At 36.7% G+C, this 115343-nt stretch carries 83 protein-coding genes and 1 tRNA gene (2 of these 84 only partly in view); 34 read left to right on the plus strand and 50 right to left on the minus strand.

Features of this window, described 5'->3' with window-relative positions:
• From V6R96_RS15245 to V6R96_RS15300, 12 genes are all read right to left on the minus strand, one after another.
• Positions 1 to 1405 carry the 5' portion of a histidine kinase dimerization/phosphoacceptor domain -containing protein gene (locus V6R96_RS15245; RefSeq protein ID WP_336379273.1) on the minus strand. The gene continues 866 nt to the left of window position 1, outside the view, so 1405 of the gene's 2271 nt are visible here — the first part of the coding sequence; its start codon is at positions 1403 to 1405; the stop codon falls past the left edge of the window.
• Positions 1406 to 1451: 46 nt separating this feature from the next.
• Entirely contained in the window at positions 1452 to 2117 is a 666-nt protein-coding gene (locus V6R96_RS15250) for a YoaK family protein (protein WP_111960327.1), read from the minus strand.
• Between the two features lie 6 nt (positions 2118 to 2123).
• Positions 2124 to 2597 (minus strand): Dps family protein, encoded by a 474-nt coding sequence (locus V6R96_RS15255; RefSeq protein ID WP_111960325.1) that lies wholly within the window; start codon positions 2595 to 2597, stop codon positions 2124 to 2126.
• A gap of 1 nt (position 2598) precedes the next feature.
• Positions 2599 to 3024, minus strand: a complete 426-nt coding sequence (locus tag V6R96_RS15260; RefSeq protein ID WP_336379272.1) for a DoxX family protein — start codon at positions 3022 to 3024, stop codon at positions 2599 to 2601.
• A 12-nt stretch (positions 3025 to 3036) separates the two neighbouring features.
• Complete coding sequence (locus tag V6R96_RS15265) at positions 3037 to 4926, minus strand: amidohydrolase (protein WP_336379271.1); 1890 nt, start codon at positions 4924 to 4926, stop codon at positions 3037 to 3039.
• A 5-nt stretch (positions 4927 to 4931) separates the two neighbouring features.
• Positions 4932 to 5678: a M17 family peptidase N-terminal domain-containing protein gene (locus V6R96_RS15270; protein WP_336379270.1), complete on the minus strand. Its 747-nt coding sequence runs from the start codon at positions 5676 to 5678 to the stop codon at positions 4932 to 4934.
• 21 nt (positions 5679 to 5699) lie between these two features.
• A complete protein-coding gene (locus V6R96_RS15275; protein ID WP_336379269.1) occupies positions 5700 to 7088 on the minus strand; it encodes an alginate export family protein in 1389 nt (462 codons plus the stop codon).
• Positions 7089 to 7108: 20 nt separating this feature from the next.
• Entirely contained in the window at positions 7109 to 7741 is a 633-nt protein-coding gene (locus tag V6R96_RS15280; protein ID WP_223559779.1) for a hydrolase, read from the minus strand.
• A gap of 62 nt (positions 7742 to 7803) precedes the next feature.
• Complete coding sequence (locus tag V6R96_RS15285) at positions 7804 to 8727, minus strand: alpha/beta hydrolase (protein ID WP_336379268.1); 924 nt, start codon at positions 8725 to 8727, stop codon at positions 7804 to 7806.
• A 178-nt stretch (positions 8728 to 8905) separates the two neighbouring features.
• Positions 8906 to 9394 (minus strand): MaoC family dehydratase, encoded by a 489-nt coding sequence (locus V6R96_RS15290; protein WP_223559781.1) that lies wholly within the window; start codon positions 9392 to 9394, stop codon positions 8906 to 8908.
• A 50-nt stretch (positions 9395 to 9444) separates the two neighbouring features.
• Positions 9445 to 10266, minus strand: a complete 822-nt coding sequence (locus V6R96_RS15295; protein ID WP_336379267.1) for an alpha/beta hydrolase — start codon at positions 10264 to 10266, stop codon at positions 9445 to 9447.
• A 318-nt stretch (positions 10267 to 10584) separates the two neighbouring features.
• Positions 10585 to 11337, minus strand: coding sequence for an SDR family oxidoreductase (locus V6R96_RS15300; RefSeq protein WP_336379266.1), 753 nt, complete (start codon positions 11335 to 11337; stop codon positions 10585 to 10587).
• Positions 11338 to 11730: 393 nt separating this feature from the next.
• On the opposite strand from V6R96_RS15300, the gene V6R96_RS15305 reads away from it, so the two are divergent.
• The 11 genes from V6R96_RS15305 (at position 11731) to V6R96_RS15355 (ending at position 26663) form a co-directional block, all read left to right on the plus strand.
• Positions 11731 to 12087: a helix-turn-helix domain-containing protein gene (locus V6R96_RS15305; protein ID WP_336379265.1), complete on the plus strand. Its 357-nt coding sequence runs from the start codon at positions 11731 to 11733 to the stop codon at positions 12085 to 12087.
• A 198-nt stretch (positions 12088 to 12285) separates the two neighbouring features.
• Positions 12286 to 13041: an alpha/beta hydrolase gene (locus tag V6R96_RS15310; protein WP_336379264.1), complete on the plus strand. Its 756-nt coding sequence runs from the start codon at positions 12286 to 12288 to the stop codon at positions 13039 to 13041.
• 3 nt (positions 13042 to 13044) lie between these two features.
• Positions 13045 to 13956, plus strand: coding sequence for a helix-turn-helix transcriptional regulator (locus tag V6R96_RS15315; protein ID WP_336379263.1), 912 nt, complete (start codon positions 13045 to 13047; stop codon positions 13954 to 13956).
• 209 nt (positions 13957 to 14165) lie between these two features.
• Positions 14166 to 15059, plus strand: a complete 894-nt coding sequence (locus V6R96_RS15320) for an AraC family transcriptional regulator (protein WP_223559787.1) — start codon at positions 14166 to 14168, stop codon at positions 15057 to 15059.
• Between the two features lie 157 nt (positions 15060 to 15216).
• Entirely contained in the window at positions 15217 to 15963 is a 747-nt protein-coding gene (locus V6R96_RS15325; RefSeq protein WP_111960299.1) for a glucose 1-dehydrogenase, read from the plus strand.
• A gap of 417 nt (positions 15964 to 16380) precedes the next feature.
• Positions 16381 to 17784: a glycoside hydrolase family 28 protein gene (locus V6R96_RS15330; RefSeq protein WP_336379262.1), complete on the plus strand. Its 1404-nt coding sequence runs from the start codon at positions 16381 to 16383 to the stop codon at positions 17782 to 17784.
• 1 nt (position 17785) lies between these two features.
• Entirely contained in the window at positions 17786 to 21349 is a 3564-nt protein-coding gene (locus V6R96_RS15335) for a DUF4450 domain-containing protein (RefSeq protein ID WP_336379261.1), read from the plus strand.
• 6 nt (positions 21350 to 21355) lie between these two features.
• Positions 21356 to 23494, plus strand: a complete 2139-nt coding sequence (locus V6R96_RS15340) for a hypothetical protein (protein WP_336379260.1) — start codon at positions 21356 to 21358, stop codon at positions 23492 to 23494.
• Between the two features lie 184 nt (positions 23495 to 23678).
• On the plus strand, positions 23679 to 24770 hold the full coding sequence (locus tag V6R96_RS15345; protein ID WP_111960289.1) for a glycoside hydrolase family protein: 1092 nt from the start codon (positions 23679 to 23681) through the stop codon (positions 24768 to 24770).
• A 291-nt stretch (positions 24771 to 25061) separates the two neighbouring features.
• Positions 25062 to 26108, plus strand: a complete 1047-nt coding sequence (locus tag V6R96_RS15350) for a GntR family transcriptional regulator (RefSeq protein ID WP_111960287.1) — start codon at positions 25062 to 25064, stop codon at positions 26106 to 26108.
• A 111-nt stretch (positions 26109 to 26219) separates the two neighbouring features.
• Positions 26220 to 26663: a nuclear transport factor 2 family protein gene (locus V6R96_RS15355; protein WP_336379259.1), complete on the plus strand. Its 444-nt coding sequence runs from the start codon at positions 26220 to 26222 to the stop codon at positions 26661 to 26663.
• Positions 26664 to 26816: 153 nt separating this feature from the next.
• On the opposite strand, the gene V6R96_RS15360 is transcribed toward V6R96_RS15355, so the two are convergent.
• The 13 genes from V6R96_RS15360 to V6R96_RS15420 form a co-directional block, all read right to left on the minus strand.
• Entirely contained in the window at positions 26817 to 27965 is a 1149-nt protein-coding gene (locus V6R96_RS15360) for an alpha-hydroxy acid oxidase (protein ID WP_336379258.1), read from the minus strand.
• 3 nt (positions 27966 to 27968) lie between these two features.
• Positions 27969 to 29354 (minus strand): FGGY family carbohydrate kinase, encoded by a 1386-nt coding sequence (locus tag V6R96_RS15365; protein WP_336379257.1) that lies wholly within the window; start codon positions 29352 to 29354, stop codon positions 27969 to 27971.
• A 340-nt stretch (positions 29355 to 29694) separates the two neighbouring features.
• Positions 29695 to 30975, minus strand: coding sequence for a TIM barrel protein (locus V6R96_RS15370; protein WP_336379256.1), 1281 nt, complete (start codon positions 30973 to 30975; stop codon positions 29695 to 29697).
• Between the two features lie 224 nt (positions 30976 to 31199).
• A complete protein-coding gene (locus V6R96_RS15375) occupies positions 31200 to 33302 on the minus strand; it encodes a bifunctional aldolase/short-chain dehydrogenase (protein WP_336379255.1) in 2103 nt (700 codons plus the stop codon).
• A 310-nt stretch (positions 33303 to 33612) separates the two neighbouring features.
• Entirely contained in the window at positions 33613 to 35691 is a 2079-nt protein-coding gene (locus tag V6R96_RS15380; protein ID WP_336379254.1) for a RagB/SusD family nutrient uptake outer membrane protein, read from the minus strand.
• A gap of 17 nt (positions 35692 to 35708) precedes the next feature.
• A complete protein-coding gene (locus V6R96_RS15385; RefSeq protein ID WP_336379253.1) occupies positions 35709 to 38750 on the minus strand; it encodes a TonB-dependent receptor in 3042 nt (1013 codons plus the stop codon).
• 329 nt (positions 38751 to 39079) lie between these two features.
• The gene (rhaT, locus tag V6R96_RS15390) at positions 39080 to 40168 is read right to left on the minus strand and encodes an L-rhamnose/proton symporter RhaT (RefSeq protein WP_111960271.1); all 1089 of its coding nucleotides are present in this window, start codon (positions 40166 to 40168) and stop codon (positions 39080 to 39082) included.
• Between the two features lie 127 nt (positions 40169 to 40295).
• The gene (locus tag V6R96_RS15395) at positions 40296 to 41459 is read right to left on the minus strand and encodes a glycoside hydrolase family 88 protein (RefSeq protein WP_336379252.1); all 1164 of its coding nucleotides are present in this window, start codon (positions 41457 to 41459) and stop codon (positions 40296 to 40298) included.
• Positions 41460 to 41528: 69 nt separating this feature from the next.
• Positions 41529 to 43334: a rhamnogalacturonan lyase gene (locus tag V6R96_RS15400; protein WP_336379251.1), complete on the minus strand. Its 1806-nt coding sequence runs from the start codon at positions 43332 to 43334 to the stop codon at positions 41529 to 41531.
• Between the two features lie 146 nt (positions 43335 to 43480).
• Positions 43481 to 46258 carry a glycosyl hydrolase gene (locus tag V6R96_RS15405; RefSeq protein WP_336379250.1) on the minus strand — a complete coding sequence of 926 codons (2778 nt, stop codon included), beginning with the start codon at positions 46256 to 46258 and terminating at the stop codon, positions 43481 to 43483.
• An 11-nt stretch (positions 46259 to 46269) separates the two neighbouring features.
• A complete protein-coding gene (locus tag V6R96_RS15410) occupies positions 46270 to 47592 on the minus strand; it encodes a rhamnogalacturonan acetylesterase (RefSeq protein WP_336379249.1) in 1323 nt (440 codons plus the stop codon).
• A 2-nt stretch (positions 47593 to 47594) separates the two neighbouring features.
• A complete protein-coding gene (locus V6R96_RS15415; RefSeq protein WP_336379248.1) occupies positions 47595 to 50399 on the minus strand; it encodes a glycoside hydrolase family 2 TIM barrel-domain containing protein in 2805 nt (934 codons plus the stop codon).
• Between the two features lie 47 nt (positions 50400 to 50446).
• A complete protein-coding gene (locus V6R96_RS15420; RefSeq protein WP_336379247.1) occupies positions 50447 to 51826 on the minus strand; it encodes a glycosyl hydrolase family 28 protein in 1380 nt (459 codons plus the stop codon).
• Between the two features lie 484 nt (positions 51827 to 52310).
• Between V6R96_RS15420 and V6R96_RS15425 the strand changes: the two genes are divergently transcribed.
• Positions 52311 to 53339, plus strand: a complete 1029-nt coding sequence (locus tag V6R96_RS15425) for a LacI family DNA-binding transcriptional regulator (protein ID WP_336379246.1) — start codon at positions 52311 to 52313, stop codon at positions 53337 to 53339.
• A gap of 240 nt (positions 53340 to 53579) precedes the next feature.
• On the opposite strand, the gene V6R96_RS15430 is transcribed toward V6R96_RS15425, so the two are convergent.
• The 8 genes from V6R96_RS15430 to kduI all read right to left on the minus strand — a co-directional run bounded on the left by V6R96_RS15430 (position 53580) and on the right by kduI (position 63333).
• Positions 53580 to 55193, minus strand: coding sequence for a UxaA family hydrolase (locus V6R96_RS15430; RefSeq protein ID WP_111960261.1), 1614 nt, complete (start codon positions 55191 to 55193; stop codon positions 53580 to 53582).
• A gap of 6 nt (positions 55194 to 55199) precedes the next feature.
• Positions 55200 to 56663, minus strand: a complete 1464-nt coding sequence (locus V6R96_RS15435; RefSeq protein WP_336379535.1) for a tagaturonate reductase — start codon at positions 56661 to 56663, stop codon at positions 55200 to 55202.
• Between the two features lie 2 nt (positions 56664 to 56665).
• Positions 56666 to 58195: an MFS transporter gene (locus V6R96_RS15440; RefSeq protein ID WP_111960259.1), complete on the minus strand. Its 1530-nt coding sequence runs from the start codon at positions 58193 to 58195 to the stop codon at positions 56666 to 56668.
• Between the two features lie 15 nt (positions 58196 to 58210).
• Positions 58211 to 58876, minus strand: a complete 666-nt coding sequence (locus V6R96_RS15445; protein WP_336379245.1) for a bifunctional 4-hydroxy-2-oxoglutarate aldolase/2-dehydro-3-deoxy-phosphogluconate aldolase — start codon at positions 58874 to 58876, stop codon at positions 58211 to 58213.
• Between the two features lie 79 nt (positions 58877 to 58955).
• Entirely contained in the window at positions 58956 to 59963 is a 1008-nt protein-coding gene (locus V6R96_RS15450) for a sugar kinase (RefSeq protein ID WP_336379244.1), read from the minus strand.
• Positions 59964 to 60289: 326 nt separating this feature from the next.
• A complete protein-coding gene (gene uxaC, locus V6R96_RS15455) occupies positions 60290 to 61687 on the minus strand; it encodes a glucuronate isomerase (RefSeq protein WP_111960253.1) in 1398 nt (465 codons plus the stop codon).
• Positions 61688 to 61705: 18 nt separating this feature from the next.
• Positions 61706 to 62488 (minus strand): gluconate 5-dehydrogenase, encoded by a 783-nt coding sequence (locus V6R96_RS15460; RefSeq protein WP_336379243.1) that lies wholly within the window; start codon positions 62486 to 62488, stop codon positions 61706 to 61708.
• A gap of 8 nt (positions 62489 to 62496) precedes the next feature.
• Positions 62497 to 63333: a 5-dehydro-4-deoxy-D-glucuronate isomerase gene (kduI, locus tag V6R96_RS15465; protein ID WP_336379242.1), complete on the minus strand. Its 837-nt coding sequence runs from the start codon at positions 63331 to 63333 to the stop codon at positions 62497 to 62499.
• A gap of 881 nt (positions 63334 to 64214) precedes the next feature.
• Here kduI and V6R96_RS15470 point away from each other — a divergent pair.
• From V6R96_RS15470 to V6R96_RS15540, 15 genes are all read left to right on the plus strand, one after another.
• Positions 64215 to 67238: a TonB-dependent receptor gene (locus V6R96_RS15470; RefSeq protein ID WP_336380198.1), complete on the plus strand. Its 3024-nt coding sequence runs from the start codon at positions 64215 to 64217 to the stop codon at positions 67236 to 67238.
• Between the two features lie 12 nt (positions 67239 to 67250).
• Complete coding sequence (locus V6R96_RS15475) at positions 67251 to 69065, plus strand: RagB/SusD family nutrient uptake outer membrane protein (RefSeq protein ID WP_111960245.1); 1815 nt, start codon at positions 67251 to 67253, stop codon at positions 69063 to 69065.
• Positions 69066 to 69146: 81 nt separating this feature from the next.
• Positions 69147 to 70169 carry a pectinesterase family protein gene (locus V6R96_RS15480; RefSeq protein WP_336379240.1) on the plus strand — a complete coding sequence of 341 codons (1023 nt, stop codon included), beginning with the start codon at positions 69147 to 69149 and terminating at the stop codon, positions 70167 to 70169.
• Positions 70170 to 70209: 40 nt separating this feature from the next.
• Entirely contained in the window at positions 70210 to 71622 is a 1413-nt protein-coding gene (locus tag V6R96_RS15485; protein ID WP_336379239.1) for a pectate lyase, read from the plus strand.
• A gap of 50 nt (positions 71623 to 71672) precedes the next feature.
• The gene (locus tag V6R96_RS15490; protein WP_336379238.1) at positions 71673 to 72671 is read left to right on the plus strand and encodes a DUF4861 family protein; all 999 of its coding nucleotides are present in this window, start codon (positions 71673 to 71675) and stop codon (positions 72669 to 72671) included.
• A gap of 11 nt (positions 72672 to 72682) precedes the next feature.
• Entirely contained in the window at positions 72683 to 73942 is a 1260-nt protein-coding gene (locus V6R96_RS15495) for a glycoside hydrolase family 88 protein (RefSeq protein ID WP_336379237.1), read from the plus strand.
• Positions 73943 to 73993: 51 nt separating this feature from the next.
• Entirely contained in the window at positions 73994 to 75637 is a 1644-nt protein-coding gene (locus V6R96_RS15500; RefSeq protein ID WP_336379236.1) for a glycoside hydrolase 43 family protein, read from the plus strand.
• Positions 75638 to 75801: 164 nt separating this feature from the next.
• A complete protein-coding gene (locus tag V6R96_RS15505) occupies positions 75802 to 77469 on the plus strand; it encodes a glycoside hydrolase family 28 protein (protein WP_336379235.1) in 1668 nt (555 codons plus the stop codon).
• A 157-nt stretch (positions 77470 to 77626) separates the two neighbouring features.
• Entirely contained in the window at positions 77627 to 78538 is a 912-nt protein-coding gene (locus V6R96_RS15510; protein WP_336379234.1) for an alpha/beta hydrolase, read from the plus strand.
• A gap of 51 nt (positions 78539 to 78589) precedes the next feature.
• Positions 78590 to 79558 carry a pectinesterase family protein gene (locus V6R96_RS15515; RefSeq protein ID WP_336379233.1) on the plus strand — a complete coding sequence of 323 codons (969 nt, stop codon included), beginning with the start codon at positions 78590 to 78592 and terminating at the stop codon, positions 79556 to 79558.
• Between the two features lie 137 nt (positions 79559 to 79695).
• Positions 79696 to 80433, plus strand: coding sequence for a rhamnogalacturonan acetylesterase (locus tag V6R96_RS15520; RefSeq protein WP_336379232.1), 738 nt, complete (start codon positions 79696 to 79698; stop codon positions 80431 to 80433).
• A 15-nt stretch (positions 80434 to 80448) separates the two neighbouring features.
• Positions 80449 to 80790, plus strand: a complete 342-nt coding sequence (locus tag V6R96_RS15525; protein WP_336379231.1) for a cupin domain-containing protein — start codon at positions 80449 to 80451, stop codon at positions 80788 to 80790.
• Between the two features lie 120 nt (positions 80791 to 80910).
• Positions 80911 to 81813, plus strand: a complete 903-nt coding sequence (locus tag V6R96_RS15530; RefSeq protein WP_336379230.1) for an alpha/beta hydrolase — start codon at positions 80911 to 80913, stop codon at positions 81811 to 81813.
• Positions 81814 to 81861: 48 nt separating this feature from the next.
• Complete coding sequence (locus V6R96_RS15535; RefSeq protein WP_336379229.1) at positions 81862 to 84354, plus strand: glycoside hydrolase family 95 protein; 2493 nt, start codon at positions 81862 to 81864, stop codon at positions 84352 to 84354.
• A 144-nt stretch (positions 84355 to 84498) separates the two neighbouring features.
• Positions 84499 to 85617 (plus strand): pectate lyase-like adhesive domain-containing protein, encoded by a 1119-nt coding sequence (locus V6R96_RS15540; protein WP_336379228.1) that lies wholly within the window; start codon positions 84499 to 84501, stop codon positions 85615 to 85617.
• 199 nt (positions 85618 to 85816) lie between these two features.
• Here the strand turns inward: V6R96_RS15540 and pelA are convergent, their stop codons facing one another.
• From pelA to V6R96_RS15585, 9 genes are all read right to left on the minus strand, one after another.
• A complete protein-coding gene (gene pelA, locus V6R96_RS15545; protein ID WP_336379227.1) occupies positions 85817 to 86839 on the minus strand; it encodes a pectate lyase in 1023 nt (340 codons plus the stop codon).
• A complete protein-coding gene (locus tag V6R96_RS15550; protein ID WP_336379226.1) occupies positions 86839 to 88020 on the minus strand; it encodes a DUF4861 domain-containing protein in 1182 nt (393 codons plus the stop codon). Before V6R96_RS15550 ends, pelA begins: the two co-directional genes overlap by 1 nt.
• A 221-nt stretch (positions 88021 to 88241) precedes the next feature.
• Positions 88242 to 91247 (minus strand): LamG-like jellyroll fold domain-containing protein, encoded by a 3006-nt coding sequence (locus tag V6R96_RS15555; protein ID WP_336379225.1) that lies wholly within the window; start codon positions 91245 to 91247, stop codon positions 88242 to 88244.
• 949 nt (positions 91248 to 92196) lie between these two features.
• Positions 92197 to 93435 (minus strand): 5-methylcytosine restriction system specificity protein McrC, encoded by a 1239-nt coding sequence (locus tag V6R96_RS15560; RefSeq protein ID WP_336379224.1) that lies wholly within the window; start codon positions 93433 to 93435, stop codon positions 92197 to 92199.
• A gap of 2 nt (positions 93436 to 93437) precedes the next feature.
• Positions 93438 to 95459: an AAA family ATPase gene (locus V6R96_RS15565; RefSeq protein WP_336379223.1), complete on the minus strand. Its 2022-nt coding sequence runs from the start codon at positions 95457 to 95459 to the stop codon at positions 93438 to 93440.
• Between the two features lie 18 nt (positions 95460 to 95477).
• Positions 95478 to 97151, minus strand: coding sequence for a DUF262 domain-containing HNH endonuclease family protein (locus V6R96_RS15570; RefSeq protein WP_336379222.1), 1674 nt, complete (start codon positions 97149 to 97151; stop codon positions 95478 to 95480).
• Between the two features lie 145 nt (positions 97152 to 97296).
• The gene (locus V6R96_RS15575; RefSeq protein WP_336379221.1) at positions 97297 to 98352 is read right to left on the minus strand and encodes a hypothetical protein; all 1056 of its coding nucleotides are present in this window, start codon (positions 98350 to 98352) and stop codon (positions 97297 to 97299) included.
• A 90-nt stretch (positions 98353 to 98442) separates the two neighbouring features.
• A complete protein-coding gene (locus V6R96_RS15580) occupies positions 98443 to 101307 on the minus strand; it encodes a type I restriction endonuclease subunit R (protein ID WP_336379220.1) in 2865 nt (954 codons plus the stop codon).
• Positions 101308 to 101407: 100 nt separating this feature from the next.
• Positions 101408 to 102334, minus strand: a complete 927-nt coding sequence (locus tag V6R96_RS15585; protein WP_336379219.1) for a tyrosine-type recombinase/integrase — start codon at positions 102332 to 102334, stop codon at positions 101408 to 101410.
• A gap of 99 nt (positions 102335 to 102433) precedes the next feature.
• On the opposite strand from V6R96_RS15585, the gene V6R96_RS15590 reads away from it, so the two are divergent.
• Positions 102434 to 103588 carry a restriction endonuclease subunit S gene (locus tag V6R96_RS15590; RefSeq protein ID WP_336379534.1) on the plus strand — a complete coding sequence of 385 codons (1155 nt, stop codon included), beginning with the start codon at positions 102434 to 102436 and terminating at the stop codon, positions 103586 to 103588.
• 60 nt (positions 103589 to 103648) lie between these two features.
• Here V6R96_RS15590 and V6R96_RS15595 read toward each other — a convergent pair whose 3' ends face one another.
• The 6 genes from V6R96_RS15595 to V6R96_RS15620 form a co-directional block, all read right to left on the minus strand.
• Complete coding sequence (locus tag V6R96_RS15595) at positions 103649 to 104851, minus strand: restriction endonuclease subunit S (protein ID WP_336379218.1); 1203 nt, start codon at positions 104849 to 104851, stop codon at positions 103649 to 103651.
• 57 nt (positions 104852 to 104908) lie between these two features.
• Complete coding sequence (locus V6R96_RS15600; protein WP_336379217.1) at positions 104909 to 106477, minus strand: type I restriction-modification system subunit M; 1569 nt, start codon at positions 106475 to 106477, stop codon at positions 104909 to 104911.
• Between the two features lie 219 nt (positions 106478 to 106696).
• Positions 106697 to 106867: a hypothetical protein gene (locus tag V6R96_RS15605; protein ID WP_336379216.1), complete on the minus strand. Its 171-nt coding sequence runs from the start codon at positions 106865 to 106867 to the stop codon at positions 106697 to 106699.
• A 153-nt stretch (positions 106868 to 107020) separates the two neighbouring features.
• Positions 107021 to 107164, minus strand: coding sequence for a hypothetical protein (locus tag V6R96_RS15610; protein WP_336379215.1), 144 nt, complete (start codon positions 107162 to 107164; stop codon positions 107021 to 107023).
• A gap of 39 nt (positions 107165 to 107203) precedes the next feature.
• Positions 107204 to 107291: transfer RNA gene (locus V6R96_RS15615), tRNA-Ser, on the minus strand.
• A 117-nt stretch (positions 107292 to 107408) separates the two neighbouring features.
• Positions 107409 to 107978 carry a DUF6624 domain-containing protein gene (locus V6R96_RS15620; RefSeq protein ID WP_336379214.1) on the minus strand — a complete coding sequence of 190 codons (570 nt, stop codon included), beginning with the start codon at positions 107976 to 107978 and terminating at the stop codon, positions 107409 to 107411.
• A gap of 73 nt (positions 107979 to 108051) precedes the next feature.
• On the opposite strand from V6R96_RS15620, the gene V6R96_RS15625 reads away from it, so the two are divergent.
• From V6R96_RS15625 to V6R96_RS15650, 6 genes are all read left to right on the plus strand, one after another.
• Positions 108052 to 108978 carry a sigma-70 family RNA polymerase sigma factor gene (locus tag V6R96_RS15625; protein WP_336379213.1) on the plus strand — a complete coding sequence of 309 codons (927 nt, stop codon included), beginning with the start codon at positions 108052 to 108054 and terminating at the stop codon, positions 108976 to 108978.
• Between the two features lie 77 nt (positions 108979 to 109055).
• Positions 109056 to 109640 carry an NAD(P)H-dependent oxidoreductase gene (locus V6R96_RS15630; RefSeq protein ID WP_336379212.1) on the plus strand — a complete coding sequence of 195 codons (585 nt, stop codon included), beginning with the start codon at positions 109056 to 109058 and terminating at the stop codon, positions 109638 to 109640.
• 2 nt (positions 109641 to 109642) lie between these two features.
• Entirely contained in the window at positions 109643 to 109999 is a 357-nt protein-coding gene (locus tag V6R96_RS15635; protein ID WP_336379211.1) for a nuclear transport factor 2 family protein, read from the plus strand.
• Positions 110000 to 110212: 213 nt separating this feature from the next.
• On the plus strand, positions 110213 to 113023 hold the full coding sequence (locus V6R96_RS15640) for a TonB-dependent receptor (RefSeq protein WP_336379210.1): 2811 nt from the start codon (positions 110213 to 110215) through the stop codon (positions 113021 to 113023).
• Between the two features lie 4 nt (positions 113024 to 113027).
• Positions 113028 to 114050: a phytase gene (locus V6R96_RS15645; protein ID WP_336379209.1), complete on the plus strand. Its 1023-nt coding sequence runs from the start codon at positions 113028 to 113030 to the stop codon at positions 114048 to 114050.
• 278 nt (positions 114051 to 114328) lie between these two features.
• Positions 114329 to 114529 carry a bacteriocin-like protein gene (locus V6R96_RS15650; RefSeq protein ID WP_111959728.1) on the plus strand — a complete coding sequence of 67 codons (201 nt, stop codon included), beginning with the start codon at positions 114329 to 114331 and terminating at the stop codon, positions 114527 to 114529.
• Between the two features lie 149 nt (positions 114530 to 114678).
• Here the strand turns inward: V6R96_RS15650 and V6R96_RS15655 are convergent, their stop codons facing one another.
• Together V6R96_RS15655 and V6R96_RS15660 are read right to left on the minus strand one after the other, a co-directional pair.
• Positions 114679 to 114951 (minus strand): hypothetical protein, encoded by a 273-nt coding sequence (locus tag V6R96_RS15655; RefSeq protein WP_111959726.1) that lies wholly within the window; start codon positions 114949 to 114951, stop codon positions 114679 to 114681.
• Between the two features lie 37 nt (positions 114952 to 114988).
• A protein-coding gene (locus tag V6R96_RS15660; RefSeq protein ID WP_336379208.1) for a S41 family peptidase crosses the window boundary here: on the minus strand, positions 114989 to 115343 show its 3' end. Its footprint extends 995 nt past the window's final position; the window shows 355 of its 1350 coding nt (coding positions 996-1350); its start codon lies beyond the right edge, outside the window; it ends in the stop codon at positions 114989 to 114991.

Below are 115343 nucleotides of genomic sequence, written 5' to 3' on the forward strand. Positions count from 1 at the left end.
ACTGGATTTTCAGGCTGTTGATCTGTTTGCTTTTTTCGCCGTTAAAAACAGAATCTGAGAGCTTCTTATACAGCTGGTAATGTTCAATTGCGTCAAGATATTTTCCCCTGGCAGAATCTGCTTTAAACCAAATCAAATGATTTTCAGAACGCAGCATATCATTCCCGTTTTTTTTGGCTATTGAATCAAAAAGCTTTGCCTCACGATACATTGCATTATAATTCCTGGTCTGGTAATGATAAAAAACAAAGCTTCTCAACAGTGAAATCTGCTTGTTATTCTTCTCTCCGTTTTCACCATAATAATCCACCAGTATCTTGTAGTACATTTCAGCATTACTGAATTTTTTAAGAATGGTATACGTACTGAAGAGAATATAATTTTCAGTCATTTCAAATTCCTGGTCTGTAATCGGGTACCGGGCTTTATATTCTTTTATCATGGCAATTGCTTCCTCAAATTTCTTTTGTCTAATCAACATGGTAGAAATATTGTTAGCCACTGTGCGTACGTATGAATTATCATTGTTTTTTTTGGCAATGGTTAATGCTTTTCTCCAATATTTTAGGGCATCGTCATTTTGGCGCAGATAATAGTAAACCATTCCTACATGGTTACATATGGAACTCATCTGCAAAGAATTATCATCAAGGCTCTCGGCTGTTTTTTCAGCTAAAAGTCCGTAACGTAAAGCCTCCTCGTAATCTGCTTTCTGAACTTCAGCCTGAGAAAGGAAATTATAAACACCCTGCAATTCTTTAAATTTAACCGATTGATAAACGGATAAAGCTTCTTTAAGCAATGGTATCGACTTATACGGATTTTCCATTATGTTATACAGCTCACCCAGATCTTTTAAAACAGATCCCTGCTTCAGCTTTGCTCCTGAATTTTTATAAAGCAGAAGAGCTTTCTCTTTAAGCTTTATTTTGATATCGATATTTTTAGGATCATTATCATACATAAAAGAAAGCTCCTCATATCCTTCTCCTGCCTGTTCGGTCATTTTATGGGTTTCAAAATAATTGACAGCCTGTTTCATTTTTGAAAAGGCAACTGTTTTATTCCCTCTTTCTTTATCGATCTTTGCCTCCAGAAACATTGATTTTCCTTTGTTCAGCTTATCTCCGGTTTTTACACTCAGCAGGTTTGCTTCCTTGTTAAGGATGGCCGCACTGTCAAGATCTTTTTTAACTTCTCCCTGTTTGGTTATATAAAAATCGCTCAATCTCAGCAATAAAGCTGTTTTCTGCGTATCATTTTTTGAAGAAGAGATCTGCTTTCTCAGCAGCACAGGATTTTCCCTGGTTTGAGCTCTTAATGAGATACTTAAAAACAATAAAACCAATGAAAAATAAAATATCTTTAGTGGATTTCTATTAATAAAATAAAGGATAAAATTCATTTTTTAAAGATAATTCATTCTTCAATTATTTACCAGTCTTTACAGACTAAATTTTACGGTGATAAAGATAGCAGATGATCATTGCCAACCCCGGTAAAGCCAGTGTTACTAGCCCGAACTGTTTCCCAGCAAAAGCCCCTAAAAAACATCCGGTCAAAAAACCTAAAATAGTAACCAGTTGTTTTTTTAAACTGGCCAGGGCATCCACATCATTAAAACCGTTTTTCATTAAATTTCCAACGTCTAAAGATGCCTGGGTGACATTTCCGGTCATCATCGTAGTGGGCCCGTGCGTTTCTTTAGCATATAATTTTCCGAAAGCATTCTGCAGTCCCATCGCAAAAACAGCGACCATAGCAACGGCATACATCATCCATTCTGTAAAAATACCGGCATAGCTCAGTATGGCTACGGTAATTCCACTTAATAATAGCAAAAGTCCTTCGCAAAACAGAATGGTATAGTGATTCGTCACCCTGTACGCAATCCGCCCTCCTGTGATGACCGCCAGGATAAATACGGGAAAAGTAAGCAGCTTTACCCATGCGTGAACATCGGAACCTTTCACCAACTGATAGGCAAATACAATAAAGTTTCCCGTAACGTGCGCTGAAAAAACAGCATCCGCCGATACAAAAGTTACGGTATCACAATATCCCGCGATCATGGTTAAAAGTAAGGTGACAAAGCCTATATTATTTTTTACTTCCATCCTTTTTTATTTTAAATGTGAACGCAGCATCCAAGCCATTTTTTCGTGGGTTTCCAATAATCCGGTGATATAATCGCTGGTTCCTGCATCATGAAATTCAACAGCAAAGTTTTCTATATGTTCACGAAGATGAATCAAAATACTTTCATGATCAGAAAGGAGTTCTTTCATATAGGTGAGGCTGTCATTCGATTCCAAGTGATGCTCAGACAAATGAGTCAGGGCAAGATATTCTCTTAACGTAGCCGGTGCATAATGTCCCAATGTTCTGATTCTTTCGGCAAGATTATCGATAATCTCATCCAGCTGCCCGTATTGAGCCTCAAAAAACAGATGTTTGTTGTAGAAATCTGCTCCTTCCACATTCCAGTGGGCTTTTTTTGTTTTGGTATAGAGTACAAATTCATCTGCTAATGTCTGAACCAATACCTCAGCGACTTTCGCTAAGTTTTCATTTTTTATTCCTATTGAAGTTTTCATTTTAAAGTAGATTTAATAAATAATAATCGAGTGAATATTTTCCTGCACCCAGAGCAAGAATTAACAGTAAAGACAAGGTGTACATATAAGGTATATCGCGCACTTCGGGAGAATCTTTTCTGTGAACGATGAAATAGCCGATCGCCGTTACGCCAATTGTGGGTAATATGACGAGTCTGGTTCCCAGACCTAAAATGATTAAAAAAGGAACAACCAAATCGGCATACGAAGCCACCAAAGCATTCATTTTTTCCGGCAGTCCGAGAGGATTCGGAATGATTTCCTTCTGCCCGTTTTCCAGCCTGAACTTTTTCAGTCCGTGAACCCTGAATAACTGGATGGCAAAGAGTACCCGGAAGATCATAAAAGCAAAATCATTATAGGATGATCCTAAATCGGACACAAGGATCTGTTTCAAAATTTCCATAATTTTCAATGTTTAAAAGGCAAAACAGGAGCATCCCAACGCACCCCAGAATGAATGGTAATTATTAACAGGGACAGAACTCATTCTTGCTGCATCGTGGCTGTGATGATGTATATCGCAACTTCCGGCACAGCTGTGCACCTGTGAAGTCAGAGGGGCTTTTAAGTCTGCTTTTGCATTTTTTTCAATATCTTTCTGTACATGTCCGCCCACAGGATAATAACCATTGTACAAATTGACCGGTGACCAGTCCGGAAGAACAGGGATGGACGGTGGTGCGAATGAAGAAAAGTCTCCTTTTGCATAGACAATTTTACCGTTCACAATAGTCATCTCCGATTCTATATTTTTGATTTCTTCATCTTCTATCGTGAAGTAATCCTTATCAAGCACTGCCAGATCAGCAAACATTCCTACCCGGATATCTCCTTTTTTCTGCTGTTCCTGAGAAAACCATGCACTTCCCCTGGTATACAATTCCAGGGCAACTGCTCTGTCCAGCCTTGTTTCGTGATACAGCTGAAGTCCGCCAACCGTTTTTCCCACAGTAAGCCAATACATAGACATCCAGGGATTGTAACTACTGACTCTTGTTGCGTCTGAACCACCACCAACAGGCACTTCCATTTCAAGCATTTTCTTTATGGGAGGAGTATTTTCTGCTGCCGCTGAACCGTAACGGTCTGTAAAGTATTCTCCCTGGTAAGCCATTCTGCTTTGGATGGCAATTCCGCCGCCGAGCATTTTTACCCTTTCAATATTTCTTTCATCAATGGTTTCAGCGTGATCAAAAATCCACGGAAGTCCGTTGAATGGCATATCTTGGTTTACCTTTTCGAAAACATTTAAGAATCTTGTGATGCTTTCATTATAAGTGGCATGAAGTCTGAAAGGCCACCGGTTTTCCACTAATAATCGGACTACTTTTTCGAGGTCAGCTTCCATATTTTCGGGAAGGTCCGGTCTTGGCTGTAAAAAATCCTCGAAATCTGCGGCAGAGAAAACCAGCATTTCCCCAGCTCCGTTATGACGGTACATATCATCACCCTGATAAAGCTTTACGGTGTCAATCCACTCGCTGAAATCTTCAAACTCATTCTTTGGCTTTTGAGTAAATAAATTATAGGCAATCCTTACCGTTAACTGCTTATTTTCATTCAGTTCATTGACCACCTGATAATCATCCGGGAAATTTTGAAAACCACCACCTGCATCTATGACACTTGTGATCCCAAACCGGTTCAGCTCTTTCATAAAATGTCTGGTAGAATTTAGCTGATGTTCGTAGGATAATTTTGGACCTTTTGCCAATGTTGAATATAAAATCATTGCATTGGGTGTTGCAATAATAAGCCCTGTCGGTTCGCCATTTGAATCTCTTTCAATATGACCGCCCGGAGGTGCCGGAGTATTTTTGGTATACCCAACTGCTTTTAGTGCTGCTCTGTTCATTAATGCCCTGTCATATAAATGCAGGATAAAAACAGGGGTTTCCGGGGCAATCGCATTGATTTCTTCTAACGTAGGCATTCTTCTTTCCGCAAACTGAAATTCTGACCATCCGCCCACAACACGTACCCATTGGGGTGAAGGCGTGCGGTCAACCTGCTCCTTAAGCATGCGGAGAGCGTCGGCTAACGAAGGAACACCATCCCATCTTAATTCAAGATTATAATTCAATCCTCCCCGGATCAGGTGAATATGGGAATCATTAATTCCAGGAACAACTCTTTTCTTTTTAAGATCGATAATCTCTGTGGCTGCATCTGCAAACTGGTCTACCAACCCGTCATTTCCCAGAGCAATAATTTCACCTTCCTTCATGGCAACAGCCGAAATATCTGTTATTTCTTTACTGAAGCTGTGAATCTTTCCGTTATATAAAATAAGGTCTGCTTTCATAGGAATTATTGGGCATTCAGTTTTGAAACAGCTTCTTTAATTCCTTCTCCTGCAATATTGAAAAACGACGGACCTGCAAGCAATATCAGTTTCTGTAACTCCATTTTTTCAGATAAATGCCGGGTATTTAAATATGACTGTGTACGGTAGGCATCAAATGCTCCTAAAACCACATTTCCTGCAACCAAAGCTGTGGGAGAATCTATTCCGGCATCTTTAATATCACTAGCAAAAGAAACCGTTTTTACATTCAGCCTCAAAGCTTCTCTCATTGCAACGCTTCCTACTTTTTTCATTAATCCGGCATCGAAAGAATTTCTGTCGCCCAATCCTATCAGTAACAATTTCTTAGAGGCTAAACTTCCTTTCGGTGGCGTTATGAGTAATGTTTCCAAAGCATAGCCTTTGAACTGACCTTTTTTTCTGACTTCTGTAATGATTCCTTTTAATGCTTCATCCAGGTGAACCATTCCGTTCAGTTCGGCAGGAAGTGCGGGGGGATTGAAAATATCACCTTCCGTATACTCGAAAACGCAGGCAATCTGAAGGTCTGCCACAGCTGCAGATGGTCCCTGTACAAGACCAACAACAGAAACCCCGTCTACTTTCCCCCACGTGGTGGTGGTTCCTACCGCTGCTTTTGTTTCAGTTAATGTCTGCGCTGAAACAAACTGGATTCCTGAACTTGTAAGAATCAATGCGGCAAAAACCGCTTTGGACCAATTAAAATATTTTGATATTGAATTTTGCATAATAAATGATTTTAGTAATGATTAAAATTTGAATCCTAACCGGATATTGTAGAAAACGCCACTTTTAGCATTAGGAATAATATCTTCAATAAAAGCTCCTTTTCTGAAGTACTGAATTCCGCTCACTAAAGAGAAATAACGATTAAAACTGTAGGTAAAATTGGCTAAATAGGCTGTTCCGATATATCTTTTATCAGAACTGCTGCCTGGCCGATTGAGCACCCCACTTGGTCTGTACACCCCATCCTGAAGAGCATACCGCCAGTTGAAAACAACATCCATCTGCATTTTGAGTTTAGAAGTTAAGTCCAGTGTTACATAAGGATGAATATCTATAAGATTCACCGGTCCGATCTGTGGGCTAAAGCCAAAATACCCGCCTTTTGGATAGAGAGGATTAAATGTCTGAAGCTTTCCATCGTCTTTCGAGTGATCTCCGGAAATGTAATCGTTCCTCAGGTTGATGCTGGGTCTGAATCTTACATTTTCAAACAGATAGCCAATATCCACGGAACCTGTCCAGGCACTGATATTCTGATCTCCAAAACTTCCAAACTGATACGCCGCTTCAAGATTATAGATCAATCCGCCGCCATATTTCCAAAATCTTCCTCCGATCGTGTGGCGATTTTCTTTTGCCGCCCCAGCTTCAAAAACGGATTCGTCTCTTCGTATCCCGACATAATACAGATCAAGGTTTCCGGCTTGCGGAAAAATTATTTTAGAATAAGCGCCCCACAGATTGAGCTGTTTTGAAATCTTATTATCAAAAATTCCTGCATTGATACTATCTGCCATCATGGCAAAAGCATCTACAAAAACATTCTTATGGGAATACATTATTTTAGCTCCGGTAAAAGAAAGTCTTGCATTGGGACCTTCTCTTACAGAGATTAATCTTCCTGAACCATAGTCAAGTTCCTGACGGCCCAGCCTGAAAGTCAGTTTCTGAGCTGTTTTATTGATCAGGTTAGCATCAATAAAAAGGTTTTGAATGCTTAACTGATCTTCATCAATACCTCTTGATCCGTTTTTTCTTCCGTTCTGTAAAGCACTTCTGATCTGTGAAAACACCCTGATATTTTCCCCTAAATGCACATCGGCGTGAAGATCATACCGCTGCAGAAAAAAGTTGTTGTGTCCTATATCCAGTCTTCCCCAATCTTCATTGTTGAAATCTACATATTCATAGCGTGCCTCGCCTCCAAGAGACAGATAGCTATCTTTCTTTTCATTAAGAGGAAGAAATTTTACCCTGTTATAAAAAGTATCTGAAGAATCTTTTAAATATTCATAATTCTCATCGTAACGCAGGAGCTTGAAACTCTGGGCAGATAAGTTTTCAGAAAATAAAAAGAGCAGAAAGATGACCGTTTTTAAAGACCATATGTAATGTGCAGATCTCAACATTGAAAATTTTTATATAAATATTAATGGTTCAGCATATGATGAGCATAATGAATCCCCAATCCATAAGAACCCCCATATTTTTTCATTAAATCAGTCACAGGAATATAGGTTTCCTGACGTGCCCAATCTCTCTGAAGCTCTAAAATATACTGGATGGAGGTCATTGGTTTTACTCCTGCATGAATCATTCTCTGAATCGCTCTTTCGTGGGCTTCATCACTTACATCACCACAGGCATCAGTAATAACATACACATCATAGTTTTCTTCAAGAGCGGACAAGGCAGGCCCTACGATGCATACACCGGTCCATAATCCTGCGAAAACCAACTTCTGTTTCTGAGTAGCCACAATTGCTTTATAAGCTGCTTCATCTTCCCATGTATTCATTGTTGTTCTGTCAATGTATCCTGAAGTTGCCATAGGATATGCTTCTTCGATTTCAGGAAATACCGGACCTGAAAAGCTTTCTTCGGCTACCGTTGTTACAATTGTCGGCACATTAAATATTTTGGACGCCCCGCAGACTACAGCGACATTATTACGCAGTTCATTCATTGAGATGCTTTTCGTAGCGAATGCCATTTGACCTTCAAAATCGATCAATACAAGCGCATGATTATCCGGAGAAAGTAGTTTGGTTGATGGTTTCATAAAATTTATTTGTTTGTTATTATGTATTTATTCGGGTTAAGCGGAATAAGTTTTGACCGTACTTATTGTTTCAAAAACTTGATGAATTCTGCATTAAACTTATCTTTTTCTTCCAGGAATGAAGCATGTCCGCTTTTGTCAAAAGGAACCAATTGAGATCCTGAAATAGCTTTATGCATTTGTTCCGCCAATGCAAAAGACACGATTTTGTCTTCTTTCGCGTGGAGAATTAAAGTGGGGATTTTAATTTTTGGAAGATCACCGCGCAGATCTTCATCTCTTAAAGCAATTAGTGCCTGTTCCATTGCATATGGGGACGACTGCATTTCGATACTGCCCAGCCAGGCTCCAATTCCGGGAGAAACAGAAGTCGGGGAATACACAAATTTTTCACCGATGGCTGCCAATAATGCAGGTCTGTCCGTATTATTTAATTCAACCCACTTCGAGATGTCTTCTTTGGTAAAAAACGGATAAGGATAATCAGCTTTTTTAGTATGGCAGGGAGCTGCCGCTGAAAACAAGGCCAATTTGCTTACATGGGCACTGTTATATTTTGCTACATAATGCAGGGCAATCGCACCTCCCATGGAATGTCCGCCCAAGGTAGCATCCTTAATGTCTAATTGATCAAGAACAGCTTTGATATCGGCCGCAAATTGATCATAATTGTATTTTCCATAAGGTTTATCGGACTGCCCGAAACCTCTCAGGGTAATTCCGATTACCCGATAACCTTCTTTTACCAGAGCATGATATTGATACTCCCATGAAGCGTCACTCAAAGGATAGCCGTGGATCAGAATAACCGGTTTTCCTTCGCCCAGATCGGTAACATGCAGTTTTACATTGGGCTCAACTTCGATATATTCAGCTCTTGCTGTAGCTGTTTTTTCAGTGCTTTTTTCCGATTTATCTTTCGTGTTGCACGAAACGAATAATGTGGTTAATACAATAACCGCACTGATCATTGGTTTAATTTTCATGATATAAAGTATTTAGAGATGTATTAAAAAAATCACATCTGACGAATAAGTATTGTGATGATTGATAGAGATTTCTTCAAATCCGCTACTCCACGTTCAAAAGATGATACCCTTGTGAAAAATGAGGCAGAGGATTTGAAAAAAACATCAGCTATTAACTGTTGTAATAGGTTGTAATTTATCGCTTCAATAAGTATTTATGCTGACCTTCCAGTACAAGTTCTGATTTCTGGTTGTATACCGTTACTTTGGTCGTCACAATCCCTTTATCTCCCTGCGGACTCAAATCCGTAATCGTGAGCGAAGAATATAAGGTATCTCCGGAATGAACCTCCTTCAGGAAATTACATGAAAGTTCCAAAAAGCTGATGAAAACCTTCCCGAAATAATGCGGCAGCAAGGTTGCCCCCGGCGCAGTAAAGGCCAAAACCTGTAAACCATGAACTACTGGTGCCTCATGCCCCTGTCTTTTGGCATATTCTGCATCATAATGTATGGGATGGTTATCACATGATACGGTTTGAAAAGCTGAAGCATGAGCATCTGTCAATGTTCTGCTTGGAGCTCTGAATACCTCGCCTACTGCCAGTTCATCGAAACTGCGAGCCGGTACAATTGAAAAATCTTCAGGATTAAATGCTGGTTGTTTTGTATTTGAATTTTCCATAAAAACTTTCTGAATTAGAATAAATTACTATTTCACACCCAATAAAAAGCTTACTTTTTTATAAATGCCAGTATATCATTATTAATGGTTTCTGCTTCCGTAGTTGGCATTCCGTGGGGAAATCCCGGATAAGTAATCAATGTGCCGTTTTTCAGTAATTTGGCAGATTTTACACCCGCATTCTGATAAGGTACAATCTGGTCATCTTCTCCGTGTAACACTAAAACAGGAATTTCAACAGACTTTAAATCTTCCGTAAAATCGGTTTCTGAAAATGCTTTTACACATTCATAATGGGCAAGGATACTTCCCATCATCCCCTGTCTCCACCAATTTCTCTGCACCCCTTCTTTTATCACAGCACCTTCTCTGTTGTATCCGTAAAAAGGAATCGTCAAATCGATATAAAACTGCTGTCTGTTGGTAAGAGTTTGGTTTCTGATGTCGTCGAAAACTTCCATAGGAACCCCATCAGGATTATTTTCACTTTTTACCATCACAGGCGGAACAGCACTGATTAAAACTGCTTTGGCAACTCTGTCTTTGCCAAATTTATTGACGTAACGGATCACCTCACCTCCTCCGGTTGAGTGTCCTACGTGGATCGCATCTTTTAAATCCAGATATTCTGTCAGTTCAGCAACATCGGCAGCATAAGTTTCCATCTCGTGTCCGGTAGTAGTCTGACCTGAACGTCCGTGCCCTCTTCTGTCGAAGGCGATTACCCGATATCCTTTTTGCAGGAAAAACATGATCTGGGCATCCCAGTCATCAGATGATAAAGGCCATCCATGGTGAAACACAACAGGCTGTCCTGTTCCAAAATCTTTGTAAAAAATTTCTGTTCCGTCTTTTAATTTTAGTGTACTCATTGTTTGTAGATTATTTTTGATTGATAATTAAATTCATAAAAATTAATTACAAGAAGCGCACTAGAAATATAAAACTCTGTAATTCAAATATTTAATCACATGCCAAATAAAATAAAACTACGATATATCGTAGTTTTATGAGACTGTTATTTAAATATCAGAAAAAATCAGGATCAGTAAATACGTAATTGAATACCCATAAAGCCAATGTGCATAGATATTTTTCACTGGAAATAAAAATCATTACGGAACTAAATTTAAAAATTTAGTTCCGTAATGATTTCCTTGGCTATCGCGCTTAAAGCTATCTTTTTTGAATTATTTAGCCAGATAGGTCATCCCTCCATCAACAAGAAGTTCAGCCCCAAGCATGAATGAAGAATCATCAGAGGCCAGGAATACTGCGGTTTTACCAATGTCAGATGGCTGGCCTATTCTGCCTGTTGGCATTACACTTGCAAAGTGCGCTTTTACACCTTCGATTTGTTCTGCAGGAACAAACTTTTCAAATGCAGGTGTATCTGTTGTACCCGGTGTTATTACATTTGCCCTGATCTTTCTTTCTAAAAGATCGTTTGAAAATCCTTTTGCAAAAAAGATTACGGCTGCTTTTGCAGCACCATAAAGCGTAAAATTCGCATATGCCCGATGTGCAGCATTTGACCCGATCAAAATAATAGAACTACCATCATTCATATAAGGCAATGCTTTTTGAACAGTGAAGTAAACACTTTTCAGGTTCAGATCAATTGTTTTGTCAAAGTCGGTTTCACTTAAATTTGCCACAGTTCCTACAGTTCCAGCACCCGCATTGACTACAACCACATCTATTTTTCCAAATTTTTCTGCAGTTGCTGCAAACACTCTTTCCAGGTCGGCAATATTAGTTACGTCGGCATTGATACCTATAAAATTATCGCCAAGCTTAGCCACAGCATTATTTAAAGTGTCATGATTTCTGCCTACAATAGCACCAACAGCTCCTTCATTTTTAAATGCTTCTGCAATACCAAACCCGATACCGCTATTGCCACCTGTAATCACGGCAACCTTATTTTTTAATTTATCCATTATTTCTTTTATTTAATGTTTGAGCAACAAAGGTAGATCAACCAAGTTATTTTTAGTAACTTTGTACTGATAAATAACAGTAACATAGAGGTAACACAGTAACATTGTAATGTATCAGATTAAAGATTTTCAACAGGAAAACAAGAAAAAAGGTTCGGTCAAAGTTTAATGGGATACGAAGGAAGGTATAGTTTTCTCCGCACCTGAAAAAACTGAGAACAGAATATTGAAAAAGACATCCGGACAGTATTAATACCTCAATGAAAGGGGATAAAAAAATCTGTATTGCATTAAACAATAGTGATTTCGACTTTTCATTTAAACAAAAGTAAATTTCAGCTTTGTACAGATAAATAATAAATAACATTAACATACAGTATAACTAATTAATAAATGAAGTGTGCAATAACAGAATTCCAGCAGGAACAAAAGAAAAGAATGAGATCCGTTCAGGATGCCATGGATGCGTTGAGCGGAAAATGGAAGATCGCTATTATCTCGTCGATCTGCTGTTACGGTAAAAGAAGATTTTCAGACATTCTGAATGATGTTGAAGGTGTTTCCAACAGAATGCTGAGCAAAGAATTGAAAGAACTGGAACTCAACCAGCTGGTCAAAAGAACAGTTTTACCTACACAACCTATAACAGTTGAATATGAATTGACAGAACACGGCAATACGCTGCAAAGGATTATCAGCGAACTTTCAGATTGGGGAATTGTACATCGGAATAAAATTATCGGAAAATAATGTTCGTTACTTGTTATTTTCCAAGTAGCGTATCAAAATATAGATAAAGGAGCCATAATGTGAACACAAAATTTGTACTCAGCCAAATCTGTTGACACTTATGATCAACAGGCATTTTGACTAAAACAAAGTGCAATCAGGCTAAATTGCTTCCTACATTACTGCATAAATTTGCTTTAAGAATTAAACAATAAAAAGATGAGAACAGCAATTTTTATACTGACAAGCATGATGTTTTCCATGATGGTATTTGGCCAGCAACATCAGCCCCGGACTTTTTTATTTGTTCCGGGTGCCTGGGATGGCGGTTGGGATTATGCTAAGGTAGATTCTATCTTAGGCGAAAAAGGAGATATTGTCTATCGTCCCACTTTAACAGGTCTGGGAGAGAGAGTTCATCTATCGAATGCAAACATAAATCTTACAACTTACGTTACAGATATCGTAAATGTGATCAGGTTCGAGAACCTGCATAATGTTATCCTTGTTGGCCACAGTTATGGAGGAATGGTTATCTCCGGGGTAGCAGAACAGGTCCCCGACCGTATCAGCAACCTGATTTATCTGGATGCTATGGTTCCTAACGATGGCGAAAGCGCCAAAGACGTCTGTGGGGATCTATGGGATAAAGTGATGGTTCCGTTTATAAAGGATTCTGTTATGCTTTATCCATTCGGTCCAACAAAAAATATTTATCCCACCGATGTCCCCCAGCCATTAAAAACTTTTACTGAACCTTTGAAGATAAGGAATCCATTGGTGAAAAATATCCCGGCTGTTTATATCTCAATGACAAAAAATGGCAAACCTGCGAATGAAAAAATGGGGTACAGCAGAGCAAAAGCAAGGAACTGGAAAATTTATAACCTGGAAGGTGGTCATTACGCTATGCGTGAACAGCCCGAAAACCTCGTGAAAAAACTTGAAGAGGTTCTACAGGATCAAAATCGTTAAATTATGGAAAACAATCTGCCCCTCAGGATCGAAACGGTCAGTAAATATCATAAGGTGATGGGACTTCCCAATCCTGAGCATCCTCTGATCAGTGTTATAGATTATAGTACCATTATAATGCCTTGTATGGCGAATGTCAGTCTGATCTTTGATTTTTATACTGTGTTACTTGACCGGGATTTCAGAGGCAGGATGAAATACGGACAGCAGCAAAGTGATTTTGAGCAGGGTGTCCTGTTTATGATGTCTCCAAACCAAGTGTTTGAAATTGATGTAGAAGAAATAACAAACCGTTCAGGGCTATTATTGCTTATCCATCCTGATCTATTGTGGAACACATCTTTATCAAAAAGGATAAGGGAATATGAATTTTTTGATTATTCTATTAATGAAGCATTATTTCTTTCAGACAAAGAAGAGGAGTCTATTGTTAGGATATTTCAGGATATTGCAATCGAATATCAGCACAAAATCGATAAGTTCAGCCAGACAGTCATTATTGCTCAATTAGAGTTGCTTCTAACCTATACGGATAGGTTTTATCAGCGTCAGTTTATCACACGTCAGAAGAGCAATCATCAAATTTTAAGCCGTCTGGAAGATCTGCTTTCGAGCTATTTTAACAGTGATAACTTAGTGATAGAGGGTATTCCAACTGTACAGTACGTTGCTGGGGAACTTAATATTTCGCCGAAATATTTAAGCAGTTTGCTGCGCGTGCTGACAGGACGAAATACTCAGCAGCATATCCATGACAAATTGATTGAAAAAGCTAAAGAAAAACTATCAACTACAAATTTGACGGTAAGTGAAATTGCATATGAACTGGGTTTTGAACATTTACAGTCATTCAGTAAATTATTTAAGGCCAAGACAAAAGTTTCGCCCCTGAATTTCAGGCAGTCATTTAGCTAAATACCTGGCCTCTTTCAGGTTATTTGGATCGCATTCCACCGTTAGAGGATCGGGCCATCTTATAATTTTGCTTTTAAGACTCTTAAAAACATATCTTTCTTCAATAAATAATTTGACAAAAGTTTAAAGATATGTGCAAAAATTGCATTCAAAATGATCATCTTCATTGACCAATTAATTTAATAACTATTTATACAATTATTTTTCCAATGGACTCATACTCGATTAAAAATATCATCACATTTCGTGAACTAAAATGGAATTATACCGAGGACTTTTTATTTCTGACCGATATACCTGAGTCTTTTGAACCATTTATCCTGACACCTGATTATTTCTCATATGGAATCATTAATAAAGGGCAACTTGTTGTGGAACTTGATGGAGAATTACTTCATATAGATAATAAGAAGCGTTCTTTTTTCATATATCGCCCTCATCAGAATCTCAAGATCGTTGAAATTTCTCCTGGTACACAAGGTGCTTTTGTCCTGTTTAATAAAAAATTTATCCAAACCCTTGATAATCATTTTTTATCCATAACAGAAAAAACTTTTCTTGAACGCCGTTTCGGGACATATTATAGTTTAAAGTCTAAAGATTTCAATCGCTTACAAGATCTCTTTTCAAAGATCTTTGATCTCCTTTCCTTTATAAATTCGGAACTGTGGGAGCAAACGGCTAAGAACTTGATGTTAGTTCTTATCAGTGAGACCGATCTGGTCATAAGTAAATATAGACCTTCATCCAAACAATTCACTTTTAATAGAAGTCATCATCTTGTAGAAAGCTTTATGCGTTTGGTCAGTGAAAACTATCTGCATGAACAAAATCTTGACTATTATGCATTTCAGCTTAATATCACTGTAAATTATCTGCATAAGATCGTGCAAAACTCTCTGAACATTACTCCCAGCAAAATAATACAAAATGCAATATTAGACCAGTCTATCCTATTACTTAAGAATTCTGATAATAACATTGGCGAAATTGCAGAAAAATTATCATTCAAAGATATTTACTCATTCAGTAAGTTCTTTAAAAAAAATATGAATGTTTCTCCAAAAAAGTATCGAAATCAACTGGCAGCAGAATTACAATAGTAGAGAATTAGGTAAATAATGTAAAGATTTGGACATTTCAAATCCTGTTGATTTTTGGTAATATTGATTTTTATGTTGATATGAAAGCATGATCGAATTTTAGAACGGACCATGGTGTTATGCATATCAATATTTTTATTAATCAAATGAAATCAATATGAAAAGATTAAATGGCAAAGTGGCCATCATTACAGGTGGCTCACAGGGCATGGGAGAATCCCATGTAAGAACCTTCGTAGCTGAAGGTGCAAAAGTGATCTTTACTGACCTTAATGAAGAGAAAGGCCAAAAGATCGCAAATGAATTAGGAGAGAATGCTGTTTTTGTAAAACAAGATGTTACCAGTGTAGAGGACTGGAAAAAAGTAATATCAGAGGCGGAAAGTAGATTTGGACCGGTCAATGTCCTGGTAAACAATGCAGGAATACTTGGACCCATAAAAACGATAACCGAAATTTCTGAGGAAGAATATCAGAAAGTTGTTGACATCAATCAAAATGGTGTCTTTTACGGAATGAAATATACAATCCCATCAATGCAGAAAGCTGGTATAGGTTCCATTATCAACATTTCATCAATAGCAGGGATCATTGCAATTCCAGGCTATCCCAGCTTAGCATATATGGGAAGTAAGTTTGCTGTACGTGGAATGACCAAAGCTGCTGCAGTTGAGTATGGGAAGGAAAATATCCGCGCCAACTCAGTACATCCTGGCTACATAAAGACACCAATGATGGTAGAAGCTACAGACGAAGATGGCAGTGGCGCTGCCGATGCTATTCCATTGGGAAGGATGGCGGATGCAAAAGAGGTAAGCGACCTTGTTATATTCCTCGCTTCCGACGAATCTTCTTTTCTTACTGGTACAGAACAGATTATTGATGGCGGAATGAGTATCCAATAGAATAAATATTTATAATCATTAAAAAAGGATTAATTATTTTAATCCTTTTTTTTTCAATTTAAGACTTCGATATTCCAATGGCGTTTGTCCTGTTCTGCTTTAAAGTATCTCCCGAAAAAAGAGGCATTGGAAAAATGAAACTCATCAGCAACTTATGCAACAGTTAGGTTTGAGCTTTTCAACATTCCTTTAACTGCCAATAACACGATTTCATCAATCCATTCTCCTGCAGTTTTTCCACTTGTGTCCTTCAACCCATGAAAAGTCTTCTTCCCATCACAAAATATCCCCGGAAACAATTAATGAATTGTATACCGACAGTGCAGGATAATTTTTAATCATAATTATTTTAGATTGCGATAAAGAAAGAGATTTTAATATTAATGCTCCTTCTTCAACTAATATTTCTCTAACATTATGAAAAAATATGCTTTAATACTTTTCGCATTAATCATGTCAATTCCCGTTTCGGCGCAATACAAACCCTGGACTTCCTCAGAACAACCTTTAAAGGAAATCAAGACATTAAAAAAACAAATTGTAAAGCCCAGCTTCAGAAAACAAGACTATATAATTACCGATTTTGGGGCCATTGGCGATGGAAAGACAAAAAATACGGAAGCCTTTAAAAAAGCCATCGAAAAATGCAATGCAGAAGGCGGAGGAAGAGTTGTGGTTCCAAAAGGAATCTTTTTGACAGGGGCTATTTATTTAAAAAGCAATGTGGATTTACATGTTAGTGAACATGCAACGATCTTATTCAGTCAGGACAGTAATGATTATCCTATTGTTTTCACAAGATGGGAAGGAATGGAATGCATGAATTATTCATCGTTGATCTATGCTTACGAAGAAGAAAATATTGCTATAACCGGAAAAGGAACACTGGACGGAAACTCTGACAACGACCATTGGTGGTTTTGGTGTGGTGCAAAAAAATATGGCTGGAACGAATCCCGTCCGGGAAGACAAAATCCTGCCCGTGCAAAACTACATGAATACATGGCTCAAAAGAAAAATCCGAGAGAAAGAATATTCGGTGACGGATATTATCTGAGACCTAATTTCGTTCAGCCTTATAAGAGTAAAAATTTCTATATGGCGGATGTTTTGGTGAAAAATTCTCCAATGTGGAACCTTAATCCCGTATTGTGTGAAAATGTTTTGATAGAAAGAGTAAAAGTAATCAGTCATGGTCCTAATAACGATGGTTTCGATCCTGAAGCGTGTAAAAATGTGTGGATCAAAGATTCATATTTTGATACGGGAGATGATTGTATTGCCATAAAATCCGGAAGAGATGAAGACGGAAGAGGCATCGGGAAACCAGCGGAAAACCATATCATCGAAAACTGTGAAATGAAAGATGGACACGGCGGTGTAGTGATCGGAAGCGAAATTGCAGGCGGAGCAAAAAATATTTATGCCATAGGAAATGTCATGGACAGTAAAAATCTTGACAGGGCACTTCGCATTAAAACCAGTTCAAGCCGTGGCGGAATTATTGAAAATGTATTCTTCTACAATACAAAAGTAGGCGCTTATAAAGAAGCTGCAGTGCGTTTCAATATGCATTATGAAAAACCGGGCGACTTCATCCCTACTATCAGAAACATCTGGGTAGAAAACCTGACCGTAAAAAAAGGCGGAAAATATGCCATTCTTTCTGATGCCTACGAATCTTCTCCGATAACAGATTTTACCATGGTTAATGCTAAAATTAACGGTGTTGAAATTCCTTATAATGTTGATTTTTTAAAGAATGTCACCCTGAAAAATGTCACTGTTAACGGAAAGCCATTAACTGATTTAAAAAAATAAAATGCAAAAAACATCCATTTTAGCAGGCTTTATCATTTTGTCTGCATTCTCACATTCTTTCGCCCAATCCAGACATTGGCAGAAAAATGAGAGGGAGCTGCATTACAAAGAAGACAAAGGGGATTTTTTGTTGGTTAACGGGAAATACCGTTTTAACCGTGCTTTGTATGGCAACAATCGTGCTTCAAGAGTGGAGGCCGGAGATTTGCCGGAGTTTGCATTGTATCTTCCCGGAATGGGCGGTAATCTTCAGTTTGTCATTCAGAAAGGAAATTCATTTAAAAAATTAATTCTGGCCGATAGCATTGAAACCCGTTATCGTCCTGGCCTGATGCTTTATACCATTAAAGATCAGATTCTTGGAAATGGAAATTTAAAACTGGTGGTTTTAGCACAATCTAAAGAAGAAGGCTTGATTTTAAAAATGGAAATGGAGAATGTTGATCCTGCATCAAAGATCTACGCTGTTTATGGTGGAGCAAGCGGAAAAACATTCAGCAGAAATGGCGACATCGGCGCAGACCCGGAATCAGGTTTTTATTTGCTTCCGGAATATTGTGAAGGCAATCAGTTTCAAATCAATAAAAACCAATTTGAGCTTACTTATTTAAACAAGAAAAAAGAAAATCAGTATATTAATGGAAGTTTTTCAAGCACCAATTCATTACAATTGGCCGATGCAAAAACATTGGAAAAACTATCTGATTTTACACAATATAAAGCAGAAAAATCTCCAATAATTTACGCAACGTATTCAACACAAAAAAATCCTATTTATATTCAAATAAAAAAAGGAAAAGCAGAGAAAAATCTTTCAGATGAACAGCTAACAAGTATTTTTGACGAAGCCGAAAAATCCCGGTTATCATTAATCAACCGTGTTCAGTTAAAAACGCCGGATCCGGATTTAAATAATTTCGGAGCAACTCTTGCCATCGCCGCAGACGGCGTTTGGGAAAGCCCTACGTTTCTTCATGGCGCCGTTGCCTGGAGGATGAGGCTAAATGCCTGGCGAGGAGCTTATGCAGCCGATGTTCTCAGTTGGCACGACCGTGCAAAAGAACACTTTGAAAGCTATTCCAATTCTCAGGTTTTAAAACCCGATTCCGCACCCGTTGAGATGGATACGCTTTTGCATCTGGCAAGGCACAAAGAAAAAATGGGAACTTCGGTGTTCTCAAGCGGATATATTTCCAGAAATCCCAATGACAATTCAAAACCGCATCATTATGATATGAATCTGGTTTTCTTTGATCAGATGTTTTCTCATTTCAACTACACAGGAGATGTGGATTTTTTGAAAAAAATGTGGCCAACAATGGTCCGTCATATGGATTGGGAAAAACGGAATTTCAAACGGGACGGCCTTTATGATGCATATGCTGCAATTTGGGCAAGTGATGCTTTGCAGTATTCAGGTGGAAAAGTGACCCACACTTCTGCCTATAATTACAGAGCCAACCGTGAAATGGCAAAACTGGCAAAAATCATTGGCGAAGATTCCACCCCTTACGAAAAAGAAGCTGAAACCATTTTTAAAGCCATGAAAAACCAGCTTTGGATTAAAAGTAAAGGTTATTTTGCTGAATATGAAGATGCCCTGGGTAATAAAATTCTTCACGACAAGCCTGGAATATGGTCAATTTATCATGTTTCGGATGCTTATATTTTAAATGAATTTGAAGATTATCAAAACACGCAATACATCAACAATCACATTCCGAAGATTCCCGTAACAGTAAAAGGTGAAATTAATAAAAATTATTACACACTTTCCACCACCAACTGGCAGCCTTATGATTGGTCGATCAACAATGTGGCGTTGGCCGAGAATTTACAAACCGCTTTAGCGTATTGGCAGGCAGGGAGAAATGATGATGCCTATCGACTTTGGAAAGGCAACCTGGTCGAAAGTATGTATTACGGCATCAGTCCTGGGAATTTTGAGCAATTATCCCACTATGATGCCTTTCGTGGAGAATTGTACCGTGATTTTGCCGATCCGATTGGTGTAGCTGCGAGAACTTTAACAGAAGGACTTTTCGGAATTTATCCAAAATTACTAGAAAATAAGATCAACATAAAACCAGGATTTCCCAAAGGCTGGAATTTTGCAGAACTGAAACTTCCGGATTGGGAATTTAAGTTTAACAGAAACTCTAAAAAAACAAATTATTGGCTTAAGTCAAATTATGTAAACCCGGTTTCGCTTGATGTACTGATTCCTGTGAATCATACCAAAATAAAATCGGTGACAGTAAATGGTAAAAAAGCAGATTGGAGAATACAACCCAATTCTATTTTACAGCCTTTTGTAAAGTTGGAAACAGAAAAAGGAAAAGAATTCAACATTGAAATTACATATTCGGGAGAAGAATTAAAAACCGAAAAGACAGATTACATCAATTATATCTCTGAAAATCTCCAGCTCCATTTAGATTCAAAAAAGAAGATTCAGCAAATCTACGATCCGCAGGAATTAATTAAAAAACGAAACGGCAATCAATTTAATTTGGTGAAAGAAGAAAGAAAAGGAACTTTTTTCGTTCAATTGGAACAAAATGGAACGCAATGGTGGCAACCTGTGAATGTCGATATTCAATATCCTTTAGAAATAAAATGGGTGAATAAAAAACTGCAAATTCAGTCTAAATCATCCAATACAATCAATGGAAAATTGAGTATTGATAATTTAAATAAAACTTTTTCAATTCAAAAAAATCAAAATACATCAATTGAAATTCCAACAAATAATCTCAGCAAGGGAACCAACTTCATTCAGCTTGAGTACGATGGAATTAAACAAAATGTAGAAATAACAGATTGGGAAATCGAAAATAAAGGAGAGTTCAGTCCTGTTTCATTAGCCTTAAAATATAATGAAAGAGTAACTGGAATTTTTAATCAAAAATATCTTTCACCACGGCCCAATGTCCCTACCCTGCAGCTTCCATGGCAAGGAATCGGAAACTGGTGCTATCCGCTGACCACCACTCAAATTGATGACAGCGGACTGATGAAAAAACGAAAAGACGGAAAGCTTGAGTTCTTAGGAATTCCTTTTTTAATTAATAACGAAGAGAAAAATATTGTCTTTACAAGTCAATGGGATAATTTTCCGGAATCGGTTGAAATCCCTGTTACAGGAAAAGGACGAAAAGTCTATTTTCTGATGGCTGGTTCAACCAACCCTATGCAGTCACAAATTACCAACGGAACGGTTACGGTTCAATATTCAGATGGTTCGAGTACAGAATTAGAACTAAAAAACCCCGTGAACTGGTGGCCTATCGAACAGGATTTGTTTGACGATAATTTTGCTTTTGAAATTCCGGATGATAAAATTCCGTACCGGGTTCAGCTGAAAACCGGGGAATTGTACAAAGGAGGAAGTTTAACGAAATATTCGGAAATTAAAGGAGTGAGCAGTCGGTCTGTTGAAGGAGGTGCCGCAACCATTCTGGATCTGCCGATTGACCCAAACAGAGAATTAAAATCAATAAAATTAACAGCAGTGAGCAACGATGTCGTTATCGGATTGATGAGTGCCACTATTCTTAAATAAAAAAATATGAGTAAAAAATTAGCAGTATATCTTGGCATTTTTCTGATAGGCTTTTCTTCATTAACTGCCCAGAAAATAGACCGAAAAAAGGTAGTCCAGCGTCACAATGTGGTTAATACAAAAGCGGATACCTTATCTACTTTAACTGTCGGAAACGGAAAATTTGCTTACACGGTCGACATCACCGGAATGCAGTCGTTCCCCGAATATTACAAAAACGGTGTTTCTTTGGGAACGCAGTCTGAGTGGGGCTGGAACAGCTTCCCAAATACTAAAGATTATAAATTTGAAGAAACATTAAAGGCATACGATTTCAACAATGAAGGACGTAAAGCACTGTACAGTGTGCAACTGAAAGAGCCTGAGCGAAATAAAGGAGCCGTTGAGTATTTCAGAGTTAACAAACATCGTCTGCAATTAGGAAATATCGGTATTGAACTGCTTAAAAAAGATGGTCAGAAAGCAAAAATTTCAGATCTGACAAACATTAATCAAAAAATTGATCTTTGGACAGGAATTATAACAAGTGAATTCTCTCTGGACGGAATACCTGTAAAAGTATGGACGGCTTCTTTTCAGAATTCTGATAAAATCGGAATTAAAATTGAGTCTGATTTAATTGCTCAAAACAGGTTGAAAGTTTTCGCACGCTACCCTTCTCCTACCGGACAGTTTTTAGATGATGCCGCTTTTTATGGCAATGAAAATGATCATACAACAAAAATTGTCTCTTCACAATCAACGCAAGGCTTAATTCATCACCAGTTGCAGAGTGCAGATTATTATACTCAGTTTTATTTTACAGAAGGAAAATTACGTGAAGCGGGAAAACATTATTTTGTATTCGAACCGTCTTCAAAAAACAAAAAAATAGAATTAAGCGTTGAGTTTTCAGCTAAAAATCCGAAAAGCAGTAAAACATTATTTGCTGATGCAGAAAAAGAAAGCACTTCAGGATGGGAATCTTTCTGGAAAAGCGGTGCAGCAGTTGATTTTGAAGGAAGTACAGACCCAAGAGCGAACGAATTGGAACGCCGGGTTGTTCTATCAGAGTATTTAACCAAAGTACAATGCGGAGGAAGCAATCCGCCACAGGAAACAGGGTTAACTTTCAACAGCTGGTACGGAAAACCACACACAGAAATGCATTGGTGGCATGGTGTTCACTACGCTTTATGGGGAAGACCTGAGATCTTGGAAAAACAATTGGATTATTATTTCAGGACTTTTGAAAAAGCAAAAAAATTAGCAGAAAGACAAGGCTACAAAGGCGTAAGATGGATTAAAATGTCTGATAATGAAGGAAATGAAAGTCCGTCTTCTGTAGCAGCATTCCTGATCTGGGAACAGCCGCATATCATCTATATGACCGAACTTCTGTACCGCGACAAACAGGACAAGAAAGTTTTGGAAAAATATAAGGACCTGATTTTTGCAACCGCTGAATTTATGGCAGATTATGCTCATTATGATAAAGAGAAGAACCGCTATAATCTCGGAAAAGGCGTCATTCCGGCACAGGAAGTTTTCCCTGCAAAAGATACGTACAACCCGACTTATGAAGTGGCTTATTGGGATTGGGCGCTGAAGATTGCTCAGCAATGGAAAGAAAGATTGGGACAGCCGAGAGATAAAAAATGGGATGAGGTTATTACAAAATTGGCCCCGCTTCCTGTTCAGGATGGTGTTTATTTGTCAACCGAATCCGCAAAAGATTCTTTCACTTTTCCCAAATGGATGACTGATCACCCTGCTGTTTTGGGAGCATTAGGAATGGTTCCCGAATCTCCGAAATTGGATAAAAAAATCATGAAAAACACACTGGACATCGTTTGGGAAAGATGGAACTGGGAACATACGTGGGGTTGGGATTTCCCAATGACAGCCATGAATGCCGCAAGACTGGGGCTTCCAAATAAAGCTCTGGATGCGCTTTTCATGAACATTCAGACTAATACCTATCTTAAAAACGGTCATAATTTCCAGGATAAACGTCTCCGTATTTATCTTCCCGGAAACGGAGGGGTATTAACGGCTGTTGCCATGATGCTTGAAGGTTGGGACAGCTCCAAAGGAGAATTTCCGGGTTTTCCAAAAGACGGTTCATGGAAAATAAAAGCGGAAGGTTTTAAAAAGATGCCTTAAATTTCAGATTCATATAGTAGTAGTTAGAGTCTGCCTTTAGGCAGGCTTTTTTATGCCCTGATTTTAATTTTTCAAAACCAAAACCAAATAACTAAAGACAGATAAGCTCAGATTAAACAGTTCACCGAAAGTACAGGACAGTCTACTTATATGTTTATACTAAATTAGCAGTAAATCAGATGAGATGGACAAGCCCGGACACTTTACACGCAGAGATTTTTTACAGACTTCAGCCCTTGGGATCACAGCTGTGGTTCTGGGGCTGTCATTTACAGATTCATCATCCACAGACACACCTTATTTCAATTTAAAACCAATCGGGCGGACCTTTTCATTGGAAAACTATTACATTTGGTGTAATTCTCCGATTTGGGGCGAGGACGGTAAGGTTCATCTTTTTTATTCCAGATGGAAAAAAGAAAAAGGAATGGGCGGCTGGCTCAACGGTTCTGAAATTTGCCGTGCAGAAGCCGAGTCTCCCTATGGAGAATTCAAGCATAAACAAGTTATTCTTTCCCCCAGAGGTGGCGAATTCTGGGATGCCACAACTTGTCATAATCCTTTAATTACCAAAGTGAAAGATGAGTATTATCTTTTCTATATGGGCAACCACAACGGAAAAACAAATACCAAAAGAATAGGGCTTGCCACTTCAAAAAGTCTTGATGGAAATTGGATAAGGCCAGAAACACCTCTGCTGCTTCCCGGAGAAAAAGGCTCATGGGACGACCATTGCACTACAAACCCAGCTTTTGTAAAAGGAAATGATGGCAAATTCTGGCTTTTTTATAAATCCTGGAACACTGAAGAATATGAAAATCAGAAAGGCCAGGTAAGAGGAAACAGAAAATATGGACTGGCAAAGGCGAACCACCCTTCAGGTCCTTATGAGAAAGTAAAGGAAAATCCTGTCATTGATTTTTCATTGTTGCCTGGAAATGCCCAGCTGGAAGATGCTTTTATCTGGAAACAAAACAGAAAATTCCATATAGTAGCCCGGGATATGGGATTTTTTAACCATGAATACGGCCTACATTTAACTTCCAGAGACGGACTTAGCTGGTCCAAACCGAAAATCGCTTATCTTAATATGAAGAGTTATATTAAGGAGCCTGCAGCACCCAATCATTTAAAACGGTTCGGGAGATTAGAACGTCCCATGATTTTAATGGACAAAGACGGTAAGACCCCTCAATTCCTGTTCGGGGCAACACAGGGAGGAAAGTTCGAAACTTCTACATCTTTTGTGTTTGAAATTATAAACACCAAAATTTAATTCTCAAATCCATTTTTCTTTTTTTGCTTTACCAGACATCAACTTCAGATTACACAAAATCAAACAGCTTTATTAAGTTTTTATACATTGTGCTTAACTTTGTATACTAAAATCGTATTTTTCCGTTATAGTTTATATCGGAACAATCACAATTATAATTAATATTTAAACATTTACTATCATTAAAAGCATATCAAAAAAGTTATCATAAATTTTTGTAACTTGCTTTGCACCGTTCGTTAACCTTGAGTTATTTTATAAACTGAAATAAATATCTCCTATCTCAACATCATGGCCGAAACATTTGAAATAATAATCAATGAGCATTCCAGAGTTCCTAAATACAAACAGATTGTAGATTCTATTCTTAACGGAATTGATAGTGGAGAAATTAAGATTGGAGAAAAAATTCCTTCCATAAACGAACTCAGCGAGTCCTGCTTTCTTTCAAGAGATACTGTAGAAAAAGCTTATAAAGAGCTTCGGAAAAGGCAAATCATCGAATCTGTAAAGGGAAAAGGCTATTACATCTCACGTGTTAATAAAAACGATGTGATCAACATTTTCTTCCTGATCAACAAACCGAGTACTTATAAAATGATGATCTACAATTATTTTGTCAATGCAATCGGTACCAAAGGCAATGTTGAGATGTATATTTATCACTGTGACGAAACTCTTTTCATTAATTCCTTAAAAAAGAATCTGGGTGGATTTGATTATTATGTGATCATGCCTCATTTTCGGGATGAACAGTCTAAACATACCAGTTCAACACAGCAGGTTTTAGATATGATTGAACAAATTCCGAAAAACAAATTGTTGCTGTTAGACAATACCAAGCCCAATATTTCCGGAGAATACGGTTCTATTTTTCAGGATTTTGAACATGATATTTATAATGCTTTAAAAGAAGGTTTAGACAAAATAAAAAAATACGAAAAGATCATTTTAGTTTATCCCGATAAATCCATTCACCCCTATCCTTTCCGCATTGTCCGCGGTTTTGAAAAGTTCTGTAAGGATTTTAAACTCGATTATGAAATTCTTGACGAGATTTATCCCGACATGGAATTGCAGGATAAAGATATTTTCATCACGATTCGGGAACGGGATCTGGTGAATCTGGTTAAGCAAATCCGACAGAAAAATCTTGAGCTGGGCAAAGACATCGGAATTATTTCCTATAACGAAACGCCTCTTAAAGAACTACTTGGAATTACCGTAATTACTACAGATTTTAAAGCTATGGGAGAATCTGCTGCTTATATGATTCTGAAAAATAAAAAAGAATCTGTGAATAACGTCTTTAAATTTATTCAGAGAGATTCTTTATAATGATTATTATTTTAGTTTTTAGATCTATAATGCAATCGATTACACATATAGTGCTTTTCAAATTTAGAACAAAACACTTTTAAATAATATCAAGAAATATATTATTCAATTATGATTAAAAAATTAATTTTTGCCATTGGTTTTATGATGGCAGTAAGTATTTCAGCGCAGAAAATAAGTGATAAGGAGGCTGTAAATGCTGTTGCAGAAAAATTCAGATTAGCAATGATAAGCGGAGAAAAAACAAGTCTAGAAGCTTTGATTTTACCTGAACTAACTTATGGACATTCAGGAGGCCATATTGATGACGCGAATGAGTTTGTAGAAAAATTGACCAGCAAAAAGTCTGATTTTGTAACGATTGATATTACGAACCAAAACATCAATATCATTGGAAACACAGCGATTGTCCGCCACCATTTTTATGCAACGACTGCTGATCTTGGAAAAACTCCGGGCGATGTAACTTTGGATATATTATTGGTTTGGGCAAAAGTGAAAAACGACTGGAAATTACTAGCCAGACAAGCCGTAAAATCTGAAAAGAAAAAATAAATTATCAAGATTGTGATAAACAAAAATTCGCAAGCTAGCTTTGCGAATTTTTTTATTTTAGTGTAGGTTTTTGACTAAAGCCAAATGTAGAATTTCCTATTGAAAACGGACTAAAGCCTATTTCTATTGAATAGTAACAAAACCTGAAAAATTTTATTTCACTCTAAAGTTTTGCAAATCTTCCGGTTTTTCACAGCAAACCTGCTCCAGAACCTGTCTGAACTGCATTTTAAGCATTTCAATGATATGATCACCGCCTTTTTCACCTAAAGCTCCCACTGCATACATAAAAGTCCTTCCCATAAAGGTAAATTCTGCACCACAACTTAAAGCACGGGCAACATCAGGACCGGTTCTTACGCCGCTATCCATCATTATTTTGATCCGACCTTTATATTTTTCGCTGATTTCTTTCACTACGGCAATCGTAGATTCTCCGGCATCGAGCTGTCTTCCGCCGTGATTGGAGATGATCATTCCATCAAATCCTAATCGTACAGCTTCTGCAGCATCTTCGTCTGAAGCGACCCCTTTGATGACCAGCTTTCCTTTCCATTTATCGCGGATAGCCTTGATTCTGTCCGGATTCAATCTTCCGGAAAACGTAGAATTCATGAACTGTCCCAGCTGTTTCACATTCATGTTTTTATCCATATACTTTTCCATTGTTTTAAAGCTCGGAACGCCATGTTTCAACATCTCTAAACACCATTGTGGCTTTACCAAAGCCTGGGAAACGTTTCGGAAATTCAATTGAGGAGGCATGGCCAACCCATTCCGGATTTCTTTTGCCCTGTATCCGAAAGTGGGAACATCTGCCAAAACGACAAGTACATCATAACCTGAAGCTTCACAGCGGTCAAGAATATCGTCGCGCAACCACTCTTCTCTTGGATGATATAATTGATACCAGGCTTTTCCTTCTGTTAATTCGGAAATTCTTTCAAGGCTGCTTGTCGTTACAGTACTTAATATGAAAGGAATATTATGTTTAAAAGCTGCTTTGGCTAAAATTTCCGGTGCATTTGGCCACATTAATCCTTGTAAACCTACAGGAGAAATCCCGAATGGCGCAGAATATTTTACTCCAAATAATTCAGTTTCCATGCTAGTTTCGCTGTAATTATTCAGATAACGTGGACGAAGCAAAACTTCTCTTAATTCACTCGTATTTCTGTCTCGGTTGATGTTTTCATTACAACCTCCGTCCAGATATTCGAAAGCGAAGCGAGGCATTCTTTTTTTTGCCTTTTCAATTAAAAGTTCAAGTGAAGCGTAACGGGTATCAAATGGAAATGACATGATTTATAAATTAAGAATTAACGGTTGAAGCACTTTCATCTGATAATGCTGCTGTAAAAAAGTTTCGTCTATTTTCTTGTTGGAAATCACCATGGAGGCTCCCAAAGCAGAACCCAACGGAGAATGTGTAGACATCACATTATAATGTTGAAAATGATGAGACATTAGTTTCATAAATACATCATTACCGGTGAATCCGCCATCGATGTAAATGTTTTCAATATCTGAATTTCCGATTGCATTTGTAATCGTATGAATCTGTAAATCCATCAGTTCGATCATCAATTGGTGATACGCTTCTTCGAAAGTTGCAAATGATTTTAAATCTGTCTCACTGATCATTTTCCGTTTTAAAATAATTCCTTCAAAGCGAAAATAAATATTTTTATTTTTCATTAAACGCAAATACAAATCCTGATCAAACTGTACTTCTCTGTGGAAACCATATTCTTTTCCGTAATAAGCACATAATTTTTCAACCTGAATTTTGTATTCGTTTCCCATGAAAAAACGGGATGCTTTTACACGTTTCCCATCTATCCGCATATAATTCAGGCAATTATTTTCTATATCTTCATCAGTAAGGCTTTCATCATTAAACGGATTCAGAGAAATACTCCAGGTTCCTGTAGAAAGCAATAAAAAAGGATCTTTTTTGCTTAAAATATAAGGCAGCAACGCGGAAGAACTGTCGTGGATTCCAACACCAATTTTAATTTTTTTATTTCTGTAAGATGTATTGATGCTTGCCGAAGTCGGTACAATGGGTGGCAATAAAGCATCTATTTCTTCTTCATACACCCATTCGTGGTAATCAGATTTGTCATAATCCCATAGGTTGGTGTGACAGCCTATTGACGTAAATTCTGATACACCAATTCCGGTAAACAAATATGATAGGTACTGGGGTAAATGTAGACTGTAACGGATTTTTTTGAATATTTCAGGATGCTTATATTTCAACCAAAACAATTGCAGACCTGAGTTCAACATTCCTGCCTGAGGTGATGCTGTTTCGCGGGCAATTTTCAGTTTGTCTCCATGTTTTTCATAAAATAAATCAAGAATTTCCTGATCCATCGGTTTGGTGTAATTGTACAATGGAGTCAGAACATTTCCTTTCTGATCCAGGTGCACGAAACTTGCTCCATATGTGGAAAAATTGATTGCTTTTACTTCATATTTTTCATTATCAAGAATGGCATTAAAATTATCTTTTATCCAGTTTTGCAGGGCCGCAAGATCTTCCGTGGGATAACCATCTTCATCAGTGGTGAGCGGTAATTCTGTATATTCCCGAACAACTTCTTTATAATTTTTATCGAATAAAAAGAACTTTTTATTGGTTTTTCCAATATCAAATACTATGGTTACCTTTTTTTTAGACATTCTTGGGATGAATTTTTATTTTTTGTCATTGCTAGGAGCGAAGCGACAAAGCAATCTATTTTTTAAACGCAGAGTCCACAAAGTTTCATTTGACTACTGTACGTTTTTAAGTTCGCAAGGGCGTTTCACTCAGCAAAGCATACTAATTTTGTTTTAAACACCATTAAGGAGTGTTCAGATGGTAAGATGTATTAAGAAAAAATCCACTTATTTCTTAAGCAGCAAAGCTAAATCCTACATCCAAACACTTTCAACCTTAATGATAAAAAAATAAGGATACATATAATAAAAACTTTCGATTGCACTCAAAAGTTGAAATTATCAATTTTAAAACAGGATTTTATAATCCCGTTGCTTTGGTTTCTAAGCCTCTTTCGGTAATTAAATTTTCTCTTACCTTTAAATTTCTGTAAGCTGCGATCGGATCTAAAGCCGCCCCTGTCTGCAACCTTGCAGCTCTTAATAACGGACGAACATCTGTTCTGTAGGCATTCTGCAGAATATCCTGAGCACCAACGACATCATTGTTTAATTGGGCTGTTTTTAATGCTTTCTGATCAACCAAAAGTGCCTGTGCATAAGCAATTAAAATAGCCTCCAAAGACTGTAACAAATCTTCCAACGGGTCTTTGATGTTGTGACTTGCATCGATCATCCAAGCCGGATAAGGATTTTGAGGATTATTTTCTATTCCATATACCAGTTCATTGAAAATTAAGAATAAAGCGTAAGGTTTAATAGAACCTACCGTCAAATCATCATCTCCATACTTGCTGTCGTTGAAGTGAAAACCTCCTAATTTCCCTTTGTACATTAAGGTTGCAACGATCTGCTCAATATTGGTATTCGGTAAATGATGTCCTAAATCTACCAACGTGTAAGCTCTTTCTCCACAAGCATTGGCCAGCATAAACGAAGTTCCCCAATCCTGAATGGTTGTTGAATAAAAATTCGGCTCGTAAGGTTTATATTCTATGAAAAGCTTCCAGTCTTCAGGCATTCCTGCATAGATTTCTTTTAAGCTTTTTTCAGTATTCGACAAAGCCGTCTGGAAATTCAATTGTCCAGGAAAACTTGCTCCGTCCGCCAACCAAACGGTTAAGCTTTTGGAACCTAATTCTTTTCCGATTCTGATCACTTCTTTGTTGTGCTCTACGGCATAAGCCCGAGAATCTTCATTCACAGAGTTCAGAGAACCAAATTTATAAGATTGTTTAGCTCCTGCCTGATCTTGAAAAGTGTTGGAATTCATGGCATCAAAAACAAGTCCGTGAGATGCAGCTTTTTCTTTAATGGCTTTCACATCACTCGGGATATCCCAAGGAATATGCAACGAAACAGCTCCTGCAGAATGCGTTAAAGCATGAATCAATCCTACATCATCTAATTTCTGTTCTAAAGAGGAAGGTTCGCCACCGTAAGAAAATCTCCCAAACCTTGTTCCTCCGGCTCCTAAAGCCCAACTCGGAATGGCTACTTGAAAATCAGCAATTTTATTGACAATCTCAGCAACATCTGCTCCTGATTTTGTTAATTTATTGTGTAGAAAATCGAAATCTGCAGTAAAGTTTTCAATTTCTGTTGTATTGTATTGTTCAATGATATCTTTTCCTATAATCATAATTTGATTTTTTGAATTGATTTATAGACACAAAAGCTTCTTATTTTTAAACACTTTGGAACACTTAAGCTTTAAAAAAGTTTAAATCAATAAAAATAAAAAGTCCACATAAGAAGAAAATCAAAGATTTTCAAAAAAAACTTAGGTGCTCTTTTTTACATTTTACAGTTAACTTAATCAACTTAAGTGTCAAAAAAGGCTTTTGTATTAATTTTTTTAATCTATTATCTTGGAAATGCATTTGCCATTCCTCCATCTACATTGATGATGTTTCCTGTCGTTTTATCTAATATTGCGATACAGGCGAAAACTCCGTTGGCAATGTCTTCAGGAAGAATAATTTCATTTAATAAATTTCTTTTTGCGTAAAATGCAGGCAGTTCTTCAATAGTAACTCCGTTTGCTTTTGCGCGGCCTTCTGCCCAGGCTCCTTCCCAGATTTTGCTGCCTACGATTACACCGTCAGGATTTACCACATTGACGCGAATTTTATCCGTTGCCAATTCTGCTGCCAATAATCTTGTCATGTGTTGTTGGGCTGCTTTTGCAGTTCCGTAAGCTACATTATTCGGTCCGGCAACCAATCCGTTTTTACTTGCAATATTAACGATATCTCCTCCTAAACCTTGCTTTTTCATAATTTCCACACCATTTTTCACTATCAAAAACTGACCTTTTACCAAAACATTTTCTAATAAATCCCAATCTTTTGTTGTAGTATCTTCCAAAGATTTAGAAATCGCTAAACCAGCAGAATGAACGATGATATCTACTCCACCAAATGCTAAAATTGTATCTTTAAAAGCATTGACAATCGCTTCTTCATTGGTCACGTCACAAGTTACGGCTACAGCTTGATCTTTGCTGTATTTTTCTGTAACAGAATCTAAAGCTTCCTGATTCAGGTCTGTGAAAACAACTACTGCGCCCTCCTGAACCATTTTGTCTGCAATAGCCTGTCCGATTCCACCTCCGGCTCCGGTTACGATCGCAATTTTTCTTGACAATGGCTTTTCTTTGGGCATTCTCTGAAGTTTCGCTTCTTCAAGCAACCAGTATTCAATGTCAAATGCTTCCTGTCTCGGTAAAGAAGTGTATTCAGAAATGGCCTCTGCACCACGCATTACGTTGATTGCATTTACGTAAAATTCGTTTGCAACACGCGTTGTCTGCTTATCTTTTGAAAAACTGAACATCCCCACTCCCGGGTAAATGATGATCACAGGGTTCGGATCACGCATTGCAGGGCTGTTTGAGTGCTTGCAGGTTTCGTAATATTCTTTGTATTCTTGTCTGTATTGTTCGAAAAGAGGATTTAATTTTTCTAAAACAGCTTTAGAATCAGTTAAATCTTCATTTTTGTCTAAAGTTAAAACTAAAGGCTGAATTTTCGTACGTAAAAAATGATCCGGACAAGAAGTTCCCAGTGGTGCTAAACGCTCCAAATCATTACTGTTAATGTACTCTAACACAACATCGCTGTCTGTAAAATGGCCAACCATTCTGCTTTCAGATGAAGCTAAACCGCGTAACAACGGCATCAATTGAGCTGCTTTATTCTTACGCTCTTTAGCTGGAAGAGATTCCACTTTTTGTCCGCCAAAAACCTGTCCTTTTTCTTCTATTTTTTTAGCAATATATTCAGAAGCCATTTCGATAACTTCCAAACTGTTGATGTAACATTCGTAAGAAGTATCCCCCCAGGTAAATAATCCGTGGCTGCCCAAAACAATTCCTCGGATTCCAGGATTATCGTTTAAACATTTTTCCAATTGCAATCCTAAGTCGAAACCCGGACGCTGCCATGGAACCCAGCCCATTGTATCGCCCCAGATTTCTTTTGTAATTCTTTCGCTGTCTTTTGCAGCAGCTACTGCAATTAAAGCATCCGGATGAAGGTGATCGATATGTCTGAATGGAAGTAAACCATGTAAAGGCGTATCAATAGAGGGCGCTTTGCTGTCCAGATCAAAAATACAGTGATTGAATAAGCCTACCATTCTGTCTTCATCTGCCAAGCCCTGGTACACATTTTTCAGATTTCTCAGTCTTTCTGTGTATAATCCGGCAATTCCTTTTCTAGTCAAAGTTCCGATGTCGCCACCTGAACCTTTTACCCACATTATCTCAACTTCTTCGTTGGTTAACGGGTCTTTTTCAATGGTTTTGCAACTTGTGTTCCCTCCTCCATAATTGGTAATTCTTAAATCTGCCCCTAATATGTTTGAGCGGTATAAAAATAAAGCCACCTGATCATTTCCTAAAGATGCCGCTTTGTTTTCATCCCATAAATAGTCTACGTATTTAAATGCTTTTACTTTTTCCATTTGTTATCTTATATTTCTAAATTTTAACCAAAATTAGATCGTAATATTTTTTATAGCATCCCGTACTATACTGCTAAATGCTTTATTTAAAGATAAATTAACGTTTAAATAAATGAATTCTATATCAATCTGATTCCGGTTATTTTGATTAATAATTTTGTGGTTATTGGTTGTTTTTATTGTAACCATTAAGAAATGTAGAAGGTTAAGATCTATTAAGGAACGTCCAAAATGTTTTTGAAGCATAACATTTTAGCTTAAACCCTTAAATCATACATTCTACATTTCTTAATGTTAAATTTTATTTGAATTAATATCCGGGCAATTGACTCAGATTTGGATTATCAACCAACGGATGACCTGCCGACTGCGCAGCAAAAGGAAGCAATTCTGTTTTATTCGGTACGAATCCGTAGAAAAGACCGTCTCCCCCGCCTTCTATCCAATTGGGATATGTTCCTCCGTTTTCTGCTGAGCCTGTTGGCTTGGTGTAGATGATACTCCCGATCTGAAGCTGGCCTGCAGCAGCTCCTATAAATCCGGCTGTCCTTTTTGCATTGCTGTTAAATGTACTGTTATAAGCCTGGAACATATTTGCAGGATACCATTTGTCATCCGTTGTTGTGGCTTGTCCGTGTGCTACTGCAATAGCTCTTAATGCGGTCTGATAATTCGCGAAGCCTGTAGAACTCGTCGGAACATTAGTAATTACTGCAATTTCTGCAGGACTCGTAATATCAATATATTTTAATGCCAAAAACGGATCGCCATAAACCTGTGCATTCTTTTCAAGTTTATAAAGTCGGTAAACAGGTGTATTTGCATAGGCTCCCGTTTTGTTTGATAAGTTTTTCATCGCCTGCCTTGTCGCATCAATTTCGCTTGCCAAACGATTCATTCTGATCAAATCTGTACGAAGATTAAACTCTCCTGCAAATTCCCATTTACGCTCCTGAACAATAGCAGCTTCAAATGCCTGCTGACCAGACGGAACCGGTATAGCCCCGATTCCTGCACGGTTTCTTACCTGCATTAAAGCAGAAGTTCCCACAGCAGTAGGCCCTCCGTTTAAATAGTTCTGGGTTTCTGCATACATTAATAAAACATCTGCATATCTTAAAATAGGAATATTTAAATTACGTGCATCTGCCGCCTGAGGCGCAACACACCATCCCATCCTGAATTTACCTGACAGAATGCAGGAAAATGTAGTTCCGGCATTCACCCAGGTATCCCCTGCTGAACCATTATTTAAGAAGTATACACTGTAAGAAGTACAAGAAACATCTCTACGTGTATCTCCCTGGTTAAAAGACAGATAATAACTAGGAAGAATGAATTGTAGTGCCTTTCTTGATCCATACGTTCCTCCACGGGAACCCTCATTGGCGTACACTCCAAAAGCTGAGTTTGTATTTGCTCCATATTCAGCAACTTGCCAAAGAATTTCTGAGTTTGTCACTGAAAATTTTCTCTGGCAGAAATTGAACCACAACGCTTCAAAACCACTTTTGCCTCCCTGGGCCTGAACCAAAGTATTTGTCCCCCCGTTGATAATAGCAGCACAGGCATTGTCTGCAATCTGGTACAACTGCTGAACCCTGCTGTTATCACTACGACGCGACATCATGGCCCCGCTTCCGGTATTCAGGTCCCAACGAAGGGAATACCCTGCTGCATAAAGGGCAATTCTCGCCAATAAGGCATTAGCTCCCTGTTTCGTTAAACGTTCTGTTGTTGCATATCCACTTTGTCCAAAATTTGGAATGTTTACTACAGATTCCTGAAGATCAGCAATGATGCGATCGTAAATCTCGTCCCTTGAAGTACGTTTTGGATATAATGTATTCGGGTCATTCGGATCCATCTCGTCCAGAGGTTTAAAAACCGAAGGAACGTCTCCGTAAACGCGAATTAAATTATAATAACAAAATGCACGAATAGCCTTCACTTCAGCCAATAAAGCATCACGTTTTGTGCTTGCTTCCATTTTGCTTAATCCGCTCACTGCAATATTTGTTCTTTCAATAACTGCATACATCGCAGAGTAAATCCCTGTAACTGTATTCGGGGTATAGGCATCATATTGATAGTTGGCAATATTATATTTGGAATTATTTGTAGAACCATCTTCTGAAGAGTGGGTTACGGTGTCTCCTGCCCCCAGCTGGTAATACATTTCAGTTGGAACTATACCTCTGTAACACCCCAGGACAAACATCTCTGCAGTATCTATATTTTTAAATACAGATTCTGTATCCAATGAATTGTAAGCGGGCTGATCCAGAAAATCTTCGCTGCATGAATTCATTGCTAAAACGGCGACGAAAATTGAGGGAAGAATGACTAGTTTTCTTAGAAATATGGGAGTATTATATATATTTTTCATGATTTAAATATTACATATTAGAAAGTTAAATTAAGACCAAGAACATAGCTTCTTGAACGAGGATATGTAGAACTGTCATATCCAGGTGTAACAGTCACCCCGCTTGCCGCCGTAACTTCAGGATCATACCCTGAATACCCTGTAATTGTAGCCAAATTATTAACTGTAAAATAAATACGGGCATTAGACAGCATCACTTTATTTAAAAACTCTTTGGGAAAAGAATATCCTAATGTTACCTGGGAAATTCTCAGATAAGAACCGTCTTCTACATAATATGATGATGGATAAGCAATATTTGCAGTATTTGCATTGCTCAGGCTCCAAAGTCTTGAATTTTCATCCGGGTTGAGCTCTTTAAGCCTGATGAGATTAGTTGTTGCCTGTCCCGTATTAGGATCAATCAAATGATAATAATTGTTTCCGAATTCTGAAGGAACATTCTGGAACATTGCATATGGACTTAAACTTTGTTTAGTAGCATTGTAAATATCATTACCAACGCTGAATTTCATAAATACGGCCAGGTCAAAGCCTTTGTAAGAGAAATTATTACTGATTCCCCCGATAAAGTCCGGAGTACCGTTTCCGATCTTCTGCATTTTTCTTGTAAACTGGTCTCCTGCCTCATTATCAGCAGCAAATTTCATATCTCCCGGTTTAGGAGTTCCGGTTGAAGGTTTTACAACTCCCGGTTTTAAGGTTAATGATCCGTCCGGATTTTGAGTAAAATCATCCGTAGTATATACTCCCTGATAAATATATCCGTACATATCTCCTAATTCCTCTCCTACAGTTGCGTAGTAAGTCACCATTCCCGTTCTGCTGCCTCCTACACTGAATGTTTTATTCAGTTGTCCGTTTTCAAGAGAAAGAACTTTAGATTTATTGAAAGAGATATTAAGATCTGTTGTCCATCTGAAATTTTCTGATCTTAAATTCACCGTATTTAGTGTGAATTCCATCCCCCTGTTTCTCATAGAACCGATATTCTGGTATTGTCTTGAATATCCTGAAGAAACGGGAAGTACACTTTCGAAAAGCATTTTGCTTACGTTATTATTATACCATTCGGAGGTTAATTTAATTCTGTTTTTAAAAAAAGCTAAATCTACACCAATATTGGTTGTTCTCAGCTCTTCCCATTGAAGATCACGATTTCCCCAGTTTGTACTTGTAACGTATGCCGGATATCCCTGAGTATTGTTCATTGGATAATCTGTAAGTAAAACATTGGTTCTCCATAAGTTATTAGCAACTCCATTGTTACCCGTAACCCCATATTCAATTCTTAATTTAAAATCATTAACTATTTTATCGATCTTATGACCCTGCCAGAAATTTTCCTGAGAAACACGCCATGCACCTGCTACAGATGGAAAATATCCCCAGCGAGAACCTTCTGCAAATTTTGAAGAACCATCTGCACGTATTGTTCCTGTAATTAAATAACGATTATCATAGTTGTAATTCACACGGGCAAAATAGGAAAGTAAGCTGTTGCTTGATCTATCTGTATTTTTATCGGCAACCGTTGCGTTGGCAATATCATCCAATCCGAAATTAGGATATGGGAATTTTGTAAGCCTCATGCTGCTTCCTTCGGATTCTTCATACCAGATTTCGTTCCCGATTAAAGCATTTACTTTATGTTTTTCACCAAAAGTTTTATTATAATTCAAAGTATTGGTGATCTGATAACGGAATGTTTCCGCATTGGCAATATTTCCGTTAATCCCTGTGTTGATAGGATCTGTAAGAAAGGCACGGGAATTCTGATCTGAAAATGATGTTGATTTACTGTTTGTCCAGCTGTATTGTCCGGCGGTTCTCCATGTGAAGTTTTTCAGAAAGTCAAATTCGATACCTGCATTGGCTACGAATGTTCTTGTACGTTTGTTCGAAGTAGATGCCTGGGTTTCTATGAATGGGTTTTCTGTATCGAAGCCAGAATCTAAAGCTGAAAAATCCGGGAAAGTCTGAGTGTTGAACAACTGATCCTGAGTAAATAATGTTCCCCCGGTGATAGGCTGAAGAAGAATTTTTTTCATTCCTGAATAAGCACCTCCCCCGTTTACAGAATTGTTCGTAAACATGGTGTTGAAATCTACTCTTACCCCTTTATACAACTCTGAAGTGATATTGGCACGTAATGAATTTCTTGTTTCGCTATAATTTTGAAGCAAACCCTCCTGCTTATTGTAATTATAACTAATGAATGCCTGTGTTTTATCGTTTCCGGCAGAAACGTTTACGTTGTGGTTCTGAGTTAAACCTGTTCCTCCCAACATTTTTTCCTGCCAGTCTAATGCAGAAGCAGATCCGTAGCGATTGGCAATTCTCTGATAGGCTCCTGAATAAAATCCTGGTGAATCTGTACCCAAATTATTGTCAAAAACATTACTCCACGCTGATGGTTTGGACTGAAGCACTCCCAATTCGTATTGATATTTTACATATTGTTCTGGATTTGAAAGCATATCCAGTTTTTTTGAAAGCATATCAAATGACATGAAAGTATTGTAGTTGACAACCGTTCTTCCTTTTTTCCCGCTTTTAGTTTTAATAACAATAATACCGTTGGAACCACGTGCACCATAAATGGCAATGGCAGAAGCCCCTTTTAGTACATCGATACTTTCAATATCATTAGGATTAATCACATTCAAAGCGTTGTCCAATTGGAAACCGTCTACAATATAAAGCGGATCAGAACTCTGAGTAATGGAAGAACCTCCCCTGATCGTAACATTTGCGCTGGCTCCCGGAGCACCACCCGCTGTCACAATATTCAGACCTGCAGCTCTTCCCTGGAGTGCCTGTAAAGCATTCATTGCCGGTGTAGCTGCTAAGTCTTTTGCAGAAACTGAAGAAACAGATCCCGTTAAGTCCGACTTCTTAACTTTACCATAACCAATAACGACCACTTCCTCAATATCTTTTATACCATTCTTCACAGTATCATTTACTGCCTTTTGCCCCCAGACAAAACTTGTTGAAAGCATAAATGCCGGAAACACTATTCGTTTTATATTTTTGTGTTTAACTATCAAAGACATATGTTAATTTTTATGTTACCAAAATACACCGTTACAAAAATTCGGGCATCCTGCAATATCCTGTATTAAAACATTCATAATTTATCATGATTAACCAGAAATATTTAAATTATATTTCAAATAAATAATAAAAAAACCATAAATTATCAATTATTCAGTACAATACTTAACTAAACCGTGAATTAAAAGTTCCTATTTTAAATAGACACTCCTTTTTTAGAGTTAAATTACTTTTAATAAAAAGACACTGAAAAAATCAGTGCCTCTAAAGGAGTTAGAATTCTAACTCTGAAACTATACAAATGATAATGTAAAATCGTAAATGAAGCTTATCTCAAAGAGTTTCCGTATCCTACCATCAAAATAGAAATAAACATGACGATCATTCCAACAGCAATGGTAGTAATGGTTCTTTTAGAAACTCCTTTCCACTCTTTGATGATAATTCCCCATAAATTAGCTATAAAAATGATAAATGCCATGTGTAAAATCCACGAACTGGCGCCATTGCCCATTTTACTTTCGCCCATACCGTAAAAGAAAAACTGTAAAAACCACATAGTTCCGGCAAGCGCGCAGAAAATCAGGTTTCGTAAAACCGGTACGTTTCTTTTGGTATAATCGGTATATGATTTATTTTTAATGGCTAAATACAAACAGCCTACAAGGTTGACTGCCATTCCGCCCCAAAGCACAACAACATACGTTACATTATTTTGAAAAAGGAATTCTCCCTGTCCCGGGTTAGAATTTTTCCATAATTCATTAGCTACGATTGCCATTGGCTTTCCGGCCTCCAGTCCGAAGTTGAAGCACGCACTTAAAACTCCGGAAATGATAGAAACAATTAATCCCAATCCGAATTTATACTCCGTTTTTACTTCTACACCATGAGGATCTGTTGAATCGGTTTGCAGTTCTCTTTCCTTCATCATCCCTGCTTTTCCGCTGATAATGATTCCAACTACACAAACCAGAAGCCCTAATAGAACAAACTGGCCCCATTTGCTGGAAAACAATAAACCGATATTATCTTTTCCTGTTTGCGGAGAAAATTCATAATAAATAGAAGGAACCAGCGAGCCAAACACCATGCAAAGCCCCAAAATAATGCTGCTTCCGAGTGCTACTCCCAAATACCGAACCCCCAAACCATAAGTAAACCCTCCAATTCCCCACAAAGCACCAAACAAAAATGTCAGCCCCAATATGGAAGAACTTTCATTCAGGATAATTTCCCAAAAATTAGGGATGGTAAGAAATGCCGCAAGCGGCGGAACGATGATCCAGGAAAAAACTCCTCCTATCAACCAATAGGTTTCCCAGGACCAGCCTTTTACTTTCTTATAGGGCAAGTAAAAACTCCCCGAAGAAAAACCTCCTAAGAAGTGAAAAAAAACTCCTAATAATGCATTCATAATTTTATCTTATGGATTGAATTTGAAAATTAATACTATGAAATCGATTGCGCATCTTGTAGTGTCATGCTGTAATAATAATTGTTTGTCTTGAAATCAAAGATTATGTAATCAAACAAATGTTGGTTTACTTTAGCTTATAAACTTCGCTTCCTGCAAGCAACAGACAGCCTAATCCATAATCTTCAAAATCAGGCTGTTTGTCAATGGCAAGTGGCTGACCGTCTTTAGGCTCTTTTCCTGTTCCCTGTACCCAACCCAAAAATCCATTAGGCTGAACGGAATCTTTTACAATAGCGTTCCAGGCTTTTATAACAACGGGTAAATACGTTTTTTTATCAATCAGACCTTTATTAATACCATATGCCATTCCGTATATAAACAGAGCGGTTCCCGTCATTTCTTTGCCTCCGAAATTGTTAGGGTCATGTAAACTTGCATTCCAAAAACCATCTTCTCTTTGGATTGGAAGCAAAGCTGATAACAGATCTTTATAATCTTGTAAATATTCCTGATAATGCGGGTCGGATTTTGGTGTATCTTCCAGTGTACGAGCCAAAGCAGCAACTACCCATCCATTTCCGCGGCTCCAGTAGCAATCTTCGCCGTTGGGTTCTGTGTAAGGCGGAACAAAGCTTTTGTCTCTCCACCAAAGTTTATCTTTTGGATTATATAAACCATTTCCACCGTGCTTATATTTCGTAAAGGCATACATTTCGTAATTTTTATCGAAATATTTTTGTTCACCTGTAATCCTGCCCAGTTTCGTAAAAATTGGCATCCCCATTTGGAGAGCGTCGATCCACCACCAGTCATGTGATTTTTTGGAGGCAATCATACTGTCCATCGAAGCTTTCACGAATTTTATTCTCTCCGGATTTTTTCTTCCGTCTATTTCATAAAGGTCCAGATATGTTTGTCCGCAAGCCTGATTGTCGGCATTACGGGTATATGTATCACGCATCATGTCCCAGTTGTGTTTTTGAGACCAGCCGATGGCGTAATCATAATATTCTTTTTTAGGATCTATTTTATACAAAGCCATTAATCCTTCGTAGTAAACAGCTCTCGTCCACAGATTGCTTGGCCATACTTTTTTGCCGACAACTTCCTTTCCCGGATCTGCCCATTTGTTCATGAAATATTGATTTGCCCTCCGTGAAACTTCCAAAACTTCTTTTTTATCCGGAAGGCTAACGTTCTTTGCATTCGCTTGTTTTTGAACTGAGCAAGAGGATAAAACTCCGAAAATCAACGCAAAAAAAGCGCCTCTCATTAGTACTTTCTTCATAATTATATCTATTTTTTTTACAATGTATTTGTTTAAATATTTGTTCAATTATAAACCATCAAGACCTATTTAAGGCTTAATGGTATAAATATCCGGTGCAGGAACCTTTGAAACGGATTCATCCAGATAATAATCAGTATGAGGAGGCTGGTTGTAGCCTACATTTTGCCAAACAATGCTCAATCTGTATTGCGGATTATGCATCAGTGTGTACAAACGGTGATTCGTCGGAATTGTCGAACTGAAAATCCGAAGTTCCTGATTATCTGAGGTTCTGTAAATCACTTCTTCCCGCCAGTCTCCAAATAAATCGGCAACCAAAGAAGGGTTTTTCTTGGTCCCGTTGTTTGATTCACACTGAAAATCTTTAGCGTCAAAAATTATATTTGTTTTTTCTTTATTCCAATCCCATTTTGACACGGAAGTTCCGTCCAAAATTTCGCTTAAAAAATCTCCGTCCCAATAAATCCCCATATTGCAGGCAGGATTTTTATCGCTGATCTTATTTCCTTTAGTATCATAAACGCCTTTCAGCCCGGCTCCGGCAGCCCAGGATTCTGAACCTTGATAACGGGGATCTATGTTTAAAGATAATCCTCTTCCGGGACCTTGGAATTTGCCTTGCTTGCTGTACACTAAAGATGGTAGTTTCCATAAAACCTTTCCCGTTGCACCCGCTCTGAAGTGTGCACCTGCATCATCAAATCTCTCCTGAATATCAAAAATTTCCAGTCCGGGATGAGAAGGATCCAGATCACCAACATGCAAAGCATCACCGTGACCAAAGCTCGTGCTGTTCAGTATTTTCCCGTTATCATCAACCGTCATTGCTCCAAAGACAATTTCATCTTTCCCATCGTTATCAACATCGGCAATGCTCAAATTATGGTTTCCCTGACCACGGAATTTTTTATTTTCTTCCGAGCTTTCCGTATCAAACAGCCATCTCAAACTAAGTTTTTTATCTTTATAATCCCAGGCTGCGATTGCTGTTCGTGTATAATACCCTCTCGACATAATAATGCTCGGCGTTTTGCCATCCAGATAAGCAACTGCGCCCAAAAACCGGTCTACACGGTTCCCTTTCGCATCGCCCCAGGTTTCTGTAAGCTGTTCGGGAGTAGGATTTAAGCTGCCTTGAAATCTGGGAACAATATAATTAACGGTATTAATTTCCTCACCTGTTTCTCCATTAAAAACAGTCAGAAATTCAGGGCCTGAAAGGATAAATCCGTTTTCATTTCTATAATCTTTTGTGGAGTCTCCGATCCATTTCCCCTTACCGTCTTTGCTTCCGTCTGCAGTTTTCATGACCACTTCTGCTTTACCGTCCTGGTCTAAATCGTACACTAAAAACTGTGTGTAATGTGCGCCTTCCCTAATATTTTTCCCTAAATTAATTTCCCATAAAAATTTCCCATTCAATTTATAAGCCTGAATAATCGGTTCATCTGTAAAACCTTTCTGACTGTTGTCTTTGGATTGCCCGGTTTGATGAAGGATGATTTCATATTCACCGTCACCGTCCAGATCCGCAACAGAAACATCGTTTGGCGTATATCCAACCGGAGTTTTCAACGGAATTGAAAAATAGGGTTTCTGACTAGCTGCATAGTTCGCAGAATCCTGATCAATCTCCTGATTCTTGGTGCTGGATTTCACGAAATAAGTGTAATTCTTTGTTTTATCTGCCGTTTTATCTAAAAAGCTGGTTTCGTTAACCAATGGTTTTTCATTCAGTTTTTTGCTTTTGTTATTTTCGGTACGGTATAAATCAAACGGGATATTTTGAGGTTCTGTGCCCAGCAAACGCCAGCTCACAAAAACCCCTGATCCGGAAGGTATTGCAACAATTCCTCTTTTTAAAAACTCCATTTGCCTTTGTGCTGAAAGGAGCTGTGAAAAAAGAATTATCAGTAAAATAAAGTTATATTTTATATTCATAATTCTCAATGATTTAAATTAACATAATTCAATCGATTGCGCAAATTATTTTAATATACTCTGTTTCATGTTTTATTCTATTTCGAATAGTATAATGGAAATAACTGAACTTGTCCATCCAAGCCGGAAGGCTGAACTTTCCAGTTGGAAGCATCAAAAGCTTTATAATCAATATTTACAAAATTGATTTCGTGGTAATTACGCCACTGAATTTTATTTTGATCCATGTATCGGATTCTATTGGCCATTAAATTGCAAACTTCAATACCAATGGTATTTTTTCCTTTTTTCAGATATTTCCCAATGTTAATTTCAAAAGGAATACTCCAGACAATTCCTGCTTCCTGACCGTTTACGATTACTTTGGCACTTTCATACAATTTATCAAATTTCAAAAGATAATCGTCTGCCTTTTTATTTTTTAAATTTAATGCCGTTGTATAAACACCAGTTCCCGAAAAACTCTGTGTTAAGGGATCTTGTGAAAAATTCGTCCAGGGTTCCAGTTTTTTAAAGTTTCTTGATTTTGGAAGTTCGGGGCCGCCTTCTTTGAAAGTCAGTTGCCAATTTTGATTTAAATTGATGGGAGAATCTGTCTTTTCAATATATTTCCATTTTGGAATTGAGCGATCTGTGGTTTCATTATTTTTTAGAATTAAAGACTGCCCGGATTTCAGCTGAATTCTCACGGAATTATTTTGTGTTTCCGCCACTCCGAAATCTCCGTTTTCCGGATTCATGATCACCGTTTGATTTCCTATATCATTTATAGGAATAAATTGACTGATTTCCTTTGCAGTATGGTTAACAATGAAATAGTATTTTCCGCCATCAAACTGTCTTCTCACAAATTTCAATCCGGTTTCCGTTAATTTTTCTCCCTTTATTTTTAAATATTCCAACCCTTTCTCAACATCGGAGCTTAACACAATTTTGCCTTTTCCAAATGGGCCAATTTTCATATTTTCTCCCTGATTCTGAAACGGAATCTGGGCCCACAAAGATTTTAATGTTGCTCTCCTTTTTTCGATTTCAAAATATCCGGGAATATCTTTTGGTTCGTTTTGAAAAATAACTGAAGCACCGCTTTGAGCTAATTTAAGAATATTAATTAACGTAGTTTCCGGCAAATAAGTTAATTCAGGAATGATTAAAACCTGATAGGAAGATCCTCCCTCTGCAATCTGGATTTTCCGGTTTTCCGATTCTGATTCTCCTATCATTTTATCAGAAATCATATCAAGAGAATAGCCTATTTTGTTCAGCTTCGTCAAATTCTCATACATCGGAGCTGGCTGCAGCCATTTTTCCACGTTATGAACTTTAAAGGTTACATCCTTCCCTTTCGGACTGGCCCATTGGTCATAAATTGGCCAGTACATCAACAGCTCATTATCAGATTTCCCACTCTGCAAAACACTTTGTGTACGTGCAACATAAGAATTTAATCCCGTCAAATGGGGCCACAAACTATTTTCCGGGACAAAATTAACTGAAGCATAAAACAGCCATCCCGGAAAAGGAACATCCGCCGGCGTATAGGTTGTACCGTGATAAAAAACGTGATTAATCCCGGATAAAAAAACCTGCTCAACCTCCGGTTTAGCCTGTGACCAGGATGTTTTAAAATGTTCAGTAAGCCAGGTAAAAGTTTCGTTTGAAATTAATTGCTTTCCGGTAATATTTGCAGCCGATGAAGCAAATTTCAGCATATTGAAATCAGGAATATCTGATTTTTGAACATCTGCACTGTCTCTTCTCAATCCAGGAATTTCAAAAATAGAGCTTCCGAAAGTTTCAGATTCAGGAATATCAACTGCTGCGTACAAATCCAGTAAATTTCCGGGCGAGCCATGTGCCTGATTGGTATTTTTTGAGTTTTTGGAATGAGCCCAGCTTGTAAAATTCTTGGTAAAATTGTTCAAAATCAATTCACTCAGGGTTTCCCTGTAATCTGATTTGATTCTACTCGTTATCTCATTTTCTTCGTTACTGACAAGATATTTGATGTATGGACTTAAATCGTATCCTCTCCTTTTTTTAAATTCATCTTTAAAATCCGGAGTCCAGTCGGCATTATAAACTTCGTAACTGTCATTGAAAAAAGAACGGATTCCGTAGTTTGAGTTTCCAAAAGCCTGATCGAAAGTTTTAAGATAATCTTTCGTTGCATCAGGTGAAAAATGATCTAGGGTAAAGCCTTCACCGCCTGGAGCTGCGCGTTTCACTTTTTGAAGTGTTTTCCCCGTAAAAACTGCATAGATGGTCCACTTTCCGGAATCCGGTTTCCAATTGAGAGAGCCGTCGTTTGAAATTTTATCGGTTAAGACAACCGCTTCATTTTTTTCGCTGTAAGCAGTTACAATATCTAATTTTATTGTTTTTAAATTCTTCTGTTTCTCATCTTTCAAGGCAATTTTTCCTGAAAATTTTTCGCCTGATGAAATCATGTACGTCTGAACCATCATTTTTGTGGCTGCATCTTCTTCATCAACCTGAGGGCCACCTATCGGCCAGCCTGTTCCGACGGCCATATCAACTCCCATATTCAAGCTTTTTGCTTTGTTTGTAGTGAATTCAAGCATTTTCATCCACTCCGGAGAAAGATAATTGATGTATTGATTTTCAAAGCCTTTTGCTCCATAAATGGGAACAATTTCTACGCCTCCAAAACCTGCTTTATTTAAAGTGGTCAGCTGTTGATTCAATCCTTCTTCATCGACTGCATTTCCCATCCACCACCATCGTGTCCACGGTTTTGCCGTTTCGGTGGTGGTTGGCCAGGGGTTTTGTGCGGAAAGATTTCCAAACGCAAAACAAAATACACTTATTTTTATGATAGACTGAATATTCATTTTCTTACTTTTTAGTTTCCATCGGGTTTTAATGCTTCCATAAAGACACTTTCCGGCCAATGAAATGTTTCGACAGCATCAGGTTTTTGGGGATCAAATTTTATATAATTTTTTGAAACAAATTTACTCAAAGGCAATTTTTGCTCGACAATACTTTTAACAACACATTTCGCCAATTCATAAGCACCATATGTATTAAAATGCGTGTCATCCGCTAAAGCATCCGGTTGATTGGGATAAGAATTTGCAGGATAATATACAAATGCTTTTTTAGAGTTTTCCGCTCCCATCGCTTCAAACAACGTTTGGCTCATCAGATTCAAATCAATCAAGAATACATTTTCTTCTTTTGCTATTTCACGCATTGCCATTGGATAATCGTCCAAAGTATTCACTATTTTATTGTTTTCATCAAAAACCCGGCGGTTCATAGAAGTAACTAAAACTGGAACCGCACCCAATTGCTTAGCTTTCTGAATCCATTCTTTTAATCTTTTCCTATATCCGGATTTCGTGCTGTTTCCGGATTTCTGGTCGTTATGTCCAAACTGGATAAACAAATAATCTCCTGGTTTTATTTTATTCCAGATTTTATCGATTCTGTGGCGGTCTACAAATGCTTTTAGGGTTTCTCCGCTTTCAGCATAATTGGCAATCACCACCTCTTTCGGAACAAAAAAATACGGCAGCATTTGTCCCCACGATGCCCACGGTTCGTAAAGCGCATCTACGACAGTAGAATCACCGGTGAGATAAATCGTTTTCACTGTTTTGTTGGGTTGGATGGTCATTGCACAAACTTTTGGAGCTTTATCATTAAATTCAATCGTCAGTAAATTATCCCAATGTAAATATTTTCTTTCTCTCGGTTTTAATTTTACAGTCCCAATTTCAATTCCATTTTGGTTACGAATAATACTGTCTTTAATGTGAACGGTTATCAATTTTTCGACAACTTCACCTTCTTTTGTCTTCACATCGTCCAGCATCAGACGGCGGTTTTCTACACGAACTGTTGATTCAGAAGTTTTTTTAGAATCGCCTAAACTTAAATTAATATCATAATTCCCTTCCGGAATTACCACCGAAAAATAGAAAGGTTTGTCGCTGGTGATATAATCTCCCGTCAATGCATTTCCTCCATTGTCAACGGACTTCAAGCCGGAAATATCCATAAATCCATAACCTATTTTTCTGTCGAATTTAGAATGTTCCGTAATGGGAATATAACCATCCTGAGTTCTGCCTCCTCCAAAATCAAATTTAAAATTGGTTTGTTGCGCAAACATCGATGAACAAATAAAAATGGTTATAATTCCTATCCAATTTTTCATAATCAATCGGTTAAAATATTGACTTCCGGCATTGTAAACTGCTTCTTTTCATCTCCTAAATCAGGTAAACCGAAATAGAAATACAGTGTTCTTTTAAACTTTCCGGTCAGATGATTCAGTTCACTTTCCGGTCCTAAAGATTCAGTTTTATCATTAATATTAAAAGCCAGAACAGTTCCCAACGGCGGAATTGCATCTAAAAATGAAATATTTCCCGTTGGCAATTTCGGATAACCTTCTGCCCCATAAATTCCGTAAAAATCAAAGAGTCTTACAAACATCTTTTCTTCTTTTGTCCCGATGGTGATTTTCCCTTCCGCGGTATCTAATTGCAGCCACGAAATATCATCGTAATATCCTTTAAATTCAGGATAAATCCAAGGTGAAGAACCGGTTCGTGTCGAGTTTTTCAAATTCTGCCAAACATTATAGGTCTGTCCCTGAGTTCTATTTTTCCAAACATGATAAGGTCCTTTTCCGAGCCATTTTGCACTCATTACATAATTTTCAGGATAATCAAAACTTACGCCTGCAAACGGATAATCTCCTGAAAGGGAATATTCATAATTCAGTTCTAAAATTCCGTTGGAATTCAATTTCCAGTAAATTTTCTTCCCGTCTTTGCCGGAAGCTTCAACAACTTGATTTTTCCTTTCTGCAAATGATTTTATTGAAGATAATTCCATTTTTCCATCCACAAAAATGGGCCCGTTCCTAAAGGTTGTTTTCTTTCCTTTTTTATCGATGATAACTGATTTCAGTAATCCGTCTTTTTTACCAATTGAGAATTCTTTTTCTTCTAATTTTAAAATAAATAAAGAATCATTTTCTGCCACAGAAACCGGAAATTCTTTGATTAAAGATTTCGAAAACTGTTTTGAAATTTCATCATTAGAAGCAATTTTCCACGTCCAGGTATAAATTTCTTTTCCAAAAGGATCGGTTGCTATTAATAATAAACCTTCATTTTCTTTCCAGTTTGAAGGAAGATTGAGATTGATATTTCCTTTTTCAGTTGGTTTTATATCTGGTGATGCTGCTTTTCCTTTTTGAATTACTTCAAATCCTGATTCGGAAGAAAAAGGTGTCTTAAATTTCACCAATTTCCACTCAAAATTACATTCACTTAAATTCGTAAAATGATATCGGTTTTCAATTGAAATGCTTCCATTAAAATCATCCGGAAGCGCTTTCAAATCAATTTTTACAGGACTGTAAATTTCCCGAATGGCATAAAAACTTCCTTCTTTTTCCCGATGTGGACCAACAACTCCATCCGGAGCATTGATGGCATTTACATCAATTTGATTATTGAAATCCGTCCGCACCAAACCTTCATCTGCAAAAGCCCAGAGAAAACCTCCCGCTCCTCTTTTGGAATTCCAGTGAAGTTCCCAATAATCGGCTAAGGAAGTTCCGCCACCGCCATCATCCTGTGCATGCAAAAACTCAGTCGGCATATAAATATTTTCTCCTTCAAGGATTTTTTTTGTGCTGTAATAATCTTCGTAATGATTGCAATCTATCCCGTTAAAAGCATTTCCGGGTTTATGATGGGCGTGAATGACCGGACGATTTGACAAATCATATTTTGCAAATTCTGTATCCAAATCGAAATTATGTCCACCTTCATTTCCATTGCTCCAAAAAATAATTGAGGGGTGATTAATATCTCTTGTAGCCATTTCTCTGACTAGCTTTTTTCCAACTTCCGTACTGTATTTTTTTTGCCAGCCAGCCAATTCATCCAAAACATACAAACCTAACGAATCGCAAATCTGAAGGAATGATTTATTCGGTGGATAATGGGAGCAGCGAACGGCGTTCATATTCATTTCTTTAATGAGCTGAACATCCATCAAATCAATATTTTTATTTACAGAACGTCCGGTTTCAGGCCACCAAACGTGTCGATTGATGCCTTTCATTTTAATTTTTGTTCCGTTGATGTAAATTCCGTCGCCTTTTTTGATTTCAATGGTTCTGAATCCGAATTTTTCTTCAGTTTCGTAGATGCTTTTTTTATTTTTCTTTAAACTGAATTTCGCTTTATATAAGTTGGGCGTTTCTGCTGTCCAGAGTTTTGGATTTTTAACGGAGAATTGAACCTGTTCTAAAGTATCTCCTTTTTCGATTTTAACCTGAGATTCGCCAACGAGAATGTTTTTAGCATCAAATATTTCAACTTTTAATTGATTGACTGACTCAATTCCTTTTAAGTAAATATTTGAGCGAAAAGTTCCGTCTGCTTTGGCTTCTATAGCTGTCCAGGAAATATTTTCCTTAGAACTTGCTTCCAGATAAACAGGCCTGAAAATCCCTCCCAAAATCCAATAATCTGCAAGACGTTCTGCGTTGTTAACGGATTTATCAGCAGACATTTTGGAAACTTTGACTTCAAGAATATTTTCTTTTCCGAATTTTAATTTGTCTGAAATATCATATTTAAATTCATAAAAAGCGCCCTGATGAATTTCACCGGCGAGCTGCCCGTTAATCTTCACTTCGGTATCGGTCATTGAACCTTCGAAAACGATATTAACCGATTTTCCTTTCCAAGAATCTGGAACCAGAAATTTATGTTTGTATAAGCCTATTTCGTCGTTAAATTTAAAATGTTTACCATACGTCACATAATCTCTTCCATAATTGTAGGAGCCAAATCCCTGCTGTTCCCATTGTGAAGGAACTTGAATTTTGTTCCAGTTTCCGGATTTCCTCCCACCATTGATCCAAAAATCCCATTCTTTTGTATGCTCAGAATCTGTCCCGCTCAGAAACTGAATTTCCTTAGATTGAGAATGCAATAATTGAGAGCATAAACATATCAGAACAAATATTTTGGAAAAACAACTCATTTTGCGGCAATGTCGGAATCGTCTTTTTTGTCGTATGACTTATTTAAAGAAGCTACTTGGGTAACGTTTACTTTAATTTTTTTCAAATTTTTAATCGTATCCAAATTTTCCTCTTTGGGTTTTAACGCTTTTATATTTAGGTTTTCCAACGTGAAGTCTGTCAAATCATACAAATCAGATTTTTCAACATCGAATGCCGTTTCACAACTGATGTCAATATTTTTTATCAGAATGTTGTTTGCTAAAGATTTTTTAGGTTTTTCTTCTCCTTTCAAATCGAAAAACTGATTCCAGCCTTTTACATACAGGAAAGTTTTTACGTTTCCGGTTATATTCTCAACCGTAATGTATTCGTAATGTTGAGGCGTATCCGGTCTCATTTTAAGATGTAACAGTCTTGAAGCATCTTTCACTTTTGAGTTACGCAGAATTACGTTGTAATTGTGGATAGATTCGCTGCCACAAGTCAGAACACTATGGCAAAATCCAAAGCTGTTGTCTTCGATGATGATGTTTCTATTTTCGCCATTTTCAGGAGCTTTATCGGCTTTCGGACCTTTTCCGCCTTTCAATGCAATCGCATCGTCGTTGACCGACATATAGCAATTTTTAATCAGGAAATTTGTGCAGCCATCAATGTCAACGGCATCTGTACTTGGTGCTTTCACCGGTTCTTTCGGTGCTAAAATTGTCAGATTTAATAATTTTACAAATTCACTCTTATAATAGTGAGTGCTCCAGAAAGGGGAATTTTTCACGGTAATCCCTTCAACCTGAATGTTTTTAGAATTGGATATATAAATGATTCTTGGCCTCATTTCGTCCATATTCGTGCATTTAGGATTCCACTCGCGTCTTTTCCAGAATGCTTTCCAAAAGCGCAATCCATTTCCATCCAGCGTTCCTTTTCCTGAGATGGTAAAGCCATCCAGCCCGTCTGCGTTGATTAATGCCGGAAAATATTTTACAGTCTGTCCCTCCATTCTTGTTTCTACAACCGGAAAATCGCTAATATCATCGCTTCCTTTTAATTTCGCGCCGTTCTCCAGATATAAATGCGTTCCCTGTTTAAAAAAAACGGAACTAATCAGAAATGTTCCTTTGGGCACAATGATTACCCCGCCACCATTTTTAGCCGCCAGATCAATAACTGCCTGAACCTGTTTGGTCTGAAGAACCGTACTGTCATTTTTCACTCCATTATCAGTAAGAATATATTTTTTCCCTAATTTATTGATATCTGTAGGTGTATTTTCTTTAAACCATATGGGAATTTTGGTACCGTCGGGGAATTTATCCTGGCTTTTTACCCCTGATGAAAACAATAAGAGCACAAACAGAGTTAATAAGAAGTTTAAGGTATTTTGAGATTTCATAATTAATTTTTAATTGTAGAACCTGATTTTTTATTAATAAAATTTAGTACTCAAAAGAATGACAAAATAAAGGAATATCATTTTAAATAAAATTATTCCGTTTCTTTTCATAAAAAATCAGACAATAATTTTCGACGGTTTAACGAAAATTATCTTTTTATTTCATTTTCATAAAAATATACATTTTGGAAGCGTACACTATCCTGCTCTTTCATGTTGATGGATTTTTATTACACTTAGAGATTTAAATAATCAATGAAATTTATAAACTCAAGGCTTCCGGAGTAAAATTACATTGGGTAACATCAACCTGTTTTCCAAAAAAGTTAATCAATTCAATATATTTTAGATTTAATCTGATTTTAATCACTCATAATCTTGTATAAAATCATAATATTTCCTTTTTGATAGACATAATTTGATTAAATTTACGATTATAATGTATGTCATTTTGAACATACTGAAAACTTCAGAAAAAGCATGTATGAATAAGAAAAATGCCACAATATATGACATCTCGAAAAAGCTTAACGTAAGTGTGGCAACTGTTTCCAGAGCATTGAACGACCATCCGAGAATAAGCCAGGCAACGAAAGATTTGGTAAAAAAAACCGCCAAAGAAATGAACTACAAGCAAAATAACCTTGCCAAAGCTCTGAAAAGCGGGGAAACAAAAAACGTAGGAATTATCGTGCCTTACATTAATACCAATTTCTTTTCATCTGTAATCCGGGGAATTGAGGAAGAGCTGTCTCCGCATGGTTATCATGTGATTATCTGCCAGAGCCATGAGGATGTAAATATTGAGAAAAGGCACTTAAACACCTTGCTTAATGCCCAGGTTGACGGAATTTTCATGTCGGTTTCTAAGACAACTGTTGATACAACACATATTCAGAATATTTTGGATACAACCAACACTCCTATTATATTTTTTGACCGTAAAAAAGACATTTCAGGCATCAGTACGGTAACTATAGACGACTACCGCGGCGGCTACATGGCAACGGAACACCTGATTAATGAAGGCTACAGAAATATTTGCCATTTTTCCGGAGATCTTAATCTCGAAATTTATGAAAAACGTCTGATTGGGTACAAACAGGCTTTAATTGATCATAATTTAAGTGTAAAAGAGGAAAACATCATCACAACCGGAAGTTCGATCGATGAAGGAATTGATGCGGTAAAAAAACTTTGGGATAAAAAATCCGTTCCGGATGCCATCTTTTCATCAAGTGATTTTGCAGCGTTGGGTGCTTGTCAGGAATTGAAAAAACGTAAGATCAAAATACCTCAGGAAGTTGCCATTATTGGCTTTTCTAACGAACCTTTCACTCAGTTTATGGAGCTTCCAATGAGTTCCGTTGACCAAACTCCTGTGACGATGGGGAAAATGGCGGGACAGGTGTTTATTGAAAGCGTAAAAGAAAATGGTTCCGGAGTTTCTATTGAGAAAAAAGTGGTATTGGCGCCGCAGCTTTATATTAGGAAGTCTTCAAAAAGGAGATGATTTTTCTTTTGTCTTGATTTCTGAAAAGAATCTAAACTCATCTTTTTGCATTTAAATTTTGGCTAAAGCCATTGATTCTAATTATTTTTGAAAACGGGCTAAAGCCCGTTCCTATTGATATAGGCTTTGCATTTATTTGTGAAGATTTTGTACTATTTATGTTTAAATTTACTCCAAAAGAAAATGCTTCCCACAACGTAGAAAGCATTTTCAACCCTAATATTTATATAAATAAAACAATTATAAACTTACTCCCCGTCTCCAGGGAATAAAATCGTTTTGATTCAAAATTGCAGCTTTTGTTTTTACCTCTCCGCTTGCGACTTCGATGATAAATTCTAAAAGTTCTTCTGCTTTTTCGTCGATTGTTTTTTCACCTGTAATTACGTCTCCTGTGTTGAAATCAATAATGTCGGGCATTCTTTGTGACAAAGAAGTATTTGATGAAATTTTCACAACGGGAACAACCGGATTTCCTGTCGGAGTTCCTAAGCCTGTTGTGAATAAAACTACGTTTGAGCCCGAACCGACTAAGGCAGTTGTACATTCCACGTCATTTCCGGGGGTACATAATAAATTTAAACCCGGTTCTTTAATATATTCCGTGAAATCTAACACATCATTTATCGGCGATGAACCCCCTTTTTTAGCTGCTCCTGCAGATTTCATGGCATCGGTTATGAGTCCATCTTTGATATTCCCCGGTGACGGATTCATATCAAAACCTGAGCCTGCTGCAACAACAGATTTTTCAAAATCTTTCATTAACTGTAAAAATCTTTCGGCATCTTCTTCGTTGACACAACGGTTCACCAATTCCTGCTCTACTCCACATAATTCCGGGAATTCTGAAAGGATGGTTGAACCTCCGATTCCTGCCATTAAATCTGATAATTGTCCTAAAACCGGATTGGCAGAAATTCCTGAGAAACCGTCTGAACCGCCACATTCCAATCCTAAAACTAACTTTGAAATCGGGGCCGGTTTTCTTTCAATTTCATTGGCTTTTTTGATGGCTTCATAAGAATCTTTGATAATTCCGTTGAGCATTTCGTCAACCGTTCCGGATTTTTGCTGTTCGTAAACGATGATCGGTTTTTTATTGTTCGGACTGATTTTTTGCAATGCATCTGTAAAAATCTGAACCTGTAAATTCTGACATCCCAAGCTCAAAACCGTTGCTCCGGCAACATTCGGATTATTCACATAACCTGCCAATAACCTTCCCAACGCTTCCGCATCCTGACGAATACCGCCACAACCGCCTTGGTGAGTGATGAATTTAACTTCAATATTTTTAAAAACTCTTGAATCCTGATCTTCTTCAACAGCGGTTTCCGTTTCAGAATTATTGATTAATGATCTTAATAATAACTGATGTTTTGTTACTTTTTCAAATAACAATTCTTTTTCAAAAATATCTTTTAAAATCTCAACATTTCTGTTTTCACAAAAGACTAAAGGAAAAAATAACCAAACATTTTCTGTTCCGACCTGTCCGTCTTCTCTATGATACCCCATGAAAGTTTTATCTTTCCATTTGTCAACATTTGGAGCAGTCCAAGCAGTTGTTTCTGTTTTGCCTTCTACTTTTGCACTTTGGTGCTTAACGTTTTCAGTCGTGATAACCTCTCCTTTCCGGATCGGCTGACTCGCTTTCCCCACCAAAACACCGTACATAATAATCTCATCTCCAACCGCAAGATCTTCGGTCACGAATTTGTGTTTCGCCTTCGTGTCTTTTATAATATCATACGTAAGATCACCCAAAGTAACAGTTTCTCCCTGCGTCAGGTCAACCAATGCCACTGCTACATTATCTTTGGGATTTACTTTCAGTACTTTCTTTTGCATAATTTTTTAAGAATAAAATTGTATAAAGTTGTGGTATGCAGTTTCGATATCATTATGGTCTATTTCCCACAATGCTTTTGCTACTGCAGATTTCAAACCATTAACCTTTGTAAGGTCTGTGTCCCAGAAAATGGTTTCGCTTAACGCCAATTCTGCGACTTTTTCATAATCTTCGTTGGCCCAGATTTCTTTAAATCTGTTTACTATTGCTTCCTCGTCATTTAAAGGCAGAGCTTTTTCACCCAAATTCCCTTGATAGAATCTGATTAAACTTGCCAATGAAAAGGTTAAGTTAAGCGGTAATTTATGGTTAATTTCAACATATTTCAATAAACTCGGAAGAATCCTCACTTTAAATTTAGAAACAAAATACAATGCAATACTTGCCTGATAATGTTTGATAAAAGGGTTTCTGAATCTGTCGAAAACTTCTTCAGCAAAATATTTCAATTCACTTTCATCTAAACCTAATGTAGGATTAATCTCATTGAAAATCGTTTCACTTAAGAATTTACCTAAAAATTGATCATCAATAGATTCTTTTACCGTTTCTTTTCCTAATAAAATTGCCGGAGCCAACATTAATGTGTGGCCACCGTTCAAAATTCTCACTTTTCTCAAACGGTATGGCTGAATATCATCAACAACCAAAATTTGCTCGTCAATTGTATCGAAAGGAATTCTTTCTTTTAAATTTGCCGCGTCCTGAATCACAAAAAGCAAAAACACTTCTGAAACCACCATCATTTGATCTTCGTAATTCAATTGGTCCTCGTAGGATCCTGCATCATCTTTCGGATAACCCGGAACAATTCTGTCTACCAATGTATTGTGAAAATAATTGCTTTGTTCAATCCATTGCACAAAGTTATCATCTAAATTCCAAAGTTGGGCATATTTTAGGATAATTTCTTTTAAAGCCAAAGCATTGTCTTCGATCAATTCGCAAGGAATAATTCTCAACCCTTTGTCTTCTGCTCCATTGAAGTGTTTGAATCTTTCATGCAATAAAACCGTTAGTTTCGCAGGAAAATTCTTGTGCGGACCGATGTAATTATTTTCTGATTCATCGTAAGCAATTCCCGTTTCTGTCGTATTGGAAAAGATAAATTCTAATTCTTCCTCTTCCGCCAACGCTAAGAATTTATCGTAATTGGTATATGGATTAATTGATTTTTGAATCGCAGAAATCACCTGTTTTGTATCAATGATCTCACCTTTTTTAATTCCTCTTGAGAAAAGTGTGTATAAATTATCCTGCTCTTCCAGTTTATGAACCGAACCGCCTGCCGTAGGCTGAACGTTTACGATTCCTGCATTAAATCCTGCTTCTTTATTTAATTTATCAATCACATAATCTGTGAATCCTCTCATGAAATTCCCACCGCCAAACTGTACAATTTTGATTGGAAGCTTTTCCTGAGAACCGTGTAATTCACGATTTAATTTCTGTTTTATCTGATTTTCCATCATTATTTACTTATAACTTTATATTTTGGAACCAATGATTTCATCACCGTCCATGCAATTAGATATGCAACTGCACAGATTGAAAAAATGATCATGTATCCTTTGTCAATTCCGTCTGAAATAACCGCTCCTGACTTTTCTAATTGTTCAAAAAAACCTTCCGGCAAACGATCGTTGATGTATTGAGGATATTTTTCCAATAAAGGAATTCCATCAACGGTTGTCCAAGCTTTATGAGCGTAATCAAACAATAATCCTGAAGATTTATTGATTAAAAATGAACCGATTCCGCCTGCCATTCCGCCAATTCCCGTAATAGTTGCAATGGCTTTTTTAGGAAACATATCGCCAACTGTCGAGAAAATATTTGCAGACCAAGCCTGGTGCGCTGCTCCAGCAATTCCGATAATCAATACCGGAATCCAATAGGTAATCGTACCTAAAGGTTGTGCTAAAAGTGCTAACAGAGGGAAAAATGCAAAAATTAACATTGCTTTCATTCTTCCTGTGTACGCGTTCATTCCTCTTTTTTCAACAAAATATTTTGGAAGCCAACCTCCGATGATTGACAATAAAGTGATCATATAAAGGACGAATAATGGTAATGCACTTTGCGTGGAATCCATTTTGTAGACTGAACTTAAATAAGCCGGTGTCCAGAATAAAAAGAACCACCAAATCCCGTCTGTCATGAATTTTCCGAACGCAAAAGCCCAAGTCTGTCTATAGCTGAAACATTCTCTGAAAGTAAATTTCTTTTCCGGGATGCTTGTATCTTCATTGGGCATATCGTCCTGATCTTGCTGAATATACATTAATTCATGTTCGTTAACTTTATGATGTTCGTGAGGTTTTTTATAGTAGAAAACCCAAAGTCCCATCCACACAAATCCCAACGCCCCGATGATAATAAATGCCCATTCCCAGCCCATAGCTTTCGCGATAAAAGGAATGGTAACCGGCGCTGCCAAAGCCCCAACTGTCGCTCCTGCATTAAAAATACTGGTAGCTAAAGCCCTGTCTTTTTTAGGGAAATATTCCGCCGTAGTTTTGATCGCTGCCGGGAAATTTCCAGCTTCACCAACCGCCAATACAAAACGTGCAAAAATGAACAAAGTAACACTCGTACTGATGATTGAGCCGACGTTGTCTACCCGGCTGATGATTTCTTTAGATTCTACAAAACCTACCAGCCAATTTCCCGTTAAAACTCCTGAAGTTGCAATTCCGCAGAAAGCATGTAAAACTGCACCAACAGACCAAATAGCAATCGCCCAAAGGAAACCTTTTTTGGTATCCATCCAGTCCACAAATTTTCCTGCGAAAAGCATACTTACCGCATAGAAAATTGAAAATAATGCCGTGATATTTCCATAATCATTATTGTTCCAGTGAAATTCGGGTGCGATAAAGTCTTTCCATGTCAACGATAAAACCTGACGATCCAAATAATTAATGGTCGTGGCAATGAACAGCAAAAAGCATATCGTCCATCTGAATGTACTCGGTTTAAGAGACTTAACTGAGCTCATATTAATAGTAAGAATTTAGTTATTATTTAAAGCCTGAATAATTTCCAGCACTTTTTTTGTTTCATTTTCTATAGTTGCATAGTCTTTAGCAAGCATTAATTCTTTGCTTACCAATTTGCTTCCCATTCCCACTGCAGAAACACCGGCTTTGAACCAGCTTTCAATGCTTTCCTTTGTCGTATCAACACCACCTGTCGGCATAAATTTCAGATTCGGGAAAACATCTTTAATAGCGCTCATAAATCCAGGCCCTAAAACGTTTCCGGGAAATAATTTAATGAAAGTCACTCCCGAATTTTCAGCTTCTATAATTTCTGTCGGAGTCATACAACCCGGACTGTACAACAGGTCTTTTGGAATTAAAAATTCGGCAACTTCAGGCACAAAACCCGGGCTGATAAAGAAATCTGCACCCACTTTATAATATTCTTCGGCTTGTTGTACATTCTTGATTGTTCCGATTCCCAAAAGCATTTCCGGCATTTCCGCATTACGGATTTCTAGCATCTTCGTGAAATTACTCAAGGCAGATTCACCACGGCTTGTATATTCCACCGCACGGATTCCTGCTTTGTAAAGCGATCTCAATATTTCCAGAGTTACCATTTCATCAGCATTATAGTATAGAGGCAAAACTCCCTGGTTGATGATGGTATTTGTAACTAATTGAATTTTTGTCATGTTTTTTGACTTTTGTATTAAGACTTCGACAAGCTCAGCCTGACAATGTTTTATAGTTTAGTTAATGGCCAAAAGCCATTTACCTTTTTATTCTTCCTCCTGAATCTCCGTTCATTACCTCCAAAATATCTTCTGCACTGCAGTAATTGATGTCTCCAGGAATCGTATGCTTGATTGCACAGGCTGCGTTGGCAAATTTCAATGCTTTTTCGTTATCAAAATTGATTAAGCCATAAATCAAACCTGCTGCAAAAGCATCTCCTGTCCCAATTCTGTCAACCACAGGATTCACTTCCAGAAGTTCTGTTTCAAAATAATTATCTTCAACCAAAGCTCTTCCCTGCGTCTGCTGAGAACTTGCTGTAACGCCGATTCTTATTTTGTCGAAAATCTTATGAATAGAAGGAATTTGCTGTTTTAATTCTTTACAGGCTTTGATGAAACCTTGTTTATCTGATGAAAACTGGGTTCCGAGAATTTCATTAATTTCATTCACTCCACCGATGAAAATCGTTGAATATGAAACCAATTCTTTCAAAACTTCGTTCCCGTTTTTCCCATATTTCCAAAGATTTGAGCGGTAAGCCGGATCAGATGTAACTTCAATTCCCAGTTCACGGGCTATTTGTAAACCTTGTTTCAAACTTTCATAAGCTGATTCGGAAATTCCGGGGCTGATGCCTGTCCAGTGGAAATATTTGCAGCCTTCAAGGGCTTTTTTCCAGTCAATTTGTTCAGATTTTATGTTTGCAAAAGAACCGTTTAATCTGTTGTAAGCAATTCTGCTTGCACGAACTGAAGAGCCTACTTCCAAAAAATATAAACCTAAAGGATATTCATTTTTGTTGATGAAAGTCGTGTCGATTCCAAAACTTTTGATGAAAGAAACCGCCGATTCACCCACAAAATCATCGGAAACACTACTGATATGTCTCACATCACAACCCATTGTCGCCAATGAAGCCGCTACATTAAGCTCCGTTCCACCGAAAAAGAATTCCATTTCATGGCTTTGCTTCATGGTTCTGTTTCCGGGTGGTGACAGTCGCATGATGACTTCCCCGAATGTGACTATTTTGTTGCTCATTTTTTTACAAATGTTCTTAGTTTGTTGAATATCTGCTTTTGTTTAAACGCAAAGGGCACAAAGATTTTCTTTTACAACTTGATGTACATTTTTAAGTTCGCAAAGGCGTTTCACTTAAATAAGCCCACAAAGAGTTTTAGATATTCAATTATTTTTATTTAACCATTAAGATTTTATTTAAGGAGTTTAGAAAAGTTAAGTTTGGCTTTGCCTTAAGATTATTTAAAATCAATTTGATTTTACTTAATTAAAACTTAACTTCTTAATTCTACTTAATGGTTTAAAATTGTGTCAATTATATTTATTTTAACTTTTCAATTTGAAATTTAAAAATCAAAATAATTTTTAGCATTATGATAACAAATATCTGAAATTGTTTTACCAATGAGCTCGATATCATCAGGTAATTCCCCGTTTTTCATTTCTTCTCCGAAAAGGTTACACAATACTCTTCTGAAATATTCGTGTCTAGGATACGAAAGGAAGCTTCTGGAATCCGTCAGCATTCCGACAAAACAGCTAATCAATCCCATATTGGAAAGAGCATTCATCTGCTTGATCATTCCGTCTTTCTGATCTAGGAACCACCACCCTGAACCGAACTGTACTTTTCCTTTGATGCTGCCGTCGTTGAAATTCCCGATCATAGTCGCGAAAATTTCGTTGTCAGCAGGATTTAAATTATATAAAATTGTTTTTGTTAATTTATCTTTTCCGTCTAAAGTGTTTAATAATTTAGACAAAGTTTCAGCCTGAACGAAGTCACCGATAGAATCCCAACCTGTATCCGGGCCTAGAATTCTGTGCATTCTCTCGTTATTATTTCTCAAAGCTCCCAAATGGAACTGCTGAACCCATCCAAATTTGTGATAAGCTTCACCTAAGAATAATAAAATGGCTGTTTTGAACTGATTTACCTGCTTTTCTGCGATTACTTTCCCTGATAATTTATCATTGAAAATCGTGCTTACTTCTGCTTCTGTAAATTCTTCGAAAGAAATATTATTCAATCCATGGTCGCACAGTCTGCATCCGTTTTCATGGAAATATTCAATTCTTTTTAGTAAAGCATCGCACAATGTCTGGTAAGAATTAATTTCAATTCCGGCCGATTCGCCTAATTTTGAAACATAATCCGCGAAGTTGTGGTTTTCAATTAAAATCGCTTTATCAGGGCGGAAGGCTGTACTTACTTTAATACTAAAATCGCTTTTCGCCAAATCCTGGTGATAATTCAATAGATCTGTAGGATCTTCTGTTGTGCACAGAGATTCCACATTCATCATTTTTAATAAGCCTCGTGTCGATTTTTCAGGAGTCTGAAGCTGAGCGGTGATGTTTTCATAAATTTCAGATGCATTGTCTGCATCTAATAATTCATCAATTCCGAAATATCTTTTTAATTCTAAATGCGTCCAGTGATACAAAGGATTTCTCAATGTATAAGGAACCGTTTTTGCCCAAGCTTCAAATTTTTCCTTGTCTGAGGCATCTCCCGTGATGAATTTTTCGTTCACGCCCATGGTACGCATCGCTCTCCATTTGTAATGGTCGCCTGCAATCCAAACCTTTGAGATATTTTCGAAGACAGTGTCTTCTGCAATATCTTTAGGAATCAAATGATTATGATAATCAATAATGGGTTGTTTTTCTGCATACTTGAAATATAATTCTTCAGCGTATTTATTTTGTAGTAAAAATTGATCTGTAATAAAAGGTTTCATTCTAATCTAATTCTGTTGTTATTCATTAGCAGGTTTTCCAATGGTCGCTAAAATTCCACCATCAACGTAAATAATTTGTCCGTTGATGAATCGGCTTGCGTCCGAAGCAAGGAAAATAGCTGTTCCGGCAAGGTCTTCAGGATTCCCCCATCTTCCTTCCGGAGTTCTGCTGATGATAAAATCGTTGAAAGGATGCCCATCCACTCGGATCGGTTCGGTTTGAGAAGTCGCAAAATATCCGGGCCCGATTCCGTTCACCTGAATATTGTATTTTGCCCATTCTGTCGCCAGATTTTTGGTAAGCATTTTCAGGCCGCCTTTTGCAGAAGCATAAGCGACTACATTGTCACGACCAAGCTCACTCATCATTGAGCAGATGTTGATGATCTTCCCGGATTTTCTTTTGATCATATGTTTTCCAACTAATTTCGACATAATGAAAGGTCCCGTAAGATCCACATCAATTACTTTTCTAAAGTCTTCAACCTCCATTTCAATCGCCGGAATACGTTTGATGATTCCTGCGTTGTTGACAAGGATGTCTATTTTTCCATGAGTAGCCTCCATTAAAGCTACTTTCTGAGCGGCTTCCAATTCGTCCGTCACGTCAAAAAGATAACCGGTCGCTTTATAACCTTTATCGTGATAATAGTTTAAAGCTTCCTCTAATTTTGATGGTGTCGTACTTGTGATCGCCAGTTCAGCACCTGCAGCGGCAAGACCTTCTGCCATTGCCATTCCTAATCCGTGAGTACCGCCCGTAACGACCGCTACTTTGCCGGATAAATCAAATAAATTCATTGGAAAAATTACTTTAGTTCGTTAGTTTTGATCCCGTCCATATCGCCGTAATCCATATTTTCCCCGGCCATACCCCAGATAAAAGTATAATTGGAAGTTCCTACTCCTGAGTGGATAGACCATTCCGGAGATAGTACAGCTTCACGGTTTTTCATAAAAATATGACGTGTTTCCTGAGGCTGCCCTAAGAAATGACTGATTGCCTGTCCTTCTTCCAAATCAAAATAGAAATAGGCTTCCATTCTTCTGGTATGGGTATGTGAAGGCATTGTATTCCAAACACTTCCGGGATGAAGCTCTGTCATTCCCATTTGAAGCTGGCAAGTTTCAAGTACAGAATTGACAATCAGTTTGTTGATTGTACGCTTGTTGGCATATTTTTCTTCTCCTAATTCTACAATTTCGGCTTCGTTTTTCGTGATCTTTTTTGTCGGATAAGTATGATGTGCCGGAGCTGAATTGATATAAAAATAAGGTTGTGCATTACCCGATTTTTCAAAAATTATTTCTTTTGCCCCTTTACCAATATATAAAGCTTCTTTATTCGCAAGCTCATATACTTCTCCGTCTACCGTTACTTTGCCGGCACCACCTACGTTGATGATTCCCAATTCTCTCCTGTCAAGGAAGTTTTCGGCTTTCAAATCGTCTGTAGGTTCCAGTTTTAGGGCTTTTGCTGAAGGCATAATACCTCCTACAATCAGCCTGTCATACATTGTATAGACTAATTTTATCTTATCTTCATTAAATAAATCATTGATTAGAAACTCCCTTCTAAGATCTTCCGTAGTATACTTTTTGGCATCTTCAGGATGATGGGCGTAACGAAATTCTGATTGTGTCATACTGCTTGATTTTTATTCTTTTCTTTTTGCGGTTTTATCAAACCTGTTAAATATTGCGTAATCGATTGCATAAAATTACACTAAAATTTTGTAGAAATACTTGTTGCTAAATATATAATTATTCTTTAATTAGTTAATAAAAAATTAATTTAAATTTATAAATAACTGAATTACAGACTAATATTTTTAAAATAATGTGGGAAAGCAAGAAGATTTTAAAGAAATTATATAGATAATATTAACCCAAATTAATATTCAAATCCTGTTTAAATATTAAATCATACCAAAATAAAACAATAAAACAGAGATGTTGATTTGATAACAATATATTAAAACTAATATACATATTTCACACAATAAGAGCAATTAGTATCAAGTATAAAAACTAATTAAAATATTAATCTGAAAAGATGACAAAAGTCAGGAAAAACATAAAAAAATTAATATTGACTGTCATTTTTGGGAAATTTTTAAGGATAAAAACAGCCAGATTTTAAGCAAATTTTAAGTTTTAAATTAATAAAGAATAAAGAAAAATTGATTTTTTTTACTTCATATTTAAGCTAATTTTAAGTCAACAAATTATTAATTATCAACACTTTACATAATTAAAAATATTAATTACTCTGTAAGTTTGATCCTCATTCAACAATCGAATTAATGAAAAAATAATATTTTTTTCTTTGCGTATTGAAAAATAATATTAGTTTAGAAGCCAAGATATTTATTATGAAAATTTACGCAATCGATTGCACTTTAAAATGTGTAAATCTTTCAGAAAAATATTTGCCACTAAAATCAGTAGAATACTTACAAATCCACACAAAACAAAAACGATTGAAAAAACTTTCAACCAAAAATTAAAACTATAAGGATACAAAATGGATAAAAAAGTACAATCAATAAAATGGTTATATCTAACTTTCTTTTTATTTCCTGTCCTGACAATGGCTCAAGAAAAGGAGACGAAAAAGGATAAAGAAACCAATATCGATGAAGTGGTTTTGGTAGGCTATTCCAAGGTTTCCAAAAAAGATGTCACCAATGCCGTTGGCTCAGTAAAGGCTGACGAAGTAAAAGATATGCCCGTAAACAGCGCTGCAGAGGCCATCCAAGGCAGAGTTGCTGGGGTACAGATTATGGCAAGCGAAGGGTCTCCCGGCGCTGACGTGGAAATTAAGGTAAGAGGGGGTACATCGATTACACAGAGCAATGCCCCACTCTATATCGTGGACGGAATCCAGATGGATAATGCACTTACTGTCATTTCTCCCAAAGAAATTGAATCAATTGAAGTTCTGAAAGACGCCGCTTCTACTTCCATCTACGGATCGAGAGGTGCCAACGGAGTTGTTTTGATCACAACAAAAGGAGGCCGTAAAAAAGCTGCAATGACCATCAATTACAACGGTTATACAGGTGTTCGTAAAATTATGAATACTATTCCGGTGCTTGATCCTTACCAATTTGTAATGTATCAATATGAGCTTTACAATAAAGGAGGAGATTTGGCTGACCAGACAACATTCAGCACGAGATATGGTACGTTTGATGAATTGGCTACAAAATATGGAAATATTAAGAAAAGAGATTGGCAGGATGAGCTTTTTGGAAAAGAAGCATTCAACTTTACACATAACTTAAGCTTAATGGGAGGTTCAGACAAGTCTGCATTCTCATTGACTTTAAACCATGTGGAAGAAGATGGAATTATGCTCAATTCAGGTTTCAGAAGAAGTATGGCCAACTTTAAATATGATTTTGACATTTCTAAAAAATTAAAAGCCGGATTCAATGCAAGATACAGCCGCCAATTGATTTCCGGAGCGGGAACTTCCGCGTCAGGTTCTCAGGGGACAAACCGACTGAGAAATGCGGTAAGATATCAGCCCTTTGAAGGGGGAAGCAATGTACCGATTGATGACTTTGACCCTAATTATTCAACGTTAACCAATCTTGTTAACCCACTTATTTTAAATGATAACGAGGTAAAAGAAAACAGAACCAACGATTTATTATTAAACGGATATTTGAATTATAATATTACGAAAGACTTAACTTTCAGAAGTGTAGTCGGTTATGTTCAAAGGGATAATGCTGTAAATCAGTTTTGGGGAACCGTGACGAGTGACGCGAGGGCCAACAACAATCAGCCGATTGTACAGCTTACAAGGTCTCAGACCAGAAGAATTACCAATACCAATACTTTAAACTATACAAAGAAATTCGGGAACCATAAACTTGATTTATTGATTGGTGAAGAAACTGTACAGACAGACGGAGAAACTTCAAACATCTACACAAAATGGCTGCCCGTTTCTATCAGTCCAAATGAAGCTTTTGCCAATATTCAGTCTGCAATTCCGCCATCAGGGATGATTCAGGATGCGCCCAGAACGGCGGCATTACCACCAGAAAGGCTGTTTTCATTATTTGGCAGAGCCAATTATATTTATGCCAACAAATACATTTTAACAGCTTCCATAAGAGCGGATGCTTCAAGTATTTTCAGACCTGGTAGTAACCAATGGGGAACTTTCCCGGCAGTTTCGGTAGCATGGAAAATAAAAGAAGAAAATTTTCTTAAAAATAAAGAATGGCTGGATGAATTGAAATTACGTTTCGGATATGGCCTTGCAGGAAACAACAGAATTCCGGCTTTTCTCTATGATACGTTTTTTACAACTTCTACAGATTACGGATATACCTTCGGAAGCGGTGTAACGCCGGGAGCCACTACGGGAAACACTTTGGCCAACAAAAATGTAACCTGGGAAGCTACAGTTTCTAAAAACTTAGGATTGGATTTCGGATTCTTCAACGGAAGATTATACGGAAGTTTGGATACGTACATCACTGACACAAAAGATCTTTTGATACTGGCAAAAATTCCTCAGACATCAGGATATGAATATCAGTATCAAAACTCAGGGAAAACACAGAACAAAGGAATCGAAGTTTCGTTGGGAGGTATTATCGTCAACAAAGAAAACTTCACATGGAAAACAGATTTCAACATATCAGCTAACAAAAATATCATCAAAAGCTTAGGAGCAGGTGTTTCCGGAGGCAACGATTATTACCTTGTAGCTTCGGGGTGGGTAAATAATCTATATGATTTCATCGCCAAAGTCGGCAATCCGGTAGGAACTTACTACGGATACGAAACGGAGGGAAGATATGAAATCGGCGATTTTGATTTTAACCCCACAACTCAGGCTTATACTTTAAAGGCTGGTGTTCCCAACGCAAGCGCTGTCGCGAATGGTTCAAAGCCAATCCAACCGGGGGATCTTAAATTAAGAGATTTAAATGGCGACGGTCAGATCACCACAGCCGATCAAACCGAACTAGGGAGTGCTCAGCCGAAGTTCTACGGAGGGTTTAACCAGACTTTCAGATACAGAAACTGGGATATGAGCTTATTTTTCAATTTCTCTATAGGCAATAAGGTTTATAATGCCAATAAAATCGAGTTTACCACTCAATATTTATACAGAGACAACAACATGGCTGCAGAAGTTGCAGACAGATGGAGATGGTTTAATGACCAAGGCGTAAAAGTAACAGATCCTGCCGCCCTTGCTGCATTGAACGCCAATACAACCATGTGGACGCCTCCGCAAGGAAACTACATTCTGCATTCATATGCAATTGAAGATGGTTCTTTCTTAAGATTAAATAATGTTACAATAGGTTACAGCCTTCCAAAAGATTCATTAGAAGTGCTTGGTATTAAGAATTTCAGGTTATATGCAACCGTAAATAACTTATTTACCATCACCGGTTACGACGGTTACGATCCGGAAGCAAGTACGAGAAGAAACCCTTTGACTCCGGGTGTTGATTATGCTGCATACCCTAGAAGCAGATTTATTTTAACAGGTATTGATATAACCTTTTAATTAAACTTAAACGTGAAAAAGACAATAATTATATTAAGCTGTATCCTTTCGCTTACCACAATAAATTCATGCAGCGATTATCTGGATCCTGAAAATTTTTCAAGTGTTGCGGAAGCACAGCAATTCGATAGTACTTCAGACACTTTCACCGCTTTGGTGGGTGTTTATAACCAGTTGGCAGGTGATGATGGGTATGGACAGAGATTAGCCTTAATTTATCCTCATTCCAGTGACGATTTCAGGACTTCAGGGGACTACAACTGTAATGACAGAAGAGGAATCTCAACTTTCGGGGCCTGCCCTACCAATACAGAATTAAACAAACCTTTCTTGAAACTATACTCAGGAATCGAAAGAGCGAATCTTTGCATTAAAAACATTCCGATCTCCCCTGTTTACCAGACGGGTTCCGATGCTGACAAAAAAATGATGGATCGCTACCTTGGTGAAGCTTTAACATTAAGAGCTCAGTTTTACTATGAATTAATAAGAAACTGGGGTGATGTTCCTTTTCAGGACAAGCCATCCGTGGATTATGACAATCTTTATCTTCCAAAGACAGATAGAGATGTTATTTATGAAAAAATCATTGCAGATCTGGCCCAGGCTTCTGCTTTAGTTCCTTGGAGATCAGAAGGAAGCACTACAAATGCCAGAATTTCCAAAGGTTTTATTAAAGGTTTAAGAGCAAGAATAGCATTGGCAAGAGCGGGATATTCATTGAGAAGAAGTCCACAACAGATGGCACAGGGTTCAAATCCTCAAGCCTATTATCAGATTGCTTATGATGAATGTAAAGACATCATGAATCATGCGGGAGAACACAGCTTAAATCCAAGCTACGAAGCAGTTTTCAGAGCTTTGCATACCAATACACAGGATGCTACCAACGAAATTATTTTCTGTGTGGGAGCTTTCGGTGGTAATGCAAGGACAGACAGTAAGATCGGTTATTACAACGGCTTAAAGCATGACGATAATTCCAACTGGAAAGGAGGAGGCGGTATCAACGCACTTCCCGTTTATTTCTACGAGTTTACTAAATATGATTTAAGAAGAGATATGAATGTAGGAATTTTTAAAGTTAATAATTCCAATCAGGCGGAAATAGTGACTGCTATTTCTTTCACAGATTCAAAATACAGAAAATCATGGACGAACATTACGGGACCTTCTCAAAACCTTGCGGTTGACTGGCCTTTATTACGTTTTTCAGATGTTTTGCTAATGTTCGCAGAAGCAGATAACGAACTTCATAGTGCTCCTTCCCAGGAAGCCATTAATGCGGTAAAACTTGTGAGAAACAGGGCTTACGCCGGAAATCTGGGCCAGGTTGGAACAATTCCTACAGACAAAGTGGGATTCTTCAATTATATTGTTCAAGAAAGATTATTGGAGCTGGGTTCAGAAGGAATCAGGAAATATGATCTTATCCGTTGGAATCTACTAGATGCTAAAATTACGGAAACAAGACAGAAGCTGACAGCTTTTGCAAACGGAACCGGACCATACGCAAACGTACCGCTAAATCTTTATTATAAAAAATCGGTTTACGATCCTACAAAATCTGCACAGCAAAATGTTAATGATATCGACATTTTCTTCACCGGCGGCGACAAATCTCAGGTATTTTACATGCCTTCTCAGGATGCAACGCCGGCAGGTTATACCAAAATTGCGTGGAGAGCAGCTGTTTTGCCAACATACATCATTGATCCGGTAAAAGGTTTTGCACAATATTTCCAACCCAATAAAAAAGAATTGTTACCTATTTATAGTGACATTATTCAATCGAATTACAATCTTACACAAGATTACGGTTATTAGATAAAAAGTTTCATATTCATATCAAAGAATACAGGCTTCTTCCCATAAAGAGAAGTCTGTATTTAACTCAAAATTTATTTAATGAAAACTTCTTCTTTAATTAAAAATTTTAAAACATTTTCAATATTTTCAATCATATTGGTATGTCTTCTTTCTTTTAAAACCAATGATAAAATTATCGTAGTTTCAAAAGACGGAAAAGGCAATTTTACTACAGTACAACAAGCCATCGATGCCGTCGAAAATAGTTCTGAGACAAGAACAAAAATTTTAATTAAAGCCGGAATTTACAAAGAAAAAATTACCGTTCCCGAATCGAAAGGGACGATATTACTGGAAGGTGAAAATCCCGAAAATACCATCATCACTTACGATGATTTTGCTTCGAAAAAGAATCCGGAAGGAAAAGATATCGGAACAACAGGTTCTTCAACAATTTTTATTTATTCAAATAACTTTACAGCAAAAAATATTTCGTTTGAAAACAGCTCAGGAAAAGTTGGGCAAGCCGTTGCTGTTTTAACTTCAGGGGACAGAATTGCCTTTGAAAACTGCAGGTTTTTAGGAAATCAGGATACTTTATATTTAAAAGGAGTTCAGGATTTAACAGATAAGACAAAACCTTCAAGAAATTACTTTAAGAACTGCTACATCGAAGGGACAACCGACTATATTTTCGGAGCAGGAACCGCCGTTTTTGAAAACTGCACGATCTATTCTAAAGAAACAGCAAGCTACGTCACAGCCGCCTCCACTCCACAGGAAAGTGAGTTCGGATTTGTTTTTATTCAATCTAAAATCATCGGAAACGCGAAAGAACATTCAGTCTATCTAGGAAGACCCTGGAGACCTTTTGCCAAAACAGTTTACATCGATTGTGAAATGAATTCCACCATAAAACAGGAAGGATGGCATAATTGGAACAAACCCAATGCGGAAAAGACAACGTTCTATGCAGAATTTAATTCAAAAGGAACCGGCGCCAATGCTGGAAAAAGAGTTTCGTGGTCACATCAATTAACAAAACATGAAAGAAAAAAATATACAACTGACAATATTCTCAAAGGAAAAGACCTTTGGAACGTTAAAACAAGTTTAAAATAATTTCAACCCGAACATCAAAAACACCAAAGAATTTTCAATCATGAAAAAACACTTCACCAAAATAATGACGATAGGAATTGTATGCGGAAGTTTGACTTTTGTTGAAGCTCAAAACGTCCTAAGCTTCCCCGGTGCAGAAGGTTTCGGAAGATATACAACCGGCGGACGCGGCGGAAAAATTTATTTCGTGACCAAATTAAACGATGATGGTTCGGAAGGTACTTTAAGGCACGCTTTAGACCAAAAAGGTCCGAGGTATATTATTTTTAAAACAGGCGGAACAATTTACTTGGAATCACCGTTGAAGATAAAAGAAGGTGATGTCACCATTGCCGGACAGACAGCTCCCGGAGACGGAATTACCATTGCCAACTACGAAACTTTTGTTGCAGCAAATAACGTAATTATCCGCTACATGAGATTCAGGATGGGCGATCAGAAAAAATATCAGGGTGACGCTTTTGGCGCAAGATTCATCAAAAATCTGATGGTCGATCATTGCTCGATGAGCTGGTCTACGGACGAGACGGTTTCCATTTATGTCAACGAAAACACTACACTTCAATGGTGCGTGATTTCTGAAAGTTTGAGAAATTCTGTCCACGAAAAGGGTGCTCACGGATATGGAGGAATCGCAGGCGGAAAATTTGCAACCTTTCATCATAATCTATATGCCCATCACGATAGCAGAAATCCCAGATTAGGGGAATACGCGGGAAGTAAGTTTGCATTAACCGATCTTACCGATTTCAGGAATAATGTGATCTACAATTGGGGACACAATAATGTGTACGGAGGTGAAGGAATGAATGTGAATCTCGTTAATAATTATTACAAACCCGGCCCTGCAACCACGACAAAACAACGGATTGCAGCCATTGATAAAAACGGAAAACCAGAAGCTGAAGTGTATAACATCTGGGGGAAATATTGCATCACCGGAAATGTTGTGGAGGGAAGTCCGGAAATCACAACGGATAACTGGACGACAGGCGTTTTTGATCAGATGAAAGCATATAATTTGACGGATAAAGATAAAAATTCCATTAAAATCAATCAGCCGCATGAGATTCAGGACAATGTGAAAACTCATTCTGCGAAAGAAGCGTATGAGAAAATTTTACAGATCGGAGGGGCAAGCCTGGTGAGAGATGCAATTGATCTGCACGTTTTAAAAGATGTGAAAAATGGAAGCTTCACCTACAAAGGTTCAAAAGGAAGTGCCAACGGAATCATTGATTCTCAAAATGATGTAGGTGGATTCCCCAATTTAAATCCAGGAAAACCTCTCCCCGATTCAGACAGCGACGGAATGCCTGATGAGTGGGAAATTAAAAATAAATTAAATCCTAAAGTTGCCAATTCCAACGGACGGGATTTAGATAAAAATTACGATAATATCGAAGTATATTTTAACGATCTGGTTAGAAAAATAACCGAAAGACAACACTAATAACCATGAAGACTTTTAGTTAAAAACCAGTTATCTAATAAAAAAATATTATGAAATTCAGTTTGTTTAGAATAGTCATTGCAGGAGCATTTTTGAGTTCAACATTTTCTGTGGCTCAAACTTCTGTGATTGAAAAAATTAAGGAAAATCCAAAAGCTCCCTTTTCATATGCAGAGCTTTCCGTAAAAGAAGGCGGGAAATGGGAAGGCAATCAGTACATTGGAGGAACTTTTAAAAACATCAACCAGCTTGTGCTTCCTGCCGAACATACCGACCATTCTTATTATATCAGATATGAAGGTATCGGTCTGGAAAACAACCAGATTGGCTACAGACTATATTTAGACTGGAGGAATGCAACTGATATTTTCGGTAAAAAAGTAAACACCTTGGCCTTGCCTGAAGTCGGACAAGACGGTTTTGAATCCTATCATCACGATGCACCCTGGGGACAGGATATTTTGAAATCCGGCCGTACCATTGGCATCGGTTCTTACGGAAGATATGACGAGCAGAATGACTTTATTGAAACCTTTAAAGTTGTAAAAAATACAGCCGTAAAAGTAATTAATGAAAAAGATCAATCTTATGCAGCCATCGATTATAAGGGCTGGAAAACCTGGGGTGATGCCATAGATTTACAGTCAAAACTGACGATTTTTAATAAAGATCGTTTTGTAAAAGTAGATTTAAACTTAAGCAACACTATTTCAGGGTTATGTACCGGAATTGTTGCCATTAAAAATATTCCGTTAAAACAAGGAATCAGTAAAAATAAAAAATGGGCTTATATTGCCACTTACGGCAATCAAACGGAGACAAAAAAAGACGATAATCTGGGAATGGCTGTCTTCTACCCTCTCGAGAGTTTTGATAAATATGTTAAGACAAAATCCACTCATACCGTTATTTTCAAGAAAGTGAAGAATGTTTCTTATTACTTTTTGGGAGCCTGGTCTCTGGAACCAAACGGCTTAGCAACAGAAGAAGCATTTTATCAGGATTTAGATAAGAAACTGGATATTTTAGATAAAACCAATCAACTTTAAAGTTTAAAATAATGAATTTCATTAACCATAATATAAGATTATTGGCATTTGTTGCTTTAGGTTCAGGAATATTTTTGGCTTGCGCCCAAACAAAATCCGTAACCGCTTCAAAATCTTCAACAGAAGCTTCAAAAGCAGGGAAAATAGTTCCTACAAACCTGAAATGGTCTGAAAGAATGTTGCTTTCCGAAATGCAGCGTTTTCCGGAATCCTGGATGCTCGATTTCAGTAAAAGCCCGAAATGGACCTATCCATCAGCGATTGTTCTGGATGCCGCTGAACAGCTCTACGCGAAAACCGGTAAAAAAGAATATTACAATTACATCAGCGAATTCGGAGAAAAACTGATCAAAGAAGACGGTACAATTCTTACCTACGATCTTGAAAAGTACAATATCGACATGCTGAACAGCGGAAATGTGCTTCTATATCTTTACGAGAAAGAGAAAAAAGAAAAATACCTGAAAGCCCTTCAAACCCTTCGTTCCCAAATTGACGGGCAGCCAAGAACCAAAGAAGGATCTTTCTGGCATAAAAAAATATATCCGTACCAGGTGTGGCTGGATGGTCTGTACATGGGAATGCCCTTCTACACACACTATACGAAAAATTTTGTAAAAGGTGCAGAAGCAACCAAAGCATATGATGATATTGTTTTTCAGTTTGATTCAGTTCAAAAGAATCTTTTAGACAAAAAAACAGGATTGCTTTATCACGCATGGGATGAAAGCAAAGAACAAGCCTGGGCAAACAAAGAAACAGGACTTTCACCCAATTTCTGGGGAAGAGCGATGGGCTGGTACGGAATGGCAATGGTAGATGTCCTGGATTATTTACCTGAAGACCATCCCGGAAGAGCAAGATTAATTTCTTATATAAAATCCTACACCGATGCCATCATCAAAGTTCAGGATAAAGACAGCGGACTTTGGTATCAGGTTTTGGATAAAGCAGGAGAAAAAGGGAATTATACAGAGGCTACGGCTTCAGCAATGTTTGTTTACACAATTATTAAATCGGTCAATAACGGTTATCTTCCAAAATCCCATAAAACTTATGCTAAAAAGGGGTACGATGGAATCATCAAAAATTTAATTACAGTTGATGAAAATGGAGTGGTAAATTTAAATAAATGTTGCGCAGTAGCCGGTTTAGGTGGAAAACCTTACAGAGACGGGTCGTATGAATACTATATCAATGAAGAAGTTCGTTCAAACGATGCAAAAGGAACAGGACCGTTTATCCTGGCTAGTTTAGAATTTGAAAAATAAAACTAAAACCTGCAACCCAATTCCTATTGCCTAAACAATGAATCTGATTTTATGAGGACAAAAAGCATTTTAAATATAGCAACAATCACAATACTTTCAGTTGCGTCAACCTATCTCAACGCACAGGAAAAAAACTATGTTTCCGAGGTCTGGACAGCTGATCAGGGCAAAAATTACAAAAACCCAATTTTGTATGCAGATTATTCCGATCCCGATGCGATTCGTGTTGGTGAAGATTATTACATGACGGCTTCAAGCTTTAATGAAGCTCCGGGATTGCCTATTCTGCATTCAAAAGATATGGTCAACTGGAAATTAGTGAATTATGCCATTCAGGATATTTTACCAGCCGGACATTTTTCCACGCCAAAAAGAGGGGACGGAGTTTGGGCGCCAAGCATCAGATTTCACAAAGGAGAATTTTACATTTATTGGGGTGATCCTGATTTCGGAATTTATATGGTGAAAACCAAAGATCCGTTGGGAGCCTGGGAAAACCCCGTTTTGGTGATGGAAGGAAAAGGCTTGATTGATTCCTGTCCGTTTTGGGATGAAGACGGAAATGCATATTTAGTTCACGGTTGGGCAGGGAGCCGCGCAGGTGTGAAAAGTTTACTTTCAATTAATAAAATGAATCCTGAAGGAACAAAAGTTTTGGATAAAGGTGTTCATGTTTTTGATGGTCACGATGCACATCCGACAGTTGAAGGCCCGAAAATGTATAAAAGAAATGGCTATTACTACATTTTTGCTCCCGCAGGCGGAGTGGCTACAGGCTGGCAATTGGTCTTAAGATCAAAAAATATTTACGGTCCTTACGAAGAAAAAGTTGTTCTGGAACAAGGTTCCACAAAAATCAACGGGCCTCACCAGGGAGCCTGGGTTGATACGTCCTCGGGTGAAGATTGGTTTTACCACTTTCAGGACGTTGATGCAGGTGGAAGAATCGTTCATCTTCAACCCATGAAATGGGAAAAAGACTGGCCGGTTATTGGAACTGACCATAATAAAAACGGAATCGGGGAACCGGTTTTAACCTATAAAAAACCAAACGTCGGTCAATCCTACCCTGTCGTTACGCCTCCTGAAACAGATGAGTTTGATGGAGATAAATTAGGATTACAATGGCAATGGAGCGCGAATGAAAATATTGTTTGGTCATCCAAACTTCCCGGACAGAAATTTTTAAGATTATTTTCAATGAAGCTTCCTGAGGGCGAAAAAAACTTGTGGAACATCCCGAATTTATTAACCCAAAAATTCCCGGCACCTAATTTTGCTGCTTCCACGAAAGTTAAATTAACTCCGGAAGATGCTAAAGAAGGAAAAACTGCAGGACTCTTAGTGATGGGATTAGATCACGAATCAATCGTAATTACCAATAAACAGGACGGGTTTTATTTACAGTTAAGAAGAGCCGAAAAGGCAGATAAAGGCGGCGAAGAAAAGGTTTTATTTGAAACAAAATTAAAAGGAAACGAGGCCTATTTAAAAGTAAATGTCAACGAACCTAACGGTTTGTGCCAGTTCAGTTACAGCGAAAATGGAAAAAATTTTACCAAAGTAGGTGACGTTTTTCAGGCAAAACCCGGAAAATGGATTGGTGCTAAAGTCGGTTTGTATAGCATAAGTACAGCAAAAGCTCCTCGCGGGGGATATGCGGATTTTGATTGGTTTAGAATTACTAAAAATTAATAGTCTTCTCCATAGATTTTCACAGATGTTGATGTAATATTTTTACTTATAAGTTTAAAAAATTTGCGCAATGATCCGTAAAAACCTGTATCATCTGTGGGAGAAAAAATAAACATAGATTTTGAAAAAACAATAACAAAAAAATAAAACTCAAAAAAAATAAAATGAAGCAGTCTCTCAAAGTTATCGGTTTAGCAGCAGCAATGATGTTTTCAGGACAAATCTATGCTCAGAATCTGGATATTTACAAGAATCTTGAGTTTAAGATGCCTCAGGTTGTGGAAACCTCTTTTCCTGCAAACACAGTTTCCATTACACAATTTGGCGGAGTTGCAGGCGGAAATATAAAAAATACAGAAGCTTTCAAAAAAGCAATCGATGATCTTTCTAAAAAAGGCGGCGGAAAATTGGTTGTTCCCCGCGGAATGTGGTTAACAGGACCAATTGAATTGAAAAGCAACATCAATCTTCACGTAGAAGAAGGAGCATTCATCATATTTAGCAAAGACAAAAACGATTATCCTTTAGTTGATGTAAGTTTTGAAGGATTAAATACAATCCGCTGCCAGTCCCCCATTTCAGCAAGAAATGCAGCCAACATTGCCATCACGGGAAAAGGCGTAATTGACGGAAGCGGTGATGCCTGGAGAGCCATTAAAAAAGGAAAAGTATCAGAATCTGAATGGAAAGAAATTGTAAAATCCGGAGGAATTCTATCTTCAGACGGTAAAACCTGGTATCCATCGGAAAGTTATAAAAAAGGATTTGAAAGCAGTTCGAGCTTCAACGTTCCTGATAAAATTTCTAAGGAAGAGCTAAAATCGGTTAAAGATTTTCTTCGTCCCGTAATGGTAAGTTTGGTGGGTTGTGATAAGGTTTTGCTGGACGGACCGACCTTCCAGAATTCGCCCGCATGGAACCTTCATCCGTTGATGTGTTCGAATGTCATTTTAAGAAATCTTACCGTTAGAAATCCTTGGTTTTCACAAAACGGCGATGGTGTAGATTTGGAATCCTGTAAAAATGTTTTAATCTATGATAATACCTTTGACGTTGGTGACGACGCAATTTGCATCAAATCAGGGAAAAATGAAGACGGAAGAAAAAGAGCAATGCCAACTGAAAATGTTATCATTAAAAACAATGTCGTTTATCACGGTCACGGAGGTTTCGTCGTTGGAAGTGAGATGTCCGGAGGAGCTAGAAATATTCACGTTTCCGACTGTACTTTCATCGGAACAGATATTGGTCTTCGTTTCAAAACAACACGGGGAAGAGGTGGAATCGTTGAAAATATTTACATCAAAAATATCGATATGATTAATATTCCAACTCAGGTAATTGGCTTCAATATGTTCTATGAAGGAGCTTCACCGGTTTTGGAAGACGGGCAAAAAAAAGAAGAAAACAAAGCACCGGAAAAAGTTTATCCCGTAACAGAGGAAACTCCGATTTTTAGAAATATTTTCTTTAAAAACATCAATGCAGTTAATTCTTACGAAGCGATTACATTATTCGGTTTAGCTGAAATGAATCTTAAAAATATTGTGATCGAAGATTCTCAGTTTGACACGAAAAAGGCTCTTACCATCGTAGATGCAGACGGAATTCAATTAAAAAATGTGAAGCTGAAATATTCTGAAGGAACAGGAGCAACAGTCTACAACAGCAAAAACATCAACCTTTCGACGGTAAAATTTGAGTCTCAAAATAAACCGTTGGTTAAGGTTTTAGGAAATAAATCAGGGGCAATCTTCTTACCCAAAGAAGTTGCAAATGATAAAGCTGCAATTTCTATTGCAACGGGAGTAGCTAAAAATGCGGTTAAATAATGTATCAATAGTAATTTAAACCATTAAGTTCAATGAAGTTTTTAAGATATCAGTTGAGCAATGCCTTGAGAATACATCTAAAAAATCAGAATGCTTCTCTTATTAAATGCAACTTCTCTAATAATCTCAGTGGTTCAAAAATTTAAAATTTGACAACATGATTTTTAACAAAAAACATACTTATATTTCTATTTTTTTAATGGGAGGAACATTAGCATTCGGCCAGATTCAACGGCCGAATGCAACTCCTTACACCAATGAAACTACCTATGAAAAACTAAAGAAAAAATACACTTTTATCACTCCGATAGATCGGCCGGTTCCGAAAAATATAGGGATTGATAAAGATGTAGAATATGCCAATATTAATGGACTTTCATTAAAAGCAGACATTTATTATCCTGTCGATAAATCTAAAAAACACCCCGGAATCGCAATGGTTCATGGTGGTGGATGGATTTCGGGAAGTAAGGAAAATGAAAAATTCATGGCAATGGAACTGGCTGTAAAAGGTTATGTTGCAATTGCGGTCGGTTATCGGTTGGCCGATGTTGCAAAATATCCCGGCGGAGTTGAAGATATTGAGGAGGCCATTCATTGGTTAAAGAAAAACAGAAAAAAATATTCTTTAGATCAAAATAAAATAGCAGTGTTGGGAGAATCAGCCGGGGCACAAATTGCAACTTTGGTTGGTGTACGATCAAAGAATAAAATTAAGGCAATCATCAATATTGATGGAATTGTTTCATTTATTCATCCCGAAGCTGAAGAAAGTACATATGCTTCGTATTGGTTGGGCGGTGACAGGAGTGCCAATTTAAAAAACTGGACCGAAGCTTCACCCTTAGAATATATTAACAAAAATACACCTCCTACTCTTTTCATTAATAGTTCTCAACCTCGTTTTCATGCCGGAAGAGACGATATGATGAAGAAATTGAAAAGCTATAATATTCCGACTGGGTTTCACGAAATTAAAAATTCTCCGCATTCATTTTGGAGTGCAGAACCCTGGTTTACGGAAACATTGAATTATACTGTTGCCTTTTTAAATAAAGTTTTGAAATAGGATAAAGGTTAAGTTTGAGATTAAGGCTAAGACCAACTTAAGTAAAGTTTTATGAAAAAATTATTTTTAATTCTGTTCATTTCAATGACTCAATTTCTCTTAGCAGAAAATGATCCGTACATTAAAATCACTGTAGCTAAAGACGGTAGCGGTGATTTTACATCGATTCAGAAAGCAATAAATTCAGTAAGAGATTTAGGACCTGCGGAAGCATTGATTTTCATTAAATCCGGAACTTATAATGAAAAAATTACTATCCCTTCTTCAAAACATAAAATCACTTTAGAAGGCGAAGATAAAGACAATACTATAATCACCAACAGTGATTTTTCAGGAAAATTGGATTCATTTAATGAAAAAAAAACAACCTTCAATTCCTACACTTTATTGGTTATGGGTGATGATATTAAAATCAGTAATTTAACGATTCAAAACAGTTCTTGCAACGAAGGACAGGCAGTTTCTCTTCATGTGGAAGGTGACCGTTTTGTGATTAAAAACTCTAAAATTCTGGGTTGTCAGGACACGGTTTATTCCGCTACCAATCATAGCAGACAATATTTTGAAAACTGTTATATCGAAGGAACAACTGACCTTATCTTCGGACAGGCAACGGTTGTTTTTAAGAACTGTACCATTAAAAGTTTAGCCGACTCTTACATCACCGCAGCCGCAACGGAAGCCGACAGACAGTACGGCTTTGTCTTTTTAGACTGTAAATTAATTGCCAAAGAAGGTATCAAAAAAGTATATCTGGGAAGACCTTGGAGACCTTATGCAAAAACAGTTTTTATCAATACGGAAATGGGAAAACACATCCTTCCGGAAGGCTGGAATCCCTGGAAAGACGATAAAATGTTCCCTGATAAAGAAAAAACAGCTTATTATGCAGAGTTTGGGAGTAAAGGTGAAGGAGGAAATATTTCAAAACGGGTAAGTTGGTCGCAGCAATTGACAAAAAAAGATTTGAAAAATTATACACTAGAAAAGATTCTGGGTGACTGGAATCCAAATAAATAATGAAATAAATCACTAAGATGCTTCGACAGGCTCAGCATGACAACTCTAATACTAATTGCTTCATTTAACAGCACATTTGTAGCGATGCCGAGCTGAGCCGAAGCATCTTTCAGGTTTAATTAAAAATAAATTGTAAGATGAATAAAAAACTTAGCATACTATTATTATTCCTATCAATAATAACATTTGCTCAACAAAAACCAACCCTATTTTTAATTGGCGATTCCACGATGGCGAATAAGGAAAATCCTGATAAAAATCCTGAACACGGTTGGGGACAAGTTTTGCCACAATTTTTAACGACAGGAATTGAAGTCCAGAATCATGCAATGAACGGAAGAAGCTCAAAAAGTTTCAGAACAGAAGGAAGATGGGATAAAGTGATGAAACAGCTTAAAAAAGGAGATTTTGTGATCATCCAGTTTGGCCATAATGATCAGAAATTGAAGGATTCAACTAAATTTACCAATCCATACACTCAATACAGGGCCAATTTAGAAAGATACGTTAATGAAACCAGAGCCAAGGGCGCAACCCCCATTCTGATGACTTCCATTGTCAGAAGAAATTTCACAGAAAATGGTGTTTTGATTGATACACACAAAGAATATCCGTTAGTGGTAAGAATGGTTGCCAATGATATGAAGGTTCCGTTCATTGATATGCAGTTATTAACCGAGCAAATGGAAATTGCGTACGGTCCGGAAAATTCAAAAAAACTGCATCTTCATTTTGTAGAGGGTGAAAATCCATATTATCCAAAAGGAAAAGCTGATGACACCCATTTGTCAAAATTAGGCGCAGAAACTGTTGCAAAACTGGCTTTGAAGGATTTGAAAAGCTTGAATATCGGGTTGGAGAAATATATTAAATAATTCAAAACATAAAAAATGAATTTCAAAAAAGAACCATTTTTCAACGGTAATTCCGGATGGGAAGATTTAGGAGGCGGAGTTTCCCGTCAGTTTGTCGGGTACAATTCTCAGATAATGATGGTGATTGTAAAATTTGAAAAAGATGCGGTTGGAGCCTTACACCAGCATTTTCATTCGCAGATCACTTATGTTGCATCGGGAAAATTTGAAGTAACTGTTAACGATGAAGTGAAAATTTTACAGCAAGGTGACGGTTTTTTCGCTCAGCCCAATATTTTTCATGGGGTAAAATGTCTGGAAGAAGGACAACTGATTGATGCTTTTACACCGTTCAGAGAAGATTTTCTTAATTCTTAAATATGAAAATGTTAGTTAATCGCAAATGATTTTCTTGCGCCTTAAAAAAGAATCATTTAATGAAACTTTACACCATTGCAATTAACCAGAAGAATACAGACTTTTTTTAATCAAAAACCAATGAAAAAAGCAATTTTTATTACAGCATTTTTCCTTATAAATCAATTATCTGCACAGGAAAAAATCATTTTGTGGCCAAAAGGTCAAATGCCGAATTCCAAAGGATTGCAATTAAAAACTGAAGAAAAAGAAGGAAGAATTGTACAAATAAAGGAAACCGAACTTTTTGCTTTTTTACCTCCGAAAGAAGAAAGAAAACAGATGGCTGTCATTGTCATTCCCGGTGGTGGATATTATAAACTTACCTATGATCTGGGTGGCTATCAAATTGCCAAATGGTTCAACACGCAGGGAATATCTGCATTTGTTTTAAATTACAGGTTACCAACCTCTCCTGATTTAAAGCAAAAAGAAATTGCTCCATTACAGGATGTTCAGGCGGCTATAAAATACCTCAGAAAAAATGCGGTGCAATATGGCATTTCATCAGATCAGATTGGAGTAATCGGAACTTCTGCAGGCGGACACCTGGCTGCAACGGTAAGTAATATCTCTACAGATTATACAGAATTAAAAGGCGACTGGGAGAATATTCCTACCCTTCCTGATTTTGCGATTCTTGTTTCTCCCGTTATTGATTTGGGAGAATTTGCCCATATTGGAAGTCGCAATAGTTTGCTTGGTGAAAATGCTTCTCCGGAAAAGATCAAAGAATACTCTATGCAGAACCGGGTAACGGAAAAAACTCCGCCTACTGTTTTATTTCATGCTCAAAACGATAAAACAGTTCCTGTGATGAACAGTATTCTTTATTATCAAGAAATGACAAAAAATAAAGTAAAAGGAGCATTGTTTATCTTTCCTGAAGGTGAACACAAAATTGGAATTACAAATAGATCAGAGCTAACTGATAACTGGAAAAAATTATGCTCGGACTGGCTGAAAACGATAGGTAATAAGTAATTAATACCTTATTTCGTGGTAATCATAAAAAATTTAACAATTCAAAGTATGCTGAAAACCATTCAATATAAAATATTTTCACTGGCTTTTGGAGCGGTAATTTCCATTTCTATTCATGCACAGCAGAATTTAAAACTAACCTACAGCAAACCTGCAGAAAACTGGAACGAAGCGCTTCCCATCGGAAACGGAAAGCTCGGTGCAATGGTTTTTGGCGGTGTTTCACAGGAACATCTTCAACTTAATGAAGAAACAATCTGGGCGGGTGAACCGGGAAATAATGTTCCGAAAAACACATTCGAAAGTATTCAAAAAATCAGGAAACTGTTGAATGAAGGTCAGTTTGAACAAGCTCAAAAACTTTCTAATACAACTTATCCCCGAGCAGCGCCAAAAGACCTGAACTACGGGATGCCTTATCAGACGATGGGTGATTTATTTTTAGATTTCAAAGGTCATGAAAATTTTAAAAACTACGAAAGAGCTTTAGATATTGAAAAAGCAGTAAGCACTGTTTCTTACAAAGTAAATGCTGTGACTTTTAAGCGTGAAATTTTCACTTCGTTTGCTGATAATGTGGTTGTGATTAAATTATCTTCCAGTAAGAAAGGGAATTTAAATTTTTCAATTAATGCTACTACTCCACACTTAAAAAAATCAATTTTTACGGAGAAAAATCAACTGATGATCACCGGGACAAGCGGCTCGGCCGATAATAAAACCGGAAAAGTTAATTTCAAAACGATAGCTGTTCCTGTTTTAAAAGGTGGAAAATTGACCTCAACTCAAAATAAATTAACCATTTCAGGAGCAGATGAAGTGATTATCTATGTTTCAATCGCTACCAATTTCAAAAAATACAATGATATTTCCGGAAATCCGGATGCGAGAGTTTCTGAATATTTAAACAAAGCTTTAAGCAAAAAATATAATGAGGAATTAAAAGCTCATACCGAAAAATATCAGAAATATTTTAACCGTGTACATTTAAATTTAGGAACAACAGATCAGGCGAAAAAAACAACGGATATCAGAATTAAAGAATTCGCCCATTCTAAAGATCCTGATCTGATCGCTTTGTATTTTCAGTTTGGTCGTTATCTTTTGATTTCATCTTCACAACCGGGAACTCAGCCCGCCAACTTACAGGGGATCTGGAATTACCAGTTGAATCCGGCCTGGGACAGCAAATACACCGTCAACATCAATACAGAAATGAATTACTGGCCTGCCGAAAACACAAATTTGAGCGAAATGCACGAACCTTTGTTTGATATGATTCAGGATTTATCGGTGACAGGACAGGAATCTGCCAAAGAAATGTACCATGCAAGAGGTTGGAATATGCATCACAACACAGATTTGTGGAGAATTACCGGAATTGTGGACGGTGGTTTTTATGGAATATGGCCGATGGGCGGTGCGTGGCTCACACAGCATCTCTGGAATCATTATTTATACACGGGGGACAAAGAATTTTTAAAGAAATATTATCCTGTATTGAGAGGTTGTGCCCTATTTTATCTGGATGCTCTTCAACAGGATTCTTCTAAAAAATACCTGGTGGTTTCCCCTTCAATGTCACCCGAAAATAAATATTTAAACGATGTCGGAATTACGGCGGGAACGACTATGGATAATCAGTTGGTTTTTGATGTTTTTAATAATTTTATTAATGCTTCAAAAGTTTTAAATGAAGATAAAAATCTTTCGGATGAAGTAAAATCAGCGTTAAATAAACTTCCGCCTATGCAGATCGGGCAGCACGCCCAGTTGCAGGAATGGCTGAAGGATATGGACCGAACCGATGATAAACACAGACATATTTCGCATTTGTACGGATTGTTCCCTTCGGGGCAGATTTCACCTTTCAGAAATCCTGATTTAACGGAAGCTGCAAAAAATTCTATGATGTACAGAGGCGATAAATCAACAGGCTGGTCAATGGGCTGGAAAGTAAACTGGTGGGCAAGGTTATTGGATGGAAATCGTGCTTTTAAACTCATTTCAGACCAATTAACACCTGCTCCGTTGGAAACAAAAGGTCAGTCAGGTGGAACTTATCCCAATCTTCTGGACGCACATCCACCGTTTCAGATTGATGGGAATTTTGGCTGTACATCGGGAATTGCAGAAATGTTACTACAAAGTTATGACGGCTATCTATACATTTTACCGGCACTTCCTGATGCTCTTCCAAATGGTTCAGTGAAAGGCCTGAAAGCACGTGGCGGATTTGAGGTTGATATAGAATGGAAAAATTCAAAGCTGACGAAATTAATCATTAAATCAGCTTTAGGAGGAAATTGCAGAATCAGAACGGCTAAAGATGTGGTGTTGGTAGCTTCTGAAGCCTCGGCTACCCAAACTCAACTGAAACCTTCAAAAGGAAATAATCCGAACGAATATTATCAGATCAACTCAATTAAAGCTCCTTTGATTTCTGATAAAGCAGAATTGAAAGGTTTTACAGTTCCAGAAACGCAGGTTTTTGATTTAAATACTGAAAAAGGTAAAATCTATAATTTTGATGTAAAATAAAATTAAATAATTAATAAAATGCAATCGATTTAACAAACTAAATAAATAATATTATAATTATATAAATATTAATATTTTAAAATATAAAACATATTAACATTAAATATATAATTTTATACTTCAATCAAATAACAACAAATTACTATGAAAACAACATTTAAGGTTATCTTCCTGACAGCAGCCCTAAGTTCGGCTTTTATCCTGACAGGCTGCGGACAGGAAGACATCAAAACAGATTTAACGGAAAATCCAAACGAGCTTGCCTCGAAAAGCATTCTTGTGGCAAACGCGATTGTCCCTTTGGCTGATTGTCTTGCTCCGGGATGGGCTTCCCAAAACGGCGGAACAACCGGTGGCGGAACCGCAGCCGAAACTACGGTTACAACCTACGCCCAATTAAAAGCAGCTATCGAAAACACAGCTGTAAAAGTTATCAAAGTAACCGGAACAATCACGGTTACTGCCCGTTTATCATTTCAGGATCAAACCGGAAAAACAATCTACGGAACGAGCGGTGCTAAATTGGTTTCAACAGATCAGACAAAAGACGGTTCGGGAATTATCAATATTAAAAGATGTAACAATATCGTCATCCGAAATCTGATTTTCGAAGGTCCGGGAGCTTACGATACAGACGGTTGGGATAATGCTATTTTAGACGATTGCCGGAATGTATGGATCGATCACTGTGAGTTTAGAGACGGCGTTGACGGAAATTTTGACATTAAAAACAAGTCTGATTTTATCACGGTTTCCTACACAAAATTTCACTATTTAAAGCCGCCAAAAGCCGGCGGTTCTGGAGGAACTGATGATCACAGATTTTCAAATCTTATTGGTTCAAGTGACACTTCAACAGCAGACGCCGGAAAACTGAATGTAACATTCGTTCGCTGCTGGTGGGCTCCGGGCTGCAGAGAGCGCATGCCGAGAGTGAGATTTGGAAAAATCCATATCGTTAACAGCTATTTCAACAGCTCTGTGAGCAATAAATGTATTGCTGCAGGCGTTCAGGCGAATATTCGTGTAGACGGAAACGTGTTTGAAAATGTAAAAGAGCCTATTAATTTAATGAGCGGATATACGGCCGTTACCGTTACTTCCAACAACACATTTACGAATGTTACCGGAAATACGGCAGGAAGCGGAACAGCTTTTACTCCTCCTTATACAATTCCAACTTTATCTCTATCTTCAGTAAAATCTGATGTGACAGCAAATGCCGGAGCAACTTTAAGCGGAAATATCTGCAACTCTTTATAGGATTAAATACTAATTGCGAAAACAAAAAAGACTGAGAATTTCTCAGTCTTTTTTGCTATTGTGAGGAACGTAATGACGCAACAATTTCTCCTTCTCAATTCTGTAAAAATCAAGCATCTATCTTCTAATTTCCTTTCTTTTATCGAGCGTTTTTTCCTACTCTCTGAACTCGCTAGTTTTCAGGTTTCCGGAGTGCTGCCTACAGTGCCACCTTATTCTTCTCAGCCCACTTCGGAAACTCTTTATTGATCAGTTTATCTGCAGAATCTCCAAACCAGCTGTAGCCGTTTCTTCTTTCTTCAGAAACTTCGTTGTAGTTGTATTTTACGCTTCCGTCCCGATCGCCAAAAAGAGGCTTGTTATTATTGATGTCATAAAATCTTGCCCAGATCACCGAATTTTTATCTTCAGCCAACGTTCTGATTGCTTTTCCGTTTACCTTTGAAACGTTGTAGCTGTATCCTTCAATTTTATTTTGTCTAAACCAGTTTACAGCAGATTTTATTGACTTTTCAATTTCGGGGGTGACAGGCTGCAGCATCAAAAATCTCACAATTCCTACTGATTCGCCGGTTGCCAGAGAAATAGGCTCAAAAGCCCGTGCTTTATCTGGTTGAAGAGTAATTTCGTTGTATTGATCTGCCCAGATTGTGGGAATTCCTTTTTGCAAAACCTGAGTTTTTAAGATGCATCCGATTCCTTTTTGGACGGCTATTTTTGATTTTTCTTTTAGTTTAGAATCCACAACCTCAAAATCATTTTTCCCTTCCGCCACATTATATAAGACCGTTAAAGCATTGATCATCGCATCGTCATTGTAAGTGACTTGCTTTCTGTAAATCGCCGAATTCGGGTAATATTGAGGAAAACCACCGTTTTTGTACTGCATTAAAAGAAGATATTGAATTCCTTTTTCGGCAGATTTCAAATATTCAGGATTTTTTGTGGTTTTGTAGGCTTTTATTAAGGTGTTAATTTCCTTTGAAGTGGCATTATTATCAATGGTAGCGTGATCATCCCCAGTTGATTTTATTTTTTTTAATAAATTTTTGTCAATGGGTGCGCTATAGCTCACTACAGATTTATCGCTGAGCTGTTTGCCCCAACCGCCAATTGGAAGTTGGTATACTAACATTTTTTCGGCTAAAGTATCTTTGACCTGGGCAGAAAAAATGGCTGTTGTTAAGGAAAAGACAGCTATTGAAAGTTTTAATTTCATCATTATTTAACTTTAACAATTAATGGGTTCGCAATAATCTGAGACTGTTTTTGCAATAAAATTTCCCAGTCTTTTTGTGTCTGAATCTGTCCGCTTTTCTGCCACGCAAATCCGGCATAATAAGTCAGATTATTTTGAGGTTTTGTCACAACTAACAGGTTACTCTGATCCGCAGTTTCGGATTTAAAAGCAACAGATCTTTCAACAATTTTAGGATCTACAACCACTCCTTCCCCTACAAAAGCATCGTCAATTTTTTCCCAGTGGAGATAATATCCGTTTTCGTCGTTCAGTTTTGTTTCGCCTTCGTTTTTATGCAGGGTAATTCCGATTGTGTAATTTGGAACCGGCTTTTCAGCCTGAAAATTGGATTCAAACTTTGAAAAATTTGAGCCCAGATCAAGAGAAATCCGTTTTGTTTCTTTTACTCCGAAGTCACTCCACGAATTGTAAGTTAATTCAAAAACCGTTCTTAAAGGGCCTTCCGCAATGGTTTTGGAACTCACGAAATTTTGTGATACCTGAAGCTTTTCATTCAGCCAAATTCCGATTCCACCCGTTCCGCGGCTATCTCCAACATGGTAAGGATCATAACCCTCGCCTCTTGTGTCTTTGTGATAATACAAAGGATCAGTCAGGTAGCCTTTATACCATTTGTTGATCACCGGTTTATCGGTTCTTTTTAACCAGATATCAACACCGCTGGAAAGTGTACTTCCTTTTATCCCTGCCAGGGCTTCTTTCTGACCTTTCGGGCCATAGACACGGAATGCTATTTTATCATTTTCCCAGGCATAATCGTCTACTCTTTCGGGAACCAATCTTGAATATGCTGAAATTTCGCTTTCAGGAATTGGAATTTTAGTATCTGCAATAAGGGTATAAATATTTGTTTTTTTTGCTTCAATATTTGCCTGAAAAAGGAGTTCGTCGCTTTTTCCGTCCCCGTTATAATCTATCCATTGAATGGGTAAAATCTTTTTACTGCTATCCTTTATTCTGAGATCAGATTCGCTGTTTGTGCTTAAAAAAGAAGTTAATTGAGAAATGGGTACCGAAACCACTTCATTTCTTGAAAAATTCAATGTATTTTTTACATGAATAGAATTTTGTGCCTTCAGAAAAGGATCAATGCAAACGATTGCACAAATATATCCGGAAATTAAAAATTTTGGTCTAAACATAATTAGTCAATTGAATTGTAAAAATCAAAAATAATGATAACTTTCTTATGAATGTAAAAAAATCTAATTTTTAAACATAAAAGGTTGATTTAGAAAATATCCGAAATAATTTCTTTAACGATAATTGTATGGTTAAAAAAAATATTTACAATATAAAAGTCCTTTCAAATGGATTGAAAGGACTTCTTTTTAAAATGTATGAAATTAAACTTTGGTAATTTTTATTTAATAATAATTTTAAAATTACTATTCAGATTTTCGCCTGAAACATTGAGTATATAATTCCCTGAGACTGTTTTGTTTACAATATTTAATTTAAATATTCCGTTTCCATCAGCATTAATTTTTTCTTTGATAACAATCTTTCCTGTCAGATCAATAACTGTCATTGTTAAACTGTTTTTTTTATATTCGGGAAGCTTAATGGAAATCTGGTCTTTTGCAGGATTTGGATATACTGTTCCAACATTTTTGCTGATACTGAATTCATCATTCCCCAATACTGCCTGATTGTACAAAGCATATACCTCCGCTGAAGATAATGCATAATTGAACATCTTAAGCTCATCAAATGCGCCTTTATAAGGAGCCGGAGCGTTGGCGGTTGATAAAAACTCAAGCTCACCAATATTCCCGATGATCAAATCACTTGCTTCACCGATACCTGTCACCGTACTTTCATCTCCTTCAGTGCTTAAAGTACCATTAGTGTAAATTCTCATTTTATGTGCAGCAATATCTCTCTGAATCACAACATGCACCCAGTTATCAGTAAAATAATTGGCAATAGGTGATGTGATTTCCTTTTTTGTAACGTCATCATCAATAGCATATCGCAGCAGACCTCCTTTGATTTCTACATTAAAACGTTTCCCTGTAGCTCCTGTTGCTGTATTTTTAGTGAAAGAACCTTTGCACAATACATAAAGGCTTGTAGACGAAGACGTTGGGACCATGCTTGTTGGAGCTTTCATCCAAAAAGAAACAGTAAAAGAATGATTATCAAATAAAATATGATTCTGATGAGGAATACTGGCTATGTAGATATTACCAGATGAAGTTGCCAGATCAAGGGCGTTGTTTTCTTTTCCTGGTACTCTTACATTGGCATTATCATAGGCTGTATCTAATATCCCATGATTGGCAAAAGATGTTACGTCTGCAATTTGAGCACCTGCGGAAGGAGCCTCAGCGAATGGCCAGTTCCCGACAAGACCGGGTGTCAATGCACGGAAAGTCCATACATCTCCTGCAGTAATACCAAGGGCATTAGCAGCATCAATTCTCCAATAGTAATTTGTTGCCGGATTTAAATTAGTAAGCTGATATGATGGTGTAGCAGAATAAGGTACAGTAGCAATATTGCTTAAATTTAAAGGATCTGTTCCAAAATAAACTGAATATGTTGTTGTATTTGAACTACCACTCCATTTTAAAAGCAGATTTCCACTGTTCAACTCAACGTTATTATTACCAGTTGCGGGAATCGGGTTAATTGCTTTTGTGGGAGCCGATGGGACTGGCGGCGTGGTTACTGACGTATTTGATGTGTAAACTGAAGATTCTGACGCATTCGTTGCTTTAACTCTATAATAGTATTGAGTATCAGGCGTTAAACCGACTTCATTATAACTTGTTGCATTCGCTCCCAATGTTGCAACGACTGTAAAATTAGTACCATTGGTAGAACGCTCTACAACATAATTAGTTTCATTCGTAGCATTATCATTCCAATTAACTGTTAAAGAACTTGAAGATGAAGCTCCTGTAGTTGTGACTGAATTGGTGAAATTCACATTTGTTGGCGGAATAATGAAATCCGGAGGAGTTGTATTGGGTAAACTGTTAATATAAACCTCAATATTCAGATACGGAGCATGTGTTGTGCTTACAGCCAAAGCATCGAATACATTTGGATTCAGCCCATTAGCCGTTTCCCATGCGTCCGGCATACCGTCATTATCCGTATCCAAAGGCGCCGGCGCTCCATAAACGTGTCCTGCACCGCCATTAGTGAAACCAAATTGAGTCGCTAAATCAGTTTGTACATAAACATAAGTAGCTGTTGTTCCTTTCGACATTAAATCTGAAATCATTAAACCATCTACCTGATCACGTCTTGGATAGGATGCTCCTACACCTGTAACAATTTTATCATATGCCTCCTGAGCGGTTAATGCAGGGGTTTTCATCGGATAATCATATGGGTTAGCCATTATTGCTGCCGGATCACCGACAGGATATCCCGTTAAGTTTTGAGGAACTGCAGTCCCATCCAATACTCCGTTTTTATTGTTGTCGAAATAATTTCCGGATCCGTATAAATTGAAATTCGCATTTCCTACGCTGAAAGGTGTAGTAACCGTATTGCTTGTATTTGGGCCTCCGATAAAATAATTGTTGATGATATTGGCAAAAGAGCTTCCCGCCGAATCACCTCCCATGATGTATGCCTCCCCGGATTGGGTGTGCCCGTAAATATTTCCATAATTACCCCAGTTGTAAACCACATTATTAACAAACTCGTTGATTCCTTTTATTTTATTATTGCGGGTTTTATTACAGATATATAAATTTCCGATTAAACTGATCTTCCCTCCCGGCGGGGGTTGCATTAATCCTCCCGCCGAATGATTATGGCGGTGCATTCCTTGTCCTATAATAGAATTCTGAATCGTTATATTATCGGGACTTGTGCCGTTATTATCCCAGTTAACTGAAAATACCTCGTCTGTACCCCAGGTAAAAGTCATATGATCTAAGATGATATTTGCTCCGTTGGCTATTCCTGATGCGTCCTGATTTTGAGATGTTCCGCCATAACGGATACGAAGATATCGGGCAATCGTGTTATTGGCTCCCGTGAATGATACCCTGGGTCCCAAAAATAAGATCCCTTCTCCAGGAGCAGTTTGCCCGGCAATCGTGGTATTAGCTGCCACAGCAACAACCGATTGCAAATTAACAATACCTCCCACTTTAAATATAACAAACCGTCCCGGCTGACTCACCGCATCACGGAATGAGCCCGGGCCGCTGTCATTTAAATTGGTAACCAGATAAATCTGAGGATTTGTGGCACCTCTTGCTCCCACAGTATATCTGCCAAAACCAGTAGCTTCCGGAAATGCTAATGTTTGGGCACTCAAATCTATAGCAGATAATGCTAATCCACAAAACAATAAAGATTCAAGAGTTCGTTTAAATAGTAAAGGTTTATTTTTCATAAATATCAATTTTGTGTTAACTAATCTATTCACAAAACTAATATCAAGTATCCTGCTCCGTCCTGTCGATCTCTATATCAAATAATTACAAAAAAATCCGGTTAAAAAAATAACTGATGTATACTATTGCAATAAGACAGACCTGCTAAAATTATTTGAAGGTGAAACCTTATAGCACAATAAAATGTTTTTTTCTGGAAACTGCAATAAAGGAACCTTGTTTTACTGTTAGGATTCACGGGAGAGCTTCAATACAACCATAAGTTCTGATATCATGAAGTGGAGCCTGAGAAACAATATATATTTCGAATTATGTGTAAAAATTACTCACTTTCGATTGGTGTTTCTTTGATATATTTTAATCACTCAAAACAACAAAAAAACCTTTAAATACTAAGATTTAAAGGTTTTTGATTTTATTTGGTTCCCCAACTGGCGGAGAGAGAGGGATTTTGTAACCTCCCTTCATCCCTTTATTGATAAGCATTTAGCTGTAGCATCTTATGAATGGCCCTAAATAGGTCATCTGCAAAAAAGCGGTAAAATCCTAATTTAAATTTTACTTAGTAAAACTAAAAATTTCTGCTCAAATCTGCAAGTAAAAAGTCCAAAATTTGAACAGGTTTTTTAGAGTTCAATCCAAGAATTTGACCCTTTTCTTTGCCCCTTAAATTTCTCAATTGAAATATTTCTAAAACAAAACGAAGAAAAAAAATTAAAAAAAAGAAAAAAAGAAAGCCTTTTGAAAATGAGCGTGGCATTCTGTCAAGGTTTTTTGGAAAAAGTTTTTGTGTATATTTTATGCACAAAAACTTTTTCTGAAAACCGCAGGGCCTGACCTTGACAGAATTTAGGTGGTGGATTTAGAAGCTCATTATCTTTGGTTTCTGTTTTTATTTTTGTATTATTAAGTTTGACTTGTTTTTTTTTAATGGTGGTACAACAACCTCTAATCCTTAACTATATTTAATATTTTCCTTCCAATAAAATCATCTAATTGTCCCAAATAATTTATTACAGAAATTTTTCCCAAACCACATTGATGATGTTCATTTTCTGTAATTTTTTCAAAACCGAAAAAATTCTCTAAATTATTCTCATTCGAAGGGTATAACAAAAGAGACTTTTTACCTGTCCAATACTCGTTATAAACATACATTTGTCTCAAATCGTGTGTTGAAGGTTGAGATTGATCGATATTCTTCCACTTTGTATCAATAATTAGAATTACCTCATCATTTTTTTTCAAAACAATATCTGGGCGAATAGTAATCCCATTCCAAAACGCTTTTGAATTTTGTCCATAGACTTCAATATCAGTTAATTGTGATGCCTGTTTTAATCTGACCAACACATATTCCTCCCAAAGGCTATTCATATCAAAAAGCAAAGCCAGCATATTTTCCAATCCGCTTGAAACGTTAGGCGCATAATTCAGAATAATGATTCTGGCAATGGCTAAAGCACTATCATAAGGATTTGTTTTTCTGGATTTGAGAATTTTAGTAAACGTTTGTTCGCTAGCTTTGATGGTTTTCACTTCAGGAAAATTTAGCTGTACAGTTTTACATTGGCTGAACAGATAAGTTCCTTTTGAAAGATGGGAAATAATATCCAAAGCCTGACCCAAAATCTGATGAATCAGATGGTCTTTTTCATACACCTGATGTGTAGTATAAAATCGTTCTTTATGAACTAAGTTTTTATTGATATGGCCGGCAAACTCCAGCTTTCCCTTTAATGCCTTTACATTTCCTGTCTCCTTATAATATTGTTTGATTAAGCCCTGATGAATCAACAATTGCACCTCGCTCAAAAACCATTCAAAATAAATATCCAAAAGATGTATAGACTGTCTGGAAACATTCGCCCCACCTACTTGCTGAATCTTCAGCTTGTGGGTCACCTTCAACATTTCTATCAGAACCTTTTGCCACTTGGTTCTATTATCTTCATTTTCAGATTCGTAACGGTCTATTTTAGGCAGGATTTCTATCGTCAATCCATCAACCTGAATCACACCAACAAATTGTCTGAAGACTATACCATTATGTTTCAAATCAAAATACTGATAATTGTGTAGAGCATTGAGTTTTGATAATGCTTCAAAATGCCGCTTCTCAAAACCACTTTCTCCGATAGCCAGAAAACTGTGTTCAAAAACCTGAATATAATCTCGCCTCAACATTGTCAAGCTAATAATAAATCTAAAGCCATATTAAAATCGACTTCCTCAAACGGAATAAGTTCATAAGATTTTATAATTTCAATATCATTTCTGGTATCAAATTCTGCAAATATATTTTTTTGAGCCAACTTAGAAATCTCTTTTTCTCTTACAAAACCTCTTCCTAAAATTAATCCTATCTTACCAAAATCATTATAAAAATACTCTTGCAAGAGTGGAATAATCTCGTTTTTAAAAGAAGCTCGAAAATTATCTTTGATAAAATAAGAATGCCCCAAAGTATAATTTTTATCCAACAGTAGTTCTATCCTTTCATTAATCTTCTGCATAATTTGAACTCTTGGAAAATCTGAAAAACCTACTGTTTCAACCACTTCCGCATCCGGCATCATTTCTACAAAACTAAAGCGTCTTCTTAACGCTGTATCAAGAGCTTCCACGCTTCTATCTGCAGTGTTCATCGTTCCGATGATGTAAAGATTAGATGGAACACCAAATTCTTTTTTACTGTAAGGCAAAGTCACTTTTAATTCTTCCTCATTTCCAAGACGTTTACCTTCCTCTATCAGAGTAATAAGCTCTCCAAAAATTTGAGAAACATTTCCTCTATTGATTTCGTCAATGATTAAAACGTGTGGTAATGTAGGTAGAACAACTTCTTGTCTAGTTGTTTTTTTTTCTGAATTAATTTTCTGATTTATATAATTAATCACAGCCCAATAGGCAGTCGAATTTGAACCACCAATTACTGCTCTGAACTCTTTATCTATATTTTTGATAACAGATAAATCAGGAAAAGCATTCTGAAGTCTTTTTGTTCGGGAGTATGAAACAATATATTCCTTTGCTTCCTCAGAATATATCGGTTTAAGCTTTAGATTTCCTTTTTCTGTGACATCAACAATTTTAAGTCCCAGATTAGGCGTTTGGATGGAGAGCTTTAAAAGATTATTATTTTCTAAACCTACATTCGCTTCATTAATGATAGAATCCCAAGCATCATCAAAATCAAATTGATGATTAATTGTTTCTTCTTTTAGTCTCTTTTCTTGTGCTTTTTCTGAGATTAGCTTAAAAACGCCATTTTTTATTTCATAAATAACCGTTTTGTTACCATCAGAATCTTCTTCAATCTGAGGTTTTATCCCTTCAATAAAATCTTCATAACTCATACTTTGATGAAAGGTAGAAAATACAATCTGTCCATTTTTCACTAAACGATCATATTCTTTCTTTATAATATCTCTATCCTGCTCCAAATTGAATTCTGAATTGGCTATACTAATAGCTTTATTGATAGTATTGTAAGTTTTTCCTGTTCCGGGAGGACCGTAGAGGATTTGATTGAGAGGAAAATCAAAATCAATTTCAGAATCAACCATTATCAATTCTTCTTCTTCTTCCAATTCTTCCGTAAGATTTTCAATAACTTTATATTTTTCAAATCGCTCTTCCATTTTTTTGAACATTTTCTCTTGATCATCTGAAGAAAACCGATGAGCAGTAAATGCGGGGTATTTTTCTTTTAGAGCAAAGATTTGTTGATCTACAATAGGAATTATCTTACCCAAAAATACTTCTAAATCATTTTGTAACTCTTCAAAACTACCATATTGTGATTTTGAATAAGCCGCAAAAAACTCCATCTTGTTGGCATCTGGTGCAAACAAACCATCTGGAAAAACTTCTCTAAATAGAGGTTTTATACTTTGGATAAATTCTAAAGCATAAGTATTCTGATCATCGTGCGGATCTTTTGTCTGGTTAAATTGTAGATGAAATTCAATTTTCTTATTTCTTCTTATAGTAATAACTAAGTTAATTAGATCACTTGATGAGCCTGGGTAAGCAACTGGCACATACCAAAATGTTGTAGAAAAGTACTTTGATTTTTCCGTTCCTATAAAGTAATTAAGTTCTGCCCCTTTATTGGCTTTTTGTCGCAACGAAAAAGTAAAGCTATTATCTTGATTATATTTATTTTTAAGCCAATTAAATACTTGCGCTTGTAATTCTTGGTACATAAATTCAAAAAGTTAATATTACTTAGTAAAGTATAAATTGTTTGTATCAAAATATTTTTTTGCAAAATCCGAAATTCTAATATGTCGATCTGAAATTTCATTCTCTGTCCAGATAGGCTGATCACGAATTTCTGTGTAGCTTGAGAGAGCAGTATCTTGAAAAAGTACATTTTTATCTTCAAATGATTTATTACTAAACTTACTATTTTGACTTTGGGTTAATAAAGCTAAATTCCCTAGAATTTGTAAAAAATCATTTCTAAATTCGTCAGTATATTCTCCTTCTGCTGGAGTTTGTGGTTTAATATGTTCTATTGTATAACTATTGTAAAGATCTTTATCCAAGAGCGCACCCGATTTATTTTTAATTCTTATGCTATTTTCATACTGCCAAAGAACAAACTTGATTCGATGTGATTTATAATAATGATTCTTTTCTCTATCAAAATAGTTTGAGATTATATTTTGAAAATAATCATTGTTATTCCAATACCATTGGAATCCATATTCAGTTGCATACTTTATATCAATATATAAACTTTCAATATCATAACCATCTGTAGCTTTGAAATATTTTTTCGCATAAGATGGCAAACTATCGCTTCTGAAATCACCTAATTTTAATTTGAAGCAGAGAATTTCAAGAAGTTTTAATATATGCTTAAAAATATCCCCTGATACTTCACCTTTATTGAATATTGTCAATAAAACTAATTTCCAATTAGCCTCATTACCAACAAAAAATAGATTTGTTATTTCAGGAAGATGTTTATTAATAACAATGCTTTTAGCACTGTGAGTCAATTCAACAAAATTTTCAAAAAATAGTTTTATCCATTTGGTTTTATTTAGTTCTTTATTTAATTTTTCTTTAATTTCTTCAATGTAGCCGCTCGTATTAAAATACAAATTGCAGTAATTATCTAATAGCTCATTTTCTGTAAAATAACCTTCAACAGCTTCAATGTATCTATATGTTTGAGAAATTTCTCTTTGAATGTCCGCTATATCATTGTTAGCTTGAATGTCGTTTTCACTGTGTATGTAGATTTGATGCATTAAATATGCTTTAATAATTTCAAATCTCGACAACTCCTTCCCTCTATTATTTTGATATTCAAACACTTGGGCAGCTTCCACTTTATTGGCTATATAGAAGGTACTAATTATAGCATTTTCTAATGTATGTTGTAAAAGATATAAACTATCACTATCAATCTTGTCCAATTCTGTTTCAAAAAAACTAAATGCTGCTATAATTCTTTTTTGAGAAATTGTTTCAGTATCATCAATAGTAGAAATCAAATGTTTTTGACTTACTTTTTTAAAAATAATCTGATCATCCTCAATAGTTCTAAAAACATCATTTAAATATGTACTTCTGATTTGCTCAACATTTTGTCCTTGTTTTTCTAGGATTTTTGCAATTGCGGAAAGGAATAAAATTGTTGTTGTCAAACGCTGTTGTCCGTCAATTATAAACAATGTCCCGCCCTCTTTTTCAAACAAAAACTGCCCTAAGTAATATCGCTTTCCTTTCTGCTCTAAAAGGTCTTCAAGAAATTGTGAGCATTGTTTATTTTCCCAACTGTATGCTCTCTGATAGGCTGGTATTCTGATATGATCCGTGTTAATAAAAAGAGATTTAATGCTTTCTCCTGATTTATTCTGTATTTCTTTTATGGTTTCCATTAGTTTTTTTTGGCTATAAGTTTTTTATTTTGTTCATTTTTTTAAAAACAATTGTTATAAATTGGCAATGAATATTTTTTTTCGAGGTTAAAATTTTTTAAGTTCAAATTTCCAACTATAAATAACAATGTGGATTCTATATTTATTAAGTTAACTCAGAACGAATACTTTCCGTTTTTGCAAAATAGTTTATAGGAAATCTTTTATTGAATCTAATATAAGGAGTATATTTATTCGAAATAATATTAATTAATTCACAATAACTTTGCCTCCATTTATAATCTTTTCTATCATAAAAATATGGAGAGATATAAACATTTTCTAAATTATTGATAATATGGAATGATAAATACTTTTCAAATTCTAAATCATCTGAAACTGTATCTAATTCGTCTAAATATTTTATTGCCAATTCGTCATCAGGAAAAGCAGCTAATATAATTACTGTTCTGTCTTTTAATGGCAGTACCGTTGTAAAAATGTCAGAATATTTATTATTTGAATTTTCACTTAAATTAAGTGGTTCTCCATTTTTAAAATGACCAGGTGTTGTTACTCCGGAGCAAGCGACAGGACAACGATAGGAATATTCATAACAATAATATCTAAGACCATCGTATTTTTTATTAAGTAATAAATCATCAATACGTTTTTTCGGAATTTCCAAGTCTTCTAAAGCTAGCTTTACTCCTTTGACAATATCCTCTTTATCTTTCCCATACGCTTTGTTAAAATGTTCTACAACTTCCTTTTCCTCTGAAGTGAATAGTTTATATTCCTCATATTTTCTATGATACGAATGAGAAAAAGATCTATAGGTATGGAGAAAACAATGCATATCATTTTCAATATCCGTCGCTTCAGGGTCGTTTTCAACTTCCTTAAATAATTCAGTATCGTGAAATTCACAAAAACCAAAAAACGTTGATGCGTCTTTTCTACCAATAGGCTTCAAATCTAAGAAACCGTATTTTTTATTAATTTGTCTATCCGTATGTGAATAAATAAATGCATTATTATTTATCGTTTTCTCCAAATGTTTTAAAGAGCCTTGACGTTGTAAACTATGTGCGCTTTTGATAGGTAGTTGACATTCTTCTTTGCTAGGATGTGAGCAATCTTTAATGGTTGCTCCTTTTCTAACCAAGGCAGTTAGCTTATTAATTGCTTTTTGTTGCTCAATAAATTCTGATTGATCCATATGTTTTTAATATTAATTTCTTCTTAATATAAAAAGTTTAGAACAAATTAATGAATAAATAATACGGAAACCCCGTAAATAATAAAATTTTCATGATGCCACCCCATCAATAAACACATCCACAAAATCCTGCACTTTCTGAATAATTCTTCTTCCAATATTATTACGTTCAGTAAGCTTTGGTTTTATTTCAAGCAGCTTTAGCGTATCACTTATTTTAGGAGTTTTGGAAGTGAAAAGAAAATCATCAATAGCATCTCTGAATCTGTCTTTATTCAAAGATTCTTCTGTAGCAATTTTTTCAAAAGCAGAGTTTTTTTCTTTATTCCAGTATTTTTCAAACTCCTCATTGACATTGTCTCCGTCAGAAATATGAGGTAGGTTTTCTTCAATGAATTTTTCAATCAGTTCTTTTTTGCTTCGAAGCTTGGCATCGCCGGAAAGAATATCTCTGATTTCTTTTTTCTTTTTCTCTAATTTATCGCCTTTTAGATTTGAGTCAGTAAGATTGGCTAAAAGAGATAGAATATAGCTAACGTTAATCTCATCACGATGAATTAGCTCAAGCTCAAAATCCACATCATCCAAAATACTGGCTTTTCCTTCGCCTCCTTTGTCTCCACCTTTAATTTCAGTCCAAATATCCAAATACTTGCTTTTGTAACCATCAAATTCAAATTCGGTCATTTCCAACTTATTGAAATCAAAATCCGCAAATGATTTTAATACATTCAGAACACGCATTACTTCACGGAAAGCAGTGATAAATTCAAACTTTTCCTGTTCGGTTTGATAACTGTTGACACTGTCAATTTCTGGGGCAACAATCTTTAATGTATCCAAAGCAGAGTTGAAAAGCTCAATATAATCTTCAATAGGATGAATAATAATCTCCTGAATGGCTTCTTTGTTAGAAAATAAAGTCACCGCATCATCGGTCGCAGATTTTAGATTTCTAAAACAAACAATATTTCCTTGCGATTTCTTTTCGCCTAACAATCTGTTGGTACGTGAAAATGCCTGTATTAATCCGTGATACTTCAGATTTTTATCAACAAATAAAGTGTTCAGTTGTGGACTGTCAAATCCAGTCAAAAACATATTGACTACAATAATTAAATCAATCTCTTTATTGCGGACTCGTTTAGCAATATCATTGTAGTAATTGTAGAAACTCTGGCTGTCTTTGGTGGTAAAGTTCGTTCCAAACATTTCATTGTAATGACCAATATATCTTTCTAATACATTTCTGCTATGAGAATCTCCGTATTGCGCCTGCGGTTCCGCAACCATTCCAAATTCGGGTTCATCATAGATTCCATTGGCATCTTTAGACTCTTCATTAGTTCCATAACTGAAAATAGTCGCAATTTTTAATTGATGCTTACCTTCTTCTTTTTTCTTTTGGAAAAGGTCATAATACTTCTGCAAAACATCGATACTGCTTACACAAAACATTGCATTGAAAGTACTATTGTGCGTTTTTCTTCCGTATTCTGCGATGAGATAATCTGCAATTTTTTCAAGACGTTTCGGGCTTTCAAGAAGTTCCTGTGTATCGATTGCTTCAACATCTGTATCAATGTAAGTATTGCTTCCTTCTTTTTCCTTGTATCTTCCAACGTATTCCACAGAAAACTTCAAAACATTGTCATCTCGAATTGCATCTGTAATGACATATTTATGCAGACAGTCTTCAAAAAGCCTGTTAGTTGTTGCCGGAGCTCCGTCTATTTTCCCAATTGAATTCACTTCAGAAATCGGAGTTCCCGTAAAGCCAATCATCTGGGCATTTTTAAAATACTTTTTGATATTCTGATGCGTATCTCCAAACTGACTTCTGTGGCATTCATCAAAAATAAAAACTACTTTTTTATCTTTAAGTTTATCGATTTTATTACCGTGCTTTTCTTTGGTAATAGCGGTATTTAATTTCTGTAAAGTGGTAACAATAAGTTTTGTATTATTGGAAAGTTGTTTAACCAAGTGTGCTGTATTTTCAGTGGCATCCACACTTCCTTTTTCAAAAGCGTCAAATTCTTTTTGAGTCTGATAGTCCAAATCTTTTCTGTCAACCACAAAAACAACTTTCTCTACTTTCGGAATTTCTTTCAGGATTTGACTCGCTTTAAATGAAGTCAATGTTTTTCCCGAACCTGTTGTATGCCAGATAAATCCATTCTTATCGGTATTTCTTACTCTGTCAACAATTTTCTCAACGGCATAATATTGATAAGGTCTTAAAACCATCAGTATCTTATTCGTTTCATTCAAAACGATATACTTGGTAATCATTTTGGCAATATGACAAGGCTCTAAAAATGCAGGAGCAAAATGGTCGAGTTGAGTTATGTTATTATTATGTTCATCAGACCAAAAGAACGTTTGCTTAAATGTCTGCTTTGCGTTGTTCGAATAATATTTTGTATTAACTCCGTTACTAATGATAAACAACTGGACATAGTTAAACAATCCACTTCCCGAATTGAAAGACTGATGATGATAACGGTTGATTTGATTAAAAGCCTCTTTCATTTCCAGACCTCGGCGTTTCAGCTCAATCTGTACCAAAGGTAAGCCGTTGATTAGGATGGTTACATCATATCGGTTTTTAAAATTTCCATCCTGAGCAATTTGATTCGTTACCTGAAACTGATTCTGACACCAATGGTCTTGACTGATGAATTCAATCCATTCCGAAGTACCGTCATCTTTAAAAAAATGAAATCGGTCACGTAATGTTTTAGCTTTTTCAAAAACATTTCCTTTGGAAAGATGATTGAGGATTTTTTCAAACTCAGTATCTGAGAATGTTTTTTTATTGTGAATTTCGAGCTGAGTTTTTAGATTTTTAATAAGGTCTGTCTCATTACATATCGTAACTTTTTTGTGACCTAACTGTTGTAATTGTTCTACTAATTTCTGCTCTAAAATATATTCCGGCTGACTTGACATTCGGTTTTGAGTTTTGGTTAAAAACTTTGTCAGAAGTATGAATTCTGACAAAGTTGTTTCAGTTTTCCCAAATGTAAGAAATAATCAATGATAACTACAACTATTTTAGCGCTTTAAACATCTGGTCAATGGCTTTTTTCTTTTGTTCCAGATTGGGATGAACATATAAGTTCAAAGTTGTACTGATATTGGAATGACCGAGCAAAACACTCACGGTTTTATAATCGCATTTGCTTTCGATACATCGTGTCGCAAAACTGTGTCTCAAACCGTGAAACTTGATATCGGGAATTTCAAGAAAACGCATCAGATTTTTATAGTAACTTCGGTAAGTTCTCGGTTCTGTAGGTTTAGAATCATTGGTTAACACATAAAACGCAGGATTCACAATTTTCTTAAACGGTTTAAGCATTCTCAATAAATCCCTGCTCATCGGTATTTCCCGGATGGAATTTTTTGTTTTTGGTGTATCAATCAACAATTCTGTTTTTCGTTCTCCATCTTCAATGACGTAGATTCTCTGAATCGTTTTTCGAATATTGATAATTCCATTATCGGTATCAATATCTTCCCAAGTCAACGCACAAATTTCCCCAATCCTCATTCCAGAACAAAGACAGATATAAACACCCAAATTTCTAAAGGTAAAATGCTCCTGAATATAGCTCATCACTTTTTTCTGATGAGTTCTGCTCAAGACTTCAATCGTATGAGTTTCCCTAACCGTAGGATATTGCACATCAAAATTGATAAACTCAATCCATTTATTCTTTGCACCAAACTTCAGTACCATTTTCAAAACAATGAGAATATCTTTGATACTTTTCTGACTTAATCCCTGCTCTAATTTTTGAAATACAAACTTCTGTACCTCATCATCCTCAATCTCAGAATAGTCTTTGAATACAGGCAATAAATGATTTTCCAGCAACAGTACATAAGCCGAAAAGGTTGATTTTTTCACATACAGCTTTTTGTCATTCTTCCATAGTTCCGCGATTTCTGTCAATGTCTTCTTTCTTGTCATAATTTTTTGATTTTTTTAATGATTTTCTAACTAATTTCAAAAGTTATGAATTAACATTGGGGATTTTCAGTTATTGAGCCTTAACCTGAGTTTTAATCAATCCTTGCCTTTCCTAATTTATTACCAAAGCTTAGATTTCCCGAGTTTGAGGAGAATTGGAAAGTAACAAAGTTGGGAGATATATGTAAAATGCAAGCTGGAAAATTTGTCAGTGCTTCAGAGGTTTTAAAGGAAACAAATAATAAATTATATCCTTGTTATGGAGCAAATGGATTAAGAGGATTTACTTATTCATATAATTATGAGGGAGAATACTCTTTAATTGGTAGACAAGGAGCACTTTGTGGAAATATAACAAGGGTATATGATAAATTTTATGCAACTGAGCACGCAGTTGTTGTAACTCCTAAAGAAGAAGTACATTCCACTTGGTTATTTTATCTGTTAAACTATCTAAATTTAAATCAGTATGCTACCGGTATGGCTCAACCCGGATTATCTGTCCAAAATTTATTAGAGGTTGAATCAATAATCACAGATTCAATTGAAGAGCAAGAAAAAATTGCATCTTTATTATTATTAATTGACTCTAGAATCCAAACCCAAAAGAAAATAATTGAACAATTAGAAACCTTAATTAAAGGAGTTGGTTATAAATTGTTTAATAAAAAGATTAGATTTAAAAATACTGACTTATCAGAATTTCCTTCTTGGGAAAGCAAAAAAGGAAATGAAGTTTTTTCAAATATTTCAAATAAAAATCATAATTCAGAATTACCAATTTTAGCTATAACTCAAGAATATGGAGCTATTCCTAGAGATTTAATTGATTTTAAAATTTCAGTGACTGATAAAAGTGTGGAAAGTTATAAAATTGTTGAGAAAGGAGATTTTATAATTAGTTTAAGGTCATTTCAAGGAGGTATTGAATATTCTGAATATAAAGGTATATGTAGTCCTGCATATATAATTTTAAGAAATAAGATTGAAGTAAATAGTTATTTTTATAAGTATTATTTTAAATCTGAATATTATATAAAACAACTCAATAAAAAATTAGAAGGTATAAGAGACGGGAAAATGATTAGTTATACATATTTCTCTGATATAAATTTACCTTTACCTTCCGTAAATGAGCAAACTAAAATTGCTAATTTTCTTTCTTCTCTTCAAGAAAAAATAGAAACGGAAAAACAAATTTTAGAAAAATTAGAGCTTCAGAAGAAGTTTCTTTTAGCTAATTTGTTTGTTTAATAAAAAAAGCCTCTTCAAGGTTCAAAACCTTGAAGAGGCTTTCTTAGAAATCAAAATCTATTAAACAAACAGATTTTGTAATAAATACTTTTTCTGATTTTCGTATTGAGTTAATAATTCGTTTTCTAGGGTTATTTTCTCATCAAATTTGAATAAAAGCTTATTTATTTTAATTTGTTCTTTCAAATCTGGAAGATTAATTTTTATTCTTGAAAAATTTTCATAAAATAAATAATCTCTAACACCTCCCTCTACATTTCTTAAAACTTCTTTTCTGAAAATATCAGTTCGTAGATACTGAAATAAAAACTCATCATCAACTTCATCTATTGTTTTAAAACAGACGTACAAGGAACTAATAATAATATTTTCCAAATTTCTACTATAGCCGATTGAACCAACATTGATTCTTGCAGGATTATAAGCAAAGGTTTCTTTCTCTATTATTTTGTATAACGAAATATCATAACCTCTCTCGTCACTATCAATTCCTTCAAACTGTTCAGACTGACTTATAAATCCCTTTTTATTGTTGATTGAATAAACTGGTAGTTTTAGGTTTTCCTTATTTTTTTTATTGACAATATAGGTTAAGTCTCCTAATTTTTGAAGATTTTCTTTTTTTGATTCTGATGAGTTAAATCCTTCCTTAAAAAGCTTGAATGATATTTCTTTTTTTGTTACTTGCAAATCCTCAATTATTTTCTTTTGGGTTTGGATTCTTTCATCTAAAAGCTTGAAAAGTGAAGAAATTTTTTTTTGCTCTTCTATATTTGGTATAGCAACTATGATATTCGAAAAAGTTGTTTTATTAATGATTGGTACAGCTTGTTCTGCTGAGAGAGATTTAATTCTAAATGAAGAATATTCTAACAATGAAAACACAAAATCATCATCGTTATCAAATGGAATAACAGAATTAATCTGCTGATTTGTAATTGAATCTTCAGTTGCCTGACCTACTTTACCAATTGTCGAACCAATACAGACAAAATACGTACTTCCTCTTCTAATTTTTCTGCCTTTATTGAATCCTTTTTCTGTTAATGTCGTTTTAGTTTTAAAAACATACCTATTTGATTGTAAATCAGCTGGAGAAACAAATAGGCGATTTCCATTATAAAAAGTAGTTTCATGCGTTGCAGGAGTTGAGCCTGTTATTATATTCCCCAAACTTTCTAAAGTAGTTTTGCTCCATTGTCCTTCAAACCCTGGAAATCGTAAATTAGGAAAATTCTTTACACTTTTATTTTCTTCTGTCATCTTGATTATTTATTTGTTAAAATTCTAAGCCTTGAGGATTTTGTTAAGCAAAAAAAATTAGCTTACTAATCCCAATTCTTTCAAATAAACTTCAATTTCAGAATCCAACTGAGAACGCTTCGCTTCAAGCTCCTTAATTTCTGCCATTACCACCTGAATGTCAATTTCCTTTTCTTCCTCAAATGTGTCAACATAGCGAGGAATATTTAGATTGTAATCATTATCTGCTACTTCCTGTAAAGTCGCTTTATGACTGAACTTTTCAATTACCGTACGGTTTTGGTAAGTATCAACAATTTTATTGATGTGAGTATTAAGCAACACATTTTGATTTTTCTGCTTTTCAAACTCTTTGCTTGCATCTACAAACAAAATATCTTCATCTGCTTCACGGCATTTTTTAAAGATTAAAATACAAGTCGGAATACTTGTTCCAAAGAAAATATTGGCAGGTAAACCAATCACAGCATCTAAATAGTTCTTCTCTTTAATCAGATATTTTCTAATAACCAATTCGGCTGCACCACGGAATAGAACACCGTGGGGCATAACTACTGCCATAATTCCGTTTTCGTCCAAATGATGAATCATATGCTGGATAAAAGCAAAATCTGCTTTTGATGAAGGTGCTAATTTTCCATATTGTGAAAATCTTTCGTCCAAAAGATGAAGCTCATTGGCGCTCCATTTTGCAGAAAAAGGCGGATTGGCTACAATGGCGTCAAAAGTTTTGTCAAGATGTTGGGGTTTTTCAAGTGTATCTTCCTGACGGATATCAAAATTGCTGTAATTGACACCGTGAAGAATCATATTCATCCTTGCTAAGTTGTAAGTCGTGCGGTTCATTTCCTGACCGTAGAAATCGCTTACTTTCGCTTCACGGGCAACTCTCAAAAGTAAAGAACCACTTCCGCAAGTCGGGTCATATACAGATTTTAATTGTGATTTTCTGCTGGTCACAATTCTTGCTAAAATTGTGGAAACCTGTTGAGGAGTATAGAATTCACCTGCTTTTTTACCAGCTCCACTTGCAAATTGTGCAATCAGATACTCATAAGCATCTCCTAAAACATCGGCATTGGTATCTGATAGATTGAAATCAATATCATCCAAATGATACAGAACTTTGGAGATTAATGTATTTTTTTCGTCTTCAGTTCGTCCTAATTTTGCAGAAGTTAAATCTAAATCATCGAAAAGTCCTTCAAAATCATCTTCACTATTTGTCCCTAATGTTGACTGCTCAATATTATTAAGAATTTTAGAAAGTTCAGCCAAAATAAAGTTAGATTTACCTTCTTGTTTTTGATGTCCTTTTTTAGCAATATTACTGAAAAGTTCCGAAGGTTTCAGGAAATATCCCAAATATTCGACTACTTCTTCATAAATGGCCTCTACAATTTCTTTTCCTTCTTTAGAATTTTCGTCAACGTCATTGTAATCAACATCTTCGCCAGAATCTAACAAGATTTTATTAGCCGTAAAATGTATTTTCTCTGAAAGATATTTATAAAAGATAAATCCTAAAATGTAATCCCGGAATTCATCCGCATCCATTTTACCACGTAAAGTATTCGCTATATTCCAAAGTTGCTGTTGCAACTGGCGTTTCTGTTCTTCTGACATTTAATAATCCTTAAGGTTAATTCCCAAAGATAAAAAATGTTAAATGTAAAAACCCTAAAAATAGCTGTAAATATTAGGTTAATATTGAATTTTTTTTTGTTCTTGCCTGTTTACCAACAAGCCTTAGCTCTGCAGCAAAATCCAACATAAAAACCTGACTTCCTGTAAATGGATTATACGACAGCTGATAATCAATATAGCCTGAAGAATGCAGATTCTTCAGGCATTTGTGGTATGGTAGTAGTAATCGTAAACTTTTTGTTCCAAAGTTTTAAGATAAATGTTCAGTATTTTGATTTCCTGAGAGTTTCCGGTTGCTTTCTGTCCTTTATTATCCCATTTCTGTGGCTCAATCATACTTTTTGGAGGAAATCTCCGCTTTTTTGCCATCTATCGTGATTCGGCATGTAAATTGGTGGTTCCGGTAGGGCGTACTTTACTCTTTTTTACAAAGAATAACAGGTTAAATATCTTGTTCATCGTCTGATTGATTTAAAGGGTTTAAAAATTTAGTTTTTCTGACCGTTTTTCACAAGATGTATATTATTTAAATTCCCTGTTGGTCGGGTTTCCCCAGAAATCCGGTGACATCTTTTTCTCATTTTTCGGAGAGGTCACTCGAAGGTCACCAAAATGTTTACCTTTTTTGAATTTTTTGATACCTGCGCAAAAAAACGCTGTAAACATTGATGTTTACAGCGTTTTAGCTTATTTTGGTTCCCCAACTGGCGGAGAGAGAGGGATTCGAACCCCCGGACCTGTTACAGTCAATAGTTTTCAAGACTATCGCAATCGACCACTCTGCCATCTCTCCTAATAACAGTAGTACTACCGTTTTCAGTGGTGCAAATATATAAAGTTTTTTGAAACTGACAAAATATTTTTTGGCTCTTAATAAAATATTGCACTCTATGAAGCAATTTTTTAATCATTAAGGTGCTAACATCCATCCCATTTTTATTCTCCATTCCGTATAACCAACTTGTTTTGCATCTATCTCAGCAATCTTTTCTATACCCGGAATCCTATTGATTTCTTCCTGGGAAAAAGGTTCCAAATTGACTTTCAGGCGTTCTTCATTCAGTTTATTTTTATTTTCTACCGGATATGGCAGTCTTTCTTCGGTAAGCTGTGTCCCGTATTTTTGAGGCTTGCTCTGAAAAACCTGAATTCTGTCATGCAGATAAGCAATGTTTAAAGGATTCACACCACTTTTGTTTTCAATCATCATTTTATAACATTCTTTCATAAATGCAGGCTCGCCAATAGAATGCTGAATAATAAGCCATGCAGCCTCACTAGCCTTATCCCCCACTTTTGAGATCGTAGGAAAGCCTATCTTCCTAATGATTTCCCGAAGCTTTTCCGCATTTTTCCTGTGAATCTGTTCCATTTCAGGATGATAGCCGCCGGAAAGCTTTCCCTCAGAAGCCAGTTTCTCCCTAACCGACAGATCTTTTTCAGCCAGCTCGATTAATTCTTTAGAACATACTTCATTCATATCTTTAATTTTAATGAATCTATTTCAGGTCTGTTTTCATTCAGGATTGCAAATTGCCAAAAAAATTCCAAATATGTTAACCCTAAGAGTTCATTTCATTAAAAAATCTAACATTTCTGAAAAGAACTGTCACGTTTTATTCATTAAGTTTGTCTTCAAAAGAAATATCATGCAGGAAAATTACAGCAAACTGCTTACTTATGCTTACAATATCACAGGTTCTTATGAAGATTCGCAGGATCTTGTACAGGATGTGATAGAAAAATATATTTCTTTAGATAAATCCGGGGTAAGAAATGAGATTAACTACCTGATTAAAAGTACAGTTAACCACGCTATCAATTTTAAAAACAGGCACAGTAAAAAAATGATTTACGGTGAATGGCTTCCGGAACCACTGTCGTTTGACAATGCAGAGAATAAACTGATCAAGGAGCAAACGGCACGTTACACACTCCTTGTCCTTCTAGAAAAGCTCAATCCCAAGGAAAGAGCTGTATATATTTTAAAAGAAGCTTTCGATTATTCTCACCAGGAAATTGCTGAAACTCTGGATATTTCCATTGATAATTCACGCCAGCTGCTGAGCCGTGCAGGAAAACAGCTGCAGGATATAAAATATGCTCCCGACACTGCAAATTCCAATGCTCCCGATATACTCCACAGATATCAGAAGGCACTGAGCGAAGGAAATATTCCCATGATCGAAGAACTTCTGAGAGATGACATCAGGCTTTCTGCAGACGGCGGAAAACGTATCCGCGTCATCAAAGCTGTGGAAACCGGCAAACCGGCAACAGCATCTCTTCTTGCTTATGTACAACAGCAGTTTCTTTCGAGGAAATCTTTCACTTTTAATGTTTTCAATCATCAGCCCGCTTTGTGCTTCTGGCAGGGAGAGCGTATGTATAACTGCCATATTCTGGATATCGATGAACATGGGCTGATCAGGGAAATCTATTCTATTGTAGATCCTGAAAAATTGAAAAGAAGTAATTAGTTTAAGGTTAAATTTTTCAGCTTTCTAACCATCTTTGTCACGTTTTGAAAATCAGGTGTGTCTTTAAAGAAAAAAGTATGAACACACTTCTCCGAATCGACAGCAGCCTTAGGCTTAAAGATTCCTATTCACGCCGTATGGGTGATTATTTTGTAAAACAGTGGATCCTGAAACATCCGGATGGATTGGTTATCGAAAGAGATACGGCAAAAAAAATGACACCTCATCTCACCCAGCAGACTTTTGATGCATTTCTGAATGAAAATCTTTACACCGAAGATCTTCTTCTATCCGACAGATTGATTGATGAACTTTACAAAAGCAGTGAGATCCTGATCACCTGTCCTATGTATAATTACGGGATCCCTTCTTCTTTGAAAGCTTATTTTGACCTTGTAATCAGGACTAAGAAAACGTTTACCTATGACAATGGTATCAAAGGACTGCTTTCAGGTAAGAAAGCACATCTCATTTCGGTCATGGGTGGCATTCACTCATTACCCGGAGGTATGAATCCTCTTGAGACTCATTTAACCAGCATCTTAAATCATCTTGGCATCACTGATATCATTTATTTTCCTTTGGAAAGCACAGCAGCTCCGGATCGGATTTCAGAGAAGGCAGAATTATTGGAAACCGCAATTTTTAATTATTTAAATTAATTATGGAAGAGATCAGACAAGCTATAGAAAAGTTTATCAAAGGTGGTGATACTTATGATCCTGACCTTTTAGAACAGGTTCTTCATCAAAACTACCAAAACATACAGGATGGATTTTTTGACCAACCTGGAATTTTCGTCTTTTCTAAAGAAGAATATATCCAGCTGGTCCGTGATAAGGTTTTTGGAGGAAAGCCCAGAACGGTTATTTACCGTTCCCTGGAACAGAAAAACAATATTGCATACGCCCAGGTTTCCCTGGAAAGTCCAATTCTCCGGTTTTCCTCACTTATTACGTGCGTTCTTGAGCAGAAAAAATGGCAGGTAATAGGCAACATTCCAACAATAGAGCAGAAATAAATAAAAAGCTGTATCAAAAAGCTCATTGCAATGTTTTTGATGCAGTTTTTTGATTAAAAAAAATTAATAGTATTTGTTTTATCGTTTCACCGTAAAACATTTCCAACCTTATGCATCAACTGTTCATAAATCCTTAAAACAATCGTAATCTATAGTTCAGGGTATTTCCCAAACAGACGTTTAATTTTGTTCAGACCTAATATACAGTTAAAAGTGAAGAAAATTTTTACCTCCGTTTTATTTTGTGCATCCATTTTTTTCTATGCACAAACCGGTACTGTTTCCGGAAATATCAATGATGATTCCAAATTATCTCTGCCGGGTGCCAAAATCTCCCTGGCTCCGGGAAATATCTATACAACTTCGGACGATCATGGTAACTTTGTTTTCCTGAATGTTCCTGCAGGAAACTATACCATGACAGTAGATTATCTGGGCTATGGAACCAGCGAATACACAGTAACAGTTGAGTCTGACAAAAATACAAAGCAGAATATCATTTTTGCAAGAAAAGAAACAGCGATTACAGAAGTGGTTGTGAGCGGATCCACCCTGAAAAACCAGGCGAGAGCATTAAATAAGCAGAAAAACAATGCCAATATCACCAATGTAATCTCATCCGACCAGATCGGACGTTTTCCTGATGCCAATATTGGTGATGCTTTGAAACGTGTTCCCGGAATCACAATACAGAACGATCAGGGAGAAGCCCGAAACCTTATCATCAGAGGTCTGGCACCTAACCTTAATTCCGTTACCTTAAACGGTGACAGAATTCCGTCTGCCGAGGGTGACAACAGAAATGTTCAGATGGACCTGATTCCTTCGGATATGATCTCTACCATCGAAGTTAATAAAACCCTTACTCCCGATATGGATGCTGATGCTATCGGTGGTTCGGTCAACCTTATCACAAGGGCTTCACCTAATGGACAGAGAATTACTGCAACGCTGGCCGGAGGTTACAATCCTATTCGTGAAAAAGGCAATTATACAGCCGGATTTGTATACGGAAACCGTTTTATAAATAAAAAGCTGGGTGCCGTTTTCAGTTTTTCCTATAACAATAATAATTTTGGCTCAGATAATATCGAACCGACATGGAGCCTGGCAGATGATGCCGCACAAACTGCCTATATCAGCAAAATGGGGGTCCGTTATTATAATGAACACCGTATAAGACATAGTTTTGATCTGAATATGGATTATGAATTCAATTCCAAAAACAAGATCTATGCTTCTGCTATGTATAATTTCAGAACGGACAAAGAGAACAGATTTGCTTTAGGCTATAAAGTAAAACCGGTCTATAATGATGATGAAACCGAAATTACAGGCTGGAAAGGCAGCATCACAAGGCAGAATAAAGGTGGAGATGCAGATAATGACAATACGCGTCTGGAAAGACAGAAAGTGCAGAACTATGCTTTAAGAGGGGAACATCTTCTCGGATCAAAGGTCGATCTTGACTGGTCCATGAACTATGCAACAGCAAGTGAAAAGAAACCTCATGAGCGCCATATAGAGTTTGAAAACGGAAAAATGAATTTCTCTTCAGATCTCAGCGATCCTGAAAGGCCGATAATTACTCCCCTTTCTGCCGACAATTTAGGTGTTTATAAGTTAAGTGATCTTTCAGATTCCAACAGTTTTACACAGGAAAAGGAATTTGGGGCAAAGGTCAATGTCCGTTTTCCGTTTTCTGTGATGGAAAACCAGAAAGGCAGACTTCGTGCAGGTTTACGTCTCCGTTTAAAGGAAAAGGAACGAAATAATGACTATTATGCTTTTGAACCTTTGAATGATATGGGAAGCCTGTTATCTGTTCCTACTGTTCATTTTGACGGTCAAAACTTTCAGCCGGGAAATTATGTCCCGGGAACTTTCGTGGATCCGTCATACATGGGTAATCTGGATCTGTTCAATCCCAATTTATTTAAAGGTGAGCTGAAGCCTGAAGAATTTCTTTCAAGTAATTATACGGCCAAAGAAAATATCTATGCCGGATACATCAGATGGGACCAGGATTTCAGTGATACATTCTCAATGATCGCAGGAGCCCGTATTGAAACTACAAAAATTGACTATACCGGAAATTACGTGCTGGATGAGGAAAGTCTGGCAGGAAAGATCAACCGTACGAACACTTATACCAATCTGCTTCCCAATTTGTCTTTCAAATATGTTCCTGTTCAGGATCTTATATTACGTGCGGCATTTACAACAGCCTTGGCCCGTCCGAATTATTATTCATTGGTTCCTTACCTTAACGTTATTTCCGGGGATGAAACCATTTCGGCAGGAAATCCGGATTTGAAGGCAACGTATGCTTATAATTTCGATTTTATGGCAGAGAAATACTTTAAATCGGTCGGAATACTTTCGGGAGGTGTTTTTTATAAGAACCTTAAGGATTTTATTTATACTTATTCGAGAAGAAACTATACATCTGGTGATTTTTCGAATGATTTTGCAGGACAATCCAATCCTATTCCTGCCGGAGAAAATAACTGGAGCTTTACACAGCAGCGTAATGGTGACAATGTAGACATTTACGGTTTTGAAGTGGCCCTTCAACGTCAGCTTGACTTTATTCCGGGAGCATTCTGGAAAGGTCTGGGAGTGTATGTTAATTATACGTATACCAAATCAAAAGCGAAAGGAATCACAAATGAAGATGGTGTGGAAAGAACAGATGTAGGACTTCCGGGAGCTGCCCCGCATATGTTCAACGGATCTCTTTCGTGGGAAAATAAACGTTTCTCAGCAAGGGTTTCTATGAATTACGCATCTGATTATATTGATGAACTGGGTGGAAAATCATTTGAAGACCGTTATTATGACAAGCAGATTTTCCTTGATGCCAATGCATCTTATAAAATTACAAGCCAGCTCAGAGTTTTTGCCGAAGCCAATAATCTGACGAACCAGCCGTTACGGTATTATCAGGGAATCCAGAGCAGAACTGCACAGGTGGAATATTACAAACCGAGATTCACTTTAGGATTGAAATTTGATTTTTAAACGTATGAAAAAGTTACCATTTAGTATAGCGATATCAGTCTTACCTTTTGTGGTGAGCTGCAGCACGCAAAATTTAGGAAAAAATATAAAACCTTCTGTTATTACAGAAACGGTAGTTCATGATACCGACGATCCTGCCATCTGGATCAATCCTGCGGATTCTTCAAAAAGTATTATTATCGGAACAGATAAGGACACTGACGGCGGACTGTATGCCTTTGACCTGAACGGAAAAATCATCAATAAAGTTTCAGGATTGAAACGCCCGAACAATGTAGATATTGAATACGGCTTTATGCTGAACGGAAAGAAAACCGATATTGCCGCTGTTACAGAAAGGGAAACCAATACGGTAAAGCTTTACAGCCTTCCTGACCTGAAGGCAGTAGGAGAATTTACAGTATTTGATGGTGAAACGGAACGCGATCCGATGGGAATTTCTATGTACCAAAACCCTGTATCAGGAGAAATACATGCTGTTGTGGGAAGAAAATCCGGCCCGGCTGACGGTTATCTTTGGCAGTATAAACTTTCTGAAAAAGAGGGAAAAATGACGGGTGAAGTCATCCGCAAGTTTGGAAAATATAGTGGTCTGAAGGAGATTGAAAGTATCGCCGTAGATGATGAAATGGGCTATATTTATTATTCTGACGAGCAGTTCGGGGTGCATCAGTATTATGCAGATCCGGCCAAAGGAAATGAGGAGCTTCTTGTTTTCGGAAAAGGTGATTTTGCATCTGATGTGGAAGGAATTTCCATCTATCCTACTTCAGAAAAAACAGGATATATTCTGGTTTCCAACCAGCAGAAAGATACTTTTAACGTGTATCTGAGAGAAGATCCCGCCAAGGGAAGAATTGCCGAAATTCCTGTTTCCACCAGTGAAAGTGACGGTTCAGAGGTAACGAATGCTAATCTGGGGCCCAATTTCCCAAAGGGAGTCTTTGTCGCCATGAGCAATGGCCGGGTTTTTCACTTTTACGACTGGAGGGCGATTGAAGAAAAAATTACGGCAGCCGGCAAATGAAAATTCTGAATTGAAATAGGATATTTCACATAGCTACATGATAAAGCACTGCATTTGTAGTGCTTTGTTAATAGTAACAGTAAAGAAATTCCATCTCCTGTATATTCCTGACAATTACTATCTTAAAGAATTCACTCCTTTATAAAACAGATGCATTGATGATGAAGTATTTTCATATCAATTTAGTTTCCGTATTAAAAAAATCACTAATTTGGGATAACTAAAAGCGGAATCTGAAAAGCTTATAAAAGAGTAAGAAAAACTAAAAATTTTAATTCATGAAAAATCTTAAAAAAATTTCAAGAGAAGGTTTAAAATCAGTAAAGGGAGGTACTAAAGAAGGATGTCCGGGACCTGGATCACCATTATACCATCCTTATGCTACACAAGAACAATGTGAAACTGCTACAGGAAAAACGTGCTTTTATTCAGAAGAAAGCTATTGCTTCCCGGCGGGATGGAATGCAGATTTACTTTAATTTCTCCTTAGACCAGTCCTGAAATAATGATCATATAATTATAAGGACATAAATAATAATGGAACCAGAGTAAAAATGTTTTTGCTCTGGTTTTATTTATTTGAAGTTTTAAGCTCAACCATACATACAGCTTTCAATGATTCACATAATCACCTTTGTTTTACTTTTCTTTTCAATTCTTTGACCCTCAAAGTCAGCTGTTTTCTCAGATCATTGTGATACTGTCTGTAATTTTTTATGCTTCTTTCCAGCTGCCTCTTTTGAGCCAGATAATCTTCATATAACTCACTTAGTTCAGAGACCTTAGAAATCATGTCGGAAGGCTGGATATCCGGGTCCCCGGCTGCTTTTTTCAGCAAGCCACGATAATATTCCATACGGTCTGTAAGGCTGCTGTGAAATTTTGGTTCTATTCCCTGCATGGCTGTTGGTTTTATGTATTAAAAAATTAAAAAATGTTCACTTTCCGATGGCTGCAGAAGGCGTATCACTCTGAAATAAAATCTTAACACTTTTGTCCAAAGTATTCTTGCCTGCTGATTTTGCATAAATATTGTTCAGCGCGGATGAAATCAAGGTTTCTTCCGGGTCTCCCAACGGAAGCAGTGGCAGCGAAGCATATTCACCGGCTGCAATCTGCGGAGGAATTCCGTTGCTGTAAGCTCCTTCCCCATTCGCATTGAAAACCTTATAAATAACCGGATGAAGCTGCCACGATATTTTTTTTGGTTTCCTCTTGTCTTCCACCATAAATCCGGCCATATCTTTACCCAATGTCACACCTCCCACCTGAATAACCTGCATATAAGGTTTA

Source organism: Chryseobacterium sp. CCNWLW53 (assembly GCF_037083525.1).
Classification (GTDB): Bacteria; Bacteroidota; Bacteroidia; order Flavobacteriales; family Weeksellaceae; genus Chryseobacterium; species Chryseobacterium lathyri.

Excerpts from the sequence above, each read along its gene's own strand:
- V6R96_RS15250 (WP_111960327.1), bottom strand. The coding sequence starts at position 2,117 with ATGGAAGTAAAAAATAATATAGGCTTTGTCACCTTACTTTTAACCATG.
- V6R96_RS15255 (WP_111960325.1), bottom strand. The coding sequence starts at position 2,597 with ATGAAAACTTCAATAGGAATAAAAAATGAAAACTTAGCGAAAGTCGCT.
- V6R96_RS15260 (WP_336379272.1), bottom strand. The coding sequence starts at position 3,024 with ATGGAAATTTTGAAACAGATCCTTGTGTCCGATTTAGGATCATCCTAT.
- V6R96_RS15265 (WP_336379271.1), bottom strand. The coding sequence starts at position 4,926 with ATGAAAGCAGACCTTATTTTATATAACGGAAAGATTCACAGCTTCAGT.
- V6R96_RS15270 (WP_336379270.1), bottom strand. The coding sequence starts at position 5,678 with ATGCAAAATTCAATATCAAAATATTTTAATTGGTCCAAAGCGGTTTTT.
- V6R96_RS15275 (WP_336379269.1), bottom strand. The coding sequence starts at position 7,088 with ATGTTGAGATCTGCACATTACATATGGTCTTTAAAAACGGTCATCTTT.
- V6R96_RS15280 (WP_223559779.1), bottom strand. The coding sequence starts at position 7,741 with ATGAAACCATCAACCAAACTACTTTCTCCGGATAATCATGCGCTTGTA.
- V6R96_RS15285 (WP_336379268.1), bottom strand. The coding sequence starts at position 8,727 with ATGAAAATTAAACCAATGATCAGTGCGGTTATTGTATTAACCACATTA.
- V6R96_RS15290 (WP_223559781.1), bottom strand. The coding sequence starts at position 9,394 with ATGGAAAATTCAAATACAAAACAACCAGCATTTAATCCTGAAGATTTT.
- V6R96_RS15295 (WP_336379267.1), bottom strand. The coding sequence starts at position 10,266 with ATGAGTACACTAAAATTAAAAGACGGAACAGAAATTTTTTACAAAGAT.
- V6R96_RS15300 (WP_336379266.1), bottom strand. The coding sequence starts at position 11,337 with ATGGATAAATTAAAAAATAAGGTTGCCGTGATTACAGGTGGCAATAGC.
- V6R96_RS15305 (WP_336379265.1), top strand. The coding sequence starts at position 11,731 with ATGAAGTGTGCAATAACAGAATTCCAGCAGGAACAAAAGAAAAGAATG.
- V6R96_RS15310 (WP_336379264.1), top strand. The coding sequence starts at position 12,286 with ATGAGAACAGCAATTTTTATACTGACAAGCATGATGTTTTCCATGATG.
- V6R96_RS15315 (WP_336379263.1), top strand. The coding sequence starts at position 13,045 with ATGGAAAACAATCTGCCCCTCAGGATCGAAACGGTCAGTAAATATCAT.
- V6R96_RS15320 (WP_223559787.1), top strand. The coding sequence starts at position 14,166 with ATGGACTCATACTCGATTAAAAATATCATCACATTTCGTGAACTAAAA.
- V6R96_RS15325 (WP_111960299.1), top strand. The coding sequence starts at position 15,217 with ATGAAAAGATTAAATGGCAAAGTGGCCATCATTACAGGTGGCTCACAG.
- V6R96_RS15330 (WP_336379262.1), top strand. The coding sequence starts at position 16,381 with ATGAAAAAATATGCTTTAATACTTTTCGCATTAATCATGTCAATTCCC.
- V6R96_RS15335 (WP_336379261.1), top strand. The coding sequence starts at position 17,786 with ATGCAAAAAACATCCATTTTAGCAGGCTTTATCATTTTGTCTGCATTC.
- V6R96_RS15340 (WP_336379260.1), top strand. The coding sequence starts at position 21,356 with ATGAGTAAAAAATTAGCAGTATATCTTGGCATTTTTCTGATAGGCTTT.
- V6R96_RS15345 (WP_111960289.1), top strand. The coding sequence starts at position 23,679 with ATGGACAAGCCCGGACACTTTACACGCAGAGATTTTTTACAGACTTCA.
- V6R96_RS15350 (WP_111960287.1), top strand. The coding sequence starts at position 25,062 with ATGGCCGAAACATTTGAAATAATAATCAATGAGCATTCCAGAGTTCCT.
- V6R96_RS15355 (WP_336379259.1), top strand. The coding sequence starts at position 26,220 with ATGATTAAAAAATTAATTTTTGCCATTGGTTTTATGATGGCAGTAAGT.
- V6R96_RS15360 (WP_336379258.1), bottom strand. The coding sequence starts at position 27,965 with ATGTCATTTCCATTTGATACCCGTTACGCTTCACTTGAACTTTTAATT.
- V6R96_RS15365 (WP_336379257.1), bottom strand. The coding sequence starts at position 29,354 with ATGTCTAAAAAAAAGGTAACCATAGTATTTGATATTGGAAAAACCAAT.
- V6R96_RS15370 (WP_336379256.1), bottom strand. The coding sequence starts at position 30,975 with ATGATTATAGGAAAAGATATCATTGAACAATACAATACAACAGAAATT.
- V6R96_RS15375 (WP_336379255.1), bottom strand. The coding sequence starts at position 33,302 with ATGGAAAAAGTAAAAGCATTTAAATACGTAGACTATTTATGGGATGAA.
- V6R96_RS15380 (WP_336379254.1), bottom strand. The coding sequence starts at position 35,691 with ATGAAAAATATATATAATACTCCCATATTTCTAAGAAAACTAGTCATT.
- V6R96_RS15385 (WP_336379253.1), bottom strand. The coding sequence starts at position 38,750 with ATGTCTTTGATAGTTAAACACAAAAATATAAAACGAATAGTGTTTCCG.
- rhaT (WP_111960271.1), bottom strand. The coding sequence starts at position 40,168 with ATGAATGCATTATTAGGAGTTTTTTTTCACTTCTTAGGAGGTTTTTCT.
- V6R96_RS15395 (WP_336379252.1), bottom strand. The coding sequence starts at position 41,459 with ATGAAGAAAGTACTAATGAGAGGCGCTTTTTTTGCGTTGATTTTCGGA.
- V6R96_RS15400 (WP_336379251.1), bottom strand. The coding sequence starts at position 43,334 with ATGGAGTTTTTAAAAAGAGGAATTGTTGCAATACCTTCCGGATCAGGG.
- V6R96_RS15405 (WP_336379250.1), bottom strand. The coding sequence starts at position 46,258 with ATGAATATTCAGTCTATCATAAAAATAAGTGTATTTTGTTTTGCGTTT.
- V6R96_RS15410 (WP_336379249.1), bottom strand. The coding sequence starts at position 47,592 with ATGAAAAATTGGATAGGAATTATAACCATTTTTATTTGTTCATCGATG.
- V6R96_RS15420 (WP_336379247.1), bottom strand. The coding sequence starts at position 51,826 with ATGAAATCTCAAAATACCTTAAACTTCTTATTAACTCTGTTTGTGCTC.
- V6R96_RS15425 (WP_336379246.1), top strand. The coding sequence starts at position 52,311 with ATGAATAAGAAAAATGCCACAATATATGACATCTCGAAAAAGCTTAAC.
- V6R96_RS15430 (WP_111960261.1), bottom strand. The coding sequence starts at position 55,193 with ATGCAAAAGAAAGTACTGAAAGTAAATCCCAAAGATAATGTAGCAGTG.
- V6R96_RS15435 (WP_336379535.1), bottom strand. The coding sequence starts at position 56,663 with ATGGAAAATCAGATAAAACAGAAATTAAATCGTGAATTACACGGTTCT.
- V6R96_RS15440 (WP_111960259.1), bottom strand. The coding sequence starts at position 58,195 with ATGAGCTCAGTTAAGTCTCTTAAACCGAGTACATTCAGATGGACGATA.
- V6R96_RS15445 (WP_336379245.1), bottom strand. The coding sequence starts at position 58,876 with ATGACAAAAATTCAATTAGTTACAAATACCATCATCAACCAGGGAGTT.
- V6R96_RS15450 (WP_336379244.1), bottom strand. The coding sequence starts at position 59,963 with ATGAGCAACAAAATAGTCACATTCGGGGAAGTCATCATGCGACTGTCA.
- uxaC (WP_111960253.1), bottom strand. The coding sequence starts at position 61,687 with ATGAAACCTTTTATTACAGATCAATTTTTACTACAAAATAAATACGCT.
- V6R96_RS15460 (WP_336379243.1), bottom strand. The coding sequence starts at position 62,488 with ATGAATTTATTTGATTTATCCGGCAAAGTAGCGGTCGTTACGGGCGGT.
- kduI (WP_336379242.1), bottom strand. The coding sequence starts at position 63,333 with ATGACACAATCAGAATTTCGTTACGCCCATCATCCTGAAGATGCCAAA.
- V6R96_RS15470 (WP_336380198.1), top strand. The coding sequence starts at position 64,215 with ATGGATAAAAAAGTACAATCAATAAAATGGTTATATCTAACTTTCTTT.
- V6R96_RS15480 (WP_336379240.1), top strand. The coding sequence starts at position 69,147 with ATGAAAACTTCTTCTTTAATTAAAAATTTTAAAACATTTTCAATATTT.
- V6R96_RS15485 (WP_336379239.1), top strand. The coding sequence starts at position 70,210 with ATGAAAAAACACTTCACCAAAATAATGACGATAGGAATTGTATGCGGA.
- V6R96_RS15490 (WP_336379238.1), top strand. The coding sequence starts at position 71,673 with ATGAAATTCAGTTTGTTTAGAATAGTCATTGCAGGAGCATTTTTGAGT.
- V6R96_RS15495 (WP_336379237.1), top strand. The coding sequence starts at position 72,683 with ATGAATTTCATTAACCATAATATAAGATTATTGGCATTTGTTGCTTTA.
- V6R96_RS15500 (WP_336379236.1), top strand. The coding sequence starts at position 73,994 with ATGAGGACAAAAAGCATTTTAAATATAGCAACAATCACAATACTTTCA.
- V6R96_RS15505 (WP_336379235.1), top strand. The coding sequence starts at position 75,802 with ATGAAGCAGTCTCTCAAAGTTATCGGTTTAGCAGCAGCAATGATGTTT.
- V6R96_RS15510 (WP_336379234.1), top strand. The coding sequence starts at position 77,627 with ATGATTTTTAACAAAAAACATACTTATATTTCTATTTTTTTAATGGGA.
- V6R96_RS15515 (WP_336379233.1), top strand. The coding sequence starts at position 78,590 with ATGAAAAAATTATTTTTAATTCTGTTCATTTCAATGACTCAATTTCTC.
- V6R96_RS15520 (WP_336379232.1), top strand. The coding sequence starts at position 79,696 with ATGAATAAAAAACTTAGCATACTATTATTATTCCTATCAATAATAACA.
- V6R96_RS15525 (WP_336379231.1), top strand. The coding sequence starts at position 80,449 with ATGAATTTCAAAAAAGAACCATTTTTCAACGGTAATTCCGGATGGGAA.
- V6R96_RS15530 (WP_336379230.1), top strand. The coding sequence starts at position 80,911 with ATGAAAAAAGCAATTTTTATTACAGCATTTTTCCTTATAAATCAATTA.
- V6R96_RS15535 (WP_336379229.1), top strand. The coding sequence starts at position 81,862 with ATGCTGAAAACCATTCAATATAAAATATTTTCACTGGCTTTTGGAGCG.
- V6R96_RS15540 (WP_336379228.1), top strand. The coding sequence starts at position 84,499 with ATGAAAACAACATTTAAGGTTATCTTCCTGACAGCAGCCCTAAGTTCG.
- pelA (WP_336379227.1), bottom strand. The coding sequence starts at position 86,839 with ATGATGAAATTAAAACTTTCAATAGCTGTCTTTTCCTTAACAACAGCC.
- V6R96_RS15550 (WP_336379226.1), bottom strand. The coding sequence starts at position 88,020 with ATGTTTAGACCAAAATTTTTAATTTCCGGATATATTTGTGCAATCGTT.
- V6R96_RS15555 (WP_336379225.1), bottom strand. The coding sequence starts at position 91,247 with ATGAAAAATAAACCTTTACTATTTAAACGAACTCTTGAATCTTTATTG.
- V6R96_RS15560 (WP_336379224.1), bottom strand. The coding sequence starts at position 93,435 with ATGTTGAGGCGAGATTATATTCAGGTTTTTGAACACAGTTTTCTGGCT.
- V6R96_RS15565 (WP_336379223.1), bottom strand. The coding sequence starts at position 95,459 with ATGTACCAAGAATTACAAGCGCAAGTATTTAATTGGCTTAAAAATAAA.
- V6R96_RS15570 (WP_336379222.1), bottom strand. The coding sequence starts at position 97,151 with ATGGAAACCATAAAAGAAATACAGAATAAATCAGGAGAAAGCATTAAA.
- V6R96_RS15575 (WP_336379221.1), bottom strand. The coding sequence starts at position 98,352 with ATGGATCAATCAGAATTTATTGAGCAACAAAAAGCAATTAATAAGCTA.
- V6R96_RS15580 (WP_336379220.1), bottom strand. The coding sequence starts at position 101,307 with ATGTCAAGTCAGCCGGAATATATTTTAGAGCAGAAATTAGTAGAACAA.
- V6R96_RS15585 (WP_336379219.1), bottom strand. The coding sequence starts at position 102,334 with ATGACAAGAAAGAAGACATTGACAGAAATCGCGGAACTATGGAAGAAT.
- V6R96_RS15595 (WP_336379218.1), bottom strand. The coding sequence starts at position 104,851 with ATGACAGAAGAAAATAAAAGTGTAAAGAATTTTCCTAATTTACGATTT.
- V6R96_RS15600 (WP_336379217.1), bottom strand. The coding sequence starts at position 106,477 with ATGTCAGAAGAACAGAAACGCCAGTTGCAACAGCAACTTTGGAATATA.
- V6R96_RS15605 (WP_336379216.1), bottom strand. The coding sequence starts at position 106,867 with ATGGCAAAAAAGCGGAGATTTCCTCCAAAAAGTATGATTGAGCCACAG.
- V6R96_RS15610 (WP_336379215.1), bottom strand. The coding sequence starts at position 107,164 with ATGTTTACAGCGTTTTTTTGCGCAGGTATCAAAAAATTCAAAAAAGGT.
- V6R96_RS15620 (WP_336379214.1), bottom strand. The coding sequence starts at position 107,978 with ATGAATGAAGTATGTTCTAAAGAATTAATCGAGCTGGCTGAAAAAGAT.
- V6R96_RS15625 (WP_336379213.1), top strand. The coding sequence starts at position 108,052 with ATGTTAACCCTAAGAGTTCATTTCATTAAAAAATCTAACATTTCTGAA.
- V6R96_RS15630 (WP_336379212.1), top strand. The coding sequence starts at position 109,056 with ATGAACACACTTCTCCGAATCGACAGCAGCCTTAGGCTTAAAGATTCC.
- V6R96_RS15635 (WP_336379211.1), top strand. The coding sequence starts at position 109,643 with ATGGAAGAGATCAGACAAGCTATAGAAAAGTTTATCAAAGGTGGTGAT.
- V6R96_RS15645 (WP_336379209.1), top strand. The coding sequence starts at position 113,028 with ATGAAAAAGTTACCATTTAGTATAGCGATATCAGTCTTACCTTTTGTG.
- V6R96_RS15650 (WP_111959728.1), top strand. The coding sequence starts at position 114,329 with ATGAAAAATCTTAAAAAAATTTCAAGAGAAGGTTTAAAATCAGTAAAG.
- V6R96_RS15655 (WP_111959726.1), bottom strand. The coding sequence starts at position 114,951 with ATGCAGGGAATAGAACCAAAATTTCACAGCAGCCTTACAGACCGTATG.